The following is a 112,948-nucleotide window of genomic DNA, read 5'->3' as shown; positions in this document are numbered from 1 at the left end:
AGCCGAGCCGCTCCCCTTCATGATGCAGGAGGAAAGCTACCTCAATCCGATCCTGCTGCCGATGAGCCTGCCGTTCGGGCTCTACCCCGACGGCAAGACGCTGCGCATGCTCGAGCGGGACTTTCGCATGCCGGTAAAGGCCGCCGTCCTGATGAGCCCGATCCAGACCGATTTTCGCGGGGGCGGGCGCCCGGCCCTCCTCTACACCGGCCGCAAGGGCCAGCTCATAACGCTCGATCTCTTCGATCCACGCATCAACAACTACAACTTCATCGTCTCGGCCGAGTCCGGCGCGGGCAAGAGCTTCCTCCTCAACAACCTGTGCCAGCAATATTACGCGAGCGGAGCGCTCATCCGCATCATCGATATCGGCGGCTCCTACCGCAAGCTCTGCACCTTGTGCTCGGGTCGCTACATCGACCTTGGCGAGGAACGCCTCGTGCTCAATCCCTTCGATCTGGGACTCGCGATCGACGGCGAGGACAAGCAGTCCGCGATCGCCATGGCCGTCGCCATCGTTGCCGAAATGGCCAACGCGGCCACCCGCAAAGGCGTTTCCACCTCGGAATGGAACCTGCTCAAATCCGCTGTCCAGTGGACCATTGATACTGGCCGTGCCGAACGCGGCATCGATGCGGTGCGCGAGTGGCTCGGAAGTTATCCCGCCCACACCCGGAGCGATCTCGACAAGGTCGAGCATCTCCTTCCCGTCGCGCGCGAGCTTGCGTTTAACCTGAGGGATTTCGGGTCGGACGGCGCCTACGGGCACTACTTCAACGGGCCATCGACCTTCGATATCTCGAGCGACGAGTTCGTGGTGCTCGAACTCGAGCGCCTCAAGAATATGCCCGACCTCTTCAACGTCGTGGTCATGGTGGTGGTGAACGCGGTCACCCAGGAACTCTACCTCTCGGGCCGCGACCGTCCCCGTTTCGTGCTGTGCGACGAGGCCGCGCAGTTCATGACCCGCAGCGATGGCCAGGACCTCTCGCGCCTCGCCGAAGCCTTCGGGCAAGGCTACCGCCGCGCCCGCAAGTACCAGGGTAGTTTCGGCATCGTCATGCAGTCGATGAACGACCTCCTGCTCTTCGGCGGCACCGGCCAGGTCATCCTCGAAAACGCCGCGACGCGGTTTCTGCTCCAGGGCTCGACGTACGAGAAGGCGGTCGAGAACAAGATCCTCGATTACTCGCCCTTCGTGCTCGACCTCCTGAAGTCGGTCCGCAACAACAAGCCCAACTACTCCGAGGTCTTCATAGACTCCCCCCTGGGTCTGGGCATCGCGCGGCTCGTCGTCGATCCCTTCAGCTACTGGATCAACACCTCGGCGCCAACCGAAGTTGCCGCCTTCGAGGCGCTCATTCGCCGAGGCCGCTCCCCGCTCGAAGCGGTCTGCGAACTTGCAGGGGTCGATCCCGCGCAAATCCTCGGCACCCGCCCGCCGCTCCTTCTCACCGCCGAGGACGAGGAGGCAGCATGATGCGACAGCGCCCCAGCCACCCCGACCAGATGAGCCTCGACTGGAGCAAGGATGCCGAGATCGAGCGGATCATCGAGGCGCGCGTTGCCATTCGCGCCGAGGCCGCGGCCCTGCGCTGGCGCTTCCGGCTGATCCTTGTCGAAAGCGTCATGATGACAGTTCTGGTGCTGGCAGCAGGCTTCACCCTCGGCCAACCCACGGCTCTGGTCATGCGCGGCGCGTTCCTTGTCGGCATCGCCTGCTTTGCGAGCGGCATGTTGCTCATCGTGCTCTCAGGTGCCGCATGCCACCTCTCCGCGTGCCTGCGCCGCTGGAGGCACCGGTGATGAGCCCCCTGCCCCCGCAGCACGATCACGCCTGCGCGGTTGCCCTGTTCCAGGCCGCGACCATCGGCGCACTGGTGCTCGCTTCCGCCCTGCTCGGCGCCACCGCCAAGGCCGCGACCTCGACGATCGGCCGCACATGGCCCATCGCCGAGCCCGATGCCCTCTCGGAAATCGAGGCCCGCACTGCCAGGCTTCCTTCCGACATGCGCGGGAAGTTCGGCCCGCGGTCCAGATGGTCGGCCATGAAAGCCGCCTCGCTGGCGCCCGCCACCGTCAACCGGACGCGAAGTGTGGTTCCCTTCTACACGCTCGATACCGAAATCCGCCTGCCAGGCGGCAAGGTGCTCTACCCCAGGGGCTTCACCTTCAATCCGCTCGACTATGTGACGCTTCCCCAGCGCCTCGTCGTCGTCCGGCCCCGCGATCTCGCCTGGGCTCTCCAGACAGCGCGCTTGACCGATTTCATCCTGCTGGCGGCAGGCGATGCGCAAGATGAGGACGCGATCACGCTGTCCGAGCGCACGGGCCGGCCGATCTTTATTCTCGAAGAGCGCGTGAAGCAGCGCCTCGGCCTTACCGTCGCGCCGGTCGTGGTGCGCCAGCAGGGCAAAAGGCTCGAACTCACCGAAGTGCGGCTCGATCGGCGCGAGACCCGAAAGGACGCCACGACTACGCCCGCCAGCGAACGCAGGCCCCAGCCATGAACCGCTCACGCATCCGAAACGTCCTTGGAGCAGCCCTGCTTTTCGTTTCAGCCCTGGCAGCGAGTCCGGCCCAGGCATCGTCCTGCCCGGCAGGCACGGTGTTCAACCCGATCACCAAGGTGCGCTGGAACTGCATCTTCCCCATCACGATCGGCGGCGTGCGCGTGGGCAGCACCGACAAGCTCTCGCGCGAGCTCGATGCTCAGTCTTCCTCCAAGCCGCTGTGCGCCTGCCGCAAGGGCGCCACATTCTGGTTCGGGGTCAAGGTGAGCTTCTGGTCCCCGAACCGTATGATCGATGTGGTGACCGAGCCAGGCTGCATGATGGCGCTGGCCGCCGATCTGATGCCCACGCACGGCCGCCTCCAGGGCAGCCAGAGCTCCATCTCGGACGGGACGAACACGCGCAAGATGTTCGCGCAGATGCACTACTACATCTCGCCGGTCTGGAAGATGCTCGACATGTTCACCGACCTGCCCTGCCTCGAGGACGACGGTTTCGACGTAGCGATGATCACCGAGGTCCTGCCGACCTGGCAATCGGGCACACTTGGTGCGATCATCCAGCCCGAGGGCATCCTCTTCGGAAATCCCGCAGCCGGCCTTGCCTGCATGGCCGACAGCGCCGCGGCTGCCGCGGGCAAGGTCATCGATCCCCTTTTCTGGTGCATGGGCTCCTGGGGTGCGACCTACCCGGTCGCGGGCGACATCCACTTCGATGACAGTGTCGAGGCCTGGGCGGGATTGGCGGCGCGCGGCACTTATCTGATGGGGCGGCTTGGCGCGCTTACCATTTCCTCGGCCGACGGCTGCTCGTTCATCCCCCAGCCCATCTGGACCAAGAGCCGCTACAAGTATCAGCTCATGGAGCCGGTCAAGGGCGGCAAGTGCGTGAACGTCGGGCGTCCGGGCGCGCTGTGGTCCTCGGGCAAGCATGCCCCGGGGCAGGACAACGCCCAGTTCATGCTCTTCGAGAAAGTCATCTGCTGCGCGGGAGTGAGCACGCCATGAGTGCTACCTCTGCCAGCATCCTCCTTCATCCCCTTTCCGCGCGCGGCCCGGTCCCGCAATGGTCTGCCCGCCACAGCCACGAAGGCTGCCGGGACGCGCGCGGAACAGGAGCGGCCTTGCCTGCCCCCGGGCAGGGTCGCTCCGCCCCCGGCCGGCATGGCCGCCGGCGGATCCCCGGGACGTCCGCCCTCTCAACCGTCCCGGGCTCCGCCGCGGCCATGCCGGCCACACTTGGCCATCATGCCCCCATCGAGGTCCGGCCTGCTCCTGGAGAGAGCGGGCAATGAGACCCTGGCCACGCCTTGCCGCGAGCACGATCGTGCTGCTGCCTGCGGCCCTCCAGGCCCAGAGCCTGGAAGAGCGCGCCCGAACCGCGGCCAGCGCCTCGCGGGCAAAGACCGGGACCAGCGATGTGCTTCTCGATACTTACGTGACGCCCGCCATGAGCGGAGAGGCCGTGACGACGATCGATGGGAGCAAGAGCTTCACGCCGGCCATCGCCTGCCAGAAAAGCGCGAAGCTGCTCGAAGTGCTGATCCAGCCTGCCGCCACCGGCGACATCGGCCTCGTTCGCATCTCGCGCGACACGGACATGGACGGCATCTTCGATTCAAGCTCGAACTTGCCCGTCCCGATTTCGGGCATCTGCGCCAATGGCCTGCTCTCCTGCGATCCGGGCACCTGGTCCCATTGCCGTGCTTTTCGCTGGGACATCGATGCGGCGAAGAACCTGAAGCTCACCGAGGTCCAGATGCCTCAGCTTGCCGGATGCTATTGCGTTAATGCCAGCTGCGGCAGCAATCTCGTCTTCGGCAACCTGGCGACGGTCCTCAAGGACCTTGGCGGCGGTATGGTGGGCGCGCTCACCACCGCGTTTCCCGCGGTCGGCGTCGCCGAGGCGCGGATCAACGGTCCCGTGATCGGCTATGTCGGCGCACAAACGACCAGTTGTACCGGCGGCGATGCGGCCTCTGAAACCGCCTACCGCAAGAACCCCACCACGATCGGCGGCGATGCCTTTGCGCTCAGCTCCACGAACTCGGTGTTCCAGGCCCTGCAAGGCTCGGCGGCCGGCTCCGGCAAGGCCGAAGTGACCCGTGCATGCACGATCGAGCGGGAGATCACGGTTCGCTCCTGGAACTTCGACGATGTGCTGGGTATATCGGGCGCGGTACAGTCGGTCACGAGTTGCGGCACCGATTGCCGGCGCTACCGTATTGGTGGCGACGGGAACTGCAGCGATGTGCCCCCGCTTTTCAGCGCGACTATCGATACCCATGCGCCCGACCGCATCGTCTCGGCCCGCGTCGTCGGCCTTGGCGCCGACGACTGGGTCCAGGGCCGCGTCAACGGCCAAATCATTGGCTCGGCCGGCAAACGTCCATGGCTCACCGATGGCCTTCCATCGGGCGATTGCCGCCAGGGCGACAGCGATCCTTATGTCTCGCTCGATATCGATATTGCACCGCTTCTCAAGGCCGGTTCGACAACCGTGGCCGCAAGGGTGCGCGGCGGCGGCGATGGCCGCCAGGGCTACATCGAAATCGAGATCACCGCGAAAACGGGATGCGATGTGAGCGAGCGGCTGATTGACCTGTGCGCCGCCAATGCCGCTGACGACACATGCCGTCTCTACAATGAGTCGGTCGATGGGGTGGCTACGGTCGTGAACGGGGTCGGCACCGGCCTTCGCCCCCTTCCTCAAACCCGCCTGTTCGGGACCGGCGCCTGCACCTTCCAATTCGCCCGCGACTTCTTCAGCCGCAAGCGGCAATACCGCTGCATAGTCGATAGCGCAGCCCTTCCCGAACCCGATCTTAGCCGCGGCGCTTACGTCATCGACCACTCGACCGAGACCCTGCTTGCCGATCGCCAAACCGCGTCCGATGGCACTGTCACGACCTCGACGCGACCCTTCAGCCTGCCGGAGCGGGGCTCGGTGCCGACGTGCGAAGCGATCTGCAAGACGCGCGCGCCGCGCGCCAATACCGATGCAGCGCCTGCCGGTGTGGTTGGCGCAAAACAGAACGATCCCGCCGGCTACGACACCTTCTATCACGTCTGCAACAGCGCCAATGCCTGTCCTGCAGGCCCCGGTGAACAAATTGTAAGCGCCTGCGGCTGCCTCGATGATTTTCCCGAGGCCGTGGTCATGATGCAGACCGTCCGGCTCGCAGGCGCAGACATGGTCTGTACGAGTGCTGTGCGATGAGAGACTCCCGCCTTCTCCTTGCACTCATGGCTGGCGCAAGCTTTGCCGTCACAGCGCCTGTCCATGCCGAAGCGCTCTGCGCTGCCGATCTCGACGGCAACGGCGATGCCGCCGCGCCCGGCGAAACCGCCAGCTGCCTTGCAACCACCAGCGAAACCTGGCTCTGCCCGATCGAAGCGGTGAACTGTGTAGCGGATACCGATGGATCCTACGCCTGCCCGCTGGGGGACCAGTTCGCGTGCGAAATCCCCGCCTCGGGCAGCACTCCCGCCTGTTCCCCCCACGCCTGCCTCGATACCGATGCGACGCCGATCGCCGAGGAACCCGCCATGAACGATCCGGGCGTTCCGGCCGATGGCGCGCTCGATGCCGAGGGAAACTGCACCGCTGGAATCGAGATCTTTTCCGGGCGCGCCATGCGTTGCCGTCCTCCGGGACTTTCCGACAGCTTCCAGAATTGCTGCAAGGACAAGGGCAAGATCGTCAAGGACGGCATGGGCTCGTCGATTTCCTCGATCGGCACCAAGATCGCGGTCGCCAAGGGCGTCTTCACCGGCATGAAAGCCGCCTATACCGCCTTCAAGGCCGGCGCCACGGCAGGCGAAGCCGCCAGCGCAGGCGCGAACGCGCTTATCGTCGGGATCGATCCGACCTCGATCGCGATCAGCCTTGCCGTCAATTTCATGATCGAGGTCCTGCTCGCCGGGTGCGACCAGGAAGACATGGAGACCGGCATGCTGCGCGGCTCGGACATGTGCCACGAGGTCGGGACCTACTGCTCCTCGAAGATCCTGGGCATTTGCGTCCAGAAGGCCAGGGGCCACTGCTGCTTCAACACGCGGCTCGGGCGCATCATTCAGGAACAGGGCCGCCCCCAGCTCATCGCCTTCAACGAGATTGGCTGGGGCACGCCCAAGTATCCCTACTGCCGGGGATTCACGCCAGAAGAGTTCCAGGCCCTCGACTTCTCGAAGATGGATCTCTCCGAATACTACTCGGACATCGAGGCCCGTACCCAGAGCGAGGTGCAAATCGATATGGAGGAAAGGATCAATGCCTACTTCCAGCCCTGAGCCCATTACGGATTTGACTGATACCGGGCTGCGAACGGGCGCGTTCTGCGCTTCCGGTGCTCACGTTCAATCGAACCCCGTTCATCCTGAGCGTGTCGAAGGATCCGCGCCGGTTCTCGAACACACCCATTCTCGCTCCGGTCTGAGCCAAATCCGCAATGGGCGCACCCTCGCGTTGTTCGTCCTGTCGCTTTTCGTCCCTGCCTTCCCTGCGCTGTCTCAGGAGACTTTGGTCAATGAGGCTCCGAGAGCAGGAAGTCCGGTGGCGCAGGAGGGCACGGCGGCCATGGACCGGCTGAAGGAGGCCGTAAGCCGGCAGAAGACGGACACCGGATCGGGACCAACCGCGCTCCCGGACCTGCCCGACGAACAGAGGCGCCGGGCCTTCGATGGTCTCCGGGCGCGGACACCTTCGCCAGAACTGGAGACACGGGCGCGTGCAGGGCTCGAGAAGGCGCGCGAGGGTTTGGCGACCGAGCGCGAGGCCATGGCCAGGCGCATGGCGCAGGCGCTGGGGCTCGATGCGCCCGGTGTGATGCCTATCGCCCAGGCGGTGCCATCACCCTCGGCCAAAGGCTGGGTGCCGGTGCTGTTCGTGTCGTCGTCCATGCCGGTTGCGGTGCTGCGTACTTATGCGGGGCAGCTTGAGAAAGCAGGCGGGGTCATGGCGTTTCGGGGGATGCCGGGCGGGCTGACGCATGTCGGCCCGATGGCGAAACTCTCGGCGCAAATCCTGCGCGTCGATCCGGGCTGCGAAGGACCGGCCTGCATGATGCGCGATGTCCAGATCATCGTCGATCCGCTGGTGTTCCGCCAGCATGGCGTCACGCGCGTGCCTGCATTGGCGATGATCCCCGGAGATCCGGCGCAGCCCTATTGCGAACGGGGCGACAACACGCCGGTGAGCCCGCATGTCATCTACGGTGATGCGGCTCTTTCCGGAATGCTCGACGAATACGCTCGCCTTGGCGGCAAAATGGAGGTGCGCGATGCTGCGGCTCGCCTGGAAAACCGCTAGGAGCGCCTGGCCTGCGTTGCGGGATCTGCCACTGCGCGCCGCCGTTGCGTTGGGAAGCGCGGGGCTCGGCGAGCCGGTTCGCCCGGCCCGGCTCTGGAAAGCCTACGCTATCGTCCTTCCGGCAGGGTTCCTCGCCTGGTGGGCCATCCCGCAGGTCACCTGGGTCATGAGCCCCTCGATCCCCGCAATCGCGGTGCGCGCCGATCCGGGGCCCATCCGCAAGGGAGACTTCGTCATGTTCACGCTCTCGCATCCGCTCGCGGGGCCGGAACCTGTCAGCGTGACCAAGGAAGCGCTGTGCCTGCCGGGCGAGAGGATCACCATGGTCGAGCGGCCTTCCATGCGTCCCGGAACGCGCGATGGCTGGTACTACTGCAACGGAAAACTGCTCGGCATTTCCAAGCCGGTGGGCCGGAACGGGCAGGCGCTCACGCACTGGCATCCGACAATCGGCGTCATTCCGGCCGGCATGGTCTATGTCGGCTCGCCCCATCCCGATGGCTTCGACAGCCGCTACTACGGACCAGTGGCGATTCTGCGCCTCACCCGGATGAGGAAAGTGCTGTGAGGGCGCGAAGCAAGGCAGCCATGATGCTCGCAGCAGCGGCATCGGCGCTGAGCCTGCCGTCTCCTGCGCTCGCGCAGCAAGACACTGGGTCGCCCGAGGTCAAGCAAGGCTACTGGTGGTATGTTCAGCCCCCCAAACCGGTGCCGGACGAGGGGAGCGATGCCGACGCGCTCGTCAAACCCGTGATTCCGCCCATGGCAGCGCTCGCGGCATGGACACCGCCGCGCATTCGCAAGCTGATCGAGGACCAGCGCGACTATGCGGCCACCGTGCTAACCGTCGATGCCGTCGCCGATTTCTGGCGCCTGGAAGACTTCGCCCGCCGCAAGGCCCGCGCCTTTGCCGGGCTCACCCAGATCGCCATGTTGCAGAACCCTGCCCTGAACTCAAAGTCAGCCAATCCGATGGTCGGCGATGCCCGGGCCGAGCTCACCGCGCACAAGGACGAGGTCCGGCAGCGCTACCTGCGGGCGCACGCCAACGAATTCGCGCTCGTCATGTTCTCGCGCACCACCTGCGGCTACTGCCGTGTGCAGTGGCCCATCGTCCAGCGCTTCCAGGACGAGATGGGCTGGCAGGTCAGCCTGATGGACCTCGACCGGCGCCCGGACCTGGGTGCTCGCTTTGGCGTTGACGTGACGCCCACCACCATGATCATTCGGCGGGGTAGCCAACAGCGCATGGTCATTGCCGCCGGGATCGAGGCCTATCCCAACCTTGCCCAGATGGCCTACCAGGCCGTGAAGCTCCTCACCGGCGACATCCGGCCCGAACAGTTCATGACGGGCGCGGGCGAGGAAGGCGGCTTCTTCGATGCGCTTTCCGCTGGCCCCATCGCGGCAAGCGATCCGCGTGCCCTGTCCCGGGATAGTGGGATCGGAGATGAATCCACTCCCTTTGGGTCTGGCCAATGAAGCAAGCCATTCGCCTCCTGGTCCTGGTCATCGCCGCAACCTGCCTGGCAGCGATTGCTCCTTCCAGTTGGGCCCGCCCCGGCAAGCGCGAGGATGCGCGGGCAGCCGCAATTCATCCGGTATCCAGCATCACACAAATGCAAGCCTGGCTTGCGCGTGTACCGGTCACCCGCGACTTTCCGCCCGACTTCGCGCCGTCGCTCCGCGCCTATGCACCTGCCTTTGTCATTGAGATGAGCACCGCGACGGGGTGTGTGCCTTGCGCCGATCTGTGGACCCGGCTCGGCATTCTGCGCCAGCACTATGGCTGGCAGGTGCGCACGATATCGAGCGAGGAGGCCCTGCTGCGCTCTGGCCGGCTTGGCCTGCCCTGGGTCGGCCATCCCGTTGCCTGGGTCCGGCCCGTCGACGATCCCTCCCGCATGGTCCCCATCGCGATCGGCACTGATCATGCACCCAACCTTGCGCGCAACGCCTGGCTGGCCGCGCGCATGCTGACCGGCGTGCGCGCTCAGGTCGGTGTACGCGCGCTCTCCAAGTTCACCGGGATCGTGGGCGCAAGCCCGACATCCCGATTCCATCGCTGAGGGACCGTTCATGGCGGGCCGGTCCCTTCCCTCATTGGCACGAACAGAAGGACGCCCGCCATGGTCCAGCCCCCCGCCCGCCTGAGCATTGCTGTAGCCTTGCTGCTCGCCTCGTGCGCGGCAAGCTCGCCAGCCCATGCTCAGAGCTGGGCAGAGACCTGGTTCGACAACGTCACCTATACGAGCCCAGGCAGCTTCGAGGACCAGACACGCGGCTATGTGACCGCCGGAGGCATGTCGGGCCGGGTCGATGTTCACAACGACTATCTCACCAGTCTCACCCTGCCCAAGATCAAGGCGGGCTGCGGCGGCATCGACATGTTCCTGGGCGGGATGTCCTTCCTCGATCCCGACTACCTCGTCCAGAAACTGGAGAGCATCCTCCAGGCCGCACCCGCCGTCGCCTTCCAGTACCTCCTCGAAACCCTGGACGAGAAGATGGGCAACATCATCTCCAAGATGGAAGCGGCAACCAACTTTCTGAACTCGATCCAGGTGAACGACTGCCGGCTTGCCAATCGTATGGTCCAGATCGCCAAAGGCGATGAGAACATGTCGGGCATCATCGAGGAGATGACCGGCTACAAGTCGGTGAAGGAAGGCTTTGCCAAGAGCTATCAGCAGAGCCGTGAGAAGATCGAGGCCAATGCCAACAACCCGACCGAGGACCTGAAGGACGCGCTCGCCAACTGCCCGGCCGAGGTCACCGAGATCTTCCGTACCGGATCGCTGCTTTCCCATGCCGCGACCCGCGTCGGCGCAGGCGACTGGGCGAGCGTGATGCGTGCGCGGGTGGGCGACGTCTACATGCGCTGGGACGCAGCCGACAAGGTCCCGCTCTTCTCGGCGATCCCGGCGTGCCCGCATCAGGATACCGAAAGCGTCGAGGATTTCCTGACCGGCAAGGTCCAGCGCCGCGCGCTCAACATTCCGGCGACTTCCGCCGATTGCTCGGCCGGAAGCGGCAAGGGCGCACTGGATCTGGCGCGCGAGCGCATGGAAGCGATCGCCGGCAAGATCAGATCGCGCAGCGCGCTAACGGCTGACGAGCGCCAGTTCGTCGCGAATATCCGCACCCTGCCCGTCTATCGCATGCTCGAATGGGGTGTGCGCCAGGGCGTTCCGGATTCGGTGATCGCTGACACCGACGAACTGGTTGCCCTCACTCTCGCCTACCAGATGCTCAATGACCTCACGCGCAGCATCGACTTTGCCGTCTCGAATGCCGAACGCGGAGCCAATGCGGCGGGCGCAGCCGATGCCGCCAATACGAACCTGTGCCAGACCCGGATCCTCACCAAGGGTATCGAGCAGCTTCGAGGGCTTCGCGAGGAGGTGTTGCGCCAGCGCGCGCAGATGCGCCAGAGCTACATGGCAGCGCTGGGTGCCGCTAATCTCTCGGCCAATTACGCCGGTCTCATCCGCCAGCGAGACCGCGATGCGCGCGATGCCGCCGGTGCCGCTGCGGCCCCGGGCCGGTGAGGCGAGCCATGACCCAGCCTTCCCTTGCCCGCACCGTCTCCGGCCTTCTTACCGCCCTGACTTTGAGCCTTATCGCGACGCCAGCCCTTGCGGTCGATACGAGCTTCTATACCTATGATGGCTTTGCCGAAACGGTCGATGCTTTCCGGCTTGTCTCAATGATCTTTGCCGACCCGCGCTACGAAACGCTGGTCGAGATCATTGCCGTGGTCGGGATCGCGCTTGGCGCCGTGATCGCCAGCGTGCGTGGGCAAGGCATGGGCCTTGTTGCTTTCGGTTTCCAGATCCTGGTGGGTGTGGGTCTCTTCGTAGGGCTCATCGCCACGACCGGCACGGTCCATGTCTACGACAAGGTGCGCAACGCCTATCAGCCAGTGGGCGATGTGCCGAACCTCCTCGTGCTTGTTGCGGGCGTCACCAACCTGATGGAGCGCTCGCTCGCCGAGACGATCGACGACAATACGCTGGATCCCAATGCCAAGCTCGAGTTCGGCACGGGTGGGCACAGCTTTGATCTCTTCCTCAACGCGGTATCCCCAAACGGCCCCATGACCGACAGTTTCCTCGATGCGACGATCAAGGATTACCTGCGCCAATGCTATCCCGTTGCGCGCGTCTCTCCGTCCTACCCTGTCGACGATGACCAGCTGTTTCGCACGGCAACCGACCTGCCCGAAGCCTTCGCGGCCATGGCCGGCCCATCGACATTCAGCACGATTTACACTGCCGCCGACAAGGGAGGGACTACGGTCAGTTGCACCGAGGCCTGGGATCATATCCATACCCGGCTGTCCGATCCCGCCCTGTTCGAGGATTACACCCGGCAGGTCTGTCAGCGAACGGGTTACGACATAGCCGATGCCGCCCAGCTTGCCCGTTGCCGCTGGCGCATTGGCGACATGGGGCAAATGATGATGGGAACGCCGCTTGTCCTCCAGGCCTTCATGAGCGATGTGCTGCTCGGCAATGCAGTGGGCGACGTGCTTTTCGAGGACAGTCCGGCAGCCGCTGCCCGGGTCATAGCCAACCGGGCGATTGTTTCGAATGGCCTTGCTACCATGTCGGTAGCCAACGAATGGATGCCGACGATCCGGGCCACTGTCTTTGCCATCATGCTCTTCATGGTGCCGATTGCTCTGCTCTTCGTGCTGACCCCCATAAACTTGCGGGTGGCGAGCTTTGCGATCGGGCTTTTCGTGTTCGTCGCGCTGTGGGGTGTGATCGATGCCGGGATCTACCAGCTGACGCTGGGCCGGGCGATGGAAGTCCTCGCCCAGATGCGCAGCAACGCGGTTGCCGCCAATGCCTGGATGCTCGCGCCCTCAGCCGCGATGAAGGCCCTCGCCATCTTCGGCACCTTCCGTACGGCGGCGGCAGGGTTGGCTGGCGCCTTCGTCTTCACCGTATTCCGTTTTTCCGGGAACGTGTTTTCGAGCTTCACCGGCGGCGCGCTTCAGGCCCAGGGCCTGGGTTCGGCGGCAGCCGCGCCGATGGCGACGCGCGAGGGCTATGCCTCCGCCCTCGAAGCCCAGGCCTCCGCCAGCGGGACGATAGCAAGGCGCAGCGCGACCTCGAGCTTTGGTGATTTTGGCGAACGCTCCACGTTTGGGGCGAACCGGTCGTTCGGCGCGGCGGACACGGTCCTTGGCGAAGCGAACAACGGCATGCCCGGTGTCCCCGCCTTCGGAATGGGCGCGGTCGATGCATCCCGCGAGCTTGGCGGGATCGCCCCTGCCCTTGGTAGCCGCAGTCTCGCAGACCCGGCAACCGCGCGCGCGGTGCGTGCCAATGCGACGACCGCGGCGATCCATAACTTTGCCGAAAAGGATGCCCTGCGCAGCCTTGGCACCGGATATTTTGGCGCGGGCCAGTCAGGTGAGAAGGCCTTCGCCGACTTCGCGCAGAACATGGTGCAGTGGAAGGCCTTCGGCGACGAGCGCGCCTATTCGATGATGTTCCAAGGCGCGGCGCGGCACTTCGAGCGCGGTGGCTATTCCAGGGCGGATGCGGAACTGAAGGCATCGGGCGTGATCGGCGAAGCCGGGGCCGATCCGACCTTCGCCAAGCTCATCGCCAATGCTTACGAGCAGGAGCAGATGCTGCAGAACGACCTGACCGGCGCGCAGGTTCAGGCAGGCGCCATGCAGGGCCGGCGCGACTATGCCGGGGATCGCGTGGCCGAAGTGGAACGCGGCAATATCGCTGCCGAGCAGGCCTGGCGAACGGGGAACAACGAAGGCCAGCGCGCCGCCGCCTCCATGCTTGGCCTCCCTCTCGATGAAACCAGCCGCCGCATCGCGTTCATCAATGCCCTCTCGGGCGAGGCACGCTCCTCTGCCATTACCCAGCTCTCCCGCGCTACTGGCCGGAATGAGGCTCAGGTTCTACGCGCGCTCGAAACCTACAATGCTGCGATCCAGGTCGGGACGGCGGACGGAGCGAGCGCCGAGGCCGCGCGCGAAGGGACTAGCGTCTACGGCCGCACCCGCGAAGCTGCAGGCTACGACTTTGCCAAGCGGTCCGGGAAGCTTGATGCTCAGCGGGAGGTGGGAACTGGCGGTACACGCAGCGCCGCGCGCATCGGCGAGCAGCGGCGGCAGTCGGAGAATTTTGGTTATGCCGAAGGCGCCGCAGGAGCTGGGACTTCGGTACGGCAAGCGGCCCGGCTCGACAGCTTCATCCAGACGCTGCGACAGACCTCGGGCAATCAGGTCGACATGGCAGAAGGCGGGGGTGACGGCATCGCCGACAGAGCGCGCAACGAGCGCCTAACCCGCATCGTCGATAATGAGCGGCTCACCCGTATGCAGAAGCTGCTCAACGATCACGGCATCAAGCTTACCAGGCGCCAGATCGCGATGGACCAGAACGGGGACTTCAGTCTCAATCTGACGTCCCGCACGGCTGCGGCATTGTGGCGCGGCGGTCTCATCAACGAGAGTCAGCTTGGCGCGATTGCCAACGGGGGCACGGCGCGCTTTTCCTTTGCGCACGATGATGTGCTGGTTTCCAGCAGCGCGGGCTTTAGCCAGTCGGCGCGCAGCGATACCAGCACGCGTTTCGAGGCAGGAAAGCAGGCAGGGCCGGACACGATCGAGCATTTCCTGGGCGGCGGGAAGCAGGGCCACGACGCTATGGCAAACTGGCTGCGCGGTGGGTTCGAAATGGATCGGCACGGGAACTGGCGGTTGGAGCCGCAGGTGGCCGATACGCTGCAGCGGGATGTTCAAGCGATCATGGCGCAGACCGGGTGGATGCGGAGCATCGAACGCTCGGCACAGGATCAGAATTCGATGGGGACTAACCTTGGAGCCTCTATCTCAGCCTCAGCAAGTCGCGCTGCCACAAACAAGCAAGGTGTTAGCGGGCAGAAGCGGGCGAACAATTCCATTGCGGGCGGTGCCTCTGCGAAGCTCGGCTTTGAAAGCACGGATATGGGAATTACTTCGGAGACTGCTAACTCCAGCGTAGACATCGTGAACTACGATGTGCGCAACGCGATTGCGGCAGCCGAGCGTGCGGCCGCCCGATCTGAAACTCCTGCTCATGCCTTCGCACGAGAACTGAACCGTCAGGTGCTCGGGTCAGATGGCCTGCGTAATCGCTATTTGGAGCAGGCAGATTCCGCAAGGGGTACCGCCGACGTCACCGCCCCTCTCACATCTATTGAACAGTCTTCCGTGCTCCGTACCGGGCGCTTTTCAAATGATATGGAAAATGGCCCCTTCGACGGTGATCCGACATTCAAGGAGCGCGCCGATAAATGATCAATCACCGCTTTGGATGAAAATGGCGCCAATGAAGCATCCCCGAACGTGGATCGAGGGGATCGGAATAAGGATCGCTTAGTACTACAGTTGCATTTGAAGTTACTTTCTGATTCTCTGCGGGTGATCGGCGGAGGATTGGATCATGGCGGTTGCGGAGTGGGCGGGGACGCTGGTTGATTGGCGAGCAGCGCTTGAGGAGTTGAAGGCGCATCTTGCCCCGGCGCTGGGCCGGGCGGAGACGCGGGCCTCGGCCGGAGCTTTCATCGATGGGCTGCTTTCGGGCGTGGAGCGCAAGACGGGATGGATACTGGCGGAGGAGGCGGGATTGGATCGACCCTATCGAATCCAGTCGCTGCTCGGCCGGAGCGCCTGGTCGGCCGATGTGCTGCGTGAGCGCGTGCAGGATTACGTCGCTGCCGCCTTCCTCGCCAAGCTCGCCGCCGATCAGCGCCGCGCCGCCTGGATCCGTGCCGAACCCGAACTCGGCGACCCAAGTAAACGGGACAAAACGAGTCCGGACCGACGGGCAGCATGATGCGCTTACTTCAGGGCCTCCTCACAACACCGGAAATCCGGCGTCTCATCGCGAAGCTCCTCCTCGCAACCAAGACCCATCCCGCAGCAATCTGGGCATGGTCCCGATGGCGGCGAATGCACCAGTCCGTCGCGGCTCACTGCCATCGAAGAAAGCGACTTCAAATGCAACTGTAGTATTAGATGCCCCGCTTGACAGAATTGTTCTCCATTTTTCGTTGCAGTAATATTGAGCCGGGGCTGACGGTTCCCCGGCCCGCGCTCTGGCTCCTCAGCCTTGCTGCATCTTGTCCCGATGCGACGCGGTCCAGGCGTACCAGGAGCCGAGCACGATCACCGCATGGGCCGCCAGCGTCGTGATGACGACCCAAGCCGCCTCGCCGCTGCACAGCAGGGAGTAGAGGTCCCAGGCCGCGCCGACCGCTTCGGTCAGCACGATCACCGGGACCAGTGCGATGTATTTCCACGGCTGCCGCGCCCCCCACAGGGCGACGACGCCGATCGCCGCCAGCTGAATCCCGACGATCAGCCAGGCATCGAGCAGCAGGCCGAACACCGGCTTGCCCTGGGCCAAGTCGATCCCGGGATATATCAGTGGCAGGGCGCCCGCATAGACCTGCGGCCAGAGCAGGACGAGATTGCACAGGTACCAGATGCCGCAGGCGATGAAGAAAGTGCGCAAGCTTTGCATGGTTCGACCTCCTGGAAAGGCTGCTGCGATCAGTCGGCGATCGCAAAAATGTCCGACGTCGCGCCGGCGATCCGTGCATCCTTGAACGGCGCATAGTCAGGGCAGGCCATGAACGCCTGCACATCGGCCATCGCGGGGAAGCGGATTATCACCGTATAGTGCGGCGCTGCGCCTTCGCCTTCGAAGCGTTCGAACTGGGTGGAGCGGCAGATCAGTTCGCCGCCGAAACGCGCCACCATCGGCGGCACATTGGCCTGATAATCCGAAACCCAGCCATCGTCGTGGGAGGTGACGGAAGCGATGAAGTAGGCGGCCATTGCTTGGTCCTTTCGTGTCGTTGCCAGTCTTGCTTGCGGCTCCCGCCCTGCCGCGTCAAAAGAAGCGATTGGCGGGGCGCGGCAGCCCGAAATGATCGCGCAGGGTCGTGCCTTCGTATTCCGCCCGAAAAAGGCCCCGGCGCTGCAGTTCGGGCACCACCAGATCGACGAAATCGTCGAGGCCCTCGGGCAGATAGGGGAACATCACCACGAACCCGTCCGAACCGCGCTCTTCCAGCCATTGCGCCATCTCGTCGGCGATCGAGGCCGGCGTGCCGACGAAGGCGAGCCCGGCATAGCTGCCGGCTTTCGCGGCGAGCTGGCGGATCGTGAGATTGTTCTGCCGGGCCTGTTCGACCAGCATTTCCCGAGACGTCTTGCTGGCGTTGGTCTCTGGTATTTCGGGGAGGGGGCCATCGGGGTCGAACCCCGATACGTCATAATCGAGCATCCCGCACAGCGAATGAATTCCGCTTTCGTAGTGGACCAGACTGTCGAGACGGGCCCGCTTTGCCCTGGCCTGTTCGACGCTGTCGCCCACCACGACGAGGGCGGCAGGCAGGATCTTGAGATGATCGGGATTGCGGCCGATCGGGATCATCCGCCCCTTCACGTCGGCATAAAAGCTTTTTGCAGACGCAAGATTGGAACCGGCGGCAAAGACCACTTCGGCGGTTTCGGCGGCCAGCTGGCGCCCCGGATCCGAGGCCCCGGCCTGGAAGATGACCGGCCAGCCTTGCGGGGGGCGGGCGATGTTGAGCGGACCAAGAACCGAGAAATGCGGCCCCTTGTGATCGAGCACGTGCATCCGCGCGGGATCAAAATAAATGCCGCTTTGGGCATCGCAGACGAAGGCGTCTTCGGCGAAGCTGTCCCACAGGCCGGTCACGACATCGTAGAATTCGCGGGCGCGGTCGTAGCGGCCGGAATGATCGGGCTGGACCTCCAACCCGAAATTCTTGGCGCTGTCGGGGTTTGACGTGGTCACGACGTTCCAGCCGGCCCGCCCGCCGCTGATGTGATCGAGCGAGGCAAAGCGGCGCGCGACGTGGAACGGTTCGTCGAAGGTGGTCGAAGCGGTCGCGACCAGGCCGATCCGTTCGGTCGCGCCGGCCAGCGCCGACAGCAGCGTGAAGGGTTCGAACGATGTGACGGTGTGGCTGCGCCGCAGCGCTTCGACCGGCATGTTCAGCACACCGAGATGATCGGCCATGAAAAAGGCATCGAACTTGCCCGCTTCGAGCTTGCGGGCGAACTGCCGGATCGCGGAGAAGTTGAAGTTCGCATCCGGAATGGCCCCGGGGTAGCGCCAGGCGCCGGTATGGATACTGACCGGTCGCATGAACGCACCGAGGTGAAGCTGGCGTTTTTGGCTCATGCGTTTGCTTCCTTCAGGTTCGCGGGGATTGCCGGGGCCTCACCTTGCCGGCAATTGGTCCAGGATCTGGCGGGTCAGGTCCTCGGTACTTCCGTTGCCGCCCAGATCGGGGGTCAAGACCGCTTGCGGATCGCGCAGGACCGCCTCGATCGCGGCCAGCACCATCGCCCCGGCCTCCGCTTCGCCGAGATGGTCGAGCATCATCGCCCCCGACCAGATCTGGCCGATCGGATTGGCAATGCCCTGGCCGGCAATGTCCGGCGCCGAACCGTGCACCGGTTCGAACATCGAGGGATAGCGCCGGGGCGGATTGAGATTGGCGGACGGCGCAACCGCTATCGTCCCGGTCACGCCAGGACCGAGATCGGACAGAATGTCGCCGAACAGATTGGACCCGACCACCACGTCGAACCGTTCGGGTGACATCACGAACCGGGCGGCCAAAATGTCGATATGGTACTGGTCGGTGGCGATCTCGGGGTATTCCGCGCCGATCGCCGCGAACCGCTCGTCCCAGAACGGCATCGAATGGTAAAGCCCGTTGGACTTGGTGGCCGAGGTGACGTGCGGTCGGCCAAGCTTGCGCGCGAAATCGAAAGCGTAATGCAGGATCCGGTCGGTGCCGCGGCGGGTGAACACGGCCTGCTGGATGACGATTTCATCCTCGCCGGTGCCGGTGCGGCCGCCGATCTGCGAATATTCGCCTTCCGAATTTTCCCGCACCACCCAGAAATCGATATCGCCGGTGGTCTTGTCGCGCAACGGCGAACGGATGCCCGGCAGCAAGCGCACCGGCCGGAGATTGACATATTGATCGAATTCTCGCCGGATCGGCAGCAGCAGGCCCCACAGCGAGACGTGATCGAGGACCCCGGGATAACCGACCGCGCCAAGGAAAATCGCGTCATGATCGGCAAGCCGTGTCAGCCCGTCATCGGGCATCATCTTGCCGGTGGCGAGATAGGTTTCGCAGCTCCAGTTAAAGTCGCGAAACTCGAGCGCGAACCCGCATCGTTCCGCGACCGACGCCAAGACCCGCACCCCGGCGGGCAAGACCTCGCGGCCGATGCCGTCGCCGGGAATGTTGGCTATGGTATAGCGGTTCAAGTGGGCTTCCCGTGCCGAAAGGTCAAAGGTAGGTGTTCAGGGTCTTGAGAACGCGGTAAGCCCCAAGGAATGTCGGTGCATCGACCCCGAGCCTCTCGGCGGCTTCGGCCAGCGGCCCCAACACTTCATCGACTTCCATGCGCCGACCCGCAACCAGGTCATCGTGCATCGAGGTCCGCACCGGTCGATTCTCCGGCTTGAACCGGCTGACCATGGCCATGACCCCGGCAAGCGCTTCGTCGAAGCTCTCGCCATTGATTTCGACCAGCCGCGAGACGGGCGCGAAGAAATTCTGCGGTTCGTAACCCAGCGCCCGGTATATCGCCAGCAGGTCCTTGACGATCAGGACATACTGGGCCGCGCCCTCGCGCACTGCCACACCATCGACGAAATCGAGCTCCTTGATGCCGCCCAGGGTGCTGGCGCTCCATGACGAAGCGCTGCCGACCTGCACCAACTTTTCCCAATGGACGTGCGTGATGTCGGCAGTCGAGCGTGATCCCATGCCGGCGGAGTCGAGCGCCTTGGCCATTATCCGGGTGCGATCGCTTTCCCCGCCTTCCAGTTCGCCGAAATAGGCGGTGACCGGAACCGCCATGTGGTTGAGCGCGCGACCGGGTTCGAGCAGGGTAGCCCCATCCATGATCGATCCGCCGATCACCTTGGCCTTGCCGAACGCGGTCTGCAGCTTGCCTTCCTTGCCGACCCCGTTCTGCAAGGTCAGGGCACAGGCCGTCCGATCGACCAGCACGGCGGCATCGGCGAGCGCCTGATCGGTGCCTTTCGCCTTGGTCAGCAGGATGTAATAATCGATCGGCCCCTCGACCTCGGCCGGCGTTTCGACCGCGTGCAGGTTGTCGCGCTGCACGAACTGGGCACGCACCCCTTCGATTTGCAGACCGCTCCGGCGGATCGCCTCGACATGGGGCTTGCGGGCGATCAGCGTCACCTTGTGTCCGCCACGGGCCAGAAAGCCGCCGATCACGGAACCGAGCCCGCCCGCGCCGTGGATGCAGAAATGCAGTTGCTTGGTCATGAAGGGTGTCCCGCGTTCGCTCAAGCGATTCCTAGCTCGACGAGCCTGGCTTTGATTTCTTCCCTCTTCTGCTGGGTCACGTCGGCGACCGGGGGAAGGATCGGGCCGGCCTTGAGGCCAATCGCCTCGTACCACGCCTTGATGTTCGCCAGCGCCGAGGCATAGGTCGCTGTGCGCGCAATATCCCAGACGAAATTGTCATGGTAGAATTCGCGGACATCGTGCAGGCCTTCCCACTTGGTGCGGGCCTCTTCCCATTTGCCCTGGTTGGAAAGGTTGATGTAGTCGAGCGCGAGGTGGCGCTTGTTGCCATAGAGCATGAACGACAGTTCGCCCCAGCACACTGTCCCGCCCAGCCGGAGGTCTTCGAGGAAGAAATACTCGAAAGGCTCCATGGTGTTGAAACCTTCGGGCATAAGGCTGCGGATCTTGATCGTTTCGGCGCGGTTCATCGCACCCTGCTTGACCCCGATCACGGTATCGAGATCGGCCAGGCGGCGCATCAGGTTCCAGCTCAGCACGGTGCCCGATACCGGGGTGCGGTAAAGGCAGACCGCCATGTTGCTGCGATCGGTCAGATACTTGAACCAGGCGAAAATTTCGTCGTCGGTGCGCAGCTGGACGACCGGGTTGATGACCTCGGCGCCGTTGAAGCCCAGTTTCTCGACGAACTGCATCTTTTCCAACGCAAGGTGGACCGACGGGTCGAGGATGATGGTCCAGAGGTCGAGCCGCCCGGCGTTGGCCTCGGCGACGATCTCGTGATAGCGCATCCATTCGGACGGGGTGACGTTCCAGCACTCGGCGATGAAACCGCCGACAACCAGGCCATCAAGGCCCATTTCGACGTATTTGTCGATGTTGTAGCGGATCCCGTCAATGTCGAACTTGTGGTCGGCGGTCATCGGGGTGATCGGGCACTGGTAGAACCCCTTGACGGTTGCGGTGGCCCACTTCTTGGCGTCCTTGCGATCGTAGTCCACTGTACGGCTCCTTCACCCTTTGTCTTGTCTTGTTGAGTTGTTGGCGGTGCGCCGCGTCAGGTTGCGGCCAGCGCCGATTGGGCGGCAGCAAGGCGCGCAATCGGAACGCGAAATGGCGAGGCACTGACATAATCGAGGCCGACCCGGTCGCAGAAGGCGATCGAAGCCGGATCGCCGCCATGTTCGCCGCAAATCCCCAGCTTGATGTCGGCGCGGGCCTCGCGGCCCAGCCGGGCGGCCATCGCAATCAGCTTGCCGACCCCGTCGACATCGATGCTGACAAAGGGGTCCTTGGCATAGATTCCCTTGCCGATGTAACTGCCGAGGAACCGTCCGGCATCGTCCCGGCTGATGCCCAGCGTGGTCTGGGTAAGATCGTTGGTGCCGAACGAGAAGAACTCGCCAACCTCGGCGATTTCGTCCGCGACCAGCGCGGCGCGGGGCAATTCGATCATGGTCCCGACGGTGAATTCGACCGTCGATCCCTGCTCGGCGAACACCGCTTCCGACACCCGGATCACGGTCTGCTTGAGCATGTCGAGTTCGCGGGCCGCGCCGACGAGGGGGATCATGATTTCCGGCACGACCGGCAGCCCGGTCTCGCGGCTCACCGCGCAGGCCGCCTCGAAAATCGCGCGGGCCTGCATCTCGTAGATTTCCGGATAGACCACGCCCAGGCGGCAGCCCCGGTGGCCGAGCATCGGGTTAGACTCGGCCAGTTCCTCGGCCCGGCGCTTGAGCTGATCCACGCCAATGCCGATCGCAGCGGACAGCTCGGCGAATTCGGAATCGGAGTGTGGAAGGAATTCGTGAAGTGGCGGATCGAGCAGCCGCACCGTCACGGGAAGCCCCTGCATGATCTCGAAGATCTGGGCGAAATCGCTGCGCTGTTCGGGCAACAGCCGTTCGAGCGCGACGAGCCGCTCGGCCACAGTTGTGGCCAGGATCATCTGGCGCATGAAGTTGATGCGTTCGCCGTCGAAGAACATGTGTTCGGTGCGGCACAGGCCGATGCCTTCCGCCCCGAACTTGATCGCGACTTCGCAATCGGCCGGCGTTTCGGCATTGGTGCGCACTTTCATGCGGCGGTGGCGGTCGGCCCAGGCCATCACCGTCGCGAATTCATGGTCGAGCTCGGGCATCACGGTTGGCAAGGCGCCCTGAAAAATTTCGCCGGTGCCGCCATCGATCGTGATCAGGTCGCCTTCGGCGAGGCGCATGCCGCCAATTTCCGCCGAGCGAGCCTGGTAATTGATGGCAAGGCCTGACGCCCCCGAGACGCAAGGACGCCCCATGCCTCGCGCGACGACCGCAGCATGGCTGGTCATGCCGCCCCTGGCGGTCAGGATCCCGCGTGCGACATGCATGCCGTGGATGTCGTCCGGCGAGGTTTCCTGCCGGACCAGGATCACGCTTTCGCCCAGTTCGGCGCACACTGCAGCCGTATCGGCGTCGAACACGACCGCACCCGAGGCAGCCCCCGGCGAAGCCGGTAGCCCCGATCCCAGCAGGGTCCGTGGTGCGTCCGGATCGAGTGTGGGATGCAGGAGCTGATCGAGAGAGGCCGGGTCGATCCGCCCGATCGCTGTTTCCTCACCGATCAGGCCTTCCTCGACCATATCGACGGCGATCTTCAGGGCGGCTCTAGCCGTGCGCTTTCCGGAACGGGTCTGCAGGATGTAAAGCTTGCCACGCTCGACCGTGAATTCGATGTCCTGCATATCCTGATAGTGGCGTTCGAGCAGCTCGAACAGGCCGGCGAGCTCGGCGAAGACCTCCGGCATAGCCTCTTCCATCGACGGCAGTTTCGCTCCAGCGGCCGTACGGGCCGCGAGCGTCAGATATTGCGGTGTCCGGATCCCGGCGACCACATCCTCGCCCTGGGCGTTGACCAGCCATTCTCCGTAATAGGCCTTCTCGCCGGTTGCCGGATTGCGGGTGAAGGCGACGCCGGTCGCGCTGGTTTCGCCCAGATTGCCGAACACCATGGCCTGGACATTGACCGCCGTTCCCCATTCGCCGGGAATGCCATTGAGGCGGCGATAGACCTTGGCGCGATCGGACTCCCACGATTCGAACACGGCGGCGATCGCCGAGGCAAGCTGCTGGTTGACGTCCTGAGGGAAGGGGGCACCGCGTTCGGCCTCGACGATGGCAAAGAATGCACCGATCAGGGTGCGCAGATCGGCGGTGCTCAGGTCCACGTCCTGCGAGACGCCGCGATCTTCCTTGGCCTTTTCCAGCACGTCCTCGAACAGCGCATGGTCGATCTCGAGCACGACGCTCGCATACATCTGGACGAAGCGGCGATAGCTGTCCCAGGCAAACCGCTCGTCACCGGACGAAGCAGCCAGGCCAAGCACAGTCTGGTCGTTGAGGCCAAGGTTGAGGATCGTATCCATCATGCCCGGCATCGAGACCCGGGCACCCGAACGAACCGAGACCAGCAGGGGATCGTCCGGATCGCCGAACCTCTTGCCCACCGCGCTTTCGATGTGGGTGAGCGCCGACCCGACGTCGCCATCGAGCCGCGCGGACTGGCCGCCGCGATCGCGAAGGAAGTGCAGGCACTCTTCGGTGGTGATGGTGAAACCGGGCGGGACAGGCAACCCGATCCGCGCCATTTCGCCAAGGTTCGCGCCCTTGCCGCCGACCACGGTCTTGTCGCGGGCGCGCGGATCGTCGTGGGCAACGCCGGCGCCGAAAGTGTAGACGGTGTTCATTTGCTGCTGGTTTCCCCGCGGATTATGCCGCACTTGTCAACCATATCCCCGGGCATGCCGCGCCTTGCCGCCACTGGGACGGCAAGGCGGCTGGCGAACGCGGTCCTTACATCCGCAGGATGGCCTTGATCGCGCTGCCGGTCTTTTCGGTGTCCTCGACAGCCTGGTTGATCTGATCGAGATCGTAGAACGAGCAGAGCTTTTCGAAGGGGAACAGGCCGGCCTTCTGCATGGCAATCAGCTGCGGGATGAACACCTGCGGCGTGCTCGAGCCTTCCACAACCCCGCGCAGCTTGCGGCCGAACAGCATGTTGTTCATGTCGAGCAAGAATTCGGTGCCCAGCTTGGCGCCGCCCACCACGGCGGTTTCCCCCATGTTGTGCGTGCTGTCCACCGCCGAACGCAGCACCTGCGGGATCGCGGTGGTATCCATCGCATAGTCCGCGCCCCCGCCGGTCAAGGCGACAATCGCTTCCTGGGCATTGGTGGTCGAGGCGTCGATGACATCGGTTGCGCCAAGTTCGCGGGCGACTGCGAGCCGGGCCGGATTGCGATCGACCGCAATGATCCTGAGGCAGCCCGAAGCCTTGGCGGCCATGACCGCGCTGAGGCCGACCGAGCCGACGCCAAAGATCGCGATCGAGGAGCCCGGTGCCGGTTGCAGCGCATTGAGGATAGTGCCCGCGCCGGTCTGGATGCCGCAGCCCAGCGGGCCGAGCAGTTCGATCTGCGCATCATCGGCAACCTTGACGCAGTTGTTTTCGTTGGCGATCGAATAGGTCGCGAACGAGGACTGGCCGAAGAAGCAGGCGTTCACGTCCTCGCCGTTGCGGGTGATCGGGGTCGACCCGTCGAGCCTGCGGCCCATGAAATTGAGCGGGAAAAGGCTGGGGCAATAGGCCTGGTGCCCCTTGAGGCACGACGGGCAGGTGCCGCAATAGCTGAACGACAGGACAACCTTGTCGCCCGGCTTGACCGTGGTAACCCCGCGGCCGACCTTTTCGACCACGCCCGAACCTTCATGGCCAAGCACTGCCGGCAGCGGGGTCGGGTAATACTGATCGCGCACGGTCAGGTCGGTGTGGCAGATGCCGGCGGCGGCAACCTTGACCAGCACCTCGCCATCACGGGGATCTTCGATCGATACGTTGTCGAGGACGAATTCTCCCCCCTGGCGTTCGATGATCGCGGCATAGGCTTCCATGCAAATTCTCCCGGTCTTGCGCAAGATCGCGCGTTATCAGCAAAAGAAATACAGATTCTTGTCTTGCGTTACTCTTGCATCAAGGATGAGCTTGCGCCGGAAGACCCTGAAGCCATTGCCGTCCCGGCGCAGCTTGTCCTCGCGTCCCAGCGTGTGGACCGTGACCTCGGTCTGGCGGCGATTGCGGTAGACCAGGACGTTCGACAGGACGTCCAGTTCGCCGTTGCCAGCCTCGAAGGCTTCGACGTTCGTCACGAAATACCGGATCCTGGACGGCGGATCCTCCATCCAGACCTGGCCCGAATAAAGCCGCTCGACGCGCTGCTTGAGCTCTCCCAAATCGTCGTTGTAGATCGCCGCATCGTCGGGCGTCGGATCGGGGCGCCGGTCCCGTGCCAGGCGCTGTTCATAGACCGGCATCCAGTAATGGATGTCGTCGGCGACCATTCCCTGCAGCCATTCGCGGTATTGCCCGGTCTGCAGCAGTCTGACTTCGGCGCGATAGTGCGCCTCGACGGCATAGTGCACATCCGGCGTCACCGGAACTTGTTCGGAAAACATGCTCTCTCCGTAATTCTCGTTTTTCGGATCGGTGTTCACGCCTACTCGGCAGCGTCGAGCCTATCGGTCCAGAAATTGCGGTTAGGAAACACCGAATCCCAATTGTCGTCGTTGGCCTTCACGCTCGCCCAATCGGGCGCATCGATCATTTCCTTCCAGAACCGGTAGAACCCCCGGTAGGAGGTTTCGCCGATGAAGCTGATCCCGACGATGCCGGGATAGACCGGATGCGGCCCTTCGTAGCCGACCCCCATCGTGGAGTTCATCCGGCCATCGCGGGCGATCACGCCACGGTTGATGTAGGTGGCCGAAGACATGTTCTCGCCATCGTCGCTTTCCAGCGTCCCGGCGGTGCCGAAGGAGCGGGCGGCTTCGCGCTGGATCATGCTCCTGGTTGCGGGATCGGCGTCGCGCGGCACCATGGTATAGGTCCACACCTCAATCTCGTGCGGCCCGCGCGGGTGCCAGATCTTGAACGTGTTGGTGCCATAGAGGAACGAGCAGTTGGGGAAGATCGAGCAGTTCCAGTGCCCGACATAAAGCCGCTCGCGCGCCGGGCCGAACTTGCGGCGCACTTCGTCCCGCGTGTCCGCCAGATACTTGGTCCAGCCCTCGCGCTTGACGTGGACTGCAGCCGCGGCATTGTCGATCACCCCGAAGCCGTGGCCATGACGGGTCGTGAACTGAAGCCCCAGATCATCGAAGGGAATGTCCGCACGATTGCCCGACAGGCCCGCCAGCTCGCCGCCGATCTGGCCGAGCGCGGCGGCGTGGGTCCAGCCGACATGATAGCCGTCGCCGATGAAGTTTTCGGTCGGCACCTTCCAGTTGCACTGGAGCAGGCTCTTCATCGGGGGGCCGAGCAGTTCCAGTCCGCCGCCGGCGCCTTCCCAGATGGTGTCGAGGTAATAGCGGAATTCGCCCAGGTATTCTTCCAGGCTGGGCGCTTCGGGATCGTGGCAGCCGAAAATGAAGCCCTTGTAGGTCTCAACCCGAACCGGCTTCGCCGCCAGCGCCTGCTTGTCGAGGCTGTTGTGATAACAGCGCGATTCGAGCGGGACATCGACCAGCGAGCCATCCTGCCCGAACACCCAGCCATGATAATTGCAGACGAAGGCCTTGGCATTGCCGCTGTCGGCGTGGCAGATCTGGTTGCCGCGATGGCTGCACGAATTGATGAAGGCGCGGAATGTCCCGTCGCTCTGGTGCGAGAGGATGACCTTGTCTTCGGCCATGTAGGTCGTGATGAAATCGCCCGGCTTGGGCACCAGCGATTCGTGGCCGAGCATCAGCCAGGCACGCGAAAAGATCCGCTCAATCTCAAGGTCGTAAACGTCCTTGTCCCAAAACACTTGACGGGATTGGCTGGCATTGGCGTTGTCAACAAGTGCGGTGTCGCCGCTCATGGCTCTCTCCGGGTTTCACGCTCTGCTGTTGCATGGGACAGATTCGTGCACTAAGGGCAATGCGATGCACGATATGCAAAAAGCCGATGACGTGCAAGTGGAATTGAGGCTGCCGGGCGGTTCGTTCTGATGGATGCTGACAACGGTTCTCCCGGATTTCGGCAGGCCCTGCGCTATGTGTGGGGTTCGCCGTTCCTGCTGCTTTCGCTCGCTTCGCTGTTCTGGGCCCTGAACCCCATCGTCGGCCGGGCGGCGCGCGATTTGCTGTCCCCGCTGTCGCTGGCCTTCTGGCGCTGGCTGGTTGCGCTGTTGGTGTTGCTGCCATTTGCCTGGCGGCATGTCGTGGCCGATCGCAAGGTTCTGTGCCAAGCTTGGCCAATGCTGACCGTGCTGGGTGTGTTCGGCGTTGGGGTGTTCGCCTACATCGGCTACTGGAGCCTTCAGCTGACCACCGCCACCAACAACCTGCTGCTGCAATCGACCATGCCGATCATGACCCTGGTCATGCCGAGCATCCTGTTCGGGGAGCGGATCCGGCCGCTGCTGGTCGCCAGTGCGGCGCTGTCCTTCTCGGGTGTCACCTGGATCGTGACCAGGGGGCAGCCCCTGGCACTGGACCTTGGCGGGCTCAACCACGGCGATCTGCTCGCGCTGCTTGGGGTCTTCCTCTATTCAGCCTATGCGACCTTCCTGCGCAAGGTGCCCGCCATCCATCATATCACGCTGCTTGCGGTGCTGTTCGCGGTCGGCATGGCAACGCTGGCCTTGCCCTATCTGGCCAGCCTGGCGAAAAGCGGCATCACCATGCCGCGAATCGAGGTGATTGGCGCGGTGCTCTATGTCGGCATCTTTCCCTCGCTGGTCGCCTATGCCTTGTTCAACCGCGCGGTAGCCCTGATCGGTTCGGTAAGGGCCGGAGTCTACATGAACCTGCCAACGGTGTTCGGTGTCTTCCTGGCAGTGCTGTTGTTGGGGGAAAGGCTGGAAACCTATCACATGGTCGGAGCGGCCATTGTCGTGGCAGCGATATTCGTCTCGCGGTGGGCGGCGTCGGGGCAGACAGAAAACAAGGGAGAGCGGAAACCATGAGCGATGAGACCGGGGCGGTGGCTTACGCAGGCGCAGTGCGGCGCGCTGCAGAACGCCCAGACCAATTCTGGATCGAGGCCGCAAAGGCGATCGGCTGGGTCGCTAGTCCGCCGCGCGCCTACGATCAGACCAAGGGCTGGTTTCCCGAAGGCATCCTGAACACATGCCACAATTGCCTTGACCGGCATGTCCAGGCCGGACGCGGCGATGTGGCGGCGCTTGTCTATGACAGTCCGGTAACAGGAACCATCCGCCGCTACACCTACCGCGAACTGCTGCACGAAACCGAACGTGCCGCAGCGATGCTGGCGAGCCTCGGCGCGCAAAAGGGGGATCGGGTGATCCTCTACATGCCGATGATCCCCGAGACGGTTTTCGCGATGCTGGCCTGCGCGCGGCTCGGGGTGATCCATTCGGTGGTGTTCGGCGGGTTCGCCCCGCCTGAACTGGCCAAGCGGATCGACGATGCCGCGCCCAAACTGGTGCTCACCGCTTCGTGCGGCATCGAAGGCGGCCGCACCATCGCCTACAAGCCCCTGGTCGACGAGGCGCTGGCCCTTGCCGGGCACCGGGTCGACCATGTCGTCCTGGTCCAGCGCGAGCAGCTGGCGGCGGATCTGACGCCAGGCCGCGACATCGACTGGGGCGACCTGCGGCGCCAGACCGCCGACATGGCGGCGCCTGCGTGCGTTCCTCTTGCCTCGGGCGATCCGCTCTACATACTCTACACCTCGGGCACCACCGGGACGCCCAAGGGGGTGGTGCGGGACAATGGCGGTCATGCCGTGGCCCTGGCCTGGTCGATGGCCAACATCTACGGCATCGGGGCAGGGGACACGTTCTGGGCAGCATCGGACGTCGGCTGGGTGGTGGGGCACAGCTACATCGTCTATGGCCCGCTGCTGGCCGGGGCCACGACAGTCCTGTTCGAAGGCAAGCCCGTCGGCACGCCCGATCCCGGCACGTTCTGGCGGACCATCGCGCGCCATGACGTCAAGAGCTTCTTCACGGCGCCAACCGCCATTCGGGCGATCCGCAAGGAGGATCCCGATGCCCGGCTGCTGAAGGAGATCGGCACCGGCGCGTGCCGTGCGGTGTTTCTGGCCGGCGAACGCGCCGACCCGGAAACGATCGCCTGGCTCGAACGGGAAAGCGGATTGCCGGTGATCGATCACTGGTGGCAGACCGAGCTTGGCTGGCCCGCCATCGCCACCTGCTTCGCCATGGGCGATCTGCGCCGCAAGGCAGGCAGCGCCGGGTTTCCGGTGCCGGGATATCAGTTCGCCATCCTCGACGACGAAGGAACTGCCCTGCCCGACGGGGCCAGCGGCAATGTGGTGATCAAGACCCCGCTGCCGCCCGGGGCCTTCCGCTCGCTGTGGAACAACCAGGCGACGTTCGCCCGGAATTTCGCGACATTCCCCGGATACTACGAAACCGGCGATGCAGGCTTCCGCGACCAGGGCGGCTTCCTGCACATCATGGGGCGCACCGACGACATCATCAATATCGCCGGTCATCGGCTTTCGACAGGACAGATGGAAGAGATCGTCGCGCGGCAGCTGGGCGTTGCCGAATGCGCGGTCGTCGGTGCGGACGATGCCATCAAGGGCATGGTTCCGATCGCCTTCGTCACCCCGCAGACAGGTTATTCGGCTGACATGAGCATTGCCGAACGCGCTGTCCTTGCCGTCCGCAGCGAGCTTGGAGCGATCGCTGCGATGAGGGCGGTGCTGGTCGTCGACCAATTGCCCAAGACCCGTTCCGGCAAGATCTTGCGTAGTCTGCTCCGCAAAATCGTGAACCGTGAATCATTTGATATTCCGGCGACAATTGACAACCCGGAAACGCCGACCAAGATTATTAAAATTTTCGATGAACATTTGGGATTTAACGGCCATAATCCGCCAAATCCGGGCATATAATTATCCCACATGATGATTTTTAACCGTTTATAGATTGATTTATAATTGTAGTACGTTGTTTCATAATCTTGCGATGCGTCGTGCGAAGATCTGGATTCAATTTTATGAACCGTAACGTCGAGGGCTCAGGCATCAAGGCCAATACGCTCAGTGCTCATCAGGCCAAACTCGGCGCGCGCATAGCGCGAATGGGCGGTGCGACCGAGGATCGACAGCGCAGCGAGCGCAGTTACACCACATAGCGTCAATCGCCGATGGGCCTCGCCTTGAGGGTGGCGGCTCTCCACACTGGCTGGTGGCAACCCAGGCCAATGTGCCGACGCTATGAGGAGAACCGCCATGAAGCATTATGCCGGGCTGGATGTCAGCCAGCAAACGACCTCGATCTGCATCGTCGACGAGGAGGGAGGTATTGTCGCGGAACGGAAGGTGACGACATGCCCCGACGTGATAGCCGCTGCACTCGAACCGTTCGCCCTGACGCGCGCCGGGCTGGAGACCGGCCCCTTGTCGGTCTGGCTGTAGAACGGACTGATGGCGCGCGGAGTGCCGATCGTCTGCATGGACGCGCGCCATGCCAACGCAGCCTTGAGGATGATGCCGGCCAAGACTGACCGTAATGACGCTGTAGGACTCGCGCAGATCGTGCGAACGGGCTGGTGCAAGAGCGTGCATGTGAAGTCGGCTTCGAGCCACGAGGTGCGCGCGCTGCTCGCCACGCGCAGCCAGTTCGTCCAGATCCGCTGCGACCTCGAAAACCAGATCCGAGGTGTTTTGCGCACCTTCGGCATCGTGTTCGGCAAGCGTGTCGGCGGCTTCGCCAAGCGCGCCGAGGAAATCGTCAGCGGCGAGTTGGACGCATCGCCGACGATCCGTACTGTGGTCGAGTCGCTGATGAAGGCACGCGCGGACATCCTCGCCCAAATCCGGGCGCTTGACACCAAGGTTCGCTCGACCGCGCGCAGCAATGCCACTGTGCGGCACCTCATGACTGTGCCCGGGGTCGGTGTCGTCACTGCGCTCGGGTTTGTTGCCACTATCGACGACCCCGCGCGTTTCCGCCGATCATCGAGCGCTGGCGCCTATCTTGGGCTCACGCCCAGAATTTACGCTTCAGGCGAAACCATGAAAGCGGGCCGGATATCCCGGCGCGGCGACGACTTTCTCAGACGCAGTCTCTACGAGGCCGCCAATGCGCTGCTGACGCGCATCGACCGGTTTTCGGCGCTCAAAAGCTGGGGCCTGCGCATCGCCAAGCGCGGCGGCTTCAAGAAAGCGAAGGTTGCCGTGGCCCGCAAACTCGCCACCATCCTCCATGCCATGTGGACGACGGGCGAGGAGTTCCGCTGGTCATCCGCAGAGAAGGTGCAGGACGCATGATTGCAACCCATCGTACGTCACGCTGACGTCAACGGAATCGTCCGGCCAGGACGATGGCGCAGCCAAGGCCGATCCCACGGATGCGAGCACCGAAAATATCGGTGACCGCGAACACCACATTGGCCTGCTGAACCTGTCCAACGCCATGCTGAGGCGGCAACAAACCGCCGACCTCGAAGAGAACCATGAGCCTGGTCGCCGATATCCCATCACAACAGCTTGACGAATGCGATTAGAGAACCCCCTGGGACACGACCAGATCAGAAGAATGCGCTCTGCCCATGATCCACCTCCAATGAGGGTGAATCACAAATCGACTCCCGCAGGAATCCCTCGATTCAGGTTATCCGCAAAACGCTCTAATACTACAGTTGCATTTGAAGTCGCTTTCTTCGATGGCAGTGAGCCGCGACGGACTGGTGCATTCGCCGCCATCGGGACCATGCCCAGATTGCTGCGGGATGGGTCTTGGTTGCGAGGAGGAGCTTCGCGATGAGACGCCGGATTTCCGGTGTTGTGAGGAGGCCCTGAAGTAAGCGCATCATGCTGCCCGTCGGTCCGGACTCGTTTTGTCCCGTTTACTTGGGTCGCCGAGTTCGGGTTCGGCACGGATCCAGGCGGCGCGGCGCTGATCGGCGGCGAGCTTGGCGAGGAAGGCGGCAGCGGCCATGACCAGCGTCATGTGGCGATGCCAGCCATGCCAGGAGCGGGCCTCGCAATGATCGAGCCCGAGATCATCCTTGGCGCGCAGGAAGCATTCCTCAATAGTCCAGCGCAGGCCCGCTGCTCCAGCCAGTTCCGCGAGCGAGGCTCCTTCGCGCGCATGAGCGAAATAGTAGGCGATCTCGTCGGGGTTCCTGAGGTTGCGGCGGAACAGCAGCCAGCGTTCGAAACCGTCTTGCGTTGTCCAGTTCAATGGCAGGCGTGCCCAGTGATACAGCCGTGGCCCCTTGGCGCCTTCACCCGCCGACAGAGCATGCCAGTCACCCGCTTCGAGTTCCCCTGCCAGATAAGCGGGATCGGTCTGGACGAGGCCCTCTTGTGTGAGGAACCGCAAATGCTGGTTGGAACGCACCGCCAGGACATAGGGCTGACCGCGATCCTCCAGCATGCGACGCAACTTGTAATCCGAGCCATAGAGCGCATCGGCCAGCACCCAGGCGCAGGAGATGCCGGTATCCAGTGCTGCGGCGATCATCTCGCGCGCCATGGCCGGCTTGGTGGAGAAGGCAACATCCTCCGGCACGCTCGCCTTTCGGCGACGTTCGCTGTCCCCGGCCCAGGCCTGGGGGAGATAGAGCCGCCGATCGATCAGGGCGTGACCGTAGCGACTGGCATAGCCCAGAAACACGCCGACCTGGCTGTTCTCGATCCGCCCGGCCGTTCCCGAATATTGCCGCGCCACCCCAACCGAATGCGCGCCCTTCTTCACAAACCCCGTCTCGTCCACGACAAGCACGCCATCGTTGTCGCAAAGAGTGGCCATGCTGCCGCCTTCCTCGCCAAGCTCGCCGCCGATCAGCGCCGCGCCGCCTGGATCCGTGCCGAACCCGAACTCGGCGACCCAAGTAAACGGGACAAAACGAGTCCGGACCGACGGGCAGCATGATGCGCTTACTTCAGGGCCTCCTCACAACACCGGAAATCCGGCGTCTCATCGCGAAGCTCCTCCTCGCAACCAAGACCCATCCCGCAGCAATCTGGGCATGGTCCCGATGGCGGCGAATGCACCAGTCCGTCGCGGCTCACTGCCATCGAAGAAAGCGACTTCAAATGCAACTGTAGTATTAGTTTGACCGGCAGGCCCGTGCTTTCGAACCAGCTCAACGGTGATACAAGGCTGATCGATTCAGCCGCAGCGCGAGGCGAAATCTGGTACTGGAATTACAACCCGGGCGCGCACATTGTTTCTTCGCAAGTGGCGCTGGACAAACTGTCACTGCCCGACCTGTGGTGCGAGCTGCGCGCTTGTTTCCGCCATGTGTGCGATCAGCTCGCGCGCTTCATGCTGGCATGACGAGGCATCGCAGTTCATGGAATCGGCTATAACCGATATTGTGCCGGAATGGGCGCTGGACTTGTCGGCGCTGCCAGGCTGGTTCACTGAAACTCTGACCGTTCCGCGCGAAGAAGGCTTCGTCGCGATTGACGGCGTGCAGATGCATTATCTGCACCCGGAATCTTGGACCGTTCTGGGTTAGCGTCTTCTGCCGTTGACATCCTTGGCTGGGCGTGGAGTTACGCCATGAAAGCGCCGAAGTCCACGGTCGCGCAGAATGCGTCTGTCATCAAGCTGGGCGAGAAAGGCAAGCCGGTGGCGGATACCCCCCCGATCAGGCTGGCAAACTCAGCCGGTGAAACCAGCCCACCGGAACTGGGAAAGGCGGAAAACTCCAGACCCACATTGAGTCGCAGTACGAAAAGGAGCCGGACTATACGTTTGACGGATAACAATCGGGGGAGAAATCCCTGCGGGTCGTCCAATTGGCTTCGATCTCGACGGCAAACGGCGTTGGAAACGCAACCAAGCCTTCCCCGCATCCGGTTACGTCCGAAATCTTTACCATTTGGGCGTCTAGAAGGCGCTGGCAATAGGTCCCCCCCTAGAATCGCTCCTATTCGGCGGGAACCGCCATCGCGTCCTTCATCAGCCGGAAAGCCCGGTGCGCTTCGATATTTTCCGGCGCCAGCCCGAAGGCGGTCTGCCGCGGAATATCTTGCGCGTTAATCTCGTCGTAGCGCAGGTAATAGGCCTTGTGCATCCGGTAGAAGGGGATCTCCGGATAGAGGTGATGGATCAGGTGGTAGTTCTGATAGACCAGCACCGGGGTCAGCAGCCATTCGAACCCGAACCGCATCGTCGTCGCCATGTAGGGATCTTCGTCCTGGGCGACCACGGCGGGATAGTGCGGCAGAATGACGAACACCACAGCAATCATGAACAGCGAGATGCGCGATGGGACGAACCACAGCATCAACAGCTCAAGCCCATAGCCGAAATAGACCGCTCCGGCGAACAGCACCGCCAGGAAGGTGTAGAAGACGATCAGCTGCATGCCGTGCCGCTTGCGCACCGATTGCCCATGCTTGATGAAATAATGGATGTAGGCGCCGTCGAAGAACGTCCAGCGGAAGGGCACCTGCCACCACGGGGCTTCGTGCTCAAACCGATCCGGATCCATCGGGCCGTTGGCGAAGCTGTGATGCTTGTTGTGCACCCACCGCAACAGAACCATCGGCGCATAGGGAAAAAGAAAGAACAGACCGATCGCCCCGATCGATTCGTTCAGCCAACCGACGCGCGACAGCGAACAATGCGACGCATCGTGGATAACGCTGAACAGCAGATAGGTGAGCAGGCCGTTGGCGATTGCGCCTTGCCAAAGCGCGATTTGCCCGGTCAGCGCCAGATACCAGACGGTACCGATCCCCAGCATCGACACGACAAAAAGGAGCGCCGTTGGCCATGCCAGCAGCGGCGGCTGCCGCAGCTGCTCGAAATACTCTTCTTTGGTCGTCGGAAAAACGCTCGTAGCCACCGGCAATCCCTCTCCGCAGATCCGTTCATGCCACGGGTGCCATCTTTGCTGGCGCCCTGTGGCTTCTGGCAAACGGCCTTCACGAATCAGGCCGGTTTTGCCTTTTGGCCTTTTATCCAATCATTGTATAATGTGCAAATATTATCCTATTGAGCCGCTTCTCGCGACCGGAGCAACTTTCGCCATTCGAATTGAAACGAGGCCCGTTCGGACGGCATCAAACCGCACGTGACTGAAGCGCGTGATACCCACCGGCGCGCCGGGCTTCGTCCAGGCGCATTCCCGCATCAACGGCGGCAAGGATTGCCTGTTCGGCTGCTTCGACTTCTTCGGCGATCGCGACGACTTCCTCGACCCGGCCCACTGGAATTGCAACGACTCCATCGGAATCGCCCACCAGCCAATCGCCAGGCTCTATTCGAACGTCGGCAAGTTGAATGGGCACATCATAGGCGTGCGCTGTGGATCTATCTTTGGCAGTCCGCATTGTGACGCTGCGGGAAAACACCGGGTAATCCAGCGAAACACAGCAATCGCTGTCGCGACAGACCCCATCGATCACCGTCCCCGCGACGCCCATTCTGTGCGCCACACGGGTCAAGATATCACCCCAGACGGTCTGATTTAACTTACCGCCGTTGTCGATTGCAACCACTGCGCCCTTCGGCACGTCGTCGATATAGTCTCCGACTATTCCCTGCGTCAGTCCGACTGGAAGCATCTGAACCGTGAAGGCTGGTCCCGCAAACTTCATCCCCCGTGCTACCGGCAGGATGCCAATCGCCTGGCCGCTGATCGCCAGGCGATCCAGCGCATCGGACAAAGCGGTTACGCCCACTGCATTCAGTCGCGTAACAAGTGCTTCCTCGATCATAGCTTTCACCGCCTATTTCAACATATCTTCGTAGTTCGCGCCCATCACCCGATCGATTGGAGCGCCTTGCTCAAGCGCGGTGATCATGGCTGTTTCGCGGCCCTGAATGCGCTCCGCCTCCGCCAGCACTTTGTCCAGGTGCTGCTGCTCGACGAACACGACTCCGCTTCCATCCGCGACAACCCAATCGCCGGGATTGACCACAATGCTGCCGATTGTGACGGGGCAGCCCCAGTCATGCTCCGCGACCCGTCCGCGCGCTGTAAGGGGAACAACTGCGCGGCCGAAGACTGGGAATCCAAGCTCGCTGCTTTCATCCAGATCGCGACAGGCTCCGTCGACGATCACCCCCGCAATGCCTTTCCGAAGCGCTCCCCGGCTCAGCAAGCCACCCCAGCCCGAGGCATCGGTCCTGCCGCGATGTTCGACCACCACTATCTCGCCCGGTTGTGCCGCCATTATGGCAGAGGCACCCAAGTGCCGTTTGGGCAGTCCTTCCATCGCGGGTCCGAGTTTCACGGTGACAACCCTGCCGGCAATTCGTTGTCTGTTTGCGGTCAACCGGACGATTCCCGCGACGGCGCCGCGGAAACCGAGTTTGTCGAGCGCGTCTGAAATGGTGCAAGTGTCAAAATCGGCGACACTCTGGGCAGCAACAAAACAAGACGAAGGGGGGATGTCTTCAGGCATCGTCCGGCACAATCGCCATCGCTTCGCACTGGATCAGGATTTTGCCCGGGAGGTCATCGTAAACCAGCATATGCCGGGCCGGCCGCGAGTAAGGATCGGGAAAGTGGGTGAGCCACCATTCGTTGATTGTCGGCCGAAGTTCTTTCGTCTTCACATAGAAGGTCAGTTTGGCAACATCGTCGAAACACGCACCTGCGGCTGCCAAAATCCGGCCCAGTTGCCAAAACGTCAGGCGGACTTGATCGGCAGCCTCCACCGCCACTTCACCGGTTGCCGGATCCAAACCGTAGACCCCACCTGTCACGACAAGACGGTCCACCCGGCTCGCGGCAGGGATCGGATTGCCGGAATGGTGAAGGCCTTCAACTTCGATGCTGCGTCGTGTCACGATCCCAATCCTTGAGAGCGAACTGTCGAATTACCCGAAGTCGCGGAAAATCTGCATCATCGCCAGGCACGTAATCAAACGTCGAGACGCGAAAACAATCGACGGGCATTGCCTTCGAAAACACCGTTTAGCGCAGCCTGATCAAGTGAAGGAAGCGCCTCGATCACCGGCTTGAGATCGTCGTAGTGGCGCCCTGAAACAGGATCGATACCGTCTCCCGATCCGGGTCTTTCGGTTCCGAAACAGCATCTGTCGTGTCCGACGGTCTTGAACAGAAGTGCGAGCGAATCCGGGTTATGAAGGACCGTATCAAACCAGAATTTTCGGAGAATTTCATCGAATTGGGGCGCATCGGCAGCGACGCGTCCTTGGGCCCGAGCCATTTCCCGGTGTGAGCGCCACCGTCCGATCTGATAGGGAATGGGACCGCCGCCATGGCTAATCATCAACTTGAGATCGGGAAACCGGTCGAACACGTCGGCCCGGTAGATGGAGGTAATCGCAAGTCCCTCTTCTGCAATGAAATGCTCATCATAGGTCTCGCGCCCGTTGCAGCATTGTCCCGAATGAATATGAGCGGGAAGATCCAACTCACACAATTTCTCGTACAACGGGTACCAATAGGGATCGCCGAGCGGAGGCGATCCGTTCATCCCCTCACTCGGGTCAGGGTTCAGCAAGACGCCCACGAAACCAAGCTCGTCCACCACCCGCTCGATTTCATCGAACAACGAAGTGACCGGTCGCCCCGCTTGCTGTGGCAAGGCTCCCACTCCCCGGAAGCGGTTCGGATGCATCCGAATCGTCCGGGCAATCATGTCGTTTGTGTCACATGTCCAGTCGACGATATCATTCCACCTGGCGGTGCCATTCAAGGTCAGAAAAGGTCGCGGGGAAAGCAGCTGCAGGTCGGTCCCCACTGCATCCATAATCCTGACATTCTGTTCCGCGCTCTCTTCCAGCAGACGATCGGGTACCTGCGCACGATAGCTGGTGCCATATTGCCCCCCAGAAACGACGAGGTTGCTTCTGTGCGAATAAAGCGCTGCAGGCGCGACAAGGTGAGCATGGGCGTCGATTATCATTTATTTGCGATCTTTCAGAAATTCTAGCCCGGCCCGTCAATGCCAGAGATGCTCAAAGCCAATGTCAAATTGGATAGACCAGGTACCGGGGAAGCACGGACGTATCGAGTTCGGCCCGTCTGGACAGCAACTTCAATCCGCCGGCCTTGTCCAAACGGACGGTATCCAGATATTGACCCGCGGCCAGGACCTGGGTGATGCCGCTGTCGGTGGGCGTCATGAACACCGAGAAATTCGATCGCACCGAAATGGTCGCGGCATCGACGCGCCGGTACTCGACGCGCTGGACAAAGTGGCGGGTGCGATAGTCCTGGAAGGTCCCGACCCAGATGTTGTTGACGAAGGTGACGCGATCCTCGAGCCGGGATCGGCAATCGTCGTACATGAACCCCAGGGCGAGACCGTTTTCCGAATTTTCGGCCGAACGGCAGATGTAGGAAGCCTCGTCTTCCTCGGAATAGTTGGCCAGCCAGCCCTGCATGTCCTTGCCATCGAGCGCGCTGGCATCGGCCAGCAAGAGGGCATCGAGCGCGGCTTCGAGCGCAGTGTCGGTTTGCATCATGCCTCGGCCCTCTCGAAACCCATCACCGATCGGTAATATTCCCAGCGGGGAAGATTGCCGCTCTCGTCGTTTTGGAGGAACTCCGACTCCAGCTTCGACTGGTCGTGCACGCCCTTCTGGAAAATCGCATTGCCGGGCGTGTGGTTGCCGATATGGATGCGATGGAAGATCGATGCGTCCTCCATGCTGATCAGACCGCACGGACCCAGCAGGTTGGAACTTTGCCGCAGGCGATGGCGGACCATGTCCTCATCGTCGTCCTGGTGCGCGAAATAGGCGTAGTGCACTTCCACCGTCTCCTCGTCGACCGGGGTCGCGAAGCGCAGGTTGATCACGTCGAGATGCTTGGTCGAAACGAAGGTCGGAAAGAGCGAAACGATGCGCGATCCGACCGCCGGATCCTGCCCCTTGAAGGCGATCAGCGAATCGTCCTTGAGCACCGTCGGACCACTGACCACCGACAGCGCCGATTCGAAGCAGATGTGGCCATGTTTCGTTGCGGCGAACTGGCGTCCCTTGCCGCCTTGCCAATTGAGCAGCTTGAATGCCTGATGGAGCAACGGTGCATGATAGCCGTCGTTGTCGGTATAGGACTTCCAGTTGCTGTCGTACCGCACCTTCTGGTAGCCCAGCAGTCTGAGCTTGCCGTCCCCGCCCATCAGTTCGCGCAAGGTGTTCTGCGCATCGCCGAGGAATTCCCGCAACGTTTCGGTTTCCGCCGACAGAGTCACGAAAATAAGACCGTAGAAGCTGTCGAACCGCGGCTGCGCTAGAGGATAGTCGGACTTGTCAAAGCCGGGCAGGAAATCGCGATGGTTGGGGCAACCGACCAGGTCGCCCTTCGCATCGAACAACCAGCGGTGATAGGGGCATTCGAACTCGGTCTTGTTCCCCATCACTGCGGTTTCGAGCTGGTTGCCGCGATGCGAACAGGCATTGTAGAACACCCGCACCACGCCTTCCATGTCGCGGGCGATCAGCAGTGGAACGCCGGCCAGGCGGAAGGTCTTGAAATCGCCCGGATTGGGCAATTCGCTTTCATGCGCGACAGGATGCCATTCCTGCCCGAAAAAGATGCGCTTCATCTCTTCCGCATAGATGTCCTTGCGCGTGAACGCCGCTTTGGGAATCTCGTTGAAGTTCTTGGGCCAGGTCAATCCAGTCTCGGTCATAGCAATCCTCCTAGGCGGCAGCCCCCAAGGCTTCGGCTTCAAGCGCCTTGCCCAGTTCGGCCCACATCTGACCGGATTGGCGCGCGCCCGCAAGATAGGGCTCGGGGCAGAGGTGATAGGGCGGACGCACCGGCCCCGCCTTCATCCAGCCGCCGGCATCCATCCGCGCCTTTTCCAACGGAATGTTGTAGGTCGAGAATTCCTTGAAGCTGCCGTTCGGGAACAGCGGAGCCGCCGTCGGACCGAGGCGGCCCATGAACGCCTTGGCCGCGCTCCAGTCGCCGCTCGCGCGGGCCTTGGCGACCAGATCGCGCAGGGTCGTCGTCACCAGGGGATGGCAGACCGCCCCGCTCGACCAGAACGCATCGATCGAATCATCCATCCGCGCCGCGCCGTAATAGTCGAAGTCGATCGGCAGCAGCTTGATCCGGCCACGGATCGCGGCCAGATCCGGCAGCAGGTTGCCGACGCCGATGTACTTGGCCGTCACCACCTGCGGGATTTCCGCGACCTGCGCCCAGAACGAGCGCGGGAAATCGAACTTGAAGGCTTCCGGGTTCGCATAGATCGCGATGTTCATTTCCGGCACGGCCTCTGCCACGTCCTTGTAGAACTGGACAGCAACGTCGAGGCTAGGCGCGCACCACATCGGCACGCCGAGCATCGTTCCGTCGGCGCCGAGAGCAAGCGCTTCGCGCGTCAGCGCCACCGTATCGCGGGTGTTGATGCAAGTCGTGCCGACGAAGACCGGAACCCGGCCAGCCGCCGCATCGACCAGCGCCTTCATGAAATCGAGCTTTTCGTCATGGGTCATGGTTGCCGCTTCGCCAAGCGTTCCCATGCTCAGGATGCCGTTGATCCCGGCGTCGATCAGTCCGTTGACCACGCGCGCGGTTTCGTCGAGATCGACCGTTTTGGTTGCCCGCCAATCCGAAGCGTTGTCCTTGGCCGGGGTCGGAATGATTGCCCAGGCGCCCTTGACATCGGCGGCGCTCAACAGGGTCTTGGCCATGGTTTATGCTCTCCCAATGAAAATATCCCCGCCAAAGCGGGTCGTTACCCATTGTGTAATGCTTTTCCTTATGCCACTTCAAGTCCTATTATCGGATTCTCGCCGCCAGTGGCCGGATTTGCCGAAAAATCGACCGGGTCCGGTTTCGCCCGGGACAGACTCATGGGGGAGCGACTGGACGTGACTGTGCTCAAGCGATTTCATGGCAAGGTGGCGGTGGTGACAGGCGGGGCGCAGGGAATCGGTCTGGCGACTGCAAAACGTCTGGCAGCTGAAGGTGCGGCTGTCGTGATCGCGGACCGGGCGAGCGAAGCGGCAGAGGCAGCCGTCGGCCTGCTCAAGGCGGATGGCTGCGAGGCCATGGCAGTCGCGGTGGACCTGGAGCACTGTGACGGCGCGGTCGAACTGTATCAGGCGGTCATCGAGCGCTTCGGGCGAATCGACGTTGCCGTCCACAACGTCGGCGGAACGATCTGGGCCAAGCCCTACTGGGACTACACCCCGCAGGAAATCATCGCGGAAATCAACCGGTCGCTGTGGCCGACACTGTGGTGCTGCCACGCGGTTCTGCCCCACATGCTGGCGGCAGGGCGTGGCGCGATCGTCAACATCGGGTCGGTTGCGACACGCGGCGTCAACCGGGCCCCCTATGCCGCCGCAAAGGGCGGCGTCGCCGCGTTGACCGCTGCCCTTTCGCTCGAACTCGAAGCCAGCGGCATCCGGGTCAACTGTGTCGCGCCGGGCGGGGTGAACGTGACCAGGGTCACCCCGCGCAACCCGGCTCCGCCCACCGAAGCCGATCGCGTTGGGTTCGGCCAGGTGATGGAGCAGACCTTGCGCGATACGCCGATGGCCCGGTTTGGCGAGCCCGAGGAACTGGCCGCAGCCATCTGCTTCTTCGCCTCCGACGATGCGTCCTATATCACGGGCCAGACGCTCTTCGTGGCTGGAGGCGGCGTCGGCTGAGCGCGGCGCCCCCAAATCAGCCAGCCTGCCTGAGCAGATCCCGCAAGGACACGCCCGCGTCGGCTAGGCTTGCCGCGCTGGCGCGGGCCCGGCGTTCGACGAGCCGCTTGCCAACCCCCATGTCAGGGGCGCGATTGACGGTCAGAACACCTTCGATCGTCTCGCCCGCCAGGAAGAAGGCGACGAAGGCGTTGCTGTCCATCTCGCCACGGATCGCCACCTCGGCCTCCACCGGAATCTGCCCGCAGAACTGGATGTTGAGATCGAACTGGTCGCTCCAGTACCACATCGGCTTGCAGTAGGAGACCTCCTGCCCCAGCATCGCGAGGGCGGCCGCCTGCGCCTGGTCCGCCGCGTTCTGGTAGGTTTCCTGGCGGAACCGTCCGCCGAAAAACCCGTCCTGCTCGGCCACGTCGCCCGCCGCGAATATTGCCGGATTGCTGGTCTGGCAGCGGCGATCGACGATGATCCCGTTGTTGACCTCGATCCCGGCATCGCGGGCCAGCGAAGTGGCCGGCACGATCCCCACCCCCACGATGACGGCATCGCAGGGGATCACCGTGCCATCGTCCGTCTCGACCGCGCTCACGCGGTTGTCGGCAAACCTGAAGCCGGTCACGCCGCAGTTGAAGTGGGTCGTCACGCCCCGCTTGCGATGTTCATCGCCCAGCCATTGCCCAAAGCGCCGGCCGAGTGCGCGCTCCATCGGCACCGGCATCGGCTCGACGACGGTGACCTTGCAGCCAAGCTTCACCGCGCTGGCGGCGACTTCTGCACCGATCACGCCCATGCCGACGATCACGATGCTGGCCCCTTCGCGCAGGTCAAGCGCCATGCGGGTCGCATCGTCGCGCGTGCGCAGGTAGTGGACGTTGGCGCAATCGGCTCCGGCAAGGTTGAGTTTGCGGGCATGGCCGCCCGTGGCGAGCAGTATCCGGTCCGCCTGCACCAGTTCGCCGCCCGCCAGACGCACGCCGCCGCTGACAAGGTCGATCGCTTCGGCGCGTATGCCCAGCCGCATGTCGATCCGGTTGTCCTCGTACCAGGCTTCGTCCTGCAGGAAGAAGTTGTCCGGAACATTGGCCGGATCCCACAGCACTTCCTTGGACAGCGGCGGCCGCTCGTAGGGACGCCACGGTTCTTCGCCGATCAGGGCGATCCGTCCATCGAACCCGGACTGACGCAAGGCTTCGACCGCCCGCCCACCGGCCAGATTTGCACCAACTACCGCAATCGAGCGCACCAAGTTTTCTCCCATATTTCTGTTTGCCTCATCCGGACTGCCCACGGCATCCCCATCAACTGACAATCTTTGCATATTATACAATTCGTCGCAAGAGGCGGGTATTGGCGCTCGCGCCCTATAGTCCCATTTTTTCCAGCCGCGAGGCAAGCTGCCGGCGGGTCAGGCCCAGGTCCCGTGCCGCCTGCGCCACATTCCCGCGTGCAGCTTCGAGTGCTGCCCGAACCATCATGCTTTCGACTGCTTTCAGCCCTTCCCCGTTTTCCCGCAACAGGCCCACCAACTGGCTGATCGACTGGGTCTGGTCCGGGCCAGTTTCGGTGCCTGCCACCCGCCCGTCGTCGGTCAGGGCCAGTCCCGCCCTGATTCGCCCACGATCCGAGCCAAGGAACAGGTGCCGGATGTCGATCGCCTCGCCTTCGTCCACCAGCAGGACCGCACGCTCGACCATGCGTTCCAGTTCTCTGACATTGCCAGGGAAATCGTGCATCAGCAGGGCATTGATTGATCGAGCGGTGAAGCCAGTCGCCTTGCGATGGTGGCGCAGGGCATATTTCGCCCGAAAATGTTCCATCAAGCCGGGAATGTCCTCGCGGCGCTGCCGCAGCGGCGGAACCCGGATCGGCAGGGTCGCGAGGCGGAAGAACAGGTCGGCGCGAAAATTCCCCTCGTCCACGGCCTGTTCAAGGTCGACATTGGATGCCGCAAGCAACCGCACATCGACTCTGGTTGTCCTAGTATCGCCGACTCGCTCGAATTCGCCTTCCTGAATGGCCCGCAAGACCTTGCTCTGGGCCAACGGCGAAAGCATCGAGATTTCGTCGAGAAACAGCGTCCCACCATGTGCCAACTCGAACCGGCCCGGGCGGCTCGCAACCGCGCTCGTGTAGGCCCCCTTCGCCACACCGAACAATTCCGCCTCGATCAGCCCTTCGGGTATCGCCGCACAATTGAGCGCGACGAAGGGCGCATCCTTCCTGAGACTCAAGCGGTGCGCCAATTTGGCGAACACTTCCTTGCCCACTCCGGTTTCGCCCAGAAACAGCAGGCTGGCATCGGTCCCCGCCGCGCGCTCGATCATGTTGCGCACAGCATGATAGCCTGCCGACACGCCCGGAACGATTTCCTGCGAATCGGACCGCCGGCATGGTGCAGCCAGCGGCACCGCCGAATTCTCTACGTCGTCAAGCTCGGGCCATTCGGCTTCAGGCCTGGCATGCAGCAGGCATGCGGCGTCGCCCATGCCCTGGCACTCGATCTCGCGCATCACGATTGGCTGACCGGCGAACGTACTGGCAAATCCGCTCGCAAACCCGGTTTGCAGCCAGCAGACCGGATCTGCGCTGACCCCGTCGGTCGCCAGATGGATCGCCGCCTCGATCGCGTCGTGGACAAGGAAACTGCCGCGGAAGTGGCCGCTGGCGGAATCGCTGTCGAGCGTCTCGATCTCGGTCCAGCCAAACCCGGTCAGGGCATGGGCCTGGGGCCCGAAAGCAAAGGCTTCGAGAAAGTCCCGGTCGGGCCGCAGTTCCTTGGCCTCCACCGCGCAGCGCGCACCCTCGGCAAAACCCATTTCCCAGAACAGCTGCCGTGCCCTGGCCTGGCCGATCTGCGCCACCAGCTGGCTGCGCAGCGTGGTCAGGGCCGATTGGCTCAACAGCACGCACCGTTCGCTGTCGCGCCAGATGCGGCCCTGCTCTGGCGAAAAGCGCAGACGGTTGGTCAGGTCGGCATAGCCGGGAAGGAGCTTCATCGTTGCACTCTTACCAAAATGTCATTCTTGCGCCACGATTTTCCGAAAATTTGACGAAAATAGCAATCGCCGCAACCAATTGAGCCAAAGCGCGACGCGCCCTATCGCGGGTCACCGGGTTATTTTTCAACTTGGCATGAACTTTGCTTTAACCTTTGCCACGTGGAACCGCCTGCACCAAGCCGGGAGGTCCATCGGAGGAGAGGAGAAGGCAGTATGGATGTCGCAGGTCTGATCGACACAAGCACGGGCCGCCAATCGCGCGCGATCTATTCGGACGAAGCAGTCTATCGCCAGGAACTAGAACGGGTGTTCGACCGGTGCTGGTTGTTCCTTGCCCACACCAGCCAGATTCCGCAGCCCAATGACTTCTTCCGCACCTACATGGGCGAAGACGAAGTCATCGTCGTCCGGCAGAAGGACGGCTCGGTGAAGGCCTTCCTCAACACCTGCACCCACCGCGGCAACCGCATCTGCCGCGCCGACCGCGGCAATGCCCGGTCCTTCACGTGCAACTATCACGGCTGGTCGTTCGCCCCCGATGGCGCGCTGGCGGGCGTCCCGCTCGAAAACGAAGCCTATTTCGGCGAACTCGACCGCAGCAAGTTCGGGCTTGTCCCGGTCGCGCAGGTTGCCGAATACAAGGGGCTGATCTTCGGCTGCTTCGATCCCGCCGCGCCGTTGCTTGAGGACTATCTGGGCGATGCAAAATTCTATCTCGACGTCTGGCTCGATGCCTTGCCCGGCGGCACCTCGCTGGTCGGCGAAACCCAGAAGATGGTGCTGAACACCAACTGGAAGCTGCCGGTCGAAAATGTCTGCGGCGATGGCTATCACCTGGGCTGGGCCCATGCCGGGGCGATGATGGCGGTGCAGTCGATGGACTTGTCCGGCCTCAGCGTCGGCAATTCCAGCGCCAACCTCGAAGGCGGGCTGTCGGTGGCCGGGCTCAACGGCCACATGGCGCTGACTTCGCTCGACGGTGTATCGGGCTATGCCTTCTATCCCGAGCCCAAGCCGATGCTCGATTATCTGGAGGCCAACCGGCCGACCGCGATCGAACGCCTCGGCAAGACCCGCGGCGAACAGCTGTGGGGCTCGCAGATCAACATCACCATCTTTCCCAACCTCCAGTTCCTGCCCGGCCTCAACTGGTTCCGGGTCTACCACCCCAAAGGGCCGGGACAGATCGAGCAATGGACCTGGGCAATGGTCGAGAACGACATGCCCGAAGAGGTCAAGGCGACAATCCTCGACAACCAGTGCCTGACCTTCGGGTTGGCAGGCCTGTTCGACAACGACGATGGCGACAACCTCGCCGCCTGCACCGAGCAGTCGCGCGGCTGGCGTACTGCGCAGATGGATGTTTACACCAACATGGCGCTGGGCCGCTCCGGTCCGCGCGAAGGCTTCCCGGGCGACATTGCCGCAGGCCTCGTCAGCGAACACAACCAGCGCTACTTCTACCGCCGCTGGCAAGAACACATGCAGGCGTCGAGCTGGAGCGACGTTCCCACCTACAATCTCAATCCGCTGGCATCGCGGGAGGCCGTCGATGCTTGACCTGCGCCAGGTACCCGCGCTGCACGACGCAGTAACCGCCCTTACCCAGCGCCTGTACCACGAGGCGCGACTGCTCGACGAAGAACGCTTCGAGGATTGGCTGGAACTGCTGTGCGAGGACGTATCCTACCACATGGCGCTCAAGAGCCGACGCTTCCGGGCCGACCGTTCCGCCCCGATCGCGGTCGGCGCAGGAAATGTCTTCAACGACAATCTCGCGCGGCTGAAGCTGCGGATCGACCGTCTGCGCTCCGGCTTCGTCTGGGCGGAGGATCCGCCGAACTTCGTCCGCCGCGTGGTCTCGAACGTGGAAGTTCTGCCTGCGGACGAGCCGAACGAAGCCATTGTCCATTCGGTCGTCGTGATTCATCGCAACCGGATCGACGGGCAAACCAGGTTGCTCACCGCCGGACGCACGGATCGCTGGCGCAAGGGCGGCGAAGGCTGGCTTCTCGCCGCACGCGAAATCGCGCTCGACCATGCGGTGCTGCCCGACAGCAACGTCAACGTATTTTTCTAGATCAACACAATTAGATCAACACTACGGGAGACGAAGACCATGCGTATGGAACGGTTCGGCCGCGAGCCAGAATTTTCGCGTTACATGGACCTGAAGGAAGGCTGGCTTGATCGCCGCATCTTCAGCGATGCCGACATCTACGAGGAAGAGCTGTACCGCATCTTCGCGCGCTCGTGGCTGTTCGTCGCCCATGAAAGCCAGCTGCCCAGGGCCGGCGATTTCCTGACCACGCACATGGGCGAGGACGCAGTGATCGTCACCCGCCAGCCCGACGGCTCGATCAAGGTCTACCTCAATTCCTGCCCGCATCGCGGCAACAAGGTCTGCTTCGCGGATGCCGGCAACACCCGCCGGTTCGTCTGCAACTATCACGGCTGGGCTTTCAACACCGCCGGCGAACTGCAGGGCATGCACGAGGAATACTGCTACGACGAAGGCGACATCGACCGCAAGAAGAACGGCCTGCGGCAGGTCGCCCGGGTCGGCAGCTACAAGGGACTGGTATTCGCCACCTTCGCCGAGGATGGACCCAGCCTCGATGCCTGGCTCGGCGATTTCCGCTGGTATCTCGACATGCTGCTCGACAACGAGGAAGGCGGCACCGAACTGATCGGCGGCTGCATCAAGTCGGTGATCAGCGCCAACTGGAAGTTCGGGGTCGAAAACTTCATCGGCGATGCCTACCACGCCGGCTGGACCCACGATTCGGGCTGCCGGTCGATGAACAACGGCCAGCCCTTCCCGCCGATCGACATGGAAAATTCCTACCATGCCAGCGTCAACGGGCATGGCTGGGAGTTCGGCACCGAGGGCGTCGGCGACCTGTTCCTCCTGGGCCGCCCCAAGGTGCTGGAATATTACGAGAAGATGCGCCCGAAGATGGCGGATCGGCTGGGCACGATGCGCTCGCAGATCTTCGGCTCGGTGGCCTCGGCCTCGATCTTCCCGAACGTCTCGTTCCTGCCCGGGATTTCCACCTTCCGGCAGTGGCAGCCCAAGGGGCCGATGCAGTTCGAGCTCAAGACCTGGGTGATCGTCAACAAGGCCATGCCCGACGACATCAAGGACGAAGTGACCAAAGGCGTGATGCAGACCTTCGGCCCGGGCGGCACCTTCGAGATGGACGATGGCGAAAATTGGGAAAACTGCACCACGGTCAACCGCGGCGTCGTCACCCGCCACGAACGGCTGCACTACCGCTGCGGGATCGGGCGCCAGATCGATCACGATACCCTGCCCGGGATCGTCTATCGCGGCCAGTACAACGACGCCAACCAGCGCGGCTTCTACCAGCGGTGGCTGGACATGATGGAGGCCACCGATCTCGGCGCGATGCCGCCGCGGCCCGAACCGCGCCTGACCGGGGTCGCCGAAACGCGCGACCTTCCCGGCCTGTTCGCGCTTTGAGTGAGGATATTTGACCATGAACCAAACGACCACTCTCGAACGCCCCCGCACTGGCGCGGCCGCTTCGCTGGAAGTGAGCCATGCGCTGACCCAGACCCTCTATCGTGAAGCGCGCCGCCTCGACGATGAGGATTATGTCGGCTGGGTGGCGATGCTCGCAGACGACCTGCATTATCACATGCCAGGGATCGAGACTCGCTATCGCCGCGACACGACCGATCAGGTCACCGACCTGACGCGGATGGCCTATTACAACGACAGCCTCGACGAGATCAAAAAACGCCTCACGCGCCTGGAAACAGGCACTGCTTGGTCGGAAGATCCCGCGACGCGCTACACCCACATCATCACCAATGTCGAAGTGGAAAACACCGACAAGGCAGATGAATTCCGGGTGTTCTCGAACTTCTACGCCTACCGTAACCGCAACGAGCGCGACGAGGATTCGCTGATCGGCAACCGGATCGACATCTGGCGCGAAGTCGGCGGAGCCTATCAGCTCGTCAGGCGGCGGATCATCCTCAAGCACAACATCATGCTCAGCAAGAACCTGAACATCTACCTCTAGGAAATCCCGGCGCGACATCGGGAAAGCCCCCGATGCCGCGCCGTTCAATCATAAGACAATGGGACGCTCCCCGGATCGGGGGAAGATACCCAAATCGGAGAGAAGCAATGGACGCTCTGCGCTATTTTCTGGTCCCCGCCATGACCCTCACCGGCGTTGCCGGCTTTATCCTCGGCGGCCCGTTCGTCTGGCTTGGCATCGCCACCTTCGCGGTGCTGATGCTGCTGGATATCGTCCTGCCGAGTGATCACAAGGTGCGCTCGCGCGGGATTGCGCCGGTTGCCGATATCGCGATCTACCTGCAATTGCCGCTGATCGTGGCGCTTTATCTCGCGTTCGCCAATTCGGTGGTGAGCGGCACCAACCCGATCTGGGGAGCCGATGGTTCGGCCTGGCAACTGATCGGTTCGATCGCCAGCCTGGCCTGGCTTTCGGCTGTCCCGACCCTGCCGGTGGCGCACGAGCTGATGCATCGCCGCCACTGGTTTCCGCGGGCCGTGGCCAAGGGGCTGAGCGCCTTCTACGGCGATCCCAACCGCGATGTCGCCCATATCGTCACCCATCATGTCCATCTCGATACCGCAAAGGACAGCGACACGCCGCTCCGCGGACAAACGATCTACAGCTTCGTGTTCCAGGCCACCTGGGGTTCGTACAAGGACACCTGGGAAAAGCAGGGCGAAATCCTCACGCGGCTCGGTTATTCGCCGTGGAGCTGGCGCAATGCCATGTGGCTCCAGCTGGTGCTGGTCGGCGCGATCATCCTGGGCGTCGCGGCGGCGGCAGGGCCGATCGCCGGCTTCGCTACCTTCGGCGCGATGTTCTTCGCCAAGATGTTCGTCGAAGGGTTCAACTATTTCCAGCACTATGGATTGCTGCGCGTTGAAGGCGATCCCATCGCCAAACACCATGCCTGGAACCATCTGGGCATGATCGTGCGTCCGATCGGCGTGGAAATCACCAACCACATCAACCACCATCTCGATGGCCACATTCCCTTCTATGAACTTCAGCCCGAGCCGAAGGCGCCGCAGATGCCCTCGCTGTTCCTGTGCTTCCTGTGCGGTCTGGTTCCGCCCGTCTGGCACAAGTTCATCGCGCAGCCGCGGCTGAAGGACTGGGATCTGCATTTCGCCTCGTCGACCGAGCGCCAGCTGGCGATGGCGGCAAACGCAAGGGCGGGCTGGCCAGCCTGGGCCACCACCGATTGACAGTTCCACCCGCATGGGGACCTTTCTCTCCGATTGCCCCATGTAACCTTGGCGGCATCCCCTTGCGGGGATGCCGCTTCTTTCTTTCAACGACATCATGTCCCTTCAAGGCAGCCTGATCAATGTTCTCGTTCTTCAAAAAGCAGCAAGCAACCAAGGTCACCGTTGCCGGAGAAGCGGCAACCCTGGAAGTTCTGCGGGGCAAGACCCTGCTCGAGGCGATGCTGTCTGAAGGCCTTGCCATGCCGCACGATTGCAAGGTCGGCTCGTGCGGCACATGCCGGTTCAAGCTGGTCGAAGGCAAGATCGGGGAGCTGAGCCCCTCCGCCCTGGTTCTCGAACGCGATGCGCTGTCGCAAGGCTATCGCCTGGCCTGCCAGGCGATGCCGCGCTCGGATCTGGTCATCGCCCTCGATGCTCCCCTGTCCCGCCAGCAGGCGGTGGAACATTACACCGCGACCATCGTTGGCACGACCCGGCTGTGCCCGGACATCATCAATCTGGTGGTCGAACTCGATCGCCCGATGGGATTCATTCCCGGACAATATGCCGACCTTACGGCACCGGGCATCGCCGAACCGCGCAGCTACTCTTTCGCTTTCGCTCCGGAAGCGGGGGAGACAACCCGGCTCGAATTCCATGTCCGGCACGTTCCCGGCGGCCTCTTCACCGACTGGCTGTTCGGTGCGGAGCGCATCGGCCAGACCCTCGACCTCTCGGGCCCCTACGGTCAATTCCGCCTCAAGGACAGCGCCGCGCCGATGCTCTGCCTGGCAGGCGGCAGCGGCCTTGCCCCGATCATGGCGATCTTGCAGCAGGCCCGGTCCTTGGGGGCGAACCGGCCGGTTACCCTGCTTTACGGGGCCCGGACCCGGCAACACCTCTATTGCCTGGACGAGATCGAAGCGCTCCGCACGGCCTGGAATGCGCCCTTCGAATTTGTTCCGGTGCTGTCGGAAGAGGATGCGGGCAGCGGCTGGACCGGGGCCCGGGGGCTGGTTACCGAGCCGATCGCACGGCTGGCTGGCCTGGCCAGCACCGAAGCCTACCTGTGCGGACCTCCAGCCATGATCGACGCCGCCGAAGCCCAGCTTGTCCGGCACGGCCTATTGCCTGAGCTGATCGCGGCCGACCGCTTTCTCGACAAGAGCACGAAACCCTGAGCATGGACGTCCGGTCCGGGCCTGGCGTCGCTCCGGCCCGGTTTCCGATCAGGCGGTTCGACACGCCGGAACCGGCCCCTGGCCGGCCCGGCGCGCCGGGCACTCAGTTGTCGACCAGGACCATTTTCCGCACCAGGTCCTGAACGTCCACCTTTTCCTTGTTGTCCAGCAGCACGGCAACCCGGTTGATGGTCGCGATCACCGAGGTATACTGGCCATGGGCATAATAGGCGTCGATCGGGTAGACGACCGTCTTGTCGACCGGCGCCCGCTGGTAGCTGAGCTGCCCGATGCCATAGATCGCAAGCCCGCCTGCTTCGGCATGGCCCATCATGCGTTCGGCCCGATCCCGGGTGATTTGCCCGCCGAATTCGACCAATTCCGGCGGCGCCACCGAACCGCCCGGATGGGTCGGCTTCCACCGCGCCGCCCCGAGCACACCGGGAACAGCCAGCAATTCCTTGAAATCGAACCTTTCAGCCATTGCTCTCGCTCCTTTTCTTGTGATGTTCAGGCGTTCCAGCCCCGGGGCCCTGAAAGTCCCGGGCCAGGTAACGGATCAGGTACCGGGGCGCTTGCCGATGCCGATGCCGCCATCGCTCAGCAGCACCGTTCCGGTCATGTATGCAGAATCGCGACGGGAGGCGAGAAGCGCGTAGAGGCCGGCATGGTCATCCGGCTCGGCGATCCGCGCGAGCGGCGTCATTCCGGAAATGAGGTCGTCCAGGCCGGGCATCTCCTCCATCCTGGTTTCGGAGAAGCCGCCGCTCTCGGTCCCGCTGAGCGGGGTCCGGGTGCCGCCCGGGGCGACGCCATTGACCCGGATATCGGGTGTCAGCTCCCAGGCCAGCTGGCGGATCAGGCCGAGCACCGCGTGCTTCGATGCGACATACAGGGTTCCGCCGCCGCCAGTGTAATAGCTCGAGGTCGAGGCGGTGAAGACGATGCTGCCCTTGGTCTTCCTAAGTTCGGGAATGGCCGCCCGCGCCCCGAAGAAATAGCCCTTCAGGTTGACGTCAAAGATTTCGTCAAAGGTCTTTTCGAGCTGATCGGGATCCTGCTGCTCGAGCGGCACCATGAAATCCCAGATCCCGACATTGCCGACAAAGACATCCAGCTTGCCGAATGCCCCGACAGTTTCGGCAACGGCCCGCGCATTGTCTGCATAGGAACGGACGTCGCCCGCCACCACGGCGACCTTGTCACCGTGGCGCGAACGCACCAGCCCGGCCTGCTCGTCGTCACGGACGAGCACGCCGACCCTGGCCCCTTCCTCGATGTAGCGGGCAACGACCGCTGCACCAATTCCGGTTGCGCCGCCGGTCAGCAGCGCGACCTGTCCTTCAAGCCTTGCAGACAATGCCAATCTCCCATTCAAGCCGTTTTTATGCGTCGGGCGACCTTACTGGTCGAACATCCCCATTCGCCCTTCCTGCAGGTTGATCACAACCGACTTGGTCTGCGTGTAGTGGTGCAGGACTTCATGGCTGAATTCACGGCCGAAACCGCTTTGCTTGTAGCCGCCCAGCGGCATGTTGGGCTTGAGGTTGTAGTAACGGTTGACCCAAACCGTCCCGGTTTCGAGCTTGCGGGCAATCCGGTGTGCGCGGGCGATGTCCTTGGTCCAGACGCCGCCGGCCAGGCCATAGGTCGTGTCGTTGGCCAGCGCCATCATGGCGTCCTCGTCGTTCCAGGTCAGCACGCTGGTGACCGGGCCGAAGATTTCCTCGCGGGCGATACGCATCGAATTGTTGACGTTGGTGAATACCGTCGGCCTGATGAAATGGCCGTCGGCCAGGCTTTCGTTGCGGCTGCCGCCGGTGAGCACGGTCGCACCTTCGTCGGTGGCCAGCTGAAGGTAGCTCTGGACCTTGTCCATCTGCATCTGCGAGGCCTGCGCACCAATCTGGGTGGCAAAGTCAAGCGGATCGCCCTGGCGGATGCCTTCGAGCGCCACCTTGAACTTGGCAAGGAATTCGTCCTGGATCGCTTCGTGCAGGAACAGGCGCGAACCGGCCAGGCAGACTTCGCCCTTGTTGAGCACGGTCGACATCGTGGCGCTTTCGACGGCTGCATCGATGTCGGCATCGGCGCAGACGATGTGCGCCGACTTGCCGCCCAGTTCGAGCGTCTGGGGAATGATGTTCGACGAAGCATACTGGATGATCCGGCGAGCCGTCGCCACCGAGCCGGTGAACGCAACCTTGCGGACGTCTTCGTGGGTCACCAGCGCTTCACCGACGTCGGCGCCGTAGCCGGTCACCACGTTGATCACGCCCGGGGGCAGCAGATCGGCCATTTCGACAAAGAATTCGATTACCGACAGGCACACGGTTTCCGCGGGCTTGAGCACGACCGTGTTGCCCGAAGCCAGGGCCGGGGCGATCTTGCAGGCCATCATCAGGATCGGGACGTTCCACGGGATGATCTGCGCACAGACGCCCAGCGGCTCGCGGTGGACGATGCCGATCGCGTCGGGATAGTCCAGCGTCTGGCCATGCAGGCCATAGGCCGCGCCGGCGAACACTTCGAACTGGCCGATCGCCTGCGGCATGTCGAAGTACATCGATTCGCGGATCGGCTTGCCGTTGTTCAGGGTTTCGAGCGTGGCGTAGTGCTGGTGGCGCGCCTTGAGCCGGCGGGCGACCTCGATCAGGATTTCCTGACGCTGGGCGGCAGAGCTTTCCGACCACTTCGGGAAGGCGGCCTTGGCCGCCGCGACCGCGCGCTGGATGTCCTTGGCGTTGCCGGCCTGGATCTTGGTGAGTACCGCCCCGGTCGCCGGGTTGATCAGGTCGATCGTCTTGCCGCTGTCGCCCGAAACCCATTCACCGCCGATGAAGTGTCCGTATTCGGGCTTGATGCCGTATTCGTTTTCCGCGCTCTTCAGTTGGGTAGCCATTTCAAATCTCCTTCCAAACCTATTCCACTGCAATGACCAGGTCTCCGGCCGGAAACAGTCGGCACGCCAGGGCATAACCTGCCCGGCGATCGCTATCCGGCACCTTCGCCGCACTCATCTTGCCGGTCCGGTAATCGCCTTCGACTACCTTCACCCGGCAAATTCCGCAGCCGCCGCCCCGGCAACCAACTCCGATATCGCCGGCACCACAGCGTTCCATTGCGAGGAGGACCCGCTCGTCCTCGCCGCAGGTAAACTCGCCGCCGCCGATCACGCGGATTTGATGGAGGCCGGTCACTGTCCTAGCCTTGTCCAGCTGCCTTCGCGGCCGCTTTGGCCGCAAAGGATTCTCCACCCACCGCGAAATGGCCTGGCGGCATCTCGCGCAGGATGATGCGAACCGATTCGCGCGGCGCACCGATCGATTCGATGGCGGCAGCGGTCAAAGCCCGGATCAACCGCTCCTTGTCGTCGGGAGTCCTCCCTTCGAGCATGTTGACCTCGATGATCGGCATTCAGGCCTCCACCTGGAACATGACCGAACCCAGCCCCTGGACGGTCGTGCGCACCGTCTGGCCAGGCGCCAGATTGGGCGCGGCGGTGATCCCGCCCGCCATCACGATGTCCCCGGCAGAAATCTCCTCACCCGCTTCGGCGACAAGCCTCGCCGCAGCAACCAGCGAGCGCAAGGGGTGGCCGAGAATCGCTGCAGTCGAGCCGACCTGCGTCACTTCCCCGTCGATTTCGAGGTAAACGCCAAGGTTGGAGAAATCCATCGCGGGGTCGTTCCAGGAACCGATCACCAGCCCGGACGACGAGGTGTTGTCGGCGATGACATCGGACAGCGCGAACTTGAAGTTCTCATAGCGGCTGTCGATGATCTCCATCGCCGGGGCAATCGCCTCGACCGCCGCCAGCGCGGCCGCCGCGGTCACCTTGCCGGCCAGCGGCGCCTTCATCAGGAAGGCGACTTCCGGCTCGACCCGCGGATGGACGAAGCGCGCCCGCGATATGGCCGTGCCCTCCTCGATCAGCATGGCATCCGTCAGCCGCCCCCAGGCGACCTCGTCGACCCCGACCTGCAGCATCTTGGCGCGGCTCGTCAGCCCCATCTTGACCCCGATGCGGCGCTCGCCCCGCGCCAGGCGCCGCGCGACCGACAGTTTCTGGACCCGGTACGCATCGGCGACGCTCAGGTCGGGATCGGTATGGGTGAGCTGCGGAGTGGCACGCGCGTGCAACGCTGCGCTGTCGAGGGTTTCGGCGTATCGCTCAAGTTTGTCCATTGCCTTGGGCCTATGCTGCGCGTGCGGACACAAGATCGAGCGCGACATCGACGATCATGTCTTCCTGCCCCCCGACCATCCGGCGCTTGCCCAGTTCGATCAGGATTTCGCGCGTATCCAGCCCATACTGTTCGGCGGCCTTTTCCGCGTGGCGCAGGAAGCTCGAATAGACCCCCGCATAGCCCAGGCTCAGCGTTTCGCGATCCACCCGCACCGGGCGGTCCTGCAACGGACGGATGATGTCCTCTGCTGCGTCCATCAGTGCCATCACGTCGCAGCCATGGTTCCAGCCCTTGCGGTCGGCGGCGGCGACGAACACCTCGAGCGGCGCGTTGCCGGCCCCTGCCCCCATTCCGGCAAGGCTCGCATCGATCCGCACCGCGCCTTCCTGGGCCGCGACGATCGAGTTGGCCACACCGAGCGAAAGGTTGTGGTGGGCGTGGATGCCGCGCTGGGTTTCCGGCTTGAGGACGCGGTCATAGGCCCGCAGGCGATCGCGCACCCCGTCCATGTCGAGCGCGCCGCCGCTGTCGGTCACATAGACACAGTGCGCCCCATAGCTTTCCATCAGAATGGCCTGCTGCGCCAGCGCCTCGGGATCGATCATGTGGCTCATCATCAGGAAGCCCGAAACATCCATGCCGAGATCGCGGGCAATGCCGATATGCTGCTTGGCGACATCGGCTTCGGTGCAATGGGTGGCGACCCGGACCGAGCGCACGCCGAGCGCGTAGGCGCGGCGCAGTTCCTCGACCGTGCCGATGCCCGGCACCAGCAAGGTGGTCAGCACGGCGTTCTTGATCACGTCGGCGGCGGCTTCGATCCATTCCCAGTCGGTATGGGCGCCGAAGCCGTAATTGAACGAGCTGCCGTTGAGGCCGTCACCGTGCGACACCTCGATCGCATCGACGCCGGCATCGTCCAGCGCCTTGGCGATGGTGCGGACGCTGTCGGTGCCGTACATGTGAAGAATGGCATGCATCCCGTCACGCAGGGTGACGTCCTGGATGTAGAGCTTGCCGGTTTCGGGGTTGAAGGTCATGCTGCCACCTTTGCGAGGCGTTGTTGGGCCATGCGTTCGCCGGCTGCCTTGGCGGCAGCGGTCATGATGTCTAGGTTTCCGGAATACTTGGGAAGATAGTCGCCAGCGCCCTCGACTTCGAGAAACACGCTGGTCTTCAGGCCGACGAATTCCCCGTATCCGGGGATCTTCAGCGGCCGGTTCGAGCCGAACCGTTCGAACTGCACTTCCTGCTTGAGGCGATAGCCGGGGACATAGGATTGGACGGTTTCGACCATTTCCTTGATCGAGGCGCGGATGGCGTCCTCGTCGACCTGATCGGTCAGCGTGAAGATCGTGTCGCGCATGATCATCGGCGGCTCGGCGGGGTTGAGGATGATGATCGCCCGGCCGCGGCCGGCTCCGCCCACCGTTTCGATCGCCTTCGCGGTGGTGCGGGTGAACTCGTCGATGTTCGCGCGCGTCCCCGGACCCGCCGAACGCGACGACACCGACGCGACGATTTCGGCGTAATGAACCGGAGTCACCCGCGAAACCGCGGCGACCATGGGAATGGTCGCCTGGCCGCCGCAGGTGACCATGTTGACGTTGCGAATGTTGTCTTCAAGCACCCCGCCGACCGGCGGGACGAAGAACGGCCCGATCGCGGCCGGGGTCAGGTCGACCACCAGCTTGCCATCGGCCTGCAGGGCGGCATCGTGTTCCTTGTGGGCGTAGGCCGACGTCGCATCGAAGGCGATGCCGATTTCGGGGTAGACCGGCAGCTTGCGCAGCCCGTCGATTCCCTCGTGGGTCGTCATCACGCCGCGTTCGCGGGCCATGGCGAGCCCTTCCGAGGCCGGGTCGATCCCGACCACTGCTGCCAGTTCAAGACTATCGGACCCTTTGAGCAGCTTGATCATCAGGTCGGTTCCGATATTTCCGGAGCCGATGATGGCGCACTTCATCTTGGTCATGCTTCGATCTTCCCGTTAACCTGCGTCAGCCGGCTTCGGCGGCGAAAGCCGCCCGCACCGTACCGACCCCATTGATCCTCGCTTCCACGACATCGCCGCGCGCGACTCCCGCCATCGGCCCGAGCGCGCCGGACAGGATCACGTCGCCTTCAAGCAGCGGACGCCCCACCTTGGCCATCACCCGCGCCAGCCACAGCGCTGCGGTGATCGGGCTGCCGAGGCAGGCAATCCCCGCACCTACCGAGATCGGCTCGCCCTTCACTTCCATCACCATGCCGCATTCGCGCAGGTCGAGCGCCTCGAGCTTGCGCGGCACCGCGCCAAGCACGAACAACCCGCTCGAGGCGTTGTCGGCGACGGTGTCCCAGATCCGGATGTCCCAGTTGGCGACCCGGCTGTCGACGATCTCGATCGCGGGCACGAAATATTCGACCGCGCGGATCATCTCGGCGGTGGTGAGATCGGGATGAGGCAGATCACGGCCGACCACGATCGCGATTTCCGCCTCGACCTTGGGCTGGATGACCTGATCGAGCGAGATAGGAAACCCTTCGGGCACGTCCATGTCGGAGAACAGCATGCCGTAATCGGGCTGGTCAACGCCGAGCTGGCGCTGCACCGCCAGCGAGGTCAGCCCGATCTTGCGGCCGACCAGGCGCCGCCCGCTGTCAAGGGCGTGCCGGGTGTTGATTTCCTGCACGGCGTAGGCGGCATCCACCCCGCCGGCCGAAATGAGATCGCGGATCGGCGCTACCGGCTTGCCGCTGGCAGCCGCGCCCCGCAATTGCTCGGCCGCCTGTTGAATCGCCTTGGGATCGATCTTGGTTTCAGTCGTCATGGTGTCAAAGCTTCACGCAGATGTTTTCGGTTTCGGTATAGAATTCGAGGCTGTGCACACCGCCTTCGCGGCCGATCCCGGAATGTCCGGAACCGCCGAAGGCGGTGCGCAGATCGCGCAGGAACCAGCAATTGACCCAGCACACGCCAACCTGCATCGCGGCGGCGACGCGGTGCGCCCGCGAGAGGTTTTCGGTCCAGATCGTCGCGCACAACCCGTAGTCGGTGTCGTTGGCCAGGCCGATCACCTCGTCTTCGGCATCGAAGGGAATGACCCCGCAGCACGGGCCGAAGATCTCTTCGCGCATCACCGAACTGTCGTGCGCCAGGCCCGTCCACAGCGTCGGCTCGACATAGAAGCCGCCCGCTGCGTCACCCGACAGCGCGGGAACCCCGCCGCCGGTGACGACAGTGGCACCTTCGGCCACCGCGCGGGCGTAATATCCCAGCACCTTTTCCTTGTGCTCGGCGCTGATCAGCGGCCCCAGATAGGCCTTATCGCCGGTCGCGCCGGGCTTGAACGCCTTGGCCGCCGCCGTCATCCGCTTGACGAAATCATCGAAAACCGGCCGCTCGACATAGACCCGCTCGGTTCCGAGGCAGACCTGCCCGGTGTTGAGAAACACCGAGCGCGAAAGTCCTTCGACCACCTTGTCGAGATCGGCGTCGGCAAACACGACGGCCGGATTCTTTCCGCCAAGCTCGAACGAAATATCGCGCACCCCGACCGCGGCCTTTTGCATGATCGCCTGGCCGGTGCCGGTCTCGCCGGTAAAGGTAATCGCGTCGACATCGGGGTTCGAGGTCAGGAATTCACCGGCCGAGCCGCCCCCGAAGCCGTGCACCACGTTGTAGACACCCTCGGGCATCCCGACCGCGTTCATGACCTCACCCAGCAGCGCCGCGGTCCGCGGTGTCTCCTCGGAGGGCTTGACCACAACTGTGTTGCCGCAAGCCAGCGCCGGGCCGACCTTCCAGGTCATCAGTAGAAGGGGAAAGTTCCACGGGCAGATCACTGCGATCACACCCTTGGGTTTGCGCACGACGTAGTTCAGCGCCTTCCCGCCATCGGGCGTCGCCGTGGCGAAGGATTCGGTCGGGGTAGTGGCAATGACGTCGGCGAACATCCGGAAGTTAGCGGCGCCGCGCGGAATGTCGATGTGCGAGGCGACATGGCGCGGCTTGCCGGTATCCGCCACTTCGGCAGCGAGGAAATCGTCCGCGCGGCGTTCGATTTCGGTGGCGACGGCCGAGATGAGCTTGACTCGCTCGGCCGTCGTCATCTTGCCCCACGGACCGTTCAGGGCTTCCCTGGCGGCTGCCACGGCATCGGCAACGTCCTGCTCACTCGCTTCGTGGACGGTGCCGGTCTGCAAGCCGGTTGCCGGATCGATATTGGCGAACGTCTTGCCGGTGCTCCCACGGCGATAGGAGCCCCCGATGAAGTTCAGGACGGTATCGGTAACGGCCAGGGTGCCTTGGGTTGCCATGGGTTTTTCGTTTCTCCGTAAAGTCTCAATGGTGTCGCGCGCTCAATATTGCGCCGCTCCGATCGCGGTGAGGGCGGCGTTGGCGCACTGCGTATCGAGTTCCTCGGTTCCGCCAGACACGCCGATAGCGCCAACGATCTCGCCAGCGATCATGATCGGCAACCCGCCGCCGAACATGGCGATGCCGGGCTTAGCGGCTATACCCCCGCTTAGCGCCGGGTTGCCTTCGACCATCTTGAAGACGTCAGGCGAGGGAACCTTGAAGCTGGCTGCGGTATAGGCCTTGTCCTGCGCGATCTGCGAGGATGGGAACGGCGCCCCGATGGCGCGCAGCAGGGCGACCAACTCCCCCGTGGCACCAACCACCGCAGCGACGAGAGGGCAGCCCACCTCGCCGCCTTTGGCCACGGCGACCTGCACCGCTTTGGCGGCAAGATCGTGCCCGACCGACCGGATGGTCGCCACCCCGTCCATGCTCAGGTGTTCACCGTCATGAAGCGGTCGTTGAGCGCCTTCTCGTAATAGAAGATCGCCTTGCCGGCATTCTCGGCCTGCCACATCCGGCGCGGATTGTCGGGATAGTAGGTGTAGCCGCCGCTGAAGGTCTCGTTGCGGTTGCCCGACGGGTCGAAGAAGTAGATCGTCTGCCCGCGCGTGATCCCGTGGCGGGTCGGGCCGATATCCAGCGAAATGTCGTAGCGGCTGATGATGTCCGCCGCATGGCCGACATCGTGCCAGGATTCGAGGTTGAAGGAAGTGTGGTGGATCCGCCCGTCTTCGGGATAGCCCAGGAATGCCACGTCGTGCGCCTTGTTGCTGCACGACAGGAAGATGCCAAGGCGCGTGCCCGAAGCCTCGTCCACCAATTCTTCGGTCACCGAGAAATCGAGAGCCTCGACGAAGATCTTCGCGCTAGCCGAAATATCGACACCATTGAGGGCGCAGTGATCGAACCGGGTCGCGCGCATGCCGCGCGGCTCGGCAATCCAGACGTCGGGATTGCGCACGGCCGGCCCGGTTTCGGACAGCTCCATCTCGGCATAGAGATCGAACACGTGGGCGGTCGGCGTGTTGAAGCGGATCTTGCGACCGACGCCGGGATCCTCGCCAGCCGGAATGATATCGACGTGGACCCCCATGTCGAGCAGCCGTTCGGCAAAGTGGTCGAGATCGGCATCCTTGGCGACCTTGAACGCCATCCGGTCGAGCCCGGCGGAATCGGCCTCGCGCAGGATTATGCTGTGGCGATCGAACTCGTCGAAGGCCTGGAAGAACGCCCTTCCGTCTTCGACGCTCACCAGGTTGAGACCGATGCGGTCGCGATAGTGCTGGATTGCCTCATCCAGATCGAGGACGCGCAGCTGGACATAGCCAGGGCGAAGTACACCGGTCAGCGCCATTTCAGATCTCCTTGTCCCTTCAGGCCTTGAGGCCGTTCTCAAAAAATTCGGTCACCATGCGGTTGAAGCTCGCCATGCGTTCGATCTGCACCCAATGGCCGCATTCCGCGAATACGTGCAGGTCGGCGCGCGCCAGCAGGCTGGCCAGGCGCACGGTCGAATCCAGCGGGATCACCTGGTCGAACAGGCCGTGCAGGATGAGCGTTTCATGCTGGAGCGCCGCCACGTCTTCCTCGCGGCTTGCCAGCATCGCGATGTTGCGCTGCCGGTCCGCCCCGCCGAAGGTCGCGTGATAGGGATCGTGCGCTTCCGGACGCGCACTCGCTTCATAGCGCGACTGGATCAGGTCTTCGGTCAGACGGCTGTGGTCCCAGGCCAGGTACTTGAGCGAGGCGCGCATTTCTTCCAGCGAAGGCTGGTAGCCCCAGACCAGATCGAGCGCCGGCGTGATCGGGAAATCGAGCCCTGCCGGCCCCATCAGCACCGCCCGTTCGACCCGATCGGGATGCGCGATCATGAATGCCAGGGTGATGCCCCCGCCGAAGGAATTGCCGACCATCGAGACCTTGTCGATCCCGAGGGCATCCAGCAGCGATGCCACCTGATCGACCCACACCCGCTTGTCTTCGATTCGCCCCTTGGGATCCGAATAGCCGAAGCCGAACATGTCGGGCGCGATGACGCGGAAGCGCTTCGCCAGCTCGGGCATGTTGAGCCGCCAGTTGGCCCAGGCGGTCACCCCGGGTCCCGATCCGTGGATCAGCAGGACGGGTGCGCCCTCGCCCACATCGTGGTAGTTGGTGACGCTGCCATCGACCGTGATGGACTTGCCAATCTCCGGGCGTGCGATGTCGTTGGTTACGGCAGTCATGGCTCTCCCGATCAATTCTCAACCGATTTTTGGCCGGTTGCCTTGCCTGCCATTGCGACAGGCAAGGCAACCGGACTCGTGTTCGTTCGGATTCCCGGCGTTATTGCATAAAACAGAACGCATTTGCAAATGGAGAATGATTCAACCCGATCGCATCATGCCCCAAACCGGCCGGTCCGGCTCACGCCAGGCCTTCGGCCTTGAGCGCCGCGCCGACGGCGGGCCGCTGCGCGATCTTGCCGGCATAGGCGCCGAGCGCGGGGTAGGCGGTCATGTCGATACCGACATAGGCCGGCCAGCCCAGCATCACGAACAGGTAGATGTCGGCCACGCTGAAGGCGTTGCCCGCATAATGGTCACGCCCGGCGAGTTCCTTGTCGAGCGCGGCGAGGTGGTTCTTGACCGATTCTGCGGCCGACGCCTTCGCTTCGTCGGAGGTCCCGGGAGCAAACAGCGGCACGAACGCCTTGTGAAATTCCGAACCGAGAAAGCTGAGGCGGCTCAGCAACCGGTAGCGATCGAGGCTGCCTTCGGCCGGGGCCAGGCCGGATGCGGGGTTCTGGTCGGCAATATACAGCAGGATGGCGGGGTTTTCGGTCAGGGTCTCGCCGCTGTCCAGAGTCAGGGCCGGGACCTTGCCGGACGGATTGACGGCGAGGAAATCCTCGCCCGCCTCGGTCTTGCGTACGGCCAGATCGACCTTGACCGCTTCGAAATCGGCTCCGGTTTCGCGCAGGGCGATATGAGGGGCGAGCGAGCAGGCGCCCGGGCTGATGAACAGTTTCATTGTGCTTCTCCTCTAGGTTTCTTTTCGACGCCAGATCGATGTTCGGCCATCAGATCGGAGTCGCCAGCAGCGTCGCGATCCGATGGGTGTCGTAGACGCACATCCGGCTCACCAGTTTGGCCGCACCGTCCTTGATCGCCAGCCGGTCGACATATTTCCCGGCGTTGTAGATGCGGGTCTCACCGTCGTTGCGGGTTTGCAGCACGGCATAGCTGGCCTCGGCCGTCACGGTCTCGCCATCAGTCCCGGTCAGGACCGCCCGCGAAATCAGGTGACGGCTGAAATGTTCCGGGAAGACGTTGGCCCGGCGCAGCGCCACCACCCGATCGACCAGCATGCCCTTGCTGTCGCAATACATCACCGCGGCGGGCAGCCCGTTGTCGACATTCTCGCGGGCGATCACCTGGTAAAGGCAATCATCGACGAAAAACTCGGGCCACTGCTCGAGCCGGCCGTCATTCAGGCACAGACCGTAGGCGGCGTTCAGGCCATCGACCAGGCCCTGCAATGCGGGATCGACCAGGCTCATGCCGATGCTTCCGCGCTGGCGGCAAGGGCATCGCCCATCAGGCTTAGGTAGCCTTTCCAGAAGCCGCGCACGGCGTTCTCGTCCATGCCCATCGGCGCGTAATAGCCCCGCACGTCGTCGCCGCCCATTTCGATGAAACTGTGCTTGCCTTCGGCCCCAATCGTCCCTTGCTGGCAAAGCTCGACCGCTTCGCCGTCTTCCATCGAGATCAGGCCGGAGGGGCCGACAAGGTTCAGGTTGCGCAGGCGGTGACGCGTGGTTTCCTCATCGTCGTCAGCATAGCCGAAATAGGTCCAGACCAATTCGGTCTTGTCGACACCGTGCGTCACGATCTGGCGTGTCGCCAGCGTGTTCTGGATCTGCTGCAGAACGACCGAGGGAAACAGCGACTGGATGTGCAGGCCGACATCGTCCTCGATCTCGGGCCGGAACTGCAACAGGCTTTCGTCCTGCAATTTGGCAGCGCCTTGCATTTCGCGATTGGCCTCATCGCCGAACGAGCCGTAGTCGATGTCGCCCTTGGGCTTGGCAACGGTAAAGACGTTGTGGAAGCCTTGCTCGGCCAGTTCCCCCGCGCTGTCCTGGCTTTGCCGGTAGATTCCGAAGGTCGGGTAGAACAGGTGCAGCAAGGCCCCGTGGTAGCTGTCGCGGCTGTTCTCGGAATAGAGCTTCCAGTTACCCGCCATATATTGCCGGGAGTAACCCAGCACCTTGATCGGGTGGTGGAAAACGCGGTCGATATACTTGCGCATCACCGGACCGAGAAAATCTTCAAGCGACTCGATGTCGGTTGAAAACGTGCCGAACACCATGCCCTTGTAGCTCTCCACCCGGAGCTTTTCGAGCGAGTGAGTGGCCGGATCGAAATCCTTGTCGTAGCCCCCTACTCCCTTGAGGCCACGCCGGAACGGCACGCCGACCAGCGTGCCTTCGGCATCATAGGCCCACTGATGGTAGACGCACACGAACGCACCGTCGGCCTGGTTGCCGCGCAACGAGCGGCACACCGTCGCCCCCTTGTGCGCGCACCGGTTGACCCAGGCGTGGACCTTGTTTTCCTGACCGCGCACCAGCACCACCGGCGTTTCGCCGACATGGGTTGCGCGAAAGTCACCGGCGTTGGGTATCTCGGCTTCGAGCCCAAGGTAGCACCAGGTGCGCCCCTTGAAGACGTTGCGCTGCTCGGCAGCGAAAATCCGCGTATCGTGGTAAACCTTGTAATCGACCGCCGTCGGCAGCGAAGGTGCCCCCACTGGTGCAAAGGCATTCATTGCGCTTCTCCCACAAATCCCTGGCCCGATGCGAGCTGGCCGCAGGTGCGCATCGCGCTGCGCATCATCGCCGCGTCCGCCTTGCCCGTGCCGACAATGTCATAGGCGGTACCATGGGCGACCGACATGTGCAGATAGGGCGGCCCCATCATGATCACGCAGTTGCCCGAAAAACCCCAGGTCTTGACCGCAATGTGTCCCTGATCGTGGAAAATCGCCAGGACCATGTCGTAACGCCCCTCGATGCACTGGCGGAACACCGAATCGGGTGCAATCGGACCTTCCACCGCGATGCCCGATGCCCGCGCCCGCTCGACCCCCGGGGCAATCGCGAGCCGGTCCTCGTCACCCATGGCGTGGGGGTTGAGCCCGGCCACGGCGATACGAGGACGGGCGATTCCCCAGGATTGCATGGCATCGTTGACCTGCCCGATCGCCTTGGCCACGAGATCGGCGGTGATGACGTCGATCACCTGACGCAGCGACATGTGATCGGTGAGATGCGCGACCCGCAAGGGGCCGGTCAACAACACCAGATAGCTTTCGCCTGGCGTCGGGCTGATGACCTTGTCGAGTTTTCCGGCCATCTTGAGCGAACCGGTGCTGATCGGCCCCATGATCGTAGCGGCGAAGGACCCGTCCCGGGCCAGACCGTCCAACTCGTCCAGCCATTGCGCAGTGGCATGGCCGGCCACTTCGGTATCCTCACCCAGCGGCAGAACGCCGTCCGGCAAGGCGCCGGTGTCGATCACGTCGATCACCCCGGCCTCGTCGCTGGGCGCCTCGAACGAGCGCATCCGGCGCACCCGTGCCTTGACCCCGGTCATGTCGAGAGCACGCTCCACCGCCGCAGCCGAGCCGACCAGCACCGGTATCGACACTTCGTGCACCGATCCGTCCGCGAGCGCCTTAACTGTCACTTCGGGCCCGATCCCGGCAGGATCGCCGATCATGGTCCCGACGACGGGACGCATTGGTGAAGCTGACATGGACCGATCAGATGCTGTAGACATCGAGCATGGTCTGCGCGAGGTCGTTGATGATCACGGTCTTCTTGCGCTTGATCACAAAACTTCCGCCGACCGGCTCAAGATCGTAGAAGGCCGATCCGCTGTAGACGGTTACCACCCCATCGAGCACCGACGTCACCGTCCACGACGTGCGCGCCCGCACCAGACCATCGGCATCTTCAGTCGATAGCAGTGTGAACATGTGGGAAGTGCGCGCGCCAGGCGTGCTTGCCGAGGACCGCCCAGTGCGGATGCGAAAGACACGATCCTCAAGACCGCCGCGATTGTGGTAATAGATCAGCGAGATTTCGCGCTGCGGATCGGCGGTCAGACGCTCGCGATCATCCCAGGCCGGAACCCAGTATTCCGCGTCTTCCGCATAGAGCGACAGCCAAGTGTCCCAGTCCTTTTCGTCGAGCGCAACCGCCTCGCGGCCGAGAAAGCGGCAAACGGCCAGCCACTGCGTATCGGCCGCCGTCATCGCGCCAACTCCAGATCGCCCTTGGCAATCAATTCTGCGGTCTCCTGGTCGATCGCGGTGTTCATCCGGCTGATCCATTCGTCGTGGATGGCAACATAGAGCCCCTCGTCGGCCACCGCCGGACTGCTCATCACCGCATCCACCGCAAGCGCAGCACCGAATTGCCCGGCGTCTTTGGTCCAGCGCGTCGCGCCGCGCGACATGTCGTTCATCCGCCCTTCTCCCGCGCCAAACCCGGCCTGGCAGTTGTTGAATTCAGTCAGGTCGTCCGGCGTCGCCATGCCGCTGGCATTGAAGAAGTCCTCATACTGCCGGATCCTCAGCGCCCGGGCCGCGGCGCTTTCACCAACCGGCGCGACGCAATAGGTCGTGACCTCGGTCTCATCGACGGAGATCGGCTGAATGATCCTGATCTGCGTGCTGGTCTGATCCATCAGGAAGACATTGGGGAAAAGCTGCAGGTTGCGGATCCGCTTGTTCATCCACAGCGCCTTTTCATCGCCATGGGTATCCACGATCCAGTCGAGCACGTCAAAGTTTGGCCGGTCCCTGAAATTGGCGTAGTCGGCCCAAAGCACCGAATGTCCGTTGTGGAAGGAAAACGAGCCGCCATCCTGCTGGTTGAAATTCGCAAAATCGATCGCCTTGGTATCATTCTTCGAAGCGCCTTCGACGCGGCGCTGGACCGTCATGAAATAATTGCCGTGAACGGTGGCCACATGGTAGCCGTCGAGCCCATTCTCGACCTGCATTTTCCAGTTGCCCTTGTAGCGATAGCGGGTGGAGCCGGGAAGAACCTCCATCTCGCCGTGCTGCGACTGGTCCACCAGCAAGTCGATGAACGCCTTCGAACCGGCCAGATATTCCTCAAGCGGCAAGACATCGTCCGACAGGCTGCCAAAGATGAAGCCGCGGTAGATTTCGAGCCGGGCGATCTGGGGAAGCCCGAAATCGGCGCGGTCGAAACCGGGTCCATATCCCCCTGCCGCTTCCTCGGTGACGTCAAGAAGGTCGCCTGCGGACGAATAGGTCCAACCGTGGAAAGGACACATGAAAGTCTTCTTGTTGCCGGCTTTCTCCCGGCACACCTTGGCGCCGCGGTGAGCGCAGGCGTTGACCAGCCCACGGACCGTCCCCGAACGGTCCCGGGTGATGATCACCGGGAATCGCCCGATCTTGGTGGTCAGGAAATCGTGGGGCTTGGCGACCTGGCTTTCGTGCGCAAGGAAGATCCAGTTGCGCTCGAAAATGTATTTCATCTCGATATCGAACAGTTCGGTATCGGTGAAAGCGGCACGGTCGATCTGGAAGATTCCCCTCGCCTGATCCTTGACGAGCCACGATTTCAGTCGTTGTTTGATCGCTTGCAAATCGGCAATCCGGCCGACACGCTTCTCTGCGGCTTCCATAACGCTCCACTCCCAATAAGCGGAAGCCGCACGGACGGCTTTCGCTGGCTGGCCGAACACCTTGGCGGTGCTCACGAACCCGGCTCCACGCCGTCCGCGCATCACGGACGAATCGCTGGACCGACCTTCTGTTGCGAACTTCCTACACCAACAAATTACCCAGTGCAACGTATTGCACTATGGAGAACTATCGACTATCGCCTCGACTCGGTCGGCAAGAGTCGGCGTCAAAATAATCGGCGATGACGGTTCGGCGACACGCGAACCGCGTCCTCTGGGAGAGAAGGCAAATGGTAGCAGTCACGGAACTCGGTTACCTCGGGTTGACCGTCACCGACCTTGATGCGTGGCGCAGTTATGCTGCCGAAGTCGCCGGCATGGAGATCGTCGATGAGGGTGAAGGTGACTGCCTTTATCTGCGCATGGACCAGTGGCACCATCGCATTGCCCTGCATGCCGGTGATACCGATGATCTTGCCTATCTTGGCTGGCGCGTTGCCGGTCCGGTGGAATTCGACGCCATGGTGGCACAGCTGGCTGCCGCCGGAATCGCGGTTGAAGTGGCGAGCGAAGCCGAAGCGCGCGAACGGCGCGTGCTCGGCCTTGCCAAGCTGGCCGATCCCGGCGGAAATCCGACCGAAATCTTTTACGCACCCCAGGTCGACACCCACAAGCCCTTCCACCCCGGGCGCCCGATGTTCGGCAGGTTCCTGACCGGCTCCGAAGGGATCGGCCACTGCATCCTGCGCCAGGACGATGTTGCGGCGGCAGCGGCGTTCTATGGCCTGCTGGGACTGCGCGGGTCGGTCGAGTATCACCTGCAGCTGCCCAACGGGATGGTGGCGCAGCCGTACTTCATGCACTGCAACGAGCGGCAGCATTCGATCGCCTTCGGGCTTGGCCCGATGGAAAAACGCATCAACCACCTGATGTTCGAATATACCGACCTCGACGATCTCGGCCTCGCGCATGACATTGTGCGGGCCCGCAAGATCGACGTCGCCCTGCAACTCGGCAAGCACGCAAACGACCAGGCGCTGACCTTCTACTGCGCCAACCCGTCGGGCTGGCTGTGGGAGTTCGGCTGGGGTGCCCGCAAGGCCCCGAGCCAGCAAGAATATTACACCCGCGACATCTTCGGTCACGGCAACGAGGCTGCGGGCTACGGAATGGATATTCCCCTCGGCTGATCGCCCATTCGATCGCTTGTCCAGAACCCAGATTGGAATTGCCAGACGCCATGTCGAACAAATTGCGCCTTTGCCAAGTGGCAGACGTCAAGGACGGTGAACCGGTCGCGGTTTACCAGGAACAGATGCCTGCGCTTGCGGTCTACAACGTCGATGGCGATGTGTTCGTCACCGACAATCTGTGCACGCATGGCAATGCCATGTTGACCGATGGCTACCAGGACGGCGGGCTCATCGAATGCCCGTTCCACGGCGGTTCGTTCGACATCGCGACCGGCGCGGCCAAGGCCTTTCCCTGCCAGATTCCGCTCAGGACCTATTCCGTCACGATCGAAGACGGCTGGGTTTGCATCGACAAGCCCGAAGGGAGCGCCTGAATGCTAGCCGACGCTCCTGCACGCTTCGAAATCCAGCAGCTCGCGACCGAGCTCAACGCGCTCTACGCCGAACTCATCGACGACGATCGCCTGGAAGAATGGCCGGAACTGTTTGTTTCGGACTGCGTCTATACCGTGATCGCGCGCGAAAATTTCGAGCGAAACATGGTTTCGGCCGCGATTTATTGCGACAGCCGCGGCATGCTGGTGGATCGCATCGTGTCCCTGCGCAAGGCCAATATCTTTCCGGTTCATGCCTACCGTCATATTCTCGGTCCGACCCGGGTCGTTTCCACAACTGGAACGCTCGCCAAGGCGCAAACCAACTACGCGGTCCTCATGACCCGCACTGACGGACGCACCACGATCTACAATTCAGGCAAATATATCGACGAGATCGATCTGTCGGGCGAACGCCCGATGTTCCGTTCGAAGATCGCCGTTTTCGATACCAACCTCATCGACACGATGATGGTTCGCCCGATTTAGTCCGCGACCAGGATTTTGACCATGACCGACACAGCTGTGCTAGGTGAGAACCTCTCGAAGACCGCAACCGGAACTGGTCGCCGGGTTCCCTATCGGGTCTTCACCGACCCGGAATATCACGCGCGCGAGCAGGAAAAGATCTTCCAGGGCGAGAACTGGTCGTTCGTCGCGCTCGAAGCGGAAATCCCGGAAGCTGGCGATTTCAAATCGACGTTCATTGGCGAAACGCCGGTCATCGTTACCAGGGCTGCGGACGGCGCCGTTCATGTCGTGGTCAACCGCTGCGCCCATCGCGGCGCCCTGGTCTGCCGCGAACTGCGCGGCAATCGTCCGAACCTCGAATGCGTGTACCACCAATGGGCCTATGACCTCGCCGGCAATCTGATCGGGGTGCCGTTTCGCCGGGGTCTCAAGGGCCAGGGCGGCATGCCCGGCGATTTCGACATGAAGCAGCACGGCCTCAAGCAGCTGCGCGTCGGGATCGTCGGCGGGCTGGTCTTCGCGAGCTTTTCGCAAAGCGTGGTGCCCCTGAACGATTTTCTCGGCCCGCTGGTGGTCGAGCATGTCGAACGGATCATGCACAAGCCGATCAAGGTGCTGGGCGACCAGCGGCAATATGTTCACGGCAACTGGAAGCTCTATGCCGAGAATACCCGCGATCCCTATCACGCCAGCCTCTTGCACCTGTTCCACAACACGTTCGGCCTCTATCGCTCGACCCAGACCGGCAAGTCGGTGATGGATACCGAAAAGCGGCATTCGCTGCTCTATTCGATCGCCGCCAGCAACGACGAGACTGCTGACAAGCAGGCCTATGGCGATTCCCGGACCTTCGATACCGAGTTCAAGCTGCAGGACATGTCGCTGCTCAAGGGCCGCCAGGAATTCGAGGACGGCATTACCCTGGTTATCCTTGCGGTGTTCCCGAACCTCGTCCTCCAGCAGATCCAGAACACGCTTGCGGTGCGGCAGATCGTGCCCAAGGGGCCGGAGGCCTTCGAGCTGGTCTGGACCCACTTCGGCTATGCCGACGACGACGCCGAAATGCAGGCAATCCGGCGCAAGCAGACCAATCTGATCGGTCCGGCCGGCCTGATTTCGATGGAAGACGGCGAAGCGGTCGAAATCGTGCAGAACGCAATCGTCGGCGAGCAGCAGGCGACCTCGTTCATCGCCATGGGCGGTGGCCGCGCCGAAGATGCCGACCACCTTGTCACTGAAGGCGCCATTGTCGGCTTCTGGGACAATTACGAGAAGCTGGTCGGCTTCGAGACCGCGCGATGACCCGCAAGATTGACTTCTATTTCGACTTCATCAGTCCCTTCAGCTACCTCGCGCAGCTGAAGCTGCCCGATATTGCCCGCAAGGCCGGTTACGAACTCGAATATTGCCCGATCGATATCCCCGAGGCGAAGATCGCGGCGGGGAACTACGGCCCGTCCAATCGCGAGGTCGCCCCCAAGATCAAGGTGATGATGGCGGACCTCAACCGCTGGGCCCGCAAGTACGACGTCCCCTTGCGGTTTCCGGCCAGCTTTGCCTGCGCCGACTGGAATTGCGCCACGCTTTACGCGCGCGAGCAGGGCAAGGCGGGCGCCTATGTCACCGCCGCCTTCAATCGCATCTGGGGACAGGGCATCGATCCGGGCGACCGCGCAGAGCTGCGCGCCTGCGCAACGGAAGCCGGCCTTGACCCAGAGGGGCTGATTGCCTTCGTGGAATCGCCGATCGGCCAAAACGAATACCGCAAGGCCCGCAGCCTGGCCTACCAGCGAGGCGTGTTCGGCGCGCCATTGATGTTTGTCGACGATGAAATATTCTGGGGCAATGACCGCCTGGATTTTCTGCAAGAGTATATTTCACAACAAAAATAGTTTAGTTAATGAGCCAATATAATAAATTGCACAACGCAGGGAGAGGGAAAATGAAAAGGTTCAAAGTACGCTTGTTCGCAACTGCAACGGTCGTTCTGGCGCAGTCGCTTTTTTCTTCGGTCGTACAAGCCCAGGATACAGCGGCCGCCCAACCCGAGGACGAGCAGGCAACGACCGGTATCGAAGATATCGTCGTTACCGCAACCCGCCGCGAAGCAAGACTGCAGCAAGTGCCGGTGGCAGTGACGGCAATCGGCGGCGATGCCCTGCAATCGGCCGACGTCTCGACCGTCCGCACGCTGACCCAGGTCGTCCCCGGCTTTGTCGGCAGCCGCAACATGGGCGTGTTCCAACCAGTGGTTCGCGGCGTCGGTTCGACCGGCATCTCGATCGGCGACGAACCCAACATCGCCACCTATATCGATGGTGTTTATCAGCCCGAATCCGCCGCGAACTGGATCGATCTTGTCGAGGTCGAGCGGGTCGAAGTACTGCGCGGTCCGCAGGGCACCACCTTTGGCCGCAACGCGACCGGCGGGCTGATCAATGTCATCACCCCCGATCCGAGCTTCGATTTCCGCGGCAAGGCTTCGCTGCGGGTGGGGCGCATGCGGCGCGAGGCCGGTGATTATGATGCCCGGCTCTATGTAACCGGGCCAATCAGCGAGAAGGCCGCGATCGACCTGTCGGCGCTGTTCCGCAAGAACGATGGCTATATCGACGATCTGGTTCGCGGCGGCACCCTTGGCGACCAGCGGGTCATCGATCTGCGCAGCAAGGTTCTGTTCAAGCCGGCCGACAATTTCAAGGTAGTCCTGACCGGTGAATTCTTCGACCAGCAGAGCACGACCAATTCACCCCAGCCGGTCGATGGCAACACCGCCGGGCGCCGCTTCACCGGCGTCATTCTGCCCACCGGCCCGTGGCAGGCGTCGTTGACCGAGGTTCCCCTGCTGAACCTGCGGCGCTGGACATTCGCCCTGCACACCAAACTCGATCTGGGCGCAGTCAACCTGGAAACCACCAGCGGTTTCCTGAACCTGCGCTGGACCCAGACCACCGATTCGGACGCGTCGAACCTGCGTCTTGGAAACTTTCCGGCCATCTTCAACGCAGAATCAGGCAGCCAGGAAATCAAGCTCAGTTCGGCGAACCCCGGGCCATTTCAATGGCTGGTGGGCGGCTATTTTTACCAGTTCGGGGGCAGCTCTTTCCTCCAACCATGGACGGCCGCGAATCCCACCCTCCCCCTCGCCGGGCCGACTCTCGAACCGGACCTCGGCGGCCGCTCCTTCGCGGGTTTTGCCGACGTGACCTATGAGGCCACGCCCGGCCTGTTCGTCAATCTCGGCGGTCGTTACACCACGGAAAAGCGTGAATTCTCGCAGACGGTGAATGGCAACCTGGTCGTCAACAACGTCGACAAGACGTTCAACAAGTTCAATTACAAGGTTGGCCTTCGTTACGAAATCAACAACACCACGAACGTCTATGCGAGCTGGAGCACCGCTTTCAAGAGCGGTGTCTACAACATGGCCAGTACCCGCAGCGTGCCGGTCGAGCCTGAAGAGATCAAGGCCGCCGAATTCGGGATCAAGTCGGACCCGTTCAATTGGCTGCGGGTCAACCTTGCGACATATTACTACGACTACAAGAACCTTCAGCTTCAGTCGAAGGATAACCTCGGAGCGGGTTACATCCTCCAGAATGCTGCCAATGCGGAAATCTATGGCGGCGAACTGGAATTGACCGTGGCACCGACCAGCGATCTGAAGCTGCGCGGCGCCCTGGCCTATACCCACGCTCGCTACAAGGATTTCATCGCGGCGCAGGGCTTTATCTCGCGGGTTGACGGCGGAAATACCGTCGTGACGCTGGATGCCTCGGGCAACGTCATGACCCGGGCGCCCGAGTGGTCCGGTAATGTCGGTTTTGACTGGGGGCACGACCTGGCGGGTGGCCGCCTGTCGCTCAACGGCAATCTTTCGTTCAGCTCGCGCCTCTACTACGATTTCGCCAACAACTTCTCGCAGAAAGCCTACTCGCTGACCAACCTGTCGGCTTCCTGGACGCCCGAGAGCGAGAACTGGAAGTTCTCGATTTGGGCGACCAACCTGACCAACGAGAAGGTCTTCCAGACGATGCGTCCTGGCGCCCTTTCGAACGACGGTTTCTACGAACAGCCGCGCAAAGTTGGCGCGACGGTCGAAGTCAAGTTTTAAGAACAAGGTGGAAAAATAGATCGGAACCGCGATCAAAATAGAACTCAAGGGAGAAATGCCATGTCAGTGATTTACCGCACGAGCAACCGCAAGCGGCGGCTGCTAGCCGGCAGCAGCCTTGCGCTTGCCTGCCTTGCCATAGCGCCGACCAATGCCTTTGCGCAGGACGCCGCAGCAGGCGATGCCGCACAGGAAGCCCAAAGCCAGGGCGGACTCGACGAGATTCTCGTCACCGCGCGCAAGCGTGAGGAAAATGCCCAGGAAACCCCGGTGGCCATCACCGCGATGAGCGGGGCCATGATCGAGGACCGCCAGATTGCCAACGTGGCGCAGGTCGCGTCCTATGCACCTAACGTCAACATTCAGCCAGTCGGCAACATTTCGGGCTCAAGCGCCTCGCTCACCGCATTCATCCGCGGCGTCGGCCAGACCGATTTCAACATCACCGTCGATCCGGGCGTCGGCATCTATGTCGATGGCGTCTACGTGGCGCGCTCGGTGGGCGGGCTGCTCGACATGGCTGACATCAGCAACGTGCAGATCCTGCGCGGTCCGCAGGGCACGCTGTTCGGCAAGAACACCATCGGCGGCGCGATCATCGTCAACACCAACCAGCCGAGCAACGATTTCGAGCTCAAGCTCGAAGCCGCGACCGGCAGCTTCAATCGCGCCGATATCAAGGGCCTGATCAACGTTCCGATTAGCGACACGCTGGCGATGCGAGCCGTGGCTTCCTACGAAACCCGCGATGGCTACCAGCGGCGCCTGTTCGACGGCGGGCGTCAGGGCAACAAGGACAGCTTCTCGGGCCGAGTGGCGTTCAAGTGGACGCCGACCGACGCCTTCACCGCGATTCTCGCTGGCGACGTCAACATTCGACGGGAAGAGCAGACAGCCATCTACCTGATCGAGAACCGCGATTCGCCCGATCTGTTGCAGATCGTCACCACACCGTTCGGCACTGTGGCCTTCCCCAGTTCCAATTTCGCTTTCAACAAGCTCGGCCTGGGCGCTGGACAGTGCGGACTTCCGGGCGAACTGGCCCCGGTCAGCAATCCCAATTGCGTATCCTCGCGCTGGGTGACCGGAGATATCGACACGACCTGGGCCGGCGGCCCGAACCGTTCGGACTTCGACCTCTGGGGCGTCAACCTGACCATGGAATACGATTTCGGCGATATTTCGCTCAAATCGATCAGCGCCTATCGCGACCAGAAGTCGGTCATCGAATACGACTTCGACGGCACCCCGCACGAAGTCCTGCAGCTGACAAACAATGTCGACGTGTGGCAGGCATCGCAGGAATTGCAGCTGAACGGCAGCGTGTTCGACGACACGCTCAAGTTCGCGCTTGGCGCCTATTATCTGAAGGAAAAAGGTGGCGACATCGAGCCGCTGCGCTTCGGGTTCGCCAACTTCTTCAGCGGCGGCCTGATCGATAACGACAGCTATGCTGGCTATCTCCAGTTCACCTACAAGGTCACTGACAAGCTTTCGATCACGCCGGGCATCCGCTACACCGATGAGACCAAACGGTTTGATCCTTCGGCCCAGGTCATCACTCGGGACTACACCGCAGGGCTGCTTCCGCCCTATCCCGATGGCGTGTTCATCCAGTATAGCCGTTGCCTCGTAGGCCAAGCAACGCCGCAGCTTATCCCGAGCGGCCCTCTTGCCGGCTTCCCCGATCCAGCCTGCGTGGCAACAGCAACCAATCCGGGTGGGAACCACACTCTCCCTGCGGTCCAGGTTTCGGCAAAGGCCAAGGAATGGACCCCGGCGGTCTCGGTGAACTATCAGTTCACCGATGATGTCATGGGTTATGTGTCCTACTCGAAAGGCTTTAAGAACGGTGGCTTCAGCCAGCGAATCTTCCCTGCCGAACTAGCGACACCGGCCTTCTCTCCGGAGTTCGTCACATCGTATGAAGTCGGCCTGAAGACCGAGCTGTTTGACCGGCGCTTGCGTATGAACCTTGCGTTGTTCCAGTCCGATTACAGCGACATCCAGATCGTGGTCAACGAAGGGATTGCACCCAAGGTCCGCAACGGTGGCGAGGGGCGGATCAAGGGCTTCGAAATCGAAGGCCAGGCCGCACCGACCGACTGGCTGCGGATCGACTATGGTGTCGGCTATCTGGATGCCTTCTATCGCTCCGTCGATCCCACTGCTTTCCCCGTCAACACGAACTCCAAGTTCGCGTTCGTTCCGAAATGGACCGCGACGGTCGCGGCAAACGCCACCGTGTTCGATGGCGACAAGGGCAAGCTGGTCCTGCGCGGTGACTGGTATCACCAGAGCGGCACCTTCAAGGATGCCGTGAACAGCCCGCAGCTGTTCCAACCGGCCTACAGCGTGTTCGGCGCCAGCGCTTCCTACACCGATCCCAGCGATCACTTCACGCTGACCGCCGGCGTCACCAACATCGGCGACGAGCGCTACCTTCAGGGCGGCTATGTCGATCTGAATGTCGGCGGCGCTGCCACGGCAAGCTATTCGCGTCCGCGCGAATGGTTCCTCAAGCTGGCGTACAAGTACTAAGCTCTCCCGGGACGGTAATTTGATCCGTCCTCCCTCCGATGGGGTGGAACCGCATCCGCGGTTCCACCCCAAAGGTTTTTTGCCCAGTCCGGGAAGTTGGATCGATGGCAAGCACAAGACCCTCGCTAGCCGAAGACGTCGTCCTTCGGACCACGCCGATTATCGACGGCCTGCCCCCTGCGGGCAAGGGCTGCGTCTTCACGGTGACGAACCCGGCTACCACCCAAACTATCGCGACCATACCACTGCTGGGCGCGGAGGCGGCCGAACGCGCCGTGGCCAGCAATGCTGCCGCCCTGCAGGAATGGCGCAAACGCGCAGCGGCCGAACGCGCCGACATCCTGTTGGCCTGGCATGGCCTGATCCTGCAAAACCGTGAAGACCTGGCCCGGCTGCTGACCAGCGAACAGGGCAAGCCCCTGAACGAAGCGCGGGGCGAGATCGACTATGCCGCCAGCTTCGTGCGCTGGTTTGCCGAAGAGGCGCGGCGCGTTTACGGCGAGATCATCCCCGCCGCGCGCGAGCGCCGGGTCATGGTCATCAAGCAGCCGGTCGGCGTGGTTGGTGCCATCACGCCGTGGAATTTTCCGGCCGCGATGATTACCCGAAAGGTTGCCCCCGCGCTCGCCGCAGGATGCACCGTCACACTCAAGCCGGCGGAACTGACCCCGCTTTCGGCTTTCGCTCTCGCCCACCTCGCGCTCGATGCAGGCGTCCCACCGGGCGTCTTCAACGTCATCGCGGGGGATGCTCCGGCGATCGGTTCGGTGCTGACGAGCGATCCGACCGTCGCCAAGTTCACCTTCACCGGTTCGACCGCGGTCGGCAAGCTGCTGACGGCGCAATGCGCCACAACCCTCAAGCGGGTCTCGATGGAACTGGGCGGCAACGCCCCTTTGATCGTCTTTGACGACGCCGATATCGATACGGCTGTCGAAGGCGCGATCGCCTCCAAATTCCGCAACACCGGACAAACCTGCGTCTGCGCCAACCGCATCCTGGTGCAGAGCGGCATCCATGACCGGTTCGCCGAAGCCCTGGCCGCGAGGGTCGCGGCCTTCCGGGTCGGCAACGGCCTTGAAGGCGAGACCGACCAGGGCCCGCTGATCACCGCCGCCGCCTTGCAGAAGGTCCGCGACCATGTCGGCGATGCCGTCGGGCGCGGCGCCCGGATCGTCACGGGCGGAGAACGCCATGAAGCCGGCGAACTGTTCCACCAGCCCACGGTCCTGATCGGCGCCAACCCCGACATGCGGCTGGCGCAGGAGGAGACGTTCGGCCCGGTCGCGCCGCTCTTCCGCTTCGCAAACGAGGGCGAAGCCCTGGCCCTGGCCAACAGCACCCGTTCCGGCCTTGCCGCCTATGCGTTCACGCGCGACATGGACCGGTTCTGGCGACTCGCCGAAGGTCTCGAGGTTGGCATGGTCGGCTTCAACAACGGCATCATTTCCTCGGAAACCGTGCCTTTCGGCGGGGTCAAGGAATCGGGTCTGGGGCGCGAGGGATCGCGTCACGGCATTGACGAATTCCTGGAACTCAAGGCCATCAGTCTCGGCTTGCCGCCGCAACCCGGAATTGAATAGGAGAATTCTCAAAGCAGAAAGGCTCGAGGCACTCTTATGTGTTGCTTATAGTGCAATTTGTTGCATAATGGATGAGGGAGAAGGATTCGGGCATGAACGTTCCGACGAAAGTACGCGGCGAAAACGTCGGCGGGGCAGCCCGCCCGTGAAGCGCGTGGTCGTTGCCATAACCGGAGCGACGGGTTCGGTCTACGGGCAGCGCTTGCTCGAAATGCTCCGCGAACAGGGTGGCTGGGAAACCCACCTCGTCATGTCGCAGGCCGCCTTGCTCAACATTCGCGAGGAAATCCCGGACGGTCGCCGCCTGATCGAAGCGGCAGCCGATGTGGTGCACAATGTCCGCAATGTCGGCGCCAGCATCGCCAGCGGCTCGTTCCTGTGCGACGGCATGGTCATAGCGCCCTGCTCGATGCGCACGCTGGCCGCAGTGGCCCATGGCCTGTCCGACAATCTGATCACGCGCGCCGCCGATGTGATGCTGAAAGAGCGGCGCAAGCTGGTGCTCATGACCCGCGAGACGCCGCTCAACCTGGCTCACCTGCGCAACATGACCGCCTGCACCGAAATGGGCGCGGTCATTTTCCCTCCGGTCCCCGCGTTCTACGCCCGACCAACCGGACTTCAGGACATCGTCGATCACAGCTGCACACGGGTGCTGGATCACTTCGACATACATCGCAGCGCAGCGGTTCGCTGGCAGGGACTATCCACCGAGGGCGCGGTCGCCGAACCGGCGCCGCTGAAGATCGAAAGGCAGGCATGATGGCTTGGGATATCAAGCGACGCGAATTTCTCGGAGCCGGGGCGCTGGGCGCCACCGTGGCCGGGCTTGGCGTCTTGCCCGGAGCGGCTGCGGCCCGTGCGCGCAAGGTGACGGTCGTCGAGGAAACCGCTTCGCCGGAGAGCCGGCTGTTCGCGGCGACGCTCGCCGACAGCGGCGTGGTCGGCCGGACCGTGCGGCTCGACCGGTCGCTCAACGACCTCCTGCACGATCTCGACGACACCGATGGCCTGATCGTCGGGCTGACGTCGGATCCCGCAGCCATGATCGCCGGACAGCTGCTGGTCGAGCGCGGCGGACGGTCGGCGCTGCAGTGGCGGCACCATTACGAAGGCGGGCGCTGGCAGCACCGGACCGAGGGCGCCGCGCGTCTGCTCGAGGGTACTGCGGCGGCATGGCCGGTGGCCGTCGCCCACCTGGTTCGTGACGCGATCGGCGCGCCAACCGAATCCCGCTTGAACACCTGCAAGTCGGGTTCGTGCGACATCGCAGCCAGCAGCCCCGGACTGCTGGCTTCCTGGGTATATGAAATCGGGGGAGACCTTTCTTGAGCCGCATCGTTCCCCAGGGTGTCGACGCATCCACCTTCAACAAGGCGCTTGACGAGCTCGCTGCGGTCGTCGGCAAGGAATGGGTATTCCTCGACGAGCTTCCGCTGTCGGCCTACCGCGACGCCTATTCTCCGTTGGCCGACGGCGAAATGCTGCCGTCCGCCGCTGTTGCGCCCGACGGTGTCGAGCAAATCCAGAAGATCCTGGCAGTCGTAAACGCCTACAAGATCCCTGTCTGGACCATCGGGACCGGCCGCAATTTTGCCTATGGCGGCCCGGCCCCGCGCAAATCCGGCTATGTCATGCTCGATCTGCGGCGGATGAACCGCGTGATCGAAGTAAACGAGAAATACGGCTATGCGCTGGTCGAACCCGGCGTGTCCTACATGCAGCTTTATCGCCATCTGCGCCAGATCGGCAGCAAGCTGTGGATCGATCCTGCCGCACCAGCCTGGGGCGGCGTGATGGGCAATGCGCTGGAGCATGGCGCCGGCTATACCCCCTATGGCGACCATTTTGTCATGCAGTGCGGCATGGAAGTGGTTCTGGCCGATGGTGAAATCGTCCGCACCGGCCAGGGCGCACTTGCCGGATCGAAGCATTGGCAAGTCACCAAGCACGTGGCCGGCCCGCATTTCGACGGCATGTTCACCCAATCCAATTTCGGCGTGGTGACCAAGATGGGCATCTGGCTGATGCCGGAACCGCCGGGCTACAAGCCCTTCATGATCACCTACCAGAAGGAGGAGGATCTTGAGGCGATCTTCGAGGTCACCCGGGCGCTCAAGGTCAACCAGATCATCCCGAATGCGGCGGTTGCGGTTGATCTGCTGTGGGAGGCCTCGGCCAAGACCACGCGGCGCCACTATTACGATGGCAAGGGCCCGCTGCCGCCGTCGATCCGTGCCAAGATCGCCTCGGACCACGATCTGGGAATGTGGAACTATTACGGTGCGCTGTACGGCCCGCCTCCGGTGATCGAGAACAACTGGAAGGTGGTGGAGGATGCCTTGATGAGCATTCCCGGCGCCAAGGTCCATTTCGATCGCAAGAACGATCCGGCCTGGGACTATCGCGTACGGCTGATGCGCGGCGAGCCGAACATGACCGAATTCAGCATCATGAACTGGATCGGCGGCGGCGGGCACATCAACTTTTCGCCGATCTCGGCGCCCAGTGGTTCCGAAGCACTTGCCCAATACAAGCTGATCAAGCAGCGCTGCAACGATCACGGCTTCGACTACATCGGCGAATTCCTGGTCGGCTGGCGCGACATGCATCACATCCTGATGATCATGTACGACCGCGCCGACGAGACGATGCGCAAGAGCGCCTACGACCTGTTCGGCCTGCTGGTCGACGAGGCTGCGGAGGCGGGGTTCGGCGAATACCGCACGCACCTCGCCTTCATGGATCAGATCGCCAGGACCTACAAACACAACGACGGCGCACTCTGGGATCTCCACCACCGTCTCAAGGATGTTCTCGATCCCAACGGCATTCTCTCTCCGGGCAAGCAGGGCATCTGGCCCAAGGCGATGCGCACAAGCGCGTAACGGCGCCAGATTCTGACCCAAGGAAAGCAGCAAGATGAAGAACCTCGATCACTGGATTGGCGGCGTGGCGGTAGCGCCTGGAAGTGGCACCTATTTCGACGACCTCAATCCGGTCGACGACAGCGTCTACGCCAGGGTTGCGGCGGGCACCGCCGCCGACGTCGATCGTGCTGTCGAGGCCGCCGACAAGGCGTTTCGCCAGCACCGCGACCTGCCCGCCGCGGTGCGCGAAGGCTGGATGGTCAAGGCCGCGGAAATCATGGAGCGCGACGCCGCGCTGTTCAGCGAGGTATTGATCGACGAAATCGGTTCGCCCGCTGCCAAGGCCGGGTTCGAGACGCGGTTCGCAGTGAGCTTCCTGCGCGCCGCCGCCGGGGTGCCGCGGCGGGTCCGCGGCGAGACAATTCCCTCCGACACGCCGGGCCGCTTCAGCATGAGCCTGCGCCAGCCGGTGGGGGTAGTCGCCGGGATTACCCCGTTCAACGTGCCGCTGATAAAGGGCATCAAGCAATCTGCGATGGCGCTGGCGACCGGCAACGCCTTCGTTCTCCTGCCGTCCGAAGCCGCACCCAAGGTCGCCGATCTGCTCGCCGCCCTGTGGCGCGAAGCCGGCGTGCCCGATGGGCTGTTCAACATCGTCTACGGCAATGGCGCGGAAATCGGAGATGCCCTGACCGGCCATCCCAAGGTTGCCTCGATAACCTTCACCGGGTCGTCGCGGGTCGGCAAGCACATCGCCGGGATCGCCGCCCGGAACCTCAAGAAGTATACACTCGAACTCGGCGGCAAGAGCCCGTTGATCGTGTGCGCCGATGCCGATCTCGAAAAGGCCGTCGGTGCCGCGCTGTTCAGCATCTTCATGTATCAGGGCCAGGTCTGCATGGGGGCATCGCGGATCTACGTTGAACGTCCAATCTTCAACGCCTTTGCCAAGGCCTTCGCCGCCGCGACGGCCAAGGCCAAGGGCGGCGACCTGCGCGAGCCCACCACCATGCTCGGACCGATCATTTCGGAACGCCAACGCGATCGCGTCCGCCGGCATATCGACGATGCCCGCACCAAGGGCGCTGCAATTCTTGCGGGGGCCGAATGGAACGGCAACTGTTGCTCGGCCACGGTGCTGAGCGGCGTGACGCCAGAGATGACGGTCTTTGCCGAGGAAACCTTCGGCCCGGTCACTTCGCTCTATCCATTCGACTCGCTCGAGGAAGCGATCGACCTGGCGAATGACACCGAATACGGCCTGAGCGCGTCGATCTTCACCCGCGATATCGACAAGGCCCTGCGCTTTGCCCAGCAGGCGGAAGCGGGGATGGTCCATATCAACGCTCCGACCCTGCACGACGAACCGCACGTTCCCTTCGGCGGCACCAAGGCTTCGGGGTTCGGGCGCGAAGGCACCGAGGCCGATCTGGAAATCATGACCGAGTGGAAATGGGTGACCGTCCAGACGGCCCCCGCCGGCCACGGCGGCCATTGAGCTGGTCTGACTGAAGGGAATTGATGATGCAGGATCTGGCCAAGCGATCGCGGTCCATCACCTCGCTGCGGGACTTCCTCGAATTGCTGGGCGATGCCGGACAGGCGATCACCTGGAGCGAGCGGGTGATGCCCGAGCCCGACGTGCGCAACATCGCGGTCGCCGCATCGCGCGACGCCAACGGCGCGCCTGCGATCGTGTTTGACAACATTGCCGGATACCCCGGCAAACGCACCGCAGTCGGCGTGCACGGTTCATGGGACAATATCGCGCTGTTGCTCGGCCGCCCCAAGGGAACGACAATCCGCGAACTGTTCTTCGAGATCGCCGGGCGCTGGGGCGATGCGGCGGCGCAGATCAGCACCGTTCCCGAAGGCCAGGCGCCGGTTCACGAATGCCGGATCGAAAGCGGGATCAACCTCTACGACGTGCTGCCGGTCTACCGCATCAACGAATTCGATGGCGGCTTCTACCTCGGCAAGGCGTCGGTGGCGTCGCGCGATCCGGAAGACCCGGACAATTTCGGCAAGCAGAACGTCGGCATCTACCGGCTGCAACTGCAAGGTCCCGACAGCTTCACCCTGATGACCATCCCGTCGCACGACATGGGCAAGCAGATCATGGCGGCCGAACGTACCGGCCTGCCGCTCAAGATCGCGGTCATGCTGGGCAACCATCCGGGGCTGGCGGTGTTCGCGGCGACACCGATCGGTTACGAAGAATCGGAATATTCCTATGCCTCGGCGATGATGGGCGCGCCGATCCGGCTGACCAGGTCGGGCAATGGCATCGACATCCTCGCCGACAGCGAGATAGTGATCGAAGCCGAAATGCAACTGGGCGAACGGGTCCTGGAAGGTCCGTTCGGAGAGTTTCCCGGTTCCTACAGCGGGGTCCGCAAGGCGCCGATCTTCAAGGTGACTGCCATCTCGCACCGCAAGAACCCGATCTTCGAGAACATCTATATCGGCCGCGGCTGGACCGAACACGATACCCTGATCGGCCTGCATACCTCGGCGCCGATCTATGCGCAGCTGCGCCAGAATTTTCCGGAAGTCACCGCGGTCAACGCGCTGTACCAGCACGGGCTGACCGGGATCATTTCGGTCAAGAACCGGATGGCGGGCTTTGCCAAGACCGTCGCGCTGCGCGCGCTGAGCACTCCGCACGGGGTGATGTATCTCAAGAACCTGATCATGGTCGATGCCGATGTCGATCCGTTCGATCTCAACCAGGTGATGTGGGCGCTTTCCACCCGCACCCGCGCCGACGACATCATCGTCCTGCCCAACATGCCTGCGGTCCCGATCGATCCTTCGGCCGTCGTTCCCGGCAAGGGTCATCGCCTGATTATCGACGCGACCAGCTACCTGCCCCCCGACCCGGTCGGCGAAGCGCATCTGGTCACCCCTCCGACCGGGCCGGACATTGACGAGCTGAGCAAGAAGATCCGGGCCATGCAACTGGGAGCTTTGCAATGAGCAAGACGGTCTGTCCGCGCTGCGCGACCGGCGGCGCCCTCGCTGACTATCAAGGCAAGGAAGGCGGCAAGGTGGTGTGGACCATCCACCGTTGCCCGACTTGCTGCTTTTCGTGGCGCGACAGCGAACCGGACAGCGCCATCGGCATCGGGATTCGTTCGGCGCACTTCGCCGTCGATGCAGCCAATCTCGATCGTTACGTGAAGATTCTCCAGCAATAGACAGGCGGAACAGGACCCATGACAGACCAAGCTCGCCAGATGGCCGCGCTGACCGCGGTGGAAGCTGCGATCGGCGCCGCGGCAGTCGATCGCACCCCTCAGGGGCTGGCCCGCTTTGCAATCAGCGGCGCGGCACCGCTTGGCATCGTCTTGCCGGCGGATGAAACCCAGCTCGCCAAGGCGCTGGAGGCGGCGCGAACCGCCGGCGGTGTGCTGCAACCCGTGTGCAACGGCGCCCACGGCCTCGAAAAGGCAGGGCTGGACAAGGTCATCATCCTCGACCTCCAGCGCATGAACGCAATTCTCGAGGTGAACGAGGAGCTGGCCTATTGCCTGGTCGAACCGGGGGTGACCTTCCGCCAGCTCGATGCCCATATCAAGGAAAAGGGCATCAAGCTGTGGATCGACCATGGCGGCAATCCCGACGCCAGCGTGGCCGCAAGCTTCGTCCAGCGTCAGCCCGGCTATACGCCCTATTCCGACCACTTCCTGATGCAGTGCGGGCTCGAGGTCATGCTCGCGGACGGAAAGCTGGTGCGGACCGGCATGGGCGCCATGCCCAAGAGTACCTGCTGGCAACTGTTCAAGTTCGGCTATGGCCCTTGGGTTGATGGCTTGTTCACGCAGTCGGATTTCGCGGTGCCGACCAAGGTCGGCATGTGGATGATGCCGCAACCGCCAGCCCACCAGACCTTCATGGTGACCGTGCCCAAGGAAGACCAGCTGGCCGATCTGCTCGACGTGCTCGGGCCGCTCAAGCTCAACATGGTCGTGGCCAATGGCGTCGCGGTCGGCAGCGCGCTGCACGAAGCCGCCCTGCTCGGCAAGAAGCGCGGCGACTATGATGGCAAGGGGCCTATGGCGGCCAGCGCGGTAACCGCTGCGGGCGAGGCGCTGGGCCTGGGCCACTGGAATCTCTACGGCGCGCTCTATGGCTTGCCAGGCAATGTCCCGATCCTGTGGGATATGGTCAAGGGGGCGTTTTCGTCGATCTCCGGTGCTCGGGTGATCGCCGACGGCAAGGGCATCGATCCCCGCCTGTGGGCGTGGCGTATTGGCGCCATGACCGGCGTGGTGGCCGATGCGCCAGCATTCGTTCCGGCATGGAGCGGCGATCAGGCGGTTGCCGCCAACCCGGTGAGCCCCGTAGATGGTGAGGAGGCCATGCGGCTCTACGAACTGTCGCGCGACATCTGCGCCAAGCACGAATTCGACTATCTTGGCGAACCGTGGCGATGTGGCGTTCGGCCAATCATCGCCAGATCCTACCTTTTGCCACCACGCAGACCGAAAGTGCCGCCCACGCCCACGAATGCGCCGCTGCGCTGATCGCGGCACAGGCCGAAGCCGGTTTCGGGCAGGCGATCGCCGAACCCGGAATGCGCGCAGCGGTCGACAAGACGTTCGAAACCAGGGGACTCTCACTCCTGCATGAACGGATCAAGAAGGCGCTCGACCCCGCGGGCCTGTTCGCATCCGCCTGAGCCGCCCCGCGATTATCGGAGTTGGAGACAAAATGAACAAGCTGGCTATCCTCTCACTCGTTGCCATGCTCGGTGCCTGCAAAACGTCACCGAATTCAGTTAAACCCGATGGTGCTGAGAATTATGCGTTGAACTGCGCAGGATGCCATAATCCTGGTCCCGGCCATCCCGCCACGATGTTGCTCGACCAACTGGGCCGGCCGGTCCCGGCATTGATCGGCCGCAAGGACCTTGAACTCGACTACCTGAAGGCAGTGGTGCGTCAGGGCCTGATCGAGATGCCGCCATTCCGTCCGACCGAATTGAGCGACGAAGAGATCGCCGAAATCTACGCCTATCTCAAGGATGCGGAGCCGCCCGCGCAGACCCCGGCAATACCGGCCAAGGGAGCGCCTTGACGATCAGCTGCGCTAGCGGCGCGGTGGCAGAATCGGGCGCTTCGATGGACTGCCGGTATCGCTCCAGGCTCGCCCTTGCCGCTGCTTGGGGCGTTGGCGTTTCGCCGCCCCGTTGCAAGCCTGCCGCCAAAGTTTCCACCATCTCCGCCTGGACAAGACGTTCGGCCTCTAGTTCGACCTGCTTGAGAGCCCCGTAAATCTTGTGTCGCGGAGTTTCGGCAACGGGATCAGAGGGCTTGGCCCAGCGCCTCGCCCGGCGCAGCGGATGCACCAGGTTGTCGTTGAGCTGCGCGACGGCTTCGCGCAGCTCACAAATCCGTTCGGCATCAAGCGCCTTCCGCTGCATCTCCGCCACCCACAAGCCCAGCAGCAGCAGGTTGACATCGAAACCGTATTCGTCCTGTAGGGCAATGCACAGTTCCGCCACCTGCGGCTTAGCATAGACCTCGAGCGAAAACGCCCAGAAGGCTTCGGCATCGGTTGCTGATTCATTCATGCGCGGCACCTTCAAACGGAAAGGGTGGCCAGACAAGACGCCCGACCACCCCTTCACTTCCTTGGTTGCCCAGCCCTGCTCTGCAAAGCAAGCGCCCGGCGCTTATGCTGCCGGCTGCGCTCAGAACGAACGCGCGCCGAAGTGAATCTCCAGCATCGGCCGCATCACGTCCCAGCGTTCGAGCTGCGACCAGTGGCCGGAGCGATCGAGCACGTAGAGCTCGGCATGCTTGAGGTGTTCGATCAGGTAGAGGCTGGTATCGAGCGGAACGATGCGATCCTGCCGACCGTGGAAGATCAGCACCTTGTGCGGCAGCTTGCACAGGATCGACGGCGGCATGTTGAGCGTATCGACACCCTGCTTCATTGAATCGATCATCTTTACCGCGGTCTTCATGATCTCGGGATCGGTGGCGATCTTGTAGCGGTTGTTGACGATTTCTTCCATGCCTTCGAACTTGTCGGGGTCAAAGGCGAAACTGTGCATCAACTGGCGATAGCGCGAGGGCCGCGGATCGGAATAGAACGACAGCAGCCGCACCAGTTCGGGCGTCTTCGGACCCGGCGCCCCGATCGAGCCCATCAGCACCACCCGGTCGATCCGGTCCGGTTCCTCGCTCATCATCTGCAGGGTCAGCGCACCGCCCATCGAATTGCCGACGACATGGGCTTTATCGATGCCCAGCGTGTCCAACAGCCCGAAGCACTGGTCAACCCGGGTGCCGATCCAGGCCATGACATTGTCCGGCCAGGGTTCGGGGATGACCGACTGTCCGAAGCCGATCAGGTCCGGCGCGATGACGAAGAAGTTTTCCGCCAGGTCGGGCATCAGGTGCAGCCAGTTCGATCCGGCATGGGCTCCCGGTCCTGCCCCGTGCAGCAGCAACACCGCCGGCTTGCTCGGATCGCCGGCCAGAAGGGTATGCGAAGTCAGGCCCCGCCCCGTAATCTTTTCTTCCCGCACGCTCGTGTCGATGGTCATCCTCTGTCTCCGCAGGTTTGCTCTTGTGCCCATTCGCCGCCGCCTTTGCGATCAAGGCCGGGGTCGTTGGGAGGGCGCAAGATGTGGTAGACGACCATTCGTTATTGTGCAATGCATTTGGCATAGAGCTTAAGGTGTGGGGAGAGGATATGACAAGCCCGAATCGTGGCGCTCGACCCGGTCAATCGCAGCCGACGCTAGATCCAGCGGTAGTCACGGACCTCGCTCGGGAACTCGATGCCGCCGAGCAGGAGCGCAAGCCGATCCGCCAATTCACCGCACGCTATCCGGACATGACGATTGCCGATGGCTACCGGATCAGCAAGCAATGGGTCGATCTCAAACTCGCACGCGGGCGGACGGTCCATGGCCACAAGATCGGCCTCACCTCGCGCGCCATGCAGCAGGTCGCCGGGATCACCGAGCCGGATTATGGCACCTTGCTCGACGACATGGTGTTCGAACAGGGCGGCGACATCCCCTGCGACCGTTTCATCACCCCCAAGGTCGAGGTCGAACTGGCCTTTGTCCTTGCCCGCCGGATCGAAGGCCCGAATGTCACCGTGTTCGACGTCCTGCGGGCAACCGAATATGTCATTCCGTCGGTTGAAATCATCGACAGCCGAACGACAGTGGTGGATGCCGAAACCGGCGCCCGCCGCAAGGTGCAGGACACGATCAGCGACAATGCGGCCAACGCCGGCATCATCGTCGGCGGCCTGCCGATGCGGCCCGACAAGGTCGACATGCGCTGGATTGGCGCGATGCTGAGCCGCAACGCGGTGGTCGAGGAAACCGGGATCGCGGCGGGCGTGCTCAACAACCCCGCCAATGGCATTGCCTGGCTGGCCAACCGGCTGGCGCCTTGGGGTCAGGCGCTGGAACCCGGCGAGGTCGTGCTGGGCGGCTCGTTCACCCGTCCGGTCGAAGCGCGGCCGGGCGACGTTTTCAACGCCGATTTCGGGCCGATGGGCGCGATCGGTTTCCGGTTCGTTTGAGGCAGCCACACAGATGAAAACTCCTGCGAACCGCTTCAAGCAAGGCCTGGGCGAAGGCCCGGTGCAGCTCGGCTTCTGGCTCGCGCTGGCAAGCTCGAACATCGCCGAAATCTGCGCCGGGCTTGGCTACGACTGGCTGCTGGTGGATGCCGAGCACGGCGCCCAGACCTTGCCGGGCATCGCCGATCAGCTACGCGCGGTGGACGCCAATCCGCCCTGTTCGGCGATCGTGCGCGTTCCGAGCGACGATCCGATCGGCATTCGCCAAATCCTCGATCTCGGCGCCCAGACGATCATGGTGCCGATGGTCGAAACCGCCGAACAGGCTGCGGCGCTGGTCAAGGCCGCGCTCTATCCGCCGCAAGGCCAGCGCGGTATCGGCGGCGCCCGGGCCGCGCGTTGGGGGCGCTACCCGGCCTATGTCGCCGAAGCCAACCGGCAGCTGTGCATCATCGTCCAGATCGAGACCGCGCTGGCGCTGGAAAACATCGAGGCGATCGCCGCCGTCGACGGCATCGATGCGCTGTTCGTCGGCCCGGTCGATCTGGCCGCGTCGCTGGGTCTGCTGGGCGAAAGCAATTTCGCCGCCCTGTCCGAAGTGACTGCGGGCGCGCTGGCCCGGATCCGGGCAACCGGCAAACCTTGCGGCATCCTGTCGCGCGACCAGCGCCTGGTGCAGCAATTCCTCGATGGCGGCGCGCGTTTCGTCGCGGTCGGGATCGATGCCTTCGCGCTGGCCAAGGCGGCCGGCGACATGGCCAAGGAATGGGTGGCCCGGATCGCCGGGCAAGCAGCGGACTGAAACGATGCCGACGATCGGATGGCAGACGCACCCCCCCGCCGACGGCATGGCCAAGCCGCTGAGCGGGGTTCGCGTGCTGGAGCTGGCCCGGATCCTGGCCGGTCCATGGTGCGGACAGCTGCTGGCCGATCTTGGCGCCGAAGTGATCAAGATCGAACGCCCGGTCAGCGGCGATGATACCCGCCACTGGGGCCCGCCATTTGTCATCTCGGACAGCGGCGAAAACCTCGGCGCGGCCTATTACCACTCCACCAACCGCGGCAAACGATCGATTGCGGTCGATATCGCCAGCCCGGCCGGACAGCAGCTCGTCCGCGAGCTGGCCGCCTCGGCCGATATCGTGATCGAGAACTACAAGGTCGGCGGGCTGAAGAAATACGGGCTCGATCATCCCGCGTTGAGCGCGCCCAACCCCCGCCTGATCACCTGCTCGATCACCGGCTTCGGCCAGACCGGGCCCTATGCCCACCGTCCCGGCTATGACTATATCGCCCAGGCCATGGGCGGCCTGATGTCGATGACCGGAGAGGCCGGGCGCCAACCGCAAAAGGCTGGGATCGCGGTGGCCGACCTGTTCACCGGGGTCTACAGCGCAGTCGCGATCCTGGCTGCTCTCAACCGGCGGCACGAAACCGGACTGGGCGCCCATATCGACATGGCCCTGCTCGATACCCAGGTAAGCGTCATGGCGAACCAGGCCCTGAACTGGATGACCTCAGGCACCGTGCCGCGCCGGGTCGGCAACGGCCACGCCAATCTGGTGCCCTATCAGGCCTTCCCGACCAGCGACGGCGATCTGGTCATCGCAGTGGGCAACGATGGCCAGTTCGCCAGCCTGTGCCGGGTGCTCGGCACCGGGCTTGATAATGATGCCCGCTTTGCCACCAATCCCGGCCGGATCCGCAATCGCGAAGTCTTGCTCGCCGCGCTCGAAGCGCTGACCGCAACCTGGACCCGGCAGGAACTGGCCGACGCGCTCGAGGACGCCGGCGTTCCGGCGGGTCCGATCAACGAACTCGACGATGTCTTCGCCAACCCGCAGGTCATCGCGCGGGGCATGGCGATCGCGCGCGACCAGCGCACCGGAGTCGCCAGTCCGATCGTGATCGACGGGGTGCGGATGGTTTCGGATATTGCGGCGCCCGGCATCCCCGAAACGCTTGAGGAGCCATTGACCTCATCCTGAGGCAAGCGCCTATCGGCTCGGCGGATTGAGGCGCTGGAACAGCTTGCCTCGTTCGCTATAAAGCACAAGGGCCAAGGTCAGCGACCCGACCAAGACCAGCGCAATCGCGAGCGGCCGCGGTGTGCCATCGTAGACATAACCGATCAGGCCGCCCAGCCCTGCCCCCAGAACCAGCCGGAAGAATGCCTGAACCGATGCGGCCGCGCCGGCAATATGCCCGAACGGCTGCAAGGCAATTGCAGTGAAATTGACGAAGACGGTAATCAGCAGGCACATGTTGAGAGACATGAGGACGACAAACTGGACCAGGGTTTCGCCGGGAGCAGAGGCCAGGAGCAATTGTCCCACCGATGCCGCAAGGTGGCAGAAAATTGCGGCATGGCCGATCCGCCGGGTGCCGAAGCGCTCGACGATCGCCGAATTGACCAGGCTGGCCAGCGCCATGGTCGCTGCCATCGAGCCGAAGATCAGTGGATAGGCCGAGCCTGCGCCGAAATGTTCGCCAATCAGTTGCTGCGAACTGTTGATGAACCCGAAGTGCCCGCCGAAAATCAGGGACATGCCAATGACATAGCCGATCGACGCCCGGTTCCCGAGCACCGTTGCAACATTGCCCAGCAAGTTGCCCGAGCGCTGCGACTGCCGGTTCTGCTTCGGATTGGTTTCCTCCATTCTGAGCAGGAACCAGACCGTCACTGCCAGCGCCAAAGCGCCGATCACCAGGAAGATCGCGCGCCATCCCGCGAGCTCGAGGATCGCATAGCCAAGGCTGGGCGCGAAGGTCGGCACCGCCATGAACAGCATCGCCACCACCGCCTGCAGCTTGGCCATGCCGGCACCTTCATAGCGATCGCGGATGATCGCCAACGGCAGCACCGTCAGCCCGGACGACGCGAACCCCAGTATCGCGCGCAGCGCCAGAAGCACGTGGAAGTCGCGCACCAGAGCTGACACCGCATTGACGGCCACGAACAACGCCATGTAGCCGAGCAGGACTGGCTTGCGCCCATAGCGATCGGAGATTGTACCGGGAACCAGCGAACTCAATCCCGAACTGACCAGGAAAACGCTGATGATCAGTTGGCGCTGGTTCGACTGGGCAACCTCAAAATCGGCAGCGATATGTCCGAGCGCCGGCAGCAGCGAGGTGAAGGCCAGCGACTGGAGCGCCTGTATCATCGCCATCATGGCGATGAATTCCCGTCGGCCTATGCCGGATTCCGTCGCGGCACTTTGAAGGTTCACTGAACCGCGCTCTCCTGAAGCTGCCAGAGGGCCGGATCGAACCCGCAACACACTGTCAGGAGTTAAGGAAGGCGCCGCCCTTATTGTGCAACGCATTACGCATATCGATACAAAGGGTCAAGCTGGGCCTGGCCAACCGATCGCTTCGCTTGCTTGCCGCGCCTGCCCCAAAATTCGTCCGATCTTTGCCTTGCTGAAATAAGCCTTGTCCTGTGAACGGGCAAGAACGGTCATTGTCGCGACCAGCCGATTTTGCGAATCGAAAATCGGCACCGATACTGCGGCAAGACCCGGCACCACGGACCCATAGGTTCTCGCATATCCGAGTTTGCGAACGGACTCGATTTGCTCTGACAATTCCCCATCGTCGACAACAATCCCCTCGGCCCTCTCCCGCTCAACGCGATCGCGCGTTTGCGCAGGCGGACAATAGGTCAGGAAAAGAGTGCCGGTGGAGGAGGCTTGCAAAGGCAAGGTGGAACCAACATGCATTGACGTGAACAGTGGGACGCCGCCGTCGATCCAGCGAATTACCGTTGGCCCATAGTCGCCCCAGACACTGAGCAGCCCGGTCGTTTTGAACTCATTCAGCAGGTCCTCGAGATATCCGGTAGCGATGCGCACGGGGTCGAGCCTGGCCATAGCCGCCAGACCCAAACGTACGGCGAGCGTGCCAAGCGAATACCGCCCGCTGGACGAATTTTGTTCGACCATTCCGGTATTGACGAAGGCGAGTAAATATCGATGCGCCTGACTGCGCGAAAGCCCGGAGTTGGACGCAACATCCCGAAGAAACGCACCACCCGGGTCCGCCTTCAACAGGGCAAGAAGGACCCTCGCTCCAATTTCTACGGACTGAATTGACTTCCGCTGATTGCCACTCTCGGAAATATCGACACTTGATATCTCATCACCCTTGGATTTTGGTATACCCAATTTTCCCACCTGTGCTTCACGAGCCAATTCAATTCTCAGCAAAACTGGTAAATTAAGATGCTATCCGAACCTTCGCATTCGGCAGAAGACAAGCCTTGAGCTCAATAGCCATGCTAGGGAGCCAGCCAGAATCTTGCAACTGCCTTTGACACCAATGCTACCGCTCGCCTCGAACTGGCTGGTGATTATTCAGCTAATGATAACCGTTTTGCCTGTGACGTGATGACCTGACCCCCAGCTTTCCCCAGCTGGGATTAGAGCCGGGCGGTTGTTTCGCGCATGAGCACGTTTGAAGCAATGGGCTGCACAGCGGGGCCCGTAGGGCGTAGCGGAGCAGGCCATTGCCTATCCACTTCGCCGGCGAGCGCCGCCGGTGTTGCGTAGCCAAGGGATGAGTGCGGTCTCTCCCGGTTGCAGTCTTCGACCCGTGCGGCGATCTCGACTTGGGCATGAGCCAGGCTCATGAACAGCGTCTCGTCGAGCAGCTCGTCACGCATGCGGCGGTTGGAAGCGAAGCTGGTCGAAGGCCTACCTCTCGACGGAACCGTTCTGCATTGGCCTGCCCGGCGCGATGCAATGCCGCTCCACGCCTATCTCCCCGCACCATGCCAGAACCGCATTGCTCGTGAGCTCAATGCCATAGCACATTGGGAAGCTGCCTCTCGAAGGCAGCGCTCGCCTTGATGGAGACAAGGGCGCGTAGCGCCCGCAGGCTTCATCAAGGCGGTCATGACCGGTCATCAGGTCTCTAAAGTGAAGTTGTCGACTCAACACTTTGGAGGCAGACCGACCATGACCAAGCTCAGTTCTACACCCGCCGATGCCGTGCTGGTAGCCATCGATATGTCCAAGCACCGCCAGGAGGTCCTCATCGAACGCCCGGAGGGCGGGCGGCGACGGCGTATGACAGTGATGGCGACGAAGACCGATTACGACCGCCTTGCGTCCGTTCTGGCTGATATTGGCAGACCGATTGTCGTCGGCTTCGAGGCGACCGGTAACTATCACCGCACCTTGGCGCACCGCTTGCTCACAGCAGGTTTCGAGCTGCGCCTGATCTCGTCCGTAGCCTTGGCCCGGACCCGAGAGGCTCTACATAATGGCTGGGACAAGAACGACTCCAAGGACGCGCAGGTGATCCTGCATATGCTGCGGATTGGCGCCACCCAGCGCTACGTCGATCCGCTTGCCGCCGGGATTAACGATCTGCAGGAGATGTCGAAGACACACGAGGCCATCTCCAAAGCCAAGACCCAGACCTGGCACCGGATCCTGACCCATTACCTGCCGCTCTACTTCCCAGAGATCGAGCGCTTCGCCGGCAACAGCAGGTCTGATTGGTTTCTTGCCTTGCTCGAGCGGTTTCCGACGCCCGGGAGCATGACAGCGCTTGGCCAGGAAGCATTCACGCGCGAGGCGTGGTCACTGGTCGGTCGCAAGGTCTCCAAGGCTCGATTAATCAACGATATTTACGAGACCGCCTGCGCATCCGTCGCACTGCCGGTCGATGAGGATTCTGTGGCGATTGCCATGTTTCGCATGGTCATCGCGCAAGCGCGCAGTCTGATCCGCCAACGTGACGAGATCGAGCGAGCCGCCCATGCCATGCTCAGCGAGAACCGTGACTACCAGCTGCTTCGTATGATCCCTGGCATCGGCCCGATCAACGCGCTGACCATCCTCGCCGAGGCCGGGGACCTTCGACGGTTTGCCCACCATCGCCAGTTCCTCAAGTTCTGCGGGCTCGATCTGGCCACCTGCCAGTCCGGCACATTCCGCGGTCGGACCAAGCTTTCCAAGTATGGTAATGCTCGGTTGCGCCGCACTTTCTGGATGGCCGCACAAGTCGCCGCTCGCCAACGCGACAACAGCTTTCGCGATAAGCTGGGCCGATACATGGAAGGACACGCCAACGACCCCGATCGCCGCCGCAAGGCAATGACTGCACTCACCGCCAAGATGGCGCGCGTCGCGCACGCCGTCATCAAGACGGGAACCGAGTACCGCCCGTTCCTCGAACGGGCGGACACCAGATGGAAGGACCCCTCTCTGCTGTGCCGTGAGGGCGCAACTGCGACCCTGTAGATAATGTTCGGGCCTTCCATCTGGCATCCGCATCTCATTTTAAGGACGGTTAGGACCACGACCGATGCGGCCGCTGGATCCTGTGTTTGCTATGGCCGAGAGCGCATTCCTTGACGATGGAAGCCATCTGGATCAAAAAGACATTTGCGCCGGTCATGATCGGCGCAACGAGACCTGCTGGCCTTGTCCCACAGCTGCTTCCCGACCTAGGACGTAGCTGACGATCACCCCCGGCTTGCCGCACTGTGCGATCAGCTCCGTCAACTGGCGCACGACACGGCCGCCTGAGATCGATATGTCCGACACCGCCGCAAGGCACTCCCGGGTCACGTCATCGACCAAGTTGAGTTCGGAACCGCCTTCCTGGCGCCATCCGATCGTGCACGGATCGGAGCGAAGCGGAGAGGGGCGGGCAGCGTCCAACTCAAGGCTCCAGCGCTGGTTCGGCAGGGCCAGCACCGGAGCAGGTGCCCGTGTTCCAACAGCACGCTTGCGGCTCCGGCGTCGCCTGACCGCCAGTCCCTCCTCACGATAGAGGCGCTGGGTCTTCTTGCGGTTGATCATAACGCCCTCCCGGCGCAGCAGGATGTGCAGACGGCGATATTCGAACCGGCGACGCTGGTTGGCCAGATCGCGCAGCTTCGCGCAGATCGGCATTATCGTCCCGAGTGGAACGATAACGCACGCTTTTGCGAGCGGCATCGATGATACGGCACGCCCGCCGCTCGCTCATCACCTGACAATCCTGGAGATGAGCGAGCGGCGGGCGTCAAAACTTCTTTGCCAGGAGATCGTTGGCTGCGCCGCCGTTCGGGTCAGCGCAGCGTTGTCCAGCATCGCATCAGCCAGCACCCCTTGAGCCGGCCGTTCTCGTCCTCGAGCGAACGCAGCCGCTTCGCCTCGGACACCTTCAGCCCGCCGTACTTCGCCTTCCAGCTGTAGATCGTCCCTTCCGACACACCGTGCCGGCGGGCGAGCTCGGCGGTCTTCGCTCCCGCCACGCTTCCTTCAGCACGCCAATGATCTGCTCCTTCGGAACCGTAGGCGTGAAAGCACAAAACCTCGTTCGCTTCATCTCGTCCTTCCTTCTCTCAGGTGCGGACTCTAATCCAGCGTGGAGGAAAATCAGGGGGTTAGGTCAGGGTCAGGTCATGTTCGCGCAAGGCGTGATTGAAAGCTAAGCGACCCCGCTCGAGTTCCTGCTCCCAGTCCTCGTAACCTGATACACCCCTCTGATGCTGCCAGAAAGGATGGTAGACATAGAGATTGTCGAGAAGGAGGCGGATATCCTGAGTGAACCGCTCCCGAACCGCGTCGTAGACACGGTGGCGCCCATCGAACTTTACGAGCGTCGAGAAAAACGATTGGAACAGCCCACGCTCGCCTTCTGGCGCTGAGCTGCTGGCCGAGGCCTCTACGTCACCGGCATAGGCAGCGTTGAACCCGATCCAGAGCAGGATGAAGCGAACGTCCTGTTCTTCCTGTTCTGCTTCGGCCCGACGAAGCCACGATAGTGAGCGATGAGCCCGAAGGGTTGGTGGCGTTGAAAAGCCGTCGCGAAGCGCACGCTGCTTCTCTTTCAAGGCTTCAGGATGGAGAGGATTGCCTGCCGGGTATCGATAAACCATGCGCGCAACTTAGCGCGATGATTTCTTTCGGGATAGTTTACAGAACGTCTCGATGCGGCTTGTCCGCAATTGATCTGATCCACGCGTCGATTTCCTCCTCAACCCACACAGTGCACTTGGGCCCGAGCGAGCGGGATTTGGGAAAGCGCCCTTCGCTCATCCGCTGATAGATTGACGAACGACGCAGGCCGACCCGGTCGATGACTTCGGGCAGCCGCAAGAGCCGGGCTGGCGGGGGGCCTAGTGGCGAAGCCTGGTCAGCGCTTGCGCCGTCCTCGGTAGGCTGGGGCTGTGCATTCATGATCGTTCCTGTCGGGTCAATTCCTCGGTCCTCTCCGAGGTGAATTGGATCAGCGCGGCAGCGCCATCGAAATGTCGCGGTTGGCAAAATCATCAATGTGCTTGGCAAGCATGCGGGCGACGAGCTGCGAAGTGCCGTTCGCCCACCGGGGTCGCAAATCTTCGACGCGTCGCCCAAGCGTGCGTTCGAGCTGGCCTGGCAAGGCCGTAAAGAAGTCCTCAAGAAACTCTCCCATTTCGCTGCGCATCCATTCGCAGGCGAGATCCTCCTGACCAGCCAAGGCGAGGATCATGCTCGCGCGGGGAAAGGCGCCACAGACATCGAGAACGCGCGCGGCTTCATCAAGGCCGATCGGCCGATCGCCGCGCATCACACGGAGCAGGGTCTCGCGGTGGATCCCGACTTCTCGAGCGATCTGGTGCTTGGGCTTGTCAGACGACTCGATTGCATGGGCAAGAATGTGCGCGAGGCTGGCGTTGGCTTCGCCTCGGAATGGCGCGAGCTGGTGCATCGACAAAAACTCCAACGATGAGGAACTGAGTCGTAGCCATATCGCGCGCGATCGATGTAGGAAAATGAAAAGAACATATAAGGAACATCTCGTTTCTAGGCGAATCATCCCCTAGACCCGAGTCGCCGACAATCACCGCCGCCCCTGTCGGGATTCGTCGACGGTGATTACCAGATAAGCCGCTGTTTCTGCGTATTATCGCCGACGCCGGCCAATTGATGCGTCCATATCCGTCCGCCACTTCAGCCCCAGCCTCAATCCGACTTTCCTACATCGATTTCCTAGATGCATGTGGAACACACAGCGAACGAAAGAACGCTGGGTTCACCCCTCCAGATGGAGCTCCATATGCAGTCTTTCACCCTCTCCCGGCGTTCCGGCGCCATTGATCACAACCCCTCGAAGTTCGGGCGGGCCATGACCATTGCAGTACCGCTTGCGGTCGCAGCACTGGCCGCCAGCGCTGCCTACGCTGGCGCCGACACGACCTTCACCCCTGCCCTCACGAAATTCACGGATTTCCTCGAAGGCTCGGGCGGCAAGATCATCACCGTCCTCAGCCTTGCAGGCGGCCTCATCGGTCTCGCCTCGGGCCGGTTCTCGCTCGGACAGGTCGCTGTTCCGGTCGGCGTCGGCATCGGCGTTGGCACGGGTGTTCCGATCGTCACCTCGGTCGTCACCGCGGTCATCTGACGCATCGGACGGGAAGGCGCGTCGCCATGGCAGACCCATATATCATCCCGCGTCGGCTCGATGATCCGGAGCTCATCGGCTTCTGGACCATCGACGAGTTCGCCGGGATGCTCATCCCCTTCACCTGGGGGATCCTCAGCCAGCATATCTTTATCGGCATTATCGTTGCCTTCGGCGCCTGGTTCGCGCTGCGAAAGGCTAAAGCAGGACGCGCCAGCTCCTGGGTAGCCCATGCCGCCTATTGGTATCTGCCGGCCGGATTGCTGGGCCTGACATCGACGCCGCCTTCCCACTGCCGCCTGCTCGCCGGTTGAGGGGAGATATCCATGTTTGCCGACATTTCACACGAGCGTCAGCAATCGTTGCTGCGTCAGCGCAACCTCTTTGCGCTGACCAGCGCCGGACTTGGCATTGCGCTCGTCGTAGCGATCAGCCTTGCTGCCACCCGCGACCGCGAAGTCGTCCTCCTTCCAACGCTCCCCAAGCAGCTCACTGTCAGCAGCGCGGGGGTCGAGGCCGACTATCTCGAACTCGTGACCCGCGATGCCGCGCTCGTTCTCCTCAATCGCAGCCCCGAGGGCCTCGACTACTGGATGGACGAGATCCTGAAGCTCGCCGATCCGGCAAGCTACGGGCGCCTCAAGGCCGATCTCGTCCGGATTGTCGAAGAGCAACGGGGTTCGGATGTCACCCAGGCCTTCGTCATCCGGTCGATGACCGTCGACCCCAAGGGGCTGACTTCCGATGTGACGGGCACGCTCAAGACCTTTGTCGGCGCCCAGGTCATCGCGAGCGACGAGCGCCGTTTCCGCTTCAACTGGACCTACCGGGGCCTGCGTCTCGCGCTGTCCGGCTTCAGCCAGTTGCCCCCCAAAGACCCAACGAAGGAGGCCCAGTGATGGCTTACCGACGCAAGACGCGCGCGTGGAGCCTGGCTCTTTGCGCCAGTACCATCCTCGCATTTTCAGGAAGCGGCGCTCAGGCCGCCGATCAGTTCAAACAGGCTGCAGATGGAGCAAGCATCGAATGCGCCGTGTCGGCCCGCGAGCTGACGCGCTTCGCGCTCGTCGACGACCAGTTTGCCAGCGTCTCGAAGATCTCGACCGGCACGCCCTACAACGACTTTGCGGTCACCAACGAACCGTTGCGCGGCGACATCTACGTGTCGGTGCCCGAGACCTATGCGGCGCGGTCGATCAGCTTCTTCGCCACGACCAAGAAGGGCTTCGTCTACAAAGTTTCCTGCCAGGTCGAGCCTGTCCCGGCAGTGCAGGTCTTCATCACCAACCCGGCGATCGCGACCAACAAGGCATCTGACTGGGAAAGCGAAACGCCGCTGGAGACGAGCGCAGTGCGGCTCATCCAGGCTATGGCCAATGACCAGACGGTCGATGGCTTCGAAGTCAGGCAATCCTCCGCCCTTCCGGCACGGGTTGGCGATCTCGAAATCCAGCTCATCGCCGATTACCGCGGCAGCGCGCTTGCCGGAAAGGTCATCCGCCTGGCGAACCGTGGCCGCAAGCCGCTGACGCTTGCCGAAGCTGATCTCGCGTCCTCCCAGACACTCGCAATCTCGATCGCCCAGCCCACTCTCAAATCGGGAGAGAGCACGGTCGCCTTCATCGTCGGTTCAAACGGAGGGTTGGGCCATGACTGATGCTCCCTCGATCTCAACCCCGGTACAGGCCGATCCGGCATCGCCGTCGCCAGTAACCAGCCTCAACGCGAAGACCGCACGGCGGCAGAAGCTTCTGCTTGGCTCCTTGGGCGCACTCGCGCTTGTCGGCGGCAGCTGGTTCATCCTGGGCGGCGACGACAACGCGAAGAGCGATGATCCCACCGCCGCGCAGACCATCGACACGGCAGGACTCATCAATCGCGACCTTTCGCAGCGTGAATTCGTCGCGACCTACGGCAACCGTCTCGATGCCGTGACCCGCGAGCAGAAGGCCATGAAGGACGCGAGCCTCCCGCGCGAGGAAATCGAAACCCAGCTGGCTGCACTCAAGGCTGAGAACCAGGCCATGCGGGTCGACGGCCAGGCCGCGATCGATGCGATCTCCGCTGAGAATGCGGATCTCAAGTCGCGCCTCGCTAGCCAGGCCGCTCCGGCAGCCACAAGCGTACCGCCACCGGCCTATGGCCCACAGGCGGGTGGCTACGATGCGCGCGGTAGACCGCTTCAGTCTGCCCCTGCGGGTGCCGCGCTGGGAGCGAGCGAAACCGGCCTGCCCGGTCCCGGTGAAGTCAAACTCATGAGCTTCACTTCTGACAAGGCAGGAGCCAGCGGCCTCAGGGCAGCACGCCCGGAAGCGCCGCCGGTGGTGGTCGAGGATTCGCCGGACTATCTCCCGCCCAATTCCTATGCTCCTGCCAAGGTCATCGTCGGCGTCGATGCGTCGGCGGGGGTCGCGAGCCAGACCGATCCACTTCCCGTGGTGCTGCGCATTACCGGTCCGGCGCGATCGGTCATGCAGAACGGCAAGGTTCTGACCACGCGGCTTCAGGGCTGCATCGTAAATGGCGCAGCGCGCGGCGATCTCTCGTCCGAGAAGGTTTACGTGAAGCTGGCGCGGATGACTTGCGACCAGCCCGGTGGGCGCGTCGCGGTGAGCGAGGTCAAAGGCTTCATCAGCTTTGCTGGAAAATCGGGCGTGCGTGGCCGTGTCGTCAGCCGCGAGGGCAGCCTTGTCAGCCAGGCTCTGCTTGCCGGGATTGTCGGCGGGTTCGGGCGCGGCTTTTCGGCGAACGCCAACAGCGTCTTCTCCGGCGTCACGACCAATGCCGATGGCACCCGCTCGAAGCTCTCTGCCGGCGACATCCTCGGCGGTGGGCTCGGCCAGGGCGCTGCCGATGCCGCCGATACGGTCAGCAAATATCTGATCGAGCGCGCCGAACAATACCAACCCGTCGTCGAGATGCCGACCGGCATCGATGTCGAGATCGTCTTCCTCGACGGCGTCTACGTGAGGAACTCCCAATGACCCCCGCCACAAATGATCCAACCCCCACCAAGCCGCGGCGCTGGCTGCGACCGGTGGCGACCCTTGCTGCCGTCGTCGCCCTGTCAGCCGCAACGGGTTGGGGCGTGGCCAGCCTCGCCTCCCCGGCCCAGGCTCCCGACAAGGCAAAGGTGCGCGCCGCGCTCAAGCTGCGCCTCCCGAAGACGCCGATCGACGCCATCACCTGCGATGGCCTTGGCGGCCTGTGCGAAGTCGCCTCGAAATCGACGCTGTTCTACGTCGATCGCGCGGCCAAATATCTGGTGATCGGGCGCATCTACGACATGGAGGCGCGGCAAGACCTGACGGCAGCCCGTCTCCTCGCACTCAACCCAGACTTGCTGGCTGCTGGTGCTGCACGGCGGAGCAATGCCAACGAAGAAAGCCAGCCCGCCCCGCGCGCCACCCCGCAGAAGGTATCGCTCGCCGGCCTGCCCGCGAACGGCGCGATCACCTGGGGACCGGTGAACGGCCCCAAGGTCGTCGTCTTCTCAGATTTCCACTGCGGCTACTGCAAGAAGCTCGAAGCCGAACTGAAGGCGATCGGCGCGCGCGTCGAGGAGCGGCCCATTTCGATCTTCGGGGCCGACAGCCGCCGCGATGCCGAACGGGTGCTGTGCTCGCCGCGCCCCGAGGTCTCCCTGCATATGGCCTATTCGGGTCTCGCCCTCGCCAACCCGAAGCCGTGCGACACGAGCGGGCTCGATGCCAACGAGGCCTTTGCCAAGGCCCATGGCTTCAACGGAACGCCGGTGATCGTACGCCCGTCGGACGGCGCGATCCTTGAAGGGTATCGCCCGGCTTCCGTGCTCCGCGAATTCCTCAAGCCCGCGAAAGCGGTTGCCCCAGTTCCGGCCAAGAAAGGATAATCGTCATGGGATTTTCCCACCGTATTCTCGCCTCTGCCTGCCTTGCCGTGCTGACCAGCGGCTGCGCCACCTTCGGCACCAATATCGAAGGCGATTTCACCTGCCGTGCCCCCAAAGGCGACTGCGCACCCAGCCAGGTAATCGATGCGCGCGCGACCAAGGATCTGTCCGCGAGCGGACCGGTCCAGGACGGCCTGCGTCCGCCTGTTTCCGTCGCTTCCGGCGATCAGGGCCGCACCTCCGAGCGTACGCTCAGGATCGTCTTTCCGGCCCATATCGATGAGACCGGGACTCTGCACGACGATGCGGTCGCCTGGGCGGTAGTCGAAAATCCGCGCTGGGCCGCAGAACTGCGCCGCAAGGCAGGCGAGGATACCGCCCCGCCGCTGATGCGGCAGCTCAGGCGCCAGCTGAAGGCCGCACAGGCCAAGAGCGATCTCCTGAAGGAAACCGCCACCATTCCCGCGGCCGAACAGCCCGAAGCCGAAACGTTCGATCTCGGACAGCCCTTTCAGCCTTCGTCCTCGATCGAGGACATCCCCTCTGCCTCGCCGCTGGTCCTCCCCTCCACGGCGCGCGAGGCGGTTGCCGGTGCGAACGCACCGGCGGTCGAGGGGTTCGACATGGCGCAGCCCCCGCATGATCGAACCCCTCGGCCCTCTGCCGACAAGGCCCCGCTGATCTACCCGACCATCGAGGCGATCGAGGCCGCCAAGAACGCCGCCAAGGCACAGAAGGAGCCTAAGTGATGGCCGAGAAACTCAAGACGATAGTCGACAGGCTCCTTACCGGGCTTCTGGGCGATGCCGAGCACGCCGAGCATGACCGGCCTGCCCTGATGCTCGACCTGCTGTCGGACTGGCTCCCGTACCGGGTCTATGATCCGGCGAGCCGGCTCTATTTCAACGCGCGCTCGAAAGGCTTTGTGCTTTCGGTAACCCCTCTGATCGGGGCCGACGAACGAACCGGCGAGATCCTCGGATCGTTCTTCTCCGAGGGGCTTCCGGCAGGCGCCTGCCTCCAGGTCCTGCATCTCGCCTCTCCGCGCATCAGCCGGATCGTCGCACCCTGGTTTGCGCCGCGCTACGTCCAGGGCGGCGTCTACGAGGCGATTGCCCGTCACCGCGCGCGTCGGCTCTATGGCCTTGTCTGGGAATCGGGCTCGCAGGACGCACCGTTCCACGCCCGGCACCATCAAGTCATCGTTTCGGTCGGCGTGCCTGCGTCCAAGGCGGTCAGCAACGAGGATCTCAAGCAGACCCGCGACGGCCTTATTGCCATGCTGAAATCGCTCAACCTGGGCGTCGCCGAAGTCGAGCCGCAGCAACTGATCGCGATCATCGACGACCTGACCTCGCCGACCACCGCGCCGCAAGACGATGTAGTACCCTACAATCCTAACGACGCGATCGCGGCCCAGGCGATCCGGCACGATATCGAGCTCGTCATCCACGAAGACCGGATGCGGCTCGTGACCGAGCGGTTTCGTGCGACGGGCAAGATCGAGGACGGCGTTCCCGAGATCGGCACGGTCTATCCCGACGCGTTCGACGTTCGGCATTTTTCCTCGCGCAACATGCCCCAGCGCTGGGCGCCGTGGGAATGCGCGCGGCTCATTGGCGACATGTTCACCGACAAGCTGCGCTTCCCCTGCCCGGCGGCGACGATGCTGTGCCTCGTCTATCCCGACCAGGAAGCCGCTTCGGCCAAGGCCGGCTTCAAATTCATGCGTACGACGAGCCTTGCTGGAACGCGCAGCGCGCGTTTTCTGCCCCGCATCGGTGAGCAGGCGGCAGAGTGGCAGCATGTGCAATCCGAGCTGCAGGAAGGCCGCCGTTTGGTGCGGGTCTTCTATGGTCTGACGACCTACTCCCCGCTCGGCCGCGGGGACCGCGACGAACGCGCGATCAAGTCGATCTACAAGGCGGCGGGCTGGGATCTTGCCGATGAGCGATACCTGCAGATCCAGGGGCTGCTCGCGGCCATGCCGATGACGCTGGCCGATGGGCTTGGTGCGGACATGGAGCGCCTCAAGCGCTTCAAGACCGTGCTCTCGACGACAGCGGCCAATATCGCTCCCATGCAGGGCGAGTATCTCGGCAGCGTCCATCCGCACCTGCTGTTCGTGGGCCGACGCGGCCAGCCCTTCTTCTGGTCGCCGTTCGAGAACGATGCTGGCAACCACAATGTCGCGATCTGCGGCAAGTCCGGCTCGGGCAAGTCTGTGCTGCTGCAGGAAATGTGCGCGGCGCTTCGCGGGGCTGGCGCGCAGGTCGTGGTCATCGACGACGGACGCAGCTTCGAGCATTCGGTGAAGCTGCAAGGCGGCCGGTTCGTCGAGTTCACGATGAAGGCGGGCTTCTGCCTCAATCCGTTCTCGATGATCGATGGCGAGCGCGCGGCCGAAGACGAGGATTACCGGCTCGACTGCTTCGGCATGGTCAAGGCGATCGTCGGCCAGATGGCGCGACACAGCGCAAAGCTTAACGACACCGAGCGCGGCCTGATCGATCGGGCGGTCAACACGGTCTGGAGCGAACGGGGCGTCGATGCCTCGATCACCGGCGTCGGCGAAGCACTGGCCGGTCTCGGCAATGAAGCCGCGAGCGATCTCGCCACCGCGCTTGCGCCATACATGGCCGGCGGCACCTATGGCGCCTTCTTCGAAGGCCAGGCGAGCCTCGATCTCGACACCGATTTCACCGTCTTCGAGATGTCGGACCTTGCCACCCGCGAGGAACTGCGCAGCGTCGTTCTCTCGGCGATCATGTTCATGACCAGCCAGGCCATGACCCGCAGCCCGCGCTCGATGAGGAAGCTGCTCTTGATCGACGAGGCGTGGTCGATGCTCAAGGGCGGCTCGATGGGCGAGTTCGTCGAAACCTATGCCCGCACTTGCCGTAAATATGGCGGGGCGCTGGCGACCGCGACGCAGTCACTCAACGACTATTACAAGTCCGATGGGGCGACCGCTGCGCTGGAAAACAGCGACTGGATGCTGATCCTCCAGCAAAAGCCCGAGACGATCGCCGATTTCAAGGCGTCGAAGCGCCTCGACATGGACGACCGCACCGAGACGCTGATCCGCAGCCTGAAGCGTTCGGGCAGCGACTATTCGGAAGTCTTCATCAAGGGCCCGGAGACCGAAGCCATCGGCCGGCTCGTCCTCGACGACTATTCGGCAACGCTGTTTTCAAGCTCGCCCCAGACCTTTGCCGCGATCGATGCCGAAGTTGCGCGCGGCCACCAGCTTGCCGACGCGATCGAACGGATCGCCTTTGCCAATCGCACCTGACTTCTCCCTCCATCCAAGGACATCCAAAACCGATGCCACTCCATCTCGTCACGCCGATCGACCGGGCCCAGGATGCCCGTGCCGACAGCGACAGCCTCGATCTGCCGGTCAAGGGCTGGCGCTCCCATGCCGCCGACCTTTGCTACATCGTGCTTCGCGGCAGCACCTTCCTCGCCTCGAGCTACCTCATTGCGCTCGGGCTGCCGCTGCTCTTCTTCCTTCTGATTTCCGGCGGAGATGCCGGGGTCTTCTTCGCCCATCTCGCCAATATTTCGGACCGTTTTCTCGGCGCCGAGCAAGGCCGCCAGATCGGCTTCCTTGACGAGTTCAAGTTCGTCCTCATCGGTGTCGCAACGCTCGTCGTGGTCTGGCGCCTGCCGCGCTTCATCAACGATCTCGAGCGCGAGCTTTCGGGAGAAAAGCTGTGAAGAACATATTGGCAACACATTCCCTGCGCGGCCGCATGGGTGCGGTGAACTGGACCGCCGTCGCGCTCGGTTTGAGCATGGTCGGCTCGGCGCTCTGGGGCGTCTGGGCCACCGACAAGCTGCTCGCGCTCGACAAGCGCGAAGTGGTGACCGTGCAGCTGAGCCGCATCATGGGCGACTTCATCGAAGCCGAAGCGCGCGCAGGCCGACCGCCCGAAGAAACCAAGATGCGCGTCCAGGCCTACCTCCAGGCTGTCGAAGCCTCGGTCGAACATCTGGGCCGCGAGGGTCGCACAGTGCTTGTCGCCGAAGCGGTGGTGGCAGGCAGCACGCCTGATCTCACCGAAGCCGTGCGCGCCGATGTCGCGCGCCGCGTTGGGGCCATTCCCGATGCGCGCCGCTGATCTTGTCCTCCACTCGCCAACTGGACGGCGCCTCGCGCTGTGGGCAGGGCTTGGCGCTGCCGCGCTCGCGCTCACGTCGCTCGCCGCCTTCTCGAAGGACCACGCGCTGATGATCAACGCCAGTCCGAGCCTGCCTTACTGGGCGATCTGGCTCGATCGCGGCGCGCTGCCCAAGCGCGGCGAGATCATCCTGTTCGATCCTCCCGCCTCGCCGCTGCTCGAAAGGCACTTCGGCAAGAAGCCCAAGCCGTTCGGCAAGAAGGTGAGCGGCATGCCAGGCGATATCGTGACCGAAAAGGATCGCAGCTTCTTCGTCAATGGCCGCAAGGTTGCGGTAGCCAAGCAAGCAAGCCGTTTCGGCGAGCCGCTGGCGCTCGGTCCGACTGGCGTGGTGCCTCAAGGCTGCTATTTTGTCACCACCGCACACAAGGACGGCTTCGACAGCCGCTATGCGGCGATCGGGTGGATCTGCGCCAGGCGCATTCTCGGGGTCGGGAGGCCGATCCTGTGACACCGCTGCGCGCCGCCCCATTCCTCGTAGCCGGTCTTCTGATGGCCGCGCCGGCGAGCGCCCGCGACTACGGCCAGCAAGGCACGGTCTGGTCCGTGATCGAGCCTGACCTGCTCGAGCAAATTCATGCGCGCCTCACCCATCTCGAGAAGTCCGGCGAGACGGCCAAGCTCAACGAAGAGCTGAAGCGGCGCACGATCGCGCGCGTCAACCGCCCTGAGCCGGTCGCCGGGATCAATGCCGCGGCGGCGGCGCGTAGCTGGCGATTTGATCCGACGATCAGCGTCGAGCGCGACATTGCCGACGACAAGGGCCGAGTGATCGTGGCGGCCGGAACACGAGTCAATCCGCTCGACACCGTACCGCTGCGTGTGCCGCTGGTGTTCCTCGACGGCGATGATCCCGAGCAGCTTGCCTGGGCAACCTGGCGCTATGCCAGCACCAAGGCCAAACTCATCCTCGTGCGCGGCGCGCCGCTCGAACTGATGAAGGCCCGCCAGCGCCGCTTCTATTTCGACCAGGGCGGCAGCCTCGTGAAGCATTTCGGCATCCGCGCCGTGCCCGCAACCGTCGAGCAGCAGGGCCGCGTGCTCATCATCACCGAGCAGCCGGTTCGATCCAAGGAGCGCGCGTCGTCATGAGCAGAAAAAATCGTCTTCTCTCATGGATATGCTGCGCGATCCTTGCCTGCAGTCTCAGCCTTGCCGTGGCTTCGCCAGCGCAGGCATCTGCCGGTCCGGGCCGCTGCACAGGCAAGTTCGTCAATCCGATCACCGACATCTGCTGGTCGTGCCTGTTTCCGATCTCGGTTGGCGGTCTGAAGATCTGGCCATCGAGCCGTCCCGATACGAGCAACCCGACGCTTCCCGTTTGCCTCTGCGGTTTGCGGCCGGGCATCGCCATGGGCTTCTGGGAGCCGGTACGGCTTGCCGACGTCAGCATGAAGCCTTGGTGCTTCGTCAATCTCGGCGGAATGAAGCTCGATCCCGGCTTCGACATCGGGTTCAAGTCGATGGCGGGCCCTTCGGCCGTGGGCGGCGCAACGCAGTATAACTCGCAGTGGCATGTCCACTGGTATGCCTATCCGCTGATCTACTGGATGGAGATCGTTGCCGATTTCCTGTGCCTCGAACAGGGCTCGGTCGACATTCTCTACATCACCGAGATCGATCCGCTCTGGCAGGACAGCGAGCTCACCGCGATCATCAATCCCGAAGCGGTTCTCTTCGCCAATCCGCTCGCGCTTGCGGCCTGTGCGGCTGACTGCGTTGCTGCGACGGCCAAGCTCCCGACCGACGAGCTCTTCTGGTGTGCGGGATGCCAGGGCAGCATGTATCCCTTGAATGGCAATGTCTCGGCGACGATTGGGCACGTCCAGGCATCGCGGCTCGCCCTCGCCCGCTTCTCCTATAAGCTCCACCGCGAACTCGTCGCCTGGGGCACGATGGGCAGCAAGGGGCTCTGCGGCAAGTATCTGATGCCGGTGATGAGGAAGCAGCAATACCGCTTCCAGGCCACCAATCCCAATCCGCAGACCAAGGGCCGCTACGCCTGCGCGCCCATTGGCGCATCCACAACCTTCATGTCGGCAGGCCAGGTCTATCCCGCCATCGGCGAGGACATGGGCTATCTGGTCTGGCGCAAACGGAACTGCTGCGCGTTATGAAAATACTCCCTCATCTCCTTGTAATCGCGTCGATCACTGGCGCCGCCGCCATGGCGGGAGCCGCAGCGCAGACGAGCGAGCCCGAGCTCGATCTCGAAGCGATACGCGCCCGCGCCAAGGTCGAGGCGAGCGAAGCCGATGCGCTTGCCGCCAGTGCCCGCGCGCGCGCCGAAGCGGTCCTTAGCCAAGCCAATGCCAGCGCCGCCGAAGCCCAGGCGCACGGCAAGCGCTACACCGAGCAGGCGGCAAGAACCGCGCGGCCAGAAAGTGAGGACGTCTTCGACTTCGACAAGATGGTGGCCGACGCGGGCACCATGGCCAGCGAGGGCTTGGGTGAAGCACCCCGCTTTATCGCCTTCGCTTCGCTCTCGATGCCGCCGGCGGCCTTGCGCGCCATGGCGGACGACGTCGCCCGTGCAGGCGGTGTGGTCGTGCTCCGCGGGCTGCCAGGGGGCAGCGCCAAGACCCTGACCGCAGCGCTCGCGAAAGTCGCAGGGGACGGCGGCAAGCTTGACGCGGTCGGCATCGATCCGCGCCTGTTTCGCGCCTTCGGAATCGAGACGGTCCCCACCTATGTGGTGACCAGCAGCGATTTCGATCTCTGCGATGGCTTCGATTGCCGGACCCAGGTTCCGCCCCACGACCGGATGAGCGGCAATGTGAGCGTGTCTTATGCGCTCGAAACCTTCGCGCAAGGCGGCGGTCCCGGCGCCCTTCTCGCATCCCAGCATCTTGCCCGCCTGCAACGGAGTGACCCATGAAGCGGCTTCTCCTCCCCCTTTTCTGCCTCGCCTGTGCATGTCTGCCGACAAGCGTCTCGGCCCAAACCACAATCGATGCCGCCAAGGCGGACGGCAAGGCGTTCGGTCGCGACCAGGCGGCCGCAGCGCAGAGCGCGGCGACAACCGACCCGGATGCAAACCGCATTCCCAATTTCGGGGGTGTGCCGAACCAGTCGGATTATTTCGAAGATCCCGACCGGATGGCGCGTGAAGCCGCGAGCCAGGCATCGGCGAACACCGGCTACCGGACCATGCGCGATTCCATGGATCGCCGTGCGCAGTTCGCGCCCCAGGACCTCGACGCGGTTGTCGCGCGCAGCAATGTCATCAACGACGATCCGCTCTCCTACACCAGCGGCATGAGCATCAGCGGGAGCCAGGGCCGCTGCGTCCCCCTGCCTCCGGGGACCGGCACCGCAGCGCGCTACATGGCGACCTGCAACGTCGGCTACACCGCGACCCAGGAGACCAAATCCTGCCCGGTGACGCTGAATGCCACGATCGTGCAGCGGCAGGTCTATGGCTACTACTGCGTCGGCGGGAGCGGCGTCGATCCGGCATCGATCTACAATTGCAATCGCTACCCGGCGCCGCAGTGCACGGTCACGCAGTCTTATCCGATCAATCTGTGCGATCCCTATCTCGGTATCTACTGGGGCTGTAACTCGGGCGACCTGCGCGTCGATCTCGTAAGCTGCACTGCACCGGTCGATGGCGCGACGCCCTACACCGTAACCGGCGAGAACGTCGTCACGACGAGCCGAGATGAAAGCCAATGCGCGGGTCTTGCTGCGGACAATTCATGTCAGCAGGACACCGAGACCTGCACCGACAGCGATCCTGTCACCAGGATCGTCGATGGCATCGCGGTCACCCAGCCCTGCTGGGCATGGTCGCGCAGCTATACCTGCGCCCAATTTACGCAAGCTCAGGACTGCCAGACGCTGGAAAGCACGCCCGGCTGCTCGCTGGTGCGCGAAGACTGCCTTTCGGGTGAGCCCTGCCGAACCTGGGAGCGGGTCTACGACTGCCCTGTCCCGGACCAGCCTGCTGATACCAGCCAGTTCATCTGCGACGGCGACGTCTATTGCATCGATGGCTCGTGCGAGACGATCGAGCGCGAGGCCAATGACGAGTTCAAGGACGCGGTTGTCGCGCTCAACGCGATGGACCAGGCACGGCGCGAGTTCGATCCCGACACGCTCACCCTGTTCAAGGGTACGCGCAACACCTGCTCGTCCAAGGTCTTCGGCGTGCTCAATTGCTGCAAGGGCAAGGGTTTCCCGCTCATTCCGGGTATCCAGCTGCTTGTCGCTCTCGGCTGCAGCCGCGAGGAAATGCTGCTTCACCAGCGCGATGCGCAGGGCCTGTGCGCCTATGTCGGGACCTATTGCTCTGACAGTTTCCTGGGCGTCTGCCTGACCAAGAAGAAGGTCTATTGCTGCTTTGAATCCAAGCTTTCGCGGATCCTGCAGGAACAGGGCCGCCAGCAGCTGAACAAGCCCTGGGGCAAGCCCAAGACCGAGCAGTGCCTTGGCTTCACCATCGACGAGTTCTCGCGGCTCGATCTCTCGAAGATGGATTTCAGCGAGGTCTACGCCGAATTCACCGACGCCGCACGCCTGCCCGACGAGCTCCAGGCCGCCACCGAAATCCAGCAGAAAATCGAGGACTATTATGCCCGCGCCAGCCAATAAGTCCGCCCGGCGGCTGCTTGCCGCCTGCCTCTCGCTCACCGCCGTTGCGCTCGCGCTCAGTGCTCCGGCACACGGCCAGGAACCGCCGCTGGTCACGACCAGCGACAGCCAGGACAGCTTCTACTGCGAGGAGCGACGCCTTGGGTACTGGTTCTATTGCACCAGGCCCAAGCCGCCCGAAGGGCAGGAGGAGACATCCGAGCCTGCTCCGAGTGCGACGAGCCAGCTCGATGCCATCACGGCAAATCTGCGCGAACTGAAAGCCAAGGCGATCCTCGAGCCGACGCCGGCCAATGTGACGGCCTATATCCGCTTCCAGCGCGCCCAGCTCGACCGGGCATCGCTGTTCAGCGATGTCTGGCAGCGGGCGATCTGGCAGGATCCTGATCTCGACTACACGCTCCAACGGCCAGTCTCGACGCTCGGCAAGCGCCAGTGGCAGGACTCGCGCAATGCCGAGCGCAATGCGGTCATGGCGCAGCTGTCCGAACGCTACGGGCTGTTCTACTTCTTCGCCCAGAGCTGCGGCGCCTGCGAAGTCATGTCGCCGATCGTCCAGAGCGTCGCTTCGACCTGGCACATCACGGTGCGCGCGATTTCGACCGACGGCGGCCCCTCACGCCATTTCCCGAACTACACGGTCGAGACCAACCAGCGCAGCCGCATGGGGCTTGAGCCCAAGATCACGCCGGCGGTGGTGCTCTGGGATGCCGCCAAGGGCCAGCCCATCCCGATCGGCTACGGCGTGATGAGCGCCGACGAGCTTCAGGATCGCATTTATCTCCTCACATCGAAGGAAGCCGGACGTGACTACTAGGATGAAACGTGCCGTCGCCGCGATCCTCGCGGCTACCCTCCCCCTTTCCAGCGCATCGGCCGATGTCGGCAGTTCAATGGACTCGTTCCTCAACGATGTTGGCGGCGCCGCTAACGTTAACGGGCCGACCGCGTTCGAGGGTCAGTCAGCCGGCTACTACAGCCTCGGCAACGTCTGGACGCGTTTCCCGCAAAAGACGACCAACATCGCCAATCTGCAGCTGCCGCGCGCCCGTGCGGGCTGCGGCGGCATCGACATCTTTGCCGGATCCTTCAGCTTCATCAATGCGAGCGAGATGGTCGCGATGCTGAAGGCTGTCGCCAACAATGCGGTCGGCTTTGCTTTCAGCCTGGCGATCGACACGGTTTGCCCGGAATGCTCGAAGATCATGCAGGAGTTCAGCCAGAAGGCTCAGCTCATGAACAACCTCAACATCAACTCCTGCGAAATGGCGCAGGGGCTGGTGGGCGGCATCTGGCCCAAGGGCGACCTGGCCGACAAGGCGATCTGCGAGGCGATCGGCAATTCGGAAGGCATCTTCACCGACTATGCAGCCGCCAAGCACGGGTGCGGCACCAAAGGCCAGCGGTCGAGTACGACAGCGCAGGGCTCAGGCAAATATGACGACGTCAATCCCGCCGTGGCGAGAAACTACACCTGGACGATCCTCAAGAAGTCGGCGTTCTTCTCGCCAAATGGCACCTTCGACGAAGAACTCGCCGAATATGCAATGACGCTGCTGGGGACGATTATCTATGTCCCGCCCAAGGATGACGAGCCGGGCAAGTTCGTGCCGATCGTCGGAGAAGCGTCTTCAACGCTTGTCACTTCGCTGCTCGATGGGACCAGCAACGGGAACGTCCTAATCTTCGACTGTGACGAGCCGGACAAATGCCTTGATCCCGGCTTCAAGTCGCTGAGCCTTCCCGCATCGAAGGCGCTGCGCCCACGCGTTGCGGCCCTGATTGCTGGCATGATCCAGGCGATCCATGACGACACCGCGATCACCGACGCGCAGAAGGAGCTGCTCCAGGTTGCTTCGATCCCGCTCTACAAGATCCTGACGGTCCAGGCGGCCTATGGCCGCGGGATGCCAACCGACGATCGCGAAACGCTGGCGGAGATAGCCAGTGTCGATCTGTTGTTCGCCGTCCTCGACCGGATCGTCAGCGAAGCGGGTCGCTCAATGTCGAGCTTCATCGGCGCGGACGAAGCCAAGATCGCGATGTGGCAGGGCCAGGTGAATGTCGTTCGGCAGGCACTCGCCGACAGGCAGGCGAACACGCACCTCAAGGTCAACGCCATCATGCAGATCATCGAGAAGACGGCGTTCATCGAGAACGTGCTCGCCGCCTCGATGTCGCCCGGCATGGCCGCCTCGCTCGACTGGTCGCGCGGTGTGCAGTCGCGCGCCCTTACCCACTGATCCCTTTCAGCGCGCCGGAACCGGCGGGAGCCCAGCATCATGGTCGAGATTTTCACGGTTGGCGGCGGCGACTACCTAGTCAATGTCTTTCAGGCGGTCGCCGCCTGGACGGGAAATGGGGGTTACAAGAGCCTCCTGCAGGTCGTCATGGTCATGGGGCTTGGCCTCTCCGCCATTACGCTGGCGTTCAATCAGGATTGGCGGGCTTGGATCAACTGGTTCCTTGGCGCGACGCTAATTTATTCGTGCCTGATGGTGCCGCGGCTCGACGTCCATGTGACCGACCGGCTTAACCCCAGTCTCGCCCCTGCCAATGTCAGCAATGTGCCGCTGGGGCTTGCGCTGATGGCAAGCTTCACGAGCCAGGTCGGCGACTATCTGACCGGCTCTGCCGAGGTGGTGTTCGGGCTGCCGGGCGATCTCAACTACTCTAAGAATGGTATGATCTACGGTGCGCGGCTCTACGATGCCACGCGGTCCTTGCGCATTTCCGACCCGGAATTTGCCGCCAATCTCG

112 protein-coding genes and 3 pseudogenes (2 of these 115 only partly in view) are annotated in these 112,948 nt (G+C 63.0%); 65 read left to right on the top strand and 50 right to left on the bottom strand.

Annotated features, from left to right (window positions below; translation table 11 throughout):
• The 13 genes from PP1Y_RS14185 to PP1Y_RS26620 all read left to right on the top strand — a co-directional run.
• Positions 1-1,480, top strand: partial view of a TraC family protein gene (locus tag PP1Y_RS14185; RefSeq protein WP_013832866.1) — the 3' portion only. It extends 1,073 nt beyond the left edge of the window; the window shows 1,480 of its 2,553 coding nt (coding positions 1,074-2,553); its start codon lies beyond the left edge, outside the window; its stop codon occupies positions 1,478-1,480.
• Positions 1,477-1,806, top strand: coding sequence for a hypothetical protein (locus PP1Y_RS14180; RefSeq protein ID WP_041558863.1), 330 nt, complete (start codon positions 1,477-1,479; stop codon positions 1,804-1,806). The genes PP1Y_RS14185 and PP1Y_RS14180 overlap by 4 nt, the downstream gene beginning before the upstream one ends.
• Complete coding sequence (locus PP1Y_RS14175) at positions 1,806-2,510, top strand: conjugal transfer protein TraW (RefSeq protein ID WP_013832865.1); 705 nt, start codon at positions 1,806-1,808, stop codon at positions 2,508-2,510. Before PP1Y_RS14180 ends, PP1Y_RS14175 begins: the two co-directional genes overlap by 1 nt.
• Positions 2,507-3,520 carry a TraU family protein gene (locus tag PP1Y_RS14170; RefSeq protein WP_013832864.1) on the top strand — a complete coding sequence of 338 codons (1,014 nt, stop codon included), beginning with the start codon at positions 2,507-2,509 and terminating at the stop codon, positions 3,518-3,520. Before PP1Y_RS14175 ends, PP1Y_RS14170 begins: the two co-directional genes overlap by 4 nt.
• A gap of 283 nt (positions 3,521-3,803) precedes the next feature.
• On the top strand, positions 3,804-5,732 hold the full coding sequence (locus tag PP1Y_RS14165) for a hypothetical protein (RefSeq protein WP_013832863.1): 1,929 nt from the start codon (positions 3,804-3,806) through the stop codon (positions 5,730-5,732).
• Entirely contained in the window at positions 5,729-6,805 is a 1,077-nt protein-coding gene (traN, locus tag PP1Y_RS14160) for a conjugal transfer protein TraN (RefSeq protein WP_041558862.1), read from the top strand. Before PP1Y_RS14165 ends, traN begins: the two co-directional genes overlap by 4 nt.
• Positions 6,806-7,091: 286 nt before the next feature.
• Positions 7,092-7,823 (top strand): type-F conjugative transfer system pilin assembly protein TrbC, encoded by a 732-nt coding sequence (locus PP1Y_RS14155; protein ID WP_013832861.1) that lies wholly within the window; start codon positions 7,092-7,094, stop codon positions 7,821-7,823.
• Positions 7,795-8,391, top strand: coding sequence for a S26 family signal peptidase (locus tag PP1Y_RS14150; RefSeq protein ID WP_013832860.1), 597 nt, complete (start codon positions 7,795-7,797; stop codon positions 8,389-8,391). The genes PP1Y_RS14155 and PP1Y_RS14150 overlap by 29 nt, the downstream gene beginning before the upstream one ends.
• Before the next feature lie 23 nt (positions 8,392-8,414).
• Positions 8,415-9,305 carry a conjugal transfer protein TraF gene (locus tag PP1Y_RS14145; protein WP_013832859.1) on the top strand — a complete coding sequence of 297 codons (891 nt, stop codon included), beginning with the start codon at positions 8,415-8,417 and terminating at the stop codon, positions 9,303-9,305.
• Positions 9,302-9,892 carry a hypothetical protein gene (locus PP1Y_RS14140; protein ID WP_013832858.1) on the top strand — a complete coding sequence of 197 codons (591 nt, stop codon included), beginning with the start codon at positions 9,302-9,304 and terminating at the stop codon, positions 9,890-9,892. The genes PP1Y_RS14145 and PP1Y_RS14140 overlap by 4 nt, the downstream gene beginning before the upstream one ends.
• 60 nt (positions 9,893-9,952) lie before the next feature.
• Positions 9,953-11,374, top strand: a complete 1,422-nt coding sequence (locus PP1Y_RS14135; RefSeq protein WP_013832857.1) for a conjugal transfer protein TraH — start codon at positions 9,953-9,955, stop codon at positions 11,372-11,374.
• Positions 11,375-11,382: 8 nt separating this feature from the next.
• Entirely contained in the window at positions 11,383-15,141 is a 3,759-nt protein-coding gene (locus tag PP1Y_RS14130; RefSeq protein WP_013832856.1) for a conjugal transfer protein TraG N-terminal domain-containing protein, read from the top strand.
• A 145-nt stretch (positions 15,142-15,286) separates the two neighbouring features.
• Complete coding sequence (locus tag PP1Y_RS26620) at positions 15,287-15,679, top strand: transposase (RefSeq protein ID WP_013832855.1); 393 nt, start codon at positions 15,287-15,289, stop codon at positions 15,677-15,679.
• Positions 15,680-15,949: 270 nt separating this feature from the next.
• Here PP1Y_RS26620 and PP1Y_RS14120 read toward each other — a convergent pair whose 3' ends face one another.
• The 10 genes from PP1Y_RS14120 to PP1Y_RS14075 form a co-directional block, all read right to left on the bottom strand.
• Positions 15,950-16,369 carry a BphX family protein gene (locus PP1Y_RS14120; protein ID WP_013832854.1) on the bottom strand — a complete coding sequence of 140 codons (420 nt, stop codon included), beginning with the start codon at positions 16,367-16,369 and terminating at the stop codon, positions 15,950-15,952.
• A 29-nt stretch (positions 16,370-16,398) separates the two neighbouring features.
• Positions 16,399-16,686 (bottom strand): DUF1330 domain-containing protein, encoded by a 288-nt coding sequence (locus PP1Y_RS14115; protein WP_013832853.1) that lies wholly within the window; start codon positions 16,684-16,686, stop codon positions 16,399-16,401.
• A 55-nt stretch (positions 16,687-16,741) separates the two neighbouring features.
• Positions 16,742-18,064 (bottom strand): LLM class flavin-dependent oxidoreductase, encoded by a 1,323-nt coding sequence (locus PP1Y_RS14110; RefSeq protein ID WP_013832852.1) that lies wholly within the window; start codon positions 18,062-18,064, stop codon positions 16,742-16,744.
• A 39-nt stretch (positions 18,065-18,103) separates the two neighbouring features.
• Complete coding sequence (locus tag PP1Y_RS14105; protein WP_013832851.1) at positions 18,104-19,171, bottom strand: tartrate dehydrogenase; 1,068 nt, start codon at positions 19,169-19,171, stop codon at positions 18,104-18,106.
• Between the two features lie 22 nt (positions 19,172-19,193).
• Positions 19,194-20,207: a ketopantoate reductase family protein gene (locus tag PP1Y_RS14100; protein WP_013832850.1), complete on the bottom strand. Its 1,014-nt coding sequence runs from the start codon at positions 20,205-20,207 to the stop codon at positions 19,194-19,196.
• A gap of 20 nt (positions 20,208-20,227) precedes the next feature.
• Positions 20,228-21,190 carry a dihydrodipicolinate synthase family protein gene (locus tag PP1Y_RS14095; protein WP_013832849.1) on the bottom strand — a complete coding sequence of 321 codons (963 nt, stop codon included), beginning with the start codon at positions 21,188-21,190 and terminating at the stop codon, positions 20,228-20,230.
• A 56-nt stretch (positions 21,191-21,246) separates the two neighbouring features.
• The gene (gene ppdK / locus PP1Y_RS14090) at positions 21,247-23,913 is read right to left on the bottom strand and encodes a pyruvate, phosphate dikinase (protein WP_013832848.1); all 2,667 of its coding nucleotides are present in this window, start codon (positions 23,911-23,913) and stop codon (positions 21,247-21,249) included.
• Between the two features lie 106 nt (positions 23,914-24,019).
• Positions 24,020-25,117 (bottom strand): NAD(P)-dependent alcohol dehydrogenase, encoded by a 1,098-nt coding sequence (locus PP1Y_RS14085; RefSeq protein ID WP_013832847.1) that lies wholly within the window; start codon positions 25,115-25,117, stop codon positions 24,020-24,022.
• Between the two features lie 36 nt (positions 25,118-25,153).
• Positions 25,154-25,678, bottom strand: a complete 525-nt coding sequence (locus tag PP1Y_RS14080; protein WP_013832846.1) for an aromatic-ring-hydroxylating dioxygenase subunit beta — start codon at positions 25,676-25,678, stop codon at positions 25,154-25,156.
• A 41-nt stretch (positions 25,679-25,719) separates the two neighbouring features.
• Positions 25,720-27,084, bottom strand: a complete 1,365-nt coding sequence (locus tag PP1Y_RS14075; protein ID WP_013832845.1) for an aromatic ring-hydroxylating dioxygenase subunit alpha — start codon at positions 27,082-27,084, stop codon at positions 25,720-25,722.
• A 129-nt stretch (positions 27,085-27,213) separates the two neighbouring features.
• On the opposite strand from PP1Y_RS14075, the gene PP1Y_RS14070 reads away from it, so the two are divergent.
• The 5 genes from PP1Y_RS14070 to PP1Y_RS14060 all read left to right on the top strand — a co-directional run bounded on the left by PP1Y_RS14070 (position 27,214) and on the right by PP1Y_RS14060 (position 31,478).
• Positions 27,214-28,173: a DMT family transporter gene (locus tag PP1Y_RS14070; RefSeq protein ID WP_013832844.1), complete on the top strand. Its 960-nt coding sequence runs from the start codon at positions 27,214-27,216 to the stop codon at positions 28,171-28,173.
• Positions 28,170-30,098 (top strand): AMP-binding protein, encoded by a 1,929-nt coding sequence (locus PP1Y_RS14065; RefSeq protein ID WP_013832843.1) that lies wholly within the window; start codon positions 28,170-28,172, stop codon positions 30,096-30,098. Before PP1Y_RS14070 ends, PP1Y_RS14065 begins: the two co-directional genes overlap by 4 nt.
• A gap of 104 nt (positions 30,099-30,202) precedes the next feature.
• Positions 30,203-30,340 (top strand): hypothetical protein, encoded by a 138-nt coding sequence (locus PP1Y_RS26020; protein ID WP_158511854.1) that lies wholly within the window; start codon positions 30,203-30,205, stop codon positions 30,338-30,340.
• A gap of 97 nt (positions 30,341-30,437) precedes the next feature.
• Complete coding sequence (locus PP1Y_RS26365) at positions 30,438-30,623, top strand: hypothetical protein (protein WP_232512685.1); 186 nt, start codon at positions 30,438-30,440, stop codon at positions 30,621-30,623.
• 9 nt (positions 30,624-30,632) lie between these two features.
• On the top strand, positions 30,633-31,478 hold the full coding sequence (locus PP1Y_RS14060; protein WP_013832841.1) for an IS110 family transposase: 846 nt from the start codon (positions 30,633-30,635) through the stop codon (positions 31,476-31,478).
• Between the two features lie 28 nt (positions 31,479-31,506).
• Here the strand turns inward: PP1Y_RS14060 and PP1Y_RS26015 are convergent, their stop codons facing one another.
• Entirely contained in the window at positions 31,507-31,665 is a 159-nt protein-coding gene (locus PP1Y_RS26015; RefSeq protein ID WP_158511853.1) for a hypothetical protein, read from the bottom strand.
• Between the two features lie 354 nt (positions 31,666-32,019).
• Positions 32,020-32,964: an IS701 family transposase gene (locus tag PP1Y_RS14055; protein ID WP_198409105.1), complete on the bottom strand. Its 945-nt coding sequence runs from the start codon at positions 32,962-32,964 to the stop codon at positions 32,020-32,022.
• Positions 32,965-33,270: 306 nt separating this feature from the next.
• Between PP1Y_RS14055 and PP1Y_RS14050 the strand changes: the two genes are divergently transcribed.
• A complete protein-coding gene (locus PP1Y_RS14050) occupies positions 33,271-33,495 on the top strand; it encodes a hypothetical protein (RefSeq protein WP_041558861.1) in 225 nt (74 codons plus the stop codon).
• 16 nt (positions 33,496-33,511) lie between these two features.
• Complete coding sequence (locus PP1Y_RS26010) at positions 33,512-33,679, top strand: hypothetical protein (protein ID WP_013832840.1); 168 nt, start codon at positions 33,512-33,514, stop codon at positions 33,677-33,679.
• Positions 33,680-34,093: 414 nt separating this feature from the next.
• Here the strand turns inward: PP1Y_RS26010 and PP1Y_RS14040 are convergent, their stop codons facing one another.
• From PP1Y_RS14040 to PP1Y_RS14005, 8 genes are all read right to left on the bottom strand, one after another.
• Entirely contained in the window at positions 34,094-35,017 is a 924-nt protein-coding gene (locus PP1Y_RS14040) for a fatty acid desaturase (RefSeq protein WP_013832839.1), read from the bottom strand.
• A gap of 217 nt (positions 35,018-35,234) precedes the next feature.
• Positions 35,235-35,891 (bottom strand): RraA family protein, encoded by a 657-nt coding sequence (locus PP1Y_RS14035; RefSeq protein ID WP_013832838.1) that lies wholly within the window; start codon positions 35,889-35,891, stop codon positions 35,235-35,237.
• A gap of 12 nt (positions 35,892-35,903) precedes the next feature.
• Positions 35,904-36,581, bottom strand: coding sequence for an RraA family protein (locus PP1Y_RS14030; protein WP_013832837.1), 678 nt, complete (start codon positions 36,579-36,581; stop codon positions 35,904-35,906).
• Entirely contained in the window at positions 36,574-36,969 is a 396-nt protein-coding gene (locus PP1Y_RS14025; RefSeq protein ID WP_013832836.1) for a RidA family protein, read from the bottom strand. Before PP1Y_RS14025 ends, PP1Y_RS14030 begins: the two co-directional genes overlap by 8 nt.
• Before the next feature lie 74 nt (positions 36,970-37,043).
• Positions 37,044-38,054 carry an amidohydrolase family protein gene (locus tag PP1Y_RS14020; protein ID WP_013832835.1) on the bottom strand — a complete coding sequence of 337 codons (1,011 nt, stop codon included), beginning with the start codon at positions 38,052-38,054 and terminating at the stop codon, positions 37,044-37,046.
• Positions 38,055-38,118: 64 nt separating this feature from the next.
• Complete coding sequence (locus PP1Y_RS14015; RefSeq protein ID WP_041558859.1) at positions 38,119-38,616, bottom strand: aromatic-ring-hydroxylating dioxygenase subunit beta; 498 nt, start codon at positions 38,614-38,616, stop codon at positions 38,119-38,121.
• The gene (locus PP1Y_RS14010) at positions 38,613-39,788 is read right to left on the bottom strand and encodes an aromatic ring-hydroxylating dioxygenase subunit alpha (RefSeq protein WP_013832833.1); all 1,176 of its coding nucleotides are present in this window, start codon (positions 39,786-39,788) and stop codon (positions 38,613-38,615) included. Before PP1Y_RS14010 ends, PP1Y_RS14015 begins: the two co-directional genes overlap by 4 nt.
• 10 nt (positions 39,789-39,798) lie before the next feature.
• On the bottom strand, positions 39,799-40,800 hold the full coding sequence (locus PP1Y_RS14005) for a dihydrodipicolinate synthase family protein (protein ID WP_013832832.1): 1,002 nt from the start codon (positions 40,798-40,800) through the stop codon (positions 39,799-39,801).
• Positions 40,801-40,962: 162 nt separating this feature from the next.
• Here PP1Y_RS14005 and PP1Y_RS14000 point away from each other — a divergent pair, with 162 nt between their 5' ends.
• Positions 40,963-41,766: a 1,6-dihydroxycyclohexa-2,4-diene-1-carboxylate dehydrogenase gene (locus PP1Y_RS14000; RefSeq protein ID WP_013832831.1), complete on the top strand. Its 804-nt coding sequence runs from the start codon at positions 40,963-40,965 to the stop codon at positions 41,764-41,766.
• 16 nt (positions 41,767-41,782) lie between these two features.
• Here PP1Y_RS14000 and PP1Y_RS13995 read toward each other — a convergent pair whose 3' ends face one another.
• Positions 41,783-43,024 carry an NAD(P)/FAD-dependent oxidoreductase gene (locus PP1Y_RS13995; protein ID WP_013832830.1) on the bottom strand — a complete coding sequence of 414 codons (1,242 nt, stop codon included), beginning with the start codon at positions 43,022-43,024 and terminating at the stop codon, positions 41,783-41,785.
• Between the two features lie 103 nt (positions 43,025-43,127).
• A complete protein-coding gene (locus PP1Y_RS13990; protein ID WP_013832829.1) occupies positions 43,128-44,762 on the bottom strand; it encodes a sigma-54-dependent Fis family transcriptional regulator in 1,635 nt (544 codons plus the stop codon).
• 216 nt (positions 44,763-44,978) lie between these two features.
• Here PP1Y_RS13990 and PP1Y_RS13985 point away from each other — a divergent pair, with 216 nt between their 5' ends.
• The 6 genes from PP1Y_RS13985 (at position 44,979) to PP1Y_RS13960 (ending at position 51,194) form a co-directional block, all read left to right on the top strand.
• Complete coding sequence (locus PP1Y_RS13985; protein ID WP_013832828.1) at positions 44,979-46,325, top strand: aromatic ring-hydroxylating dioxygenase subunit alpha; 1,347 nt, start codon at positions 44,979-44,981, stop codon at positions 46,323-46,325.
• Positions 46,318-46,845, top strand: coding sequence for an aromatic-ring-hydroxylating dioxygenase subunit beta (locus tag PP1Y_RS13980; protein ID WP_013832827.1), 528 nt, complete (start codon positions 46,318-46,320; stop codon positions 46,843-46,845). The genes PP1Y_RS13985 and PP1Y_RS13980 overlap by 8 nt, the downstream gene beginning before the upstream one ends.
• 39 nt (positions 46,846-46,884) lie before the next feature.
• The gene (locus PP1Y_RS13975; protein ID WP_013832826.1) at positions 46,885-48,252 is read left to right on the top strand and encodes an aromatic ring-hydroxylating dioxygenase subunit alpha; all 1,368 of its coding nucleotides are present in this window, start codon (positions 46,885-46,887) and stop codon (positions 48,250-48,252) included.
• Positions 48,253-48,268: 16 nt separating this feature from the next.
• Positions 48,269-48,820: a 3-phenylpropionate/cinnamic acid dioxygenase subunit beta gene (locus tag PP1Y_RS13970; RefSeq protein ID WP_013832825.1), complete on the top strand. Its 552-nt coding sequence runs from the start codon at positions 48,269-48,271 to the stop codon at positions 48,818-48,820.
• Positions 48,821-48,927: 107 nt separating this feature from the next.
• On the top strand, positions 48,928-50,031 hold the full coding sequence (locus PP1Y_RS13965; RefSeq protein WP_013832824.1) for an alkane 1-monooxygenase: 1,104 nt from the start codon (positions 48,928-48,930) through the stop codon (positions 50,029-50,031).
• Positions 50,032-50,153: 122 nt separating this feature from the next.
• Positions 50,154-51,194, top strand: coding sequence for a 2Fe-2S iron-sulfur cluster binding domain-containing protein (locus PP1Y_RS13960; RefSeq protein ID WP_013832823.1), 1,041 nt, complete (start codon positions 50,154-50,156; stop codon positions 51,192-51,194).
• Positions 51,195-51,297: 103 nt separating this feature from the next.
• Here the strand turns inward: PP1Y_RS13960 and PP1Y_RS13955 are convergent, their stop codons facing one another.
• The 19 genes from PP1Y_RS13955 to PP1Y_RS13865 all read right to left on the bottom strand — a co-directional run bounded on the left by PP1Y_RS13955 (position 51,298) and on the right by PP1Y_RS13865 (position 67,519).
• Positions 51,298-51,678, bottom strand: a complete 381-nt coding sequence (locus tag PP1Y_RS13955) for a hypothetical protein (protein WP_013832822.1) — start codon at positions 51,676-51,678, stop codon at positions 51,298-51,300.
• A 75-nt stretch (positions 51,679-51,753) separates the two neighbouring features.
• The gene (gene hcaB / locus PP1Y_RS13950; RefSeq protein WP_013832821.1) at positions 51,754-52,554 is read right to left on the bottom strand and encodes a 3-(cis-5,6-dihydroxycyclohexa-1,3-dien-1-yl)propanoate dehydrogenase; all 801 of its coding nucleotides are present in this window, start codon (positions 52,552-52,554) and stop codon (positions 51,754-51,756) included.
• A gap of 42 nt (positions 52,555-52,596) precedes the next feature.
• Positions 52,597-54,096 (bottom strand): aldehyde dehydrogenase, encoded by a 1,500-nt coding sequence (locus PP1Y_RS13945; protein ID WP_013832820.1) that lies wholly within the window; start codon positions 54,094-54,096, stop codon positions 52,597-52,599.
• A gap of 19 nt (positions 54,097-54,115) precedes the next feature.
• Positions 54,116-54,394 (bottom strand): 2Fe-2S iron-sulfur cluster-binding protein, encoded by a 279-nt coding sequence (locus tag PP1Y_RS13940; RefSeq protein WP_051010036.1) that lies wholly within the window; start codon positions 54,392-54,394, stop codon positions 54,116-54,118.
• Between the two features lie 4 nt (positions 54,395-54,398).
• Complete coding sequence (locus PP1Y_RS13935) at positions 54,399-54,611, bottom strand: 2-hydroxymuconate tautomerase (RefSeq protein ID WP_013832819.1); 213 nt, start codon at positions 54,609-54,611, stop codon at positions 54,399-54,401.
• Positions 54,612-55,382: a 2-keto-4-pentenoate hydratase gene (locus PP1Y_RS13930; protein ID WP_013832818.1), complete on the bottom strand. Its 771-nt coding sequence runs from the start codon at positions 55,380-55,382 to the stop codon at positions 54,612-54,614.
• Positions 55,383-55,392: 10 nt separating this feature from the next.
• Positions 55,393-56,424 (bottom strand): 4-hydroxy-2-oxovalerate aldolase, encoded by a 1,032-nt coding sequence (gene dmpG / locus PP1Y_RS13925; RefSeq protein ID WP_013832817.1) that lies wholly within the window; start codon positions 56,422-56,424, stop codon positions 55,393-55,395.
• Positions 56,421-57,359, bottom strand: coding sequence for an acetaldehyde dehydrogenase (acetylating) (locus PP1Y_RS13920; protein WP_013832816.1), 939 nt, complete (start codon positions 57,357-57,359; stop codon positions 56,421-56,423). Before PP1Y_RS13920 ends, dmpG begins: the two co-directional genes overlap by 4 nt.
• Positions 57,360-57,384: 25 nt before the next feature.
• Positions 57,385-58,197 carry a 2-keto-4-pentenoate hydratase gene (locus PP1Y_RS13915; RefSeq protein WP_013832815.1) on the bottom strand — a complete coding sequence of 271 codons (813 nt, stop codon included), beginning with the start codon at positions 58,195-58,197 and terminating at the stop codon, positions 57,385-57,387.
• Positions 58,198-58,201: 4 nt separating this feature from the next.
• Positions 58,202-59,686: a 2-hydroxymuconic semialdehyde dehydrogenase gene (locus PP1Y_RS13910; RefSeq protein WP_013832814.1), complete on the bottom strand. Its 1,485-nt coding sequence runs from the start codon at positions 59,684-59,686 to the stop codon at positions 58,202-58,204.
• 42 nt (positions 59,687-59,728) lie between these two features.
• Positions 59,729-60,160 (bottom strand): heme-binding protein, encoded by a 432-nt coding sequence (locus PP1Y_RS13905; protein WP_013832813.1) that lies wholly within the window; start codon positions 60,158-60,160, stop codon positions 59,729-59,731.
• Between the two features lie 2 nt (positions 60,161-60,162).
• On the bottom strand, positions 60,163-61,086 hold the full coding sequence (locus PP1Y_RS13900) for a catechol 2,3-dioxygenase (RefSeq protein WP_013832812.1): 924 nt from the start codon (positions 61,084-61,086) through the stop codon (positions 60,163-60,165).
• A gap of 19 nt (positions 61,087-61,105) precedes the next feature.
• The gene (locus PP1Y_RS13895) at positions 61,106-61,957 is read right to left on the bottom strand and encodes an alpha/beta fold hydrolase (protein WP_013832811.1); all 852 of its coding nucleotides are present in this window, start codon (positions 61,955-61,957) and stop codon (positions 61,106-61,108) included.
• 181 nt (positions 61,958-62,138) lie between these two features.
• Complete coding sequence (gene gstA, locus PP1Y_RS13890; protein WP_013832810.1) at positions 62,139-62,744, bottom strand: glutathione transferase GstA; 606 nt, start codon at positions 62,742-62,744, stop codon at positions 62,139-62,141.
• 49 nt (positions 62,745-62,793) lie between these two features.
• Positions 62,794-63,273, bottom strand: coding sequence for an aromatic-ring-hydroxylating dioxygenase subunit beta (locus tag PP1Y_RS13885; protein ID WP_013832809.1), 480 nt, complete (start codon positions 63,271-63,273; stop codon positions 62,794-62,796).
• Complete coding sequence (locus PP1Y_RS13880; protein ID WP_013832808.1) at positions 63,270-64,544, bottom strand: aromatic ring-hydroxylating dioxygenase subunit alpha; 1,275 nt, start codon at positions 64,542-64,544, stop codon at positions 63,270-63,272. Before PP1Y_RS13880 ends, PP1Y_RS13885 begins: the two co-directional genes overlap by 4 nt.
• On the bottom strand, positions 64,541-65,533 hold the full coding sequence (locus tag PP1Y_RS13875; protein ID WP_232512495.1) for a PdxA family protein: 993 nt from the start codon (positions 65,531-65,533) through the stop codon (positions 64,541-64,543). Before PP1Y_RS13875 ends, PP1Y_RS13880 begins: the two co-directional genes overlap by 4 nt.
• A gap of 7 nt (positions 65,534-65,540) precedes the next feature.
• On the bottom strand, positions 65,541-66,035 hold the full coding sequence (locus PP1Y_RS13870; RefSeq protein WP_013832806.1) for an aromatic-ring-hydroxylating dioxygenase subunit beta: 495 nt from the start codon (positions 66,033-66,035) through the stop codon (positions 65,541-65,543).
• Positions 66,032-67,519, bottom strand: a complete 1,488-nt coding sequence (locus PP1Y_RS13865) for an SRPBCC family protein (RefSeq protein ID WP_232512497.1) — start codon at positions 67,517-67,519, stop codon at positions 66,032-66,034. The genes PP1Y_RS13870 and PP1Y_RS13865 overlap by 4 nt, the downstream gene beginning before the upstream one ends.
• A 215-nt stretch (positions 67,520-67,734) precedes the next feature.
• Between PP1Y_RS13865 and bphC the strand changes: the two genes are divergently transcribed.
• From bphC to PP1Y_RS13785, 16 genes are all read left to right on the top strand, one after another.
• Positions 67,735-68,634, top strand: a complete 900-nt coding sequence (gene bphC, locus PP1Y_RS13860; RefSeq protein WP_013832804.1) for a biphenyl-2,3-diol 1,2-dioxygenase — start codon at positions 67,735-67,737, stop codon at positions 68,632-68,634.
• A gap of 50 nt (positions 68,635-68,684) precedes the next feature.
• The gene (locus PP1Y_RS13855) at positions 68,685-69,011 is read left to right on the top strand and encodes a non-heme iron oxygenase ferredoxin subunit (protein WP_013832803.1); all 327 of its coding nucleotides are present in this window, start codon (positions 68,685-68,687) and stop codon (positions 69,009-69,011) included.
• Positions 69,012-69,500 (top strand): aromatic-ring-hydroxylating dioxygenase subunit beta, encoded by a 489-nt coding sequence (locus PP1Y_RS13850; RefSeq protein WP_013832802.1) that lies wholly within the window; start codon positions 69,012-69,014, stop codon positions 69,498-69,500.
• A 21-nt stretch (positions 69,501-69,521) separates the two neighbouring features.
• On the top strand, positions 69,522-70,784 hold the full coding sequence (locus tag PP1Y_RS13845) for a Rieske 2Fe-2S domain-containing protein (RefSeq protein ID WP_013832801.1): 1,263 nt from the start codon (positions 69,522-69,524) through the stop codon (positions 70,782-70,784).
• Positions 70,781-71,374, top strand: coding sequence for a 2-hydroxychromene-2-carboxylate isomerase (locus PP1Y_RS13840; protein WP_013832800.1), 594 nt, complete (start codon positions 70,781-70,783; stop codon positions 71,372-71,374). The genes PP1Y_RS13845 and PP1Y_RS13840 overlap by 4 nt, the downstream gene beginning before the upstream one ends.
• A 50-nt stretch (positions 71,375-71,424) precedes the next feature.
• A complete protein-coding gene (locus tag PP1Y_RS13835; protein WP_013832799.1) occupies positions 71,425-73,596 on the top strand; it encodes a TonB-dependent receptor in 2,172 nt (723 codons plus the stop codon).
• A 60-nt stretch (positions 73,597-73,656) separates the two neighbouring features.
• A complete protein-coding gene (locus PP1Y_RS13830; protein WP_013832798.1) occupies positions 73,657-76,137 on the top strand; it encodes a TonB-dependent receptor in 2,481 nt (826 codons plus the stop codon).
• 104 nt (positions 76,138-76,241) lie between these two features.
• Entirely contained in the window at positions 76,242-77,720 is a 1,479-nt protein-coding gene (locus PP1Y_RS13825; protein WP_013832797.1) for an NAD-dependent succinate-semialdehyde dehydrogenase, read from the top strand.
• 145 nt (positions 77,721-77,865) lie between these two features.
• Positions 77,866-78,483, top strand: a complete 618-nt coding sequence (locus PP1Y_RS13820) for a UbiX family flavin prenyltransferase (protein ID WP_051010110.1) — start codon at positions 77,866-77,868, stop codon at positions 78,481-78,483.
• Positions 78,480-79,052 (top strand): hypothetical protein, encoded by a 573-nt coding sequence (locus tag PP1Y_RS13815; RefSeq protein ID WP_232512499.1) that lies wholly within the window; start codon positions 78,480-78,482, stop codon positions 79,050-79,052. The genes PP1Y_RS13820 and PP1Y_RS13815 overlap by 4 nt, the downstream gene beginning before the upstream one ends.
• The gene (locus PP1Y_RS13810; RefSeq protein ID WP_013832794.1) at positions 79,049-80,608 is read left to right on the top strand and encodes an FAD-binding oxidoreductase; all 1,560 of its coding nucleotides are present in this window, start codon (positions 79,049-79,051) and stop codon (positions 80,606-80,608) included. Before PP1Y_RS13815 ends, PP1Y_RS13810 begins: the two co-directional genes overlap by 4 nt.
• Before the next feature lie 34 nt (positions 80,609-80,642).
• The gene (locus tag PP1Y_RS13805) at positions 80,643-82,088 is read left to right on the top strand and encodes an aldehyde dehydrogenase family protein (RefSeq protein ID WP_013832793.1); all 1,446 of its coding nucleotides are present in this window, start codon (positions 80,643-80,645) and stop codon (positions 82,086-82,088) included.
• 23 nt (positions 82,089-82,111) lie between these two features.
• Positions 82,112-83,569, top strand: a complete 1,458-nt coding sequence (locus PP1Y_RS13800) for a non-oxidative hydroxyarylic acid decarboxylases subunit C (RefSeq protein ID WP_232512501.1) — start codon at positions 82,112-82,114, stop codon at positions 83,567-83,569.
• A complete protein-coding gene (locus PP1Y_RS13795; RefSeq protein WP_037513049.1) occupies positions 83,566-83,790 on the top strand; it encodes a non-oxidative hydroxyarylic acid decarboxylases subunit D in 225 nt (74 codons plus the stop codon). Before PP1Y_RS13800 ends, PP1Y_RS13795 begins: the two co-directional genes overlap by 4 nt.
• Before the next feature lie 18 nt (positions 83,791-83,808).
• Entirely contained in the window at positions 83,809-85,119 is a 1,311-nt protein-coding gene (locus PP1Y_RS13790; protein WP_013832791.1) for an FAD-dependent oxidoreductase, read from the top strand.
• Between the two features lie 187 nt (positions 85,120-85,306).
• Positions 85,307-85,672 (top strand): cytochrome c, encoded by a 366-nt coding sequence (locus PP1Y_RS13785; RefSeq protein ID WP_013832790.1) that lies wholly within the window; start codon positions 85,307-85,309, stop codon positions 85,670-85,672.
• On the opposite strand, the gene PP1Y_RS13780 is transcribed toward PP1Y_RS13785, so the two are convergent.
• Together PP1Y_RS13780 and PP1Y_RS13775 are read right to left on the bottom strand one after the other, a co-directional pair.
• Positions 85,614-86,177 (bottom strand): TIGR02444 family protein, encoded by a 564-nt coding sequence (locus tag PP1Y_RS13780; protein ID WP_232512722.1) that lies wholly within the window; start codon positions 86,175-86,177, stop codon positions 85,614-85,616. The two genes, PP1Y_RS13785 and PP1Y_RS13780, sit on opposite strands and share 59 nt — an antisense overlap.
• A 111-nt stretch (positions 86,178-86,288) precedes the next feature.
• Positions 86,289-87,149, bottom strand: a complete 861-nt coding sequence (locus PP1Y_RS13775; RefSeq protein WP_013832788.1) for an alpha/beta fold hydrolase — start codon at positions 87,147-87,149, stop codon at positions 86,289-86,291.
• A gap of 149 nt (positions 87,150-87,298) precedes the next feature.
• Here PP1Y_RS13775 and hpaH point away from each other — a divergent pair, with 149 nt between their 5' ends.
• The 3 genes from hpaH to PP1Y_RS13760 are packed head-to-tail and all read left to right on the top strand — an operon-like array spanning position 87,299 to position 90,135.
• The gene (hpaH, locus tag PP1Y_RS13770; protein ID WP_013832787.1) at positions 87,299-88,147 is read left to right on the top strand and encodes a 2-oxo-hept-4-ene-1,7-dioate hydratase; all 849 of its coding nucleotides are present in this window, start codon (positions 87,299-87,301) and stop codon (positions 88,145-88,147) included.
• Positions 88,148-88,160: 13 nt separating this feature from the next.
• Positions 88,161-88,949, top strand: coding sequence for an HpcH/HpaI aldolase/citrate lyase family protein (locus PP1Y_RS13765; RefSeq protein WP_013832786.1), 789 nt, complete (start codon positions 88,161-88,163; stop codon positions 88,947-88,949).
• Positions 88,950-88,995: 46 nt separating this feature from the next.
• The gene (locus PP1Y_RS13760; RefSeq protein WP_013832785.1) at positions 88,996-90,135 is read left to right on the top strand and encodes a CaiB/BaiF CoA-transferase family protein; all 1,140 of its coding nucleotides are present in this window, start codon (positions 88,996-88,998) and stop codon (positions 90,133-90,135) included.
• A 9-nt stretch (positions 90,136-90,144) separates the two neighbouring features.
• Here PP1Y_RS13760 and PP1Y_RS13755 read toward each other — a convergent pair whose 3' ends face one another.
• The 3 genes and pseudogenes from PP1Y_RS13755 to PP1Y_RS25760 all read right to left on the bottom strand — a co-directional run.
• Entirely contained in the window at positions 90,145-91,323 is a 1,179-nt protein-coding gene (locus PP1Y_RS13755; protein WP_041558857.1) for an MFS transporter, read from the bottom strand.
• A 174-nt stretch (positions 91,324-91,497) separates the two neighbouring features.
• The gene (locus PP1Y_RS13750) at positions 91,498-92,343 is read right to left on the bottom strand and encodes an IclR family transcriptional regulator (RefSeq protein ID WP_232512682.1); all 846 of its coding nucleotides are present in this window, start codon (positions 92,341-92,343) and stop codon (positions 91,498-91,500) included.
• A 227-nt stretch (positions 92,344-92,570) separates the two neighbouring features.
• Positions 92,571-92,955, bottom strand: a pseudogene (locus tag PP1Y_RS25760) (transposase); the annotation flags it as partial.
• 153 nt (positions 92,956-93,108) lie between these two features.
• Here PP1Y_RS25760 and PP1Y_RS13740 point away from each other — a divergent pair.
• A pseudogene (locus PP1Y_RS13740) lies at positions 93,109-94,405 on the top strand (IS110 family transposase).
• A 212-nt stretch (positions 94,406-94,617) separates the two neighbouring features.
• Here PP1Y_RS13740 and PP1Y_RS25585 read toward each other — a convergent pair.
• From PP1Y_RS25585 to PP1Y_RS13715, 4 genes and pseudogenes are all read right to left on the bottom strand, one after another.
• Positions 94,618-95,476: pseudogene (locus PP1Y_RS25585) on the bottom strand (transposase); the annotation flags it as partial.
• 58 nt (positions 95,477-95,534) lie between these two features.
• Positions 95,535-96,029: a hypothetical protein gene (locus PP1Y_RS13725; protein ID WP_013832782.1), complete on the bottom strand. Its 495-nt coding sequence runs from the start codon at positions 96,027-96,029 to the stop codon at positions 95,535-95,537.
• Between the two features lie 37 nt (positions 96,030-96,066).
• On the bottom strand, positions 96,067-96,330 hold the full coding sequence (locus PP1Y_RS13720) for an AlpA family transcriptional regulator (protein WP_041558854.1): 264 nt from the start codon (positions 96,328-96,330) through the stop codon (positions 96,067-96,069).
• 49 nt (positions 96,331-96,379) lie between these two features.
• Complete coding sequence (locus PP1Y_RS13715) at positions 96,380-96,841, bottom strand: transcriptional regulator (protein ID WP_013832781.1); 462 nt, start codon at positions 96,839-96,841, stop codon at positions 96,380-96,382.
• Between the two features lie 417 nt (positions 96,842-97,258).
• On the opposite strand from PP1Y_RS13715, the gene PP1Y_RS13710 reads away from it, so the two are divergent.
• The 18 genes in view from PP1Y_RS13710 to PP1Y_RS13625 are tightly spaced (at most 41 nt apart) and all read left to right on the top strand, a layout consistent with a single transcriptional unit that may run on beyond the window.
• Positions 97,259-97,534: a hypothetical protein gene (locus tag PP1Y_RS13710; RefSeq protein ID WP_086000030.1), complete on the top strand. Its 276-nt coding sequence runs from the start codon at positions 97,259-97,261 to the stop codon at positions 97,532-97,534.
• A 26-nt stretch (positions 97,535-97,560) separates the two neighbouring features.
• Positions 97,561-97,848, top strand: coding sequence for a type IV conjugative transfer system protein TraL (traL, locus tag PP1Y_RS13705; protein WP_013832779.1), 288 nt, complete (start codon positions 97,561-97,563; stop codon positions 97,846-97,848).
• Positions 97,849-97,860: 12 nt separating this feature from the next.
• Positions 97,861-98,433 (top strand): type IV conjugative transfer system protein TraE, encoded by a 573-nt coding sequence (locus tag PP1Y_RS13700; RefSeq protein ID WP_013832778.1) that lies wholly within the window; start codon positions 97,861-97,863, stop codon positions 98,431-98,433.
• On the top strand, positions 98,433-99,191 hold the full coding sequence (locus PP1Y_RS13695; RefSeq protein WP_013832777.1) for a type-F conjugative transfer system secretin TraK: 759 nt from the start codon (positions 98,433-98,435) through the stop codon (positions 99,189-99,191). The genes PP1Y_RS13700 and PP1Y_RS13695 overlap by 1 nt, the downstream gene beginning before the upstream one ends.
• Entirely contained in the window at positions 99,184-100,518 is a 1,335-nt protein-coding gene (locus PP1Y_RS13690) for a TrbI/VirB10 family protein (RefSeq protein ID WP_013832776.1), read from the top strand. Before PP1Y_RS13695 ends, PP1Y_RS13690 begins: the two co-directional genes overlap by 8 nt.
• The gene (locus PP1Y_RS13685) at positions 100,515-101,405 is read left to right on the top strand and encodes a DsbC family protein (protein WP_013832775.1); all 891 of its coding nucleotides are present in this window, start codon (positions 100,515-100,517) and stop codon (positions 101,403-101,405) included. Before PP1Y_RS13690 ends, PP1Y_RS13685 begins: the two co-directional genes overlap by 4 nt.
• Before the next feature lie 5 nt (positions 101,406-101,410).
• On the top strand, positions 101,411-102,154 hold the full coding sequence (locus tag PP1Y_RS13680; RefSeq protein WP_013832774.1) for a conjugal transfer protein TraV: 744 nt from the start codon (positions 101,411-101,413) through the stop codon (positions 102,152-102,154).
• Positions 102,154-104,700: a type IV secretion system protein TraC gene (traC, locus tag PP1Y_RS13675; RefSeq protein ID WP_013832773.1), complete on the top strand. Its 2,547-nt coding sequence runs from the start codon at positions 102,154-102,156 to the stop codon at positions 104,698-104,700. Before PP1Y_RS13680 ends, traC begins: the two co-directional genes overlap by 1 nt.
• Positions 104,701-104,732: 32 nt before the next feature.
• On the top strand, positions 104,733-105,128 hold the full coding sequence (locus tag PP1Y_RS13670) for a hypothetical protein (protein ID WP_013832772.1): 396 nt from the start codon (positions 104,733-104,735) through the stop codon (positions 105,126-105,128).
• A gap of 8 nt (positions 105,129-105,136) precedes the next feature.
• Positions 105,137-105,532, top strand: a complete 396-nt coding sequence (locus PP1Y_RS13665) for a type-F conjugative transfer system protein TrbI (protein ID WP_232512681.1) — start codon at positions 105,137-105,139, stop codon at positions 105,530-105,532.
• On the top strand, positions 105,519-106,043 hold the full coding sequence (locus tag PP1Y_RS13660; protein ID WP_013832770.1) for a S26 family signal peptidase: 525 nt from the start codon (positions 105,519-105,521) through the stop codon (positions 106,041-106,043). Before PP1Y_RS13665 ends, PP1Y_RS13660 begins: the two co-directional genes overlap by 14 nt.
• Before the next feature lie 41 nt (positions 106,044-106,084).
• Entirely contained in the window at positions 106,085-106,684 is a 600-nt protein-coding gene (gene traW / locus PP1Y_RS13655; RefSeq protein ID WP_013832769.1) for a type-F conjugative transfer system protein TraW, read from the top strand.
• Positions 106,681-107,709 carry a conjugal transfer pilus assembly protein TraU gene (gene traU, locus PP1Y_RS13650; RefSeq protein WP_013832768.1) on the top strand — a complete coding sequence of 343 codons (1,029 nt, stop codon included), beginning with the start codon at positions 106,681-106,683 and terminating at the stop codon, positions 107,707-107,709. Before traW ends, traU begins: the two co-directional genes overlap by 4 nt.
• The gene (gene trbC, locus PP1Y_RS13645; protein WP_013832767.1) at positions 107,706-108,470 is read left to right on the top strand and encodes a type-F conjugative transfer system pilin assembly protein TrbC; all 765 of its coding nucleotides are present in this window, start codon (positions 107,706-107,708) and stop codon (positions 108,468-108,470) included. The genes traU and trbC overlap by 4 nt, the downstream gene beginning before the upstream one ends.
• Positions 108,467-110,188, top strand: a complete 1,722-nt coding sequence (locus PP1Y_RS13640; protein WP_013832766.1) for a conjugal transfer protein TraN — start codon at positions 108,467-108,469, stop codon at positions 110,186-110,188. Before trbC ends, PP1Y_RS13640 begins: the two co-directional genes overlap by 4 nt.
• Entirely contained in the window at positions 110,169-111,005 is an 837-nt protein-coding gene (locus tag PP1Y_RS13635; protein ID WP_013832765.1) for a conjugal transfer protein TraF, read from the top strand. Before PP1Y_RS13640 ends, PP1Y_RS13635 begins: the two co-directional genes overlap by 20 nt.
• A 1-nt stretch (position 111,006) precedes the next feature.
• On the top strand, positions 111,007-112,431 hold the full coding sequence (locus PP1Y_RS13630) for a conjugal transfer protein TraH (protein ID WP_013832764.1): 1,425 nt from the start codon (positions 111,007-111,009) through the stop codon (positions 112,429-112,431).
• 39 nt (positions 112,432-112,470) lie between these two features.
• A protein-coding gene (locus PP1Y_RS13625; RefSeq protein WP_013832763.1) for a conjugal transfer protein TraG N-terminal domain-containing protein crosses the window boundary here: on the top strand, positions 112,471-112,948 show its 5' end (the start). 2,225 nt of this gene lie beyond the right edge of the window; the window shows 478 of its 2,703 coding nt (coding positions 1-478); it begins with the start codon at positions 112,471-112,473; its stop codon lies off the right edge, out of view.

This window comes from Novosphingobium sp. PP1Y (genome assembly GCF_000253255.1).
Taxonomy (GTDB): domain Bacteria; phylum Pseudomonadota; class Alphaproteobacteria; order Sphingomonadales; family Sphingomonadaceae; genus Novosphingobium.
Note: the sequence above shows the minus strand (reverse complement) of the source record. Positions and strands in the feature narration are given on the sequence as shown.

Bases quoted from the DNA above. Each gene is read 5' to 3' on its own strand.
- PP1Y_RS14170 (WP_013832864.1), top strand. From the start codon at position 2,507: ATGAACCGCTCACGCATCCGAAACGTCCTTGGAGCAGCCCTGCTTTTC.
- PP1Y_RS14010 (WP_013832833.1), bottom strand. From the start codon at position 39,788: ATGACCGAGACTGGATTGACCTGGCCCAAGAACTTCAACGAGATTCCC.
- PP1Y_RS13660 (WP_013832770.1), top strand. From the start codon at position 105,519: ATGCGCGCCGCTGATCTTGTCCTCCACTCGCCAACTGGACGGCGCCTC.
- trbC (WP_013832767.1), top strand. From the start codon at position 107,706: ATGAAAATACTCCCTCATCTCCTTGTAATCGCGTCGATCACTGGCGCC.
- PP1Y_RS13635 (WP_013832765.1), top strand. From the start codon at position 110,169: ATGCCCGCGCCAGCCAATAAGTCCGCCCGGCGGCTGCTTGCCGCCTGC.
- PP1Y_RS14150 (WP_013832860.1), top strand. From the start codon at position 7,795: ATGCTGCGGCTCGCCTGGAAAACCGCTAGGAGCGCCTGGCCTGCGTTG.
- PP1Y_RS14115 (WP_013832853.1), bottom strand. From the start codon at position 16,686: ATGGCCGCCTACTTCATCGCTTCCGTCACCTCCCACGACGATGGCTGG.
- PP1Y_RS13870 (WP_013832806.1), bottom strand. From the start codon at position 66,035: ATGACGGCGGCCGATACGCAGTGGCTGGCCGTTTGCCGCTTTCTCGGC.
- PP1Y_RS13830 (WP_013832798.1), top strand. From the start codon at position 73,657: ATGTCAGTGATTTACCGCACGAGCAACCGCAAGCGGCGGCTGCTAGCC.
- PP1Y_RS13885 (WP_013832809.1), bottom strand. From the start codon at position 63,273: ATGAGCCTGGTCGATCCCGCATTGCAGGGCCTGGTCGATGGCCTGAAC.
- PP1Y_RS13900 (WP_013832812.1), bottom strand. From the start codon at position 61,086: ATGGCGCTGACCGGTGTACTTCGCCCTGGCTATGTCCAGCTGCGCGTC.
- PP1Y_RS14005 (WP_013832832.1), bottom strand. From the start codon at position 40,800: ATGGCCAAGACCCTGTTGAGCGCCGCCGATGTCAAGGGCGCCTGGGCA.
- PP1Y_RS13630 (WP_013832764.1), top strand. From the start codon at position 111,007: ATGAAACGTGCCGTCGCCGCGATCCTCGCGGCTACCCTCCCCCTTTCC.
- PP1Y_RS14085 (WP_013832847.1), bottom strand. From the start codon at position 25,117: ATGGAAGCCTATGCCGCGATCATCGAACGCCAGGGGGGAGAATTCGTC.
- PP1Y_RS14000 (WP_013832831.1), top strand. From the start codon at position 40,963: ATGGGGGAGCGACTGGACGTGACTGTGCTCAAGCGATTTCATGGCAAG.
- PP1Y_RS13795 (WP_037513049.1), top strand. From the start codon at position 83,566: ATGAGCAAGACGGTCTGTCCGCGCTGCGCGACCGGCGGCGCCCTCGCT.
- PP1Y_RS14165 (WP_013832863.1), top strand. From the start codon at position 3,804: ATGAGACCCTGGCCACGCCTTGCCGCGAGCACGATCGTGCTGCTGCCT.
- dmpG (WP_013832817.1), bottom strand. From the start codon at position 56,424: ATGACCTTCAACCCCGAAACCGGCAAGCTCTACATCCAGGACGTCACC.
- PP1Y_RS13805 (WP_013832793.1), top strand. From the start codon at position 80,643: ATGAAGAACCTCGATCACTGGATTGGCGGCGTGGCGGTAGCGCCTGGA.
- PP1Y_RS13710 (WP_086000030.1), top strand. From the start codon at position 97,259: ATGACCATTGCAGTACCGCTTGCGGTCGCAGCACTGGCCGCCAGCGCT.
- PP1Y_RS13720 (WP_041558854.1), bottom strand. From the start codon at position 96,330: ATGAATGCACAGCCCCAGCCTACCGAGGACGGCGCAAGCGCTGACCAG.
- PP1Y_RS13775 (WP_013832788.1), bottom strand. From the start codon at position 87,149: ATGACCATCGACACGAGCGTGCGGGAAGAAAAGATTACGGGGCGGGGC.
- PP1Y_RS14135 (WP_013832857.1), top strand. From the start codon at position 9,953: ATGGTCCAGCCCCCCGCCCGCCTGAGCATTGCTGTAGCCTTGCTGCTC.
- PP1Y_RS13970 (WP_013832825.1), top strand. From the start codon at position 48,269: ATGAACCAAACGACCACTCTCGAACGCCCCCGCACTGGCGCGGCCGCT.
- PP1Y_RS14055 (WP_198409105.1), bottom strand. From the start codon at position 32,964: ATGGCCACTCTTTGCGACAACGATGGCGTGCTTGTCGTGGACGAGACG.
- PP1Y_RS14060 (WP_013832841.1), top strand. From the start codon at position 30,633: ATGGCGCGCGGAGTGCCGATCGTCTGCATGGACGCGCGCCATGCCAAC.
- PP1Y_RS13995 (WP_013832830.1), bottom strand. From the start codon at position 43,024: ATGGGAGAAAACTTGGTGCGCTCGATTGCGGTAGTTGGTGCAAATCTG.
- PP1Y_RS13965 (WP_013832824.1), top strand. From the start codon at position 48,928: ATGGACGCTCTGCGCTATTTTCTGGTCCCCGCCATGACCCTCACCGGC.
- PP1Y_RS13785 (WP_013832790.1), top strand. From the start codon at position 85,307: ATGAACAAGCTGGCTATCCTCTCACTCGTTGCCATGCTCGGTGCCTGC.
- PP1Y_RS13755 (WP_041558857.1), bottom strand. From the start codon at position 91,323: ATGATGGCGATGATACAGGCGCTCCAGTCGCTGGCCTTCACCTCGCTG.
- PP1Y_RS13790 (WP_013832791.1), top strand. From the start codon at position 83,809: ATGACAGACCAAGCTCGCCAGATGGCCGCGCTGACCGCGGTGGAAGCT.
- hpaH (WP_013832787.1), top strand. From the start codon at position 87,299: ATGACAAGCCCGAATCGTGGCGCTCGACCCGGTCAATCGCAGCCGACG.
- PP1Y_RS26015 (WP_158511853.1), bottom strand. From the start codon at position 31,665: ATGGTTCTCTTCGAGGTCGGCGGTTTGTTGCCGCCTCAGCATGGCGTT.
- PP1Y_RS13980 (WP_013832827.1), top strand. From the start codon at position 46,318: ATGCTTGACCTGCGCCAGGTACCCGCGCTGCACGACGCAGTAACCGCC.
- PP1Y_RS14035 (WP_013832838.1), bottom strand. From the start codon at position 35,891: ATGATCGAGGAAGCACTTGTTACGCGACTGAATGCAGTGGGCGTAACC.
- PP1Y_RS13800 (WP_232512501.1), top strand. From the start codon at position 82,112: ATGATGCAGGATCTGGCCAAGCGATCGCGGTCCATCACCTCGCTGCGG.
- PP1Y_RS14175 (WP_013832865.1), top strand. From the start codon at position 1,806: ATGAGCCCCCTGCCCCCGCAGCACGATCACGCCTGCGCGGTTGCCCTG.
- PP1Y_RS13905 (WP_013832813.1), bottom strand. From the start codon at position 60,160: ATGGACGGGGTGGCGACCATCCGGTCGGTCGGGCACGATCTTGCCGCC.
- PP1Y_RS13895 (WP_013832811.1), bottom strand. From the start codon at position 61,957: ATGACTGCCGTAACCAACGACATCGCACGCCCGGAGATTGGCAAGTCC.
- PP1Y_RS13715 (WP_013832781.1), bottom strand. From the start codon at position 96,841: ATGCACCAGCTCGCGCCATTCCGAGGCGAAGCCAACGCCAGCCTCGCG.
- PP1Y_RS14120 (WP_013832854.1), bottom strand. From the start codon at position 16,369: ATGCAAAGCTTGCGCACTTTCTTCATCGCCTGCGGCATCTGGTACCTG.
- traL (WP_013832779.1), top strand. From the start codon at position 97,561: ATGGCAGACCCATATATCATCCCGCGTCGGCTCGATGATCCGGAGCTC.
- PP1Y_RS13920 (WP_013832816.1), bottom strand. From the start codon at position 57,359: ATGACCAAGATGAAGTGCGCCATCATCGGCTCCGGAAATATCGGAACC.
- PP1Y_RS13955 (WP_013832822.1), bottom strand. From the start codon at position 51,678: ATGGCTGAAAGGTTCGATTTCAAGGAATTGCTGGCTGTTCCCGGTGTG.
- PP1Y_RS13640 (WP_013832766.1), top strand. From the start codon at position 108,467: ATGAAGCGGCTTCTCCTCCCCCTTTTCTGCCTCGCCTGTGCATGTCTG.
- PP1Y_RS13910 (WP_013832814.1), bottom strand. From the start codon at position 59,686: ATGGCAACCCAAGGCACCCTGGCCGTTACCGATACCGTCCTGAACTTC.
- PP1Y_RS13960 (WP_013832823.1), top strand. From the start codon at position 50,154: ATGTTCTCGTTCTTCAAAAAGCAGCAAGCAACCAAGGTCACCGTTGCC.
- PP1Y_RS13815 (WP_232512499.1), top strand. From the start codon at position 78,480: ATGATGGCTTGGGATATCAAGCGACGCGAATTTCTCGGAGCCGGGGCG.
- traN (WP_041558862.1), top strand. From the start codon at position 5,729: ATGAGAGACTCCCGCCTTCTCCTTGCACTCATGGCTGGCGCAAGCTTT.
- PP1Y_RS14110 (WP_013832852.1), bottom strand. From the start codon at position 18,064: ATGAGCCAAAAACGCCAGCTTCACCTCGGTGCGTTCATGCGACCGGTC.
- PP1Y_RS13835 (WP_013832799.1), top strand. From the start codon at position 71,425: ATGAAAAGGTTCAAAGTACGCTTGTTCGCAACTGCAACGGTCGTTCTG.
- PP1Y_RS14140 (WP_013832858.1), top strand. From the start codon at position 9,302: ATGAAGCAAGCCATTCGCCTCCTGGTCCTGGTCATCGCCGCAACCTGC.
- PP1Y_RS14080 (WP_013832846.1), bottom strand. From the start codon at position 25,678: ATGTTTTCCGAACAAGTTCCGGTGACGCCGGATGTGCACTATGCCGTC.
- PP1Y_RS13935 (WP_013832819.1), bottom strand. From the start codon at position 54,611: ATGCCGATCATCGAGGTCAACATGCTCGAAGGGAGGACTCCCGACGAC.
- PP1Y_RS14030 (WP_013832837.1), bottom strand. From the start codon at position 36,581: ATGCCTGAAGACATCCCCCCTTCGTCTTGTTTTGTTGCTGCCCAGAGT.
- PP1Y_RS14180 (WP_041558863.1), top strand. From the start codon at position 1,477: ATGATGCGACAGCGCCCCAGCCACCCCGACCAGATGAGCCTCGACTGG.
- PP1Y_RS14130 (WP_013832856.1), top strand. From the start codon at position 11,383: ATGACCCAGCCTTCCCTTGCCCGCACCGTCTCCGGCCTTCTTACCGCC.
- PP1Y_RS13680 (WP_013832774.1), top strand. From the start codon at position 101,411: ATGGGATTTTCCCACCGTATTCTCGCCTCTGCCTGCCTTGCCGTGCTG.
- PP1Y_RS14065 (WP_013832843.1), top strand. From the start codon at position 28,170: ATGAGCGATGAGACCGGGGCGGTGGCTTACGCAGGCGCAGTGCGGCGC.
- gstA (WP_013832810.1), bottom strand. From the start codon at position 62,744: ATGAAACTGTTCATCAGCCCGGGCGCCTGCTCGCTCGCCCCTCATATC.
- PP1Y_RS13690 (WP_013832776.1), top strand. From the start codon at position 99,184: ATGACTGATGCTCCCTCGATCTCAACCCCGGTACAGGCCGATCCGGCA.
- PP1Y_RS13695 (WP_013832777.1), top strand. From the start codon at position 98,433: ATGGCTTACCGACGCAAGACGCGCGCGTGGAGCCTGGCTCTTTGCGCC.
- PP1Y_RS13670 (WP_013832772.1), top strand. From the start codon at position 104,733: ATGCCACTCCATCTCGTCACGCCGATCGACCGGGCCCAGGATGCCCGT.
- PP1Y_RS13880 (WP_013832808.1), bottom strand. From the start codon at position 64,544: ATGAATGCCTTTGCACCAGTGGGGGCACCTTCGCTGCCGACGGCGGTC.
- PP1Y_RS13915 (WP_013832815.1), bottom strand. From the start codon at position 58,197: ATGACGACTGAAACCAAGATCGATCCCAAGGCGATTCAACAGGCGGCC.
- PP1Y_RS13725 (WP_013832782.1), bottom strand. From the start codon at position 96,029: ATGGTTTATCGATACCCGGCAGGCAATCCTCTCCATCCTGAAGCCTTG.
- PP1Y_RS13845 (WP_013832801.1), top strand. From the start codon at position 69,522: ATGACCGACACAGCTGTGCTAGGTGAGAACCTCTCGAAGACCGCAACC.
- PP1Y_RS13765 (WP_013832786.1), top strand. From the start codon at position 88,161: ATGAAAACTCCTGCGAACCGCTTCAAGCAAGGCCTGGGCGAAGGCCCG.
- bphC (WP_013832804.1), top strand. From the start codon at position 67,735: ATGGTAGCAGTCACGGAACTCGGTTACCTCGGGTTGACCGTCACCGAC.
- PP1Y_RS13930 (WP_013832818.1), bottom strand. From the start codon at position 55,382: ATGGACAAACTTGAGCGATACGCCGAAACCCTCGACAGCGCAGCGTTG.
- PP1Y_RS14100 (WP_013832850.1), bottom strand. From the start codon at position 20,207: ATGACCAAGCAACTGCATTTCTGCATCCACGGCGCGGGCGGGCTCGGT.
- traC (WP_013832773.1), top strand. From the start codon at position 102,154: ATGGCCGAGAAACTCAAGACGATAGTCGACAGGCTCCTTACCGGGCTT.
- PP1Y_RS13975 (WP_013832826.1), top strand. From the start codon at position 46,885: ATGCGTATGGAACGGTTCGGCCGCGAGCCAGAATTTTCGCGTTACATG.
- PP1Y_RS14145 (WP_013832859.1), top strand. From the start codon at position 8,415: ATGCTCGCAGCAGCGGCATCGGCGCTGAGCCTGCCGTCTCCTGCGCTC.
- PP1Y_RS13990 (WP_013832829.1), bottom strand. From the start codon at position 44,762: ATGAAGCTCCTTCCCGGCTATGCCGACCTGACCAACCGTCTGCGCTTT.
- PP1Y_RS26020 (WP_158511854.1), top strand. From the start codon at position 30,203: ATGAACCGTAACGTCGAGGGCTCAGGCATCAAGGCCAATACGCTCAGT.
- PP1Y_RS13825 (WP_013832797.1), top strand. From the start codon at position 76,242: ATGGCAAGCACAAGACCCTCGCTAGCCGAAGACGTCGTCCTTCGGACC.
- traU (WP_013832768.1), top strand. From the start codon at position 106,681: ATGAGCAGAAAAAATCGTCTTCTCTCATGGATATGCTGCGCGATCCTT.
- PP1Y_RS13945 (WP_013832820.1), bottom strand. From the start codon at position 54,096: ATGGCTACCCAACTGAAGAGCGCGGAAAACGAATACGGCATCAAGCCC.
- ppdK (WP_013832848.1), bottom strand. From the start codon at position 23,913: ATGAACACCGTCTACACTTTCGGCGCCGGCGTTGCCCACGACGATCCG.
- PP1Y_RS13760 (WP_013832785.1), top strand. From the start codon at position 88,996: ATGGCCAAGCCGCTGAGCGGGGTTCGCGTGCTGGAGCTGGCCCGGATC.
- PP1Y_RS13700 (WP_013832778.1), top strand. From the start codon at position 97,861: ATGTTTGCCGACATTTCACACGAGCGTCAGCAATCGTTGCTGCGTCAG.
- PP1Y_RS13685 (WP_013832775.1), top strand. From the start codon at position 100,515: ATGACCCCCGCCACAAATGATCCAACCCCCACCAAGCCGCGGCGCTGG.
- PP1Y_RS26010 (WP_013832840.1), top strand. From the start codon at position 33,512: ATGGAATCGGCTATAACCGATATTGTGCCGGAATGGGCGCTGGACTTG.
- PP1Y_RS13855 (WP_013832803.1), top strand. From the start codon at position 68,685: ATGTCGAACAAATTGCGCCTTTGCCAAGTGGCAGACGTCAAGGACGGT.
- PP1Y_RS26620 (WP_013832855.1), top strand. From the start codon at position 15,287: ATGGCGGTTGCGGAGTGGGCGGGGACGCTGGTTGATTGGCGAGCAGCG.
- PP1Y_RS13875 (WP_232512495.1), bottom strand. From the start codon at position 65,533: ATGTCAGCTTCACCAATGCGTCCCGTCGTCGGGACCATGATCGGCGAT.
- PP1Y_RS14015 (WP_041558859.1), bottom strand. From the start codon at position 38,616: ATGATGCAAACCGACACTGCGCTCGAAGCCGCGCTCGATGCCCTCTTG.
- PP1Y_RS14155 (WP_013832861.1), top strand. From the start codon at position 7,092: ATGGACCGGCTGAAGGAGGCCGTAAGCCGGCAGAAGACGGACACCGGA.
- PP1Y_RS26365 (WP_232512685.1), top strand. From the start codon at position 30,438: ATGAAGCATTATGCCGGGCTGGATGTCAGCCAGCAAACGACCTCGATC.
- PP1Y_RS14075 (WP_013832845.1), bottom strand. From the start codon at position 27,084: ATGAGCGGCGACACCGCACTTGTTGACAACGCCAATGCCAGCCAATCC.
- PP1Y_RS14020 (WP_013832835.1), bottom strand. From the start codon at position 38,054: ATGATAATCGACGCCCATGCTCACCTTGTCGCGCCTGCAGCGCTTTAT.
- PP1Y_RS14070 (WP_013832844.1), top strand. From the start codon at position 27,214: ATGGATGCTGACAACGGTTCTCCCGGATTTCGGCAGGCCCTGCGCTAT.
- traW (WP_013832769.1), top strand. From the start codon at position 106,085: ATGGCCGCGCCGGCGAGCGCCCGCGACTACGGCCAGCAAGGCACGGTC.
- PP1Y_RS13840 (WP_013832800.1), top strand. From the start codon at position 70,781: ATGACCCGCAAGATTGACTTCTATTTCGACTTCATCAGTCCCTTCAGC.
- PP1Y_RS13985 (WP_013832828.1), top strand. From the start codon at position 44,979: ATGGATGTCGCAGGTCTGATCGACACAAGCACGGGCCGCCAATCGCGC.
- PP1Y_RS13850 (WP_013832802.1), top strand. From the start codon at position 69,012: ATGCTAGCCGACGCTCCTGCACGCTTCGAAATCCAGCAGCTCGCGACC.